An 86,043-nucleotide genomic window follows, 5' to 3' on the forward strand; every position below is an offset into this window, starting at 1 on the left:
GGACTGGGGCTTATCCGGGGAAAGGTGAAAGAAACAAGCGAAACCATGATCGCTTTTGCGATGATTGCAATGAACCTTGCCCGCTGGTTGAGGGGCTTATTTTTTTTCATTTTTCCGATGGCTATTCTGGGGAGAAATCGGAGGGATTCGGAGCAATTTCGAGGGTGTTCCTGGTCAAAATCCACATATTGTGAGCCAACTACTACTCTCTTGAACATGACGACCTCTTTAACAGGAACAAGGTAGCAGTTTTTCAGGAAGCCCTAACTAGATTTCGCTCCGAGCTTGAGGTGCGTCTCTTATGAGAACACACATTGTTTTTGACTGCTTGGAAGAGAGAAGGAGCGGCTGGAATTTACAGAGTGGAGTTACTGTTATTGTTTTCGCGAACCTGAAAGACCTGGTTACACAAACCGTTGCTTCTGATGAGAATGTATTTTCTTCTGAAAACGAGTCCGTAGGGGATAAAATATCGCTTAAAGAAAGCGGGTCATTCGACCCGCTTAAAATCCAGTCTATTAGCTTCTTAAAGGTCTAGTACCCTAGAGATCTGGGATCGAGAGCATCTCTCAGCGCATCTCCGAGGAGGTTGAAGCCCATAACAACAATGAATATGAATATCCCCGGTATTAGTAACCAGGGAGCTTCTGTCATTGCCTTTATACTTTGTGCCTGCGACAACATCAATCCCCAGCTTGCCGAAGGTTCAGTTATTCCCAGCCCAAGGAAACTTAAGCCTGCTTCTCCAAGAATATATCCGGGTATCGACAGAGTTGCTGCAACGATAATGTACGTTGCCGTGTTCGGGATTATGTGCCGTAAAATAACTCGTGATGATGGATAACCCATAGCAACTGCTGCTTGAACGAACTCTGTCTCTTTCAGTCCCAGAACCATGCCTCGGATTACCCTTGACATCCCGGGCCAACCAATAAAACTCAGAATTACAACTATCAAGAGATAAGTCATATGCGAAGGTATACTTGTAGGCAGAATCGCACGCAGCGAGATCAAGAGATAGAAACTGGGTATCGACATCAGAACCTCGGTGACCCTCATGAGAATTTCATCGGTAATACCACCAAAGTATCCGGCGGCACCTCCAATCGAAAGTCCAAGAGAGAAAGTGATAAGTATGGCAAGAAGTCCAATACTCATAGAGATTCTAGACCCAGCAAGAATCCTGGAGAATACGTCCCTTCCGTATCTGTCTGCCCCAAACAACAAGAGTTTCGATGGCTGGTCTGTTCCGAATAAGTGAATGTTAGTTGGAAATAACCATAAGAGCTTGTAATCCCAGGACTTGGCGAAGAACTTGATCGGGTACTTAACAGTTTCGTACTCTGTAACTTCGGGTTCGACGACTACTCCAAGAAGATTAGGTGAGATTTCGAGCTCGGCTAGAAACTCCTTTGCTAGCTCAACGTCTTCTCCATCAATGTCGATAACTTCATTGTAAATACTTATAGCCTCGAGAACAATGTCCTTGATTTCTGCTTCCTTTTGAGCAAACACTCTGTGAAGAGATCGCTCAGTTACGACTTTTACTGGCGGCCCAATCCTTTGAAGTTCTCTGAACCTGCTTGGGCTAAGGGAATCTATGGTGGTTCTATTAGAAGTCTCACTGACCATCATCTTTTCGAAGAGCTCCAGTTCGCTCAGCTTGATGTTCTGGATAACCGAGTAGTCGGGTTGTCCCAGATTAGCCCTATTGCCTTCTGCGTCAAGAGCATATCTAACCGTTTTTATGGTAAGAAATATATCTATTACCCCGTCTTCACCCTTTGTGAAAGTGATTTCTGTGCCAGTTGACCTATCCAACGCAGTGATCGAACCTATAGAAACACCTTCAACAAATGTTGTTCTGTACGTTTCGGGGTCTCTTTCCATTACCCAGGCGTAAATGTAAGGAGCAGTAAGCTTACCGCTCTCGTCGGTCCAATGAACTCTTGAAGGTGGCGCAAAAGAAAGTCCCTGTGTCTGTTCATAAGGGTTGGTAGGGGACAAGAAGTCGGCCAGCAATGCTATGATGTACATGATTATCAGGATCCATAAAGAAATCATCCCCAACTTGTGCTTTCTCAAAGCTCTCCACACAAGCTGCCATCTACTCATGTACTTTACTTCAAAGAGATCTTCTTTACTGACTTCAGCACTTTTCAATGTATTGTTATCATTGGTTTTTTTCTTCTTCATTTTACACCCCTCAGCTCAGTCTATAACGAATTCTGGGATCGACCCATGCAAGCAGAAGATCGGCCAGCAGATTGCCGACTACCAGAAGGACAGCGGAAAGGAGCAACGTGGCCATGACAAGGAACAAATCCTGAGCATTCAGGGCTTCAATGACTAGTCTTCCCATTCCTGGCCAGCCGAAAACCGTCTCTGTAAGAACTGCGCCGCCGAGCAAACCAGAAAGTGCATATCCAAACATTGTGACTATAGGATTGATAGCATTTCGAACTGCGTGCTTGTAGATAACGTTCTTCTCAGGCATTCCCTTTGCCCTAGCAAAAAGAACATAGTCTTGCCTCAGCTGGTCGAGCAACTGGCCTCTCATTTGCCTCATCAGACCGGCAAGTCCAGCAGTACCCAAGGTGACCATTGGCCCGACCACGTGCCAGAGATAATCACCGATCTTGCCGATAATACTCAGTTCGTTGAAGTTTTGCGAGATCAATCCTCCTATTGGGAACCACCCTGTCTTCGCCGCCATAAAGAGCCATAGCAAAGCAAAGAAGAAGTTTGGAATAGAAATACCAATGAATGCAAGGAAGGCAAAAGTTTGATCACTGAGCGAGTATTGATGAAGGGCTGAATATATGCCAAGAGGAATGCCGATTCCCCAGGTAAAAATCAGTGTGGTGATGCTAAGCAGAAGAGTTGCTCCCAGTCTCCTGAAAACCAGTTCGAAGACAGGAATCCTGTAACTAAATGAATAACCGAAGTTCCCTGTAAGAACGTTGCCCAACCACTTGAAATACTGCACGAATACATTCTGATCAAGGCCAAATTGATTCTCAAGAACCTTTATCTGATCTCTCGAAATAGAAGGGTTTAACCTGTATGCATCCAAGAAATCACCGGGGGCAGCGGATATAATCATGAAGGCCAGTATAGAGACTCCGAGCAGAACCGGAATTGCTAGAATCAGCCTTCTAACTATATATTTCAGCACCTTATTCCCTCCTCAAAACTCACACTAAGTCTCTCGATGATACGAAAAGCGGGAGGGAAACCCTCCCGCAACGAGAATCAAGATATTACTCTTTCCACCAGCCTTCTAACTGGAATAGCAGGCCTGTTGCAGGTGTTAGTTTTTCTACCGGCATCTTAATATTGTTCTTGTAGACATAAAGGAAGTTCTGTGCAATTGTGAACACAAGTGGCTGATACTCAGCAAAGAGCATCTGGAATTCAGCAAATAGGTCATATCTGTCTTGTGGATCAACCGCTGACGTCTGGAGTCTGTAGATTTCATCGACTCTCTTCTCCCAGTCGGGGAGAATGTACATGTCCTCAGTTATGTGATCGTCAGGATTGTAGTCCGGAGGATAGTTCCAGAAGTGCAGTCCGCCGTCAAGCCTGTAAACGTTCCAGCCTGTTCCGGGGTCAACACTACCGGTGAGTCCAATGACGACAGCGTCGTAGGTCGCATCTGTCAGTCTTGAAACAACGGTATTGAAGTCAATAGGTCTGAAATTGACCTTAATTCCAAGTTTTGCAGCACCATCGACGATGATGTTGCTTATTGCCTCTCTGACTACGTTTCCAGCATTTGTAGTGAGCTCAAACTCAATCGGGTTTCCATTTGCATCAACACAGGTTCCATCTGGAAGCCAGTCGAAGCCGCCTCTCCTGAGCTGAAGTCTGGCTCTTGTTATTGAGTACTTGTAATCGAATTTCTCGATTTCAGGGTAGTAGAAACCGCTTGATGGAGAGACCGGACCGTATAGAGGAGAGCCAAGCCCATTGTATAGAGATTCAATTATAGCGTCTCTATCCATCGCGTAGACGAAAGCTCTTCTGAACCCATCGTTTCTGAACCATTCTCGCTTAACGGGATCTGGGTTGTTGAAGTTGAAGGTAATAAACTGCGAGCCGAGAGCGGGACCACCGACACCGGTTATCCAGCCCTTATCTGCGGCCATTTCTGCTAGCCTCGGGAACTGCTCGGCAGTCGGTCCGTAGAGATCGATCTGTCCTGCTTCAAATCTGAGCAGAGAGGTATTCTGGTCGGCGAGAAGCTCGTAATTCAGCTTATCGAAGTATGGCAATCTTACACCGTTGCCATCGACTTTCCAGTAATATGGATTTCTCTCGAAAACGATTCTGACGCCTTCGATGTAATCGGTAATAACAAAGGGTCCCATTCCGACTAGCTTGTCAAAGTCAGCGATCGTCCAGAATTCCGGATAGGTACCGTTGGCGACAACTTCCTCGAGCACATGCTTTGGCATGATGGGGCGGAAGCCGATCTGCCTAAGGGCCGTTACCTGGGGAACTGTCCAGGTGAAGGAGATCGTTGTGTCATCGACGATCTCGACCACTGGAAGCTGGTCGTTAGAATCCAGATAGGACCCGTTGCCGTTTGCCGTGTTTTCCGGGACAAAGGAAACATTTACGAATGTCCAGTAAACATCGTCAAGTGTGAATGGTGCTCCATCGGACCACTGAATGCCCTCCCTTATCTGCACGAAGAAAGTCAATCCGTCATCAGAGAACCACCAGTCTTTTGCAAGACCGGGAAGCGACGGCATACCACCCTCATCGGCTTCAATAAGAGTTGCCAGTATGAATCCTAGAGGATCTGTTGAACTAGTTTCCTGTGCCCAGTCATAGTTAAATGTCTTTGGATCTCCCAAGCCCCAGTAATAGAAAGTACCTCCGGGCTTGCCGTTCCATGTCTCTTCTACGTGATACTCGGGAGCTGCGAAAAGGATTCCAACAGCAATGAGTACTACGAGAAGCACTAAGAGTTTCTTCATTTACTTTCCCCTCCTTGTTCATGAGATGTGGAATAAAGATGGCACGCAACATAATGGTTTTCATCCGCCTTGAACATGGGCGGATATTCCTTGGTACAAATATCCATTCTGTACTTGCATCTCGGATTGAAGAAACAGCCAGACGGTCTGTTTATTGGACTGGGAACCTGTCCGCCAACCAGGTCTTTCCGGTTACGTTTCTTCTTTGGATCGGGTATTGGAGCAGCCGCCAAGAGCGCCTTTGTGTAAGGATGCAATGGGCTGCTGAAGATCGACTCACTATTGCCCTGCTCTACGATCCTACCAAGATACATGACAGAGACTTCTTGAGAAATAAACCTTACCAGAGAAAGATTATGAGAGATAAATACATAACCTGCATTGAGCTGCTCCTGCAGTTTCTCAAAGAGATTGACTATCTGAGCTTGAACCGAAACATCCAAGGCAGAAGTCGGCTCATCGAGAACGATGAGATCGGGGTTTACACTGATAGCCCTTGCAACGGCTATTCTCTGCCTCTGACCACCGCTGAACTGGTGCGGATATCTGTCCACGTGATATTGCTTAAGACCGACTTTTACAAGCAGTTCCTTCACCATTTCAACTGCTTCGTCAAGGTCTTTTGCAAGTTTGTGAAAAAGGAGTGGTTCAGTTAACATCTGCCCAACTGTCATCCTTGGATTCAGAGAAGACATTGGGTCCTGAAATACTATCTGTGCCTTTTGCCTGAGAAGCTTCTTCTTGTGATCTGACTTATCAAATAGAATATCGATTGCCTTGGAAGAGTCCTTATTGACACTATTGTAGATCTCGTACATCTTCTTTTCGAAAGGCTCAAAACCAACTCCGTCACCATTATTAAATTTCTCCGTATCGAAATACTTCTCTTTCAGATACTGTTTTGCCCTTCGCTTCTTCATGAAGTAGAAAGTGGTGTCTTCTTCATCAATGAGCATCTCTCCATCAGTCACTTCATGAAGGCGGATAATCGACTTACCGATTGTAGTCTTGCCACAACCCGATTCTCCAACTATACCGATTGTCTTTCCTCTATCTACCGAGAAAGACACATCATCAACTGCCTTGACGAATCCTACAACTCTCTCGATGAGGAATCCTTGCTTGACTGGAAAGTATTTTTTCAGATTTCTAACTTCAAGAAGCTTCATTCTTGAGCCTCCTTGACCAGCAATACTTTGTTAGTAATTGGGTTCCAGCATCTGACGAAATGATTATCCTTCATTTGCTCAAGCTGTGGCATCTCTTTGTAGCATTTGTCTGTTGCTCTTGAGCACCTTGGAAGGAATGGGCATAGCACGGGTGGATTCAACATAACTGGCGGCTGGCCAGGAATAGGAAGGAGTTTATCTTGTTTTATATCAAGTCTTGGAATGCACTCAAGAAGTGCAAATGTGTATGGATTCATCGGACTGTCAAAGATTTCGAGAGAGTCCGCCATTTCCATTTGATAGCTTCCATACATAACGCTGATTCTCGTGGCAATTTCAGCGATTACTGCGAGATCATGGGTAATGAAAATCATGCTGCTGTTGAACTGCTCCTGAAGATCCTTCATCAGTTCTAAAATCTGAGCTTGAACTGTCACGTCTAGAGCAGTTGAAGGCTCATCGGCAACCAGGATTTCAGGATCGCACGACAGCGCTATCGCTATTACTACTCTCTGGCGCTGTCCCCCGGAGAGTTGAAAGGGATAATCATCGATTCGTTCGGAAGGCTTAGGAATTCCCACCTGTTCGAGAAGCTTTATCGATCGTTCTCTTGCTTCCTCTTCGGTAACTTTCTTGTGATGAACAATGGTCTCTATCATCTGGTTACCAACTGTGTACATCGGGTCAAGGGAGGTCATAGGGTCTTGAAAGATCATCCCTATGTGTTTTCCTCTGACTCTGGAGAAACTATCTTTCGGAAGCTTTGCCAAGTCAATATAATCCTTTTCACCGCTCTTACTGAATTCGTCGGTTAAAAAGAGAATCTCGCCACCAGCAATAAAGCCTGGGTTATCAACCATTCCGGCTATTGTTTTGACTGTTACGCTCTTTCCAGAACCGGTCTCTCCAACTATTCCTAAGACATCATCTCTATAAAGATCAAAAGAGACATCTTGAACGGCCTTAACAACTCCTTCTGCCATACTGAAATGAGTAGATAGATTCCTTATCGAAAGGATTGGCCTTTCCTGCAACCAAATCACCCCATATTCATTTTTCTCGAATTATCACCCACGGAGTTAAGTAAATGCTTACTGTATAATTATTACATATATTTGCACATAATATCAAGTGGCCGGGGGCGATGTATGTTAGAAGCAGTAAGGGAAATATGGTTTGGAGAAGGTACTACCTACGTCAAGATATGTTACGGTAATGTGTATGCTGACGGAGAAGCAGGACAACTTGGAGATCGTGGAAAAGTGGACGGACTGGATATCTTGTCAGTAAATGAGTCGAATAATGAGATTCTTATCAAAGTAGATGGAATAATAGATAAGGACAGAGGTGAATCGGTGGACATCAGGATCGATGAGACGAGGAGACGGGACATCTCGCAGCAGCACACTGCGCAGCACCTGTTATCGGCAGTGTTTCTTCGAGAATTGGATGCCGAAACCGTTGGGTTTCAGATGGGGGAAGAACACACGACAATCGACCTTTCGCTTGGTGTTCTCACAGATGATATGATTTCTCACGTTGAGAGAATCTGCAACGATTTGATCGGTGAGAATCTTCCAGTAAAAAGCTTCAGTGTCAAAAGATCTCAGCTTCAGAAGTTGGGATTGAGGAAAGAGATAGATCAGAGAATCAGCGAAAGTGACAAGGACATCAGAGTGATTGAGATTGAAGGGATAGATGTAAGCGCCTGCTCGGGTCTTCATGTTGAGAGGACGGGGCAAATTAGGCTCGTGAAAGTCCTGAAACGCGAGAAAGTCAAGGGTTCTCTCACCAGAGTCTTCTTCGCCGCGGGAAATAGAGCCCTAGATGACTATGTCGCAAAACACAATCTCACAACCAAGTCGGCTTTATTTCTCACCTGCAAATACTCCGATCTGCCGAATCGGATCGAATCCTTAATAGGCGAGCTCAAAGCAAGCAATTCGATAATAAGAAGCCTCTCTGAAAGACTAGGTCATTATATAGCGGAAGATATTGATAGATCGCGATCGAGGATTACTTTTCTTGAAGAAGAGGAGAGTGTTCTAGCTGCAATTACCAAATTCGTCACACTGGAAGAGTATCTTATTATTGGAAAGGCAAATGATAGATTCCTGCTTTTTGGTAAAGGCTTTGACTGTCAGGAGGTCCTTACAAGAGTCAAGGAAGAACTGGAAGTTAGAGGTGGTTCTGGTAAGGATAGAGGGCAGTTTCTTTTCGAAGGAGATTTTTCAGCGGTAAAGGAGCTTATTCTAAAGAACTTCTCATAATTGGAAGAGTTGGTGAATGAATTGAAGACGAGAATTCCTCCGAATAGTATTGAATCTGAAGAGGCTGTTATAGGGAGCATCTTGATTGATCCAGATGTGGTCCCGGATGTGATGGAGCTTCTCACAAGTAGGGATTTCTACTCTCGAAAGAACCAGTTGATCTTCTCCGCAATGGAGAAGTTGTTTGATGAGGGGAGTCCGGTGGATATTGTGTCAGTTACTGAAAGACTAAGAACCGGCGGAGTGCTCGAAGAAATGGGAGGCGAAATCGAGCTTGCCAAACTCGCGGATGTCGTTCCAACCTCTGCCAACTTCTTTTATTACGGCAAGACTGTAAAGGAGAAGGCTCTTCTGCGATCGCTGATAACTGCGGCCAGCTCGATAGTTGAAAACGCATATGAGGGAGAAGAAACAGACGAGATCCTTGACAGTGCAGAGAAAGCGATATTCCAGATTACAGAGGCGCAGATTTCGAAGACGTATCAGCATATTGGTAAGATAATGCATGAGCTATTCCAGAATCTTGAAAGGCTGAAAGAGAATGCGGTGACCGGTAGGATCACGGGTATCGCATCTGGTTACAGGAAACTGGATGAAGTTACCACAGGATTTAGACCGTCGGATTTAGTTATTGTTGCTGCACGCCCATCGATGGGAAAGACTGCTTTTGCTCTTAGTCTGGCAACCAATATGTCTCTGAGATTTCAGTTGCCAGTAGCTGTCTTCTGTCTTGAGATGTCGAAGGAACAGCTTGCACAGCGACTTCTGTGTAATGTCACTAATTTTGAACTATCTCGCCTCAGGGCAGGAGATATTGGCACTGAAGATTGGAAACGTTTGACAAATGGTGCCAGTACCCTGCAGACGGCTCCTATAATTATAGACGATGAACCATCCCTTGATCCCAGAACGCTCAGAGCAAAGGCGAGGAGAATCAAGATGGAGCACAACGTTCAGGTCATATTTGTCGATTACCTCCAACTGATGCATACGAAAGGCAGATCCGACAACCGTCAGCAGGAGATCTCGGAGATCTCGAGATCTATGAAACTCCTGGCAAGGGAATTGAACATCACCGTCGTTGCACTTTCGCAGCTTTCCAGAGCGGTGGAGCAAAGAGAAGATAAGATGCCGCGTCTTAGTGATCTCCGTGAGTCTGGAGCTATTGAACAAGATGCTGACACAGTGATGTTCCTTTATCGTGATGATTATTACAAAGATAAGAGCGATGTAAGCAATTTTCCACAGGTTACCAAAGTGATAATCGGAAAGCAAAGAAATGGTCCGGTAGGTACCATAGAACTGATGTTCCATCCAAAAACGGCAACTTTTTACGACAAGGCGTTTGAAGAAGAATGATGATAGAAGCAGTTGATTTGACAAGGCGTTTCGGGGATCTAACAGCCGTTGATAATCTGAATCTGAGAGTATTGTCAGGAGAGATATACGGTTTTCTTGGACCAAACGGCGCGGGCAAGACAACTACTATAAAGATGCTGACCGGAGTAATTGCTCCTAGCTCGGGAAGTATACGAATTGCGGGGCTCGATATTGAAAGAGACCTCATGGAGATCAAACAGATAATATCTGTTGTTCCGGATGAACCCAAGATGTACGAAAATCTAAAGGGAATAGAATTTGTGAAGTTCATAATCGACATATACAAGCTTCAACCCGAAGAGACCATATCAAGGCTTAGAAACCTGGCAGACGCGTTCAAGATCGATTACCTTGGAAAGTACATAGGAGATTACTCTCATGGGATGAAGCAGAAACTCATGGTTGCCATTGCTCTCATGAGAGAATCATCTGTGATATTCCTCGATGAACCAACCGTTGGCCTTGATGCCTCAAGCGCAGGGAAGCTGAAAGCATGGCTTAGAAACATTGCAAATAGGGGAGCAACTGTATTCATGACAACTCACGTGCTCGAAGTAGCGGAAAAGATGTGCGACAGAATTGGAATTATCGATAGAGGTAGGATGATCGCAGAAGGCACGCTTTCTGATCTGAAAGAAAGCTTCGGCAGTGTGGAGTCAAGTCTTGAGGATCTCTTCCTGGACATTACCGGTGATAACAGTGTGAAGGCCTTGATAGAGAGTCTGGAGGAGGAAGAGTGAGGGTTTTTCTGACATTTCTGCACGAGATTCTTGTTGGATCGATAGCAATCTCTCAGCTCTTCTTCTGGGAAGCCTCACTTTCAGCCGGATTGATGCCTTTATCGATTCTTATGGGAATAGTCGTCTACAGACAGGAGTTTGAAAAGAACATACGTTCAAAAGATATGCTTACTGATAGTGCCAAGGGAGTTCTAAAGAAGCCATCTGTCCTGATACTCTTGATTTCGTTGTTGATCTGCTGGAACAGGAGTCTCTTTTCAATTCTTGGTTTTGTTTCATCTATGGCCTTAGTGATCTCACTCGCTTCGTTTTCCTTTCTTCCATTTAGAAAGCTGAGGAGAATAGAGGAGAAATCTGTAGCAGTCTTCATTGCAGCTACCACGCTTATAATAGGTTGGGTATTTCCGTCAATTCTGAAATCTTCTCTGTTTACCAGCGGATATCTTCCTTCTTTCTGGCTTCTCCAAATTGCCTCTGGCGACCTTACTGCTTTCCTCCTTGTTGTTGTTTTGTCCCTATGGCTTATTAGAATCAGATATCGATTCGACAAGAAAGGCTGAGATTACAAGCAAAACATGAGCTTAACTATAGTTGGCTTTATAAGTAGTAAAATCGTTATAAGAAACCATTGAAAGGAGCTGAATAATAAATGCAGATTTCACTTGATCAATTCTTGGGTGCGATAATGTCCAGAGTAGATAATCTTGAGGCAACCATAGATGATCTGAGACTCAGAACAAACATCGCTATGCGTTTGGTAAAGTCGGCCGTTCCTCAGCTAACGAAAGATGATGTTGAGAGGGCAGTAAGTGAAGAGCTGGAGGTAACAAAAGAAGCAGGAATGATGGAAGAAAACGACGAAATAGAGGCGATTTCTGAGAAGCTTACAGAAAGTATCTATGGGTGGCTTGAAGGGGACGTATCTGAACTCAGAGAGAAAATGGATGCCTACAGAAAGAAGCTTCAGGAAGCTATGGAAGCTGAGAAGAGCAAAGTAATCGATGTTGCTCCTGCCGGTTTTGTTAACCAGCTTGGTCAGGAGATAGGTAACAAGAAGGGCAAGATAGTTTTCTAGAACTATGGTTGCGGAGAACTAGTAATGCTGAGGCGCTTTTGCGCCTCAGTTTTCAATATATCCCTTAAGAAGCTTCAAAGTATTTTCGAGCGCTCTGTAATGAGTCCTTTCGTATCCGTGAGAGGCTTCAACTCCGGGACCGACTAGTCCAAACCTGACATCGTATCCGGCTCTCAGAGATGCTTCCACATCAGATCCATAAAAGGGATAGATGTCTACTGAGTATTCGGCTTTCACTTTCTTTGCAGTTTCGATCAATCCCTTAACGATTGAGTGATCGTAAGGTCCACCCGAATCCTTAGCACATATCGAAACCACAAATTCATCGGTCTTCAGAGTATCGCCTATCGCTCCCATATCAACAGAGATTATCTCTTCGCAATCATCTGGCATCGCAGCCGATGCGCCATGTCCTACTTCTTCATAGTTCGAGAAAAACAAGTAAGTTTTTCTTCCGCAGATCGCTTCGCCAGAAGAGACTTTCTTTGCTAACTCTAGAAGGATTGCTGCGCTTGCTTTGTCATCAAGATGTCTTGACTTCACAAAACCACTATCGGTAACCATCACTCTAGGATCAAATGAAACGAAATCCCCTGCTTCAATACCAAGGTTTTTAAGATCTTCTTCGCTTCTTACCAATTCGTCTACCCGGATTTCCATATTTGATATCTTGCGTTCAAGAGTCCTTGCGTTTTCAAAGACATGAACGGAAGGTGATATGGACTGGATTGTTCCCGTGAAGGATTTTCCGGTTTTCGTGTGAATTACGCAGTTCTCGTTTTCAATGCTATTCATTGTGAATCCGCCAACGTTGGTTATCTCTAACCGGCCATTCGGCTTCAGGGATTTAACCATAGCCCCAAGCGTGTCAACGTGTGCAGCCAACACCAGAGGTCTTCCTTTGCCGCCGAGCTCTGCCACCAGAGCTCCCTTTCTTGTTCTTCGCGGACTGAACCCCAATTCCTGCAGTTCAGACTCAAGATAGCCAATAACGGTGTTGGTGAATCCGGATGGACTTGGTATGTTGGCTAGATCGACTAGTTTCTTCACAATGTACATCTCGCTGTATTTCAAGTAACTCCCTCCACTTCTATCTGAGCAAACCTTTGACAATCATATCAGTGGCTTCTTCCTCGCTCAACCCTTTTGACATCAAGGTTTCCATCTGCTTGACATTTACTCTGCCAATAGAGGCTTCGTGTGTCAGTTCGGCCTTCTCGTTTTTTACATACAACTCAGGCATAGTACCTACTTCTACAGAATCGCCCTTAATGATTTCGTTGCACTCAATATGGCCTCTCGAATATGGTGCGTTTCCATAGGCTTTGTTGATGATTTTCGCCTTACTTCTGTCTGTAGCAAAAACAGTAGTTTTTGCAATTCCGGATGAGCCTTCGCCATTCAGATGGAGCTCTTCATCAATTTCGAGATAATCGTCTTCACGCTCATATACTTTTGATTCGATATGCGCTGTAGAATTCTTCTCAAGATTGACGTACATCTTTACAAAGAGCTTTCCTACTCTAGTCTTGGTAAGATAGAACATATTCTGGAATCTGCCACCTTTTCTAACGACTGTATTGTAGGTTGCCCTAACCGTTACTCCGCCGTCCTTGCTGTGCATGTGAGTGTCTTCGTAGAACATCTCAGCGTTTTCTCCAACATCGGTGTCGGCAACCATCGAGTGCGTGAAATTCACTCCGCTCGGGAATACGCAGTGTGATATGAATTTCGCCCGGGCTCGACTTCCAAGACGGTTGTGAATAAGCACTTCCTGTGTTCCTTCAGGTTTCAGATAACCTGTGCATAGGTGAATAGGGTTTTCGATAACAACGTCATCTTCAATATCGAGCCAGATTTCCACTCCGTTATCCAATTCTTTTGCTCTAACATGAACACCTTCGACCGTATTCCTTCCGATCACTTTGTTCCCGCTCACTATAATAGAGACGATGTCTTTGCGCAGAAAATCAGAGACGTTACCGCCTGATTTTTCGTACTCTTTTGCGATAGCAGTGAATTCCCTCTCATAACTTGATTCAATCATTTGCAAGACCGCCTTCTCTAATCGGTTCATTTATGTGCTGACAAGTGTCACAGAGTTTCCTGTAGAAGCTGACAATCTCTTCTGGCTCGCCCGAGGCAATTATTCTTCCCCCACAGAGAAGATATGCTTCATCTGCCATTCGCGCAATCTCTTCACGATGAGTGATGATTATTACTACCGAACCCTTATCCCGCAGTCTTTCAAGAACTCGTTCAATCATCTCCATGGACATAATGTCAATGCCTGAGTCTGGTTCGTCAAGGATCGTTACTCTAGGATTTACCAGCATTATCGAGGCGAGTTCCACTCTCTTTCTTTCCCCTCCACTGAGTGACTCATCGACAAGTCTATCTAGATATTCCTTGTTGAGTCCCACAATTGACAGGGTCTCATCGAGTTCTTCTCTCGAGAGTCTTAGTTTTCCGCCGAGCGTCAGATACTCTTTCACAGTAAGTCCTTTGAACCTGGCCGGTTCCTGCCAACTCAGAGAAATTCCCTTCTTTGCCCTGTCAGATACTGATAGAGTGTCGATTTCTTCGCCATCTAGAAGTATCTTTCCTTCGTAGTCGTTGTGAGATTCTAGCCCCATCAGCACATATGATAGAGTTGATTTTCCTACACCGTTGTTTCCAAGAATCGCGTAAACACGTCCTTTTTCAAAGGAAGCAGTGAGACTGTTCAGAATGTTTCGTTCATCTCGGATTAACTTGACCTCTTTAACTTCCAGCATTTATATACCTCCATCTTCTTCAACACTATCATAAGTCCGATCAATAACGTCAGCAATACCCGAAGTATTACCTGTGTAACACCCAGGTGACGTTTAACGGGTTACCAAAGTGAATAAAGCTGAAGGAACTTCTCGATTTCGTTTAGGGCTGATTCGGCCTTCTCAAGTGCTATTCCTGAGAACTGTTCTTCTTCCATCTCTCTCATAATTAGTGATGAAGTTTCCTCGCTCCAGAAATATACTTCTTCGTAAAGATTGTCGAACCATTCTCTTGAAACGTAATCCTTTAGAGGAGTTAGCTGGCCAATGCTGCCTAATGGGACGACTCGATTCGTTGCTTTCATCGTATTCCAGGCAAAGACCTCTCTCTCTGCTATCTCTTGAACCTTATCCAGTCCATCGAGACCGTAGAGAAGAAGTACGTTTCTTGAATACTCGCCGTAGACGTTGTTGCTTCCCTTCAACCATCCACCAGGGTTGTATTCGATGGCGGTTTCGTAGAGTGTCTCGAGATGCCCTCTCTTAGATTTCGGAAGCTTTCTGATCGAATCTACTAGAGAGGTTAGAGAGCCGCTGTCTGCAACAAAACCTTCGAGTTTCTCCAGTTCTTCTGAGACTCTCTCGGCAGCAGCCATCGCGCGGAAAAGCAAGCTTGCCACATTTTTCACTACCTGAAGATCGGGAGATATCTTTGTGGACCTCAGAAGAGCATCTATCGCATCCAGAGTCACTTGATAGTCGATAAGCAGATTGATATCCAAGACCTCTAGCAGAGCAGAAACATCGGTAGCCGTAAGGTCTGCTCGCAACAAACCGGGTAACTCTCTAAGGTATGAGTGATCGATTTCCAACTCGCTGAGCATACCTCCCGGCGATGTGTCTTCGTTAAGCCAGGTCGAGAAGATATCTTCTCTGGCGAATATCTCTGTGAAGGCATCGGCTAATGCATTGCCCGACATATTGAGCTTTAGACGGAAATCTTCCTTTCTCTGAGCAGTCAAATACATGTATCCTATGTAAGCCTCTGACAAATATTGGCCTCTGGAAATCTCTCTAGATGTCGACAGATTACGCATCGCGGAGTAGAAACTGTTTGACGAGTCCTGCCTCGCCCTTAGAAGCGCTGAAGAAGCAGATCGTAGCTTAGAATTCAGCGCGGATAACGTTGACGCAAAGGCATTTTCTCGTTCTTCAGAAGCCATATGTTGAAGCAACTCTGAGGGTGCCTCAGGATAAGTCCTCTGCAATTCAATCAATCTATCGGGAATATAGTCATCATGTTGAAGATAGGAGTACCTTCCCTCATAGTCCTCAAGATTCTCGATTTCCCTCTTGATACTTCCGATCGAGTTTACTAACTCTGGAATCTGCGGGTTAATGCTTTCAATTCTTCTGTAGTCAATGTAGCCTTTTGTGAAAAGGCCTTCCGCGAAAAACGTTCTACTCATCAGAACTGACGTACTCAGCGCGAATACAACCAGCAGTAGCGGAAGTACCTTTGACATAGGAACAGTGACTCCCTTCGCTTCGGAAAACTCAGGGCTCATGATGAATCCAAAAAGGAAGACAGCTAGTAATGCGTTTGGCATCAGATGACCAGGAAAGGAAAGTACTGAATGAACGAATATTATCAGTAACCCGGCTTCGAGAAAGAGATACTTTGTGACCTTCTCGACAGAGGAGGATCTCTTCACCACCCCGACAGTGTAGAAAAGCATTGCAACTATGAAGGTCATAATTAGGACGATTCCGATTATTCCTGTTTCACTCATCTGCTGAAGATACTCGTTGTGGGTTCGGATGCTGTTCAGACCTGCAACATACATGTACTCTGGCTCTTCAGTCAGTACCTTTCCCATATTCTCCGTAGAAAGATACTTGTATGATCCGAAGCCTGTACCCAGAAAGGCTGAACTCTCCCACTGTTTGATAGCTGCTTTCCACTGAAGAATTCTGACGTCGACGGAAACGTAGTCGTCAGTGGTATACGTTAACCTCTCCGAGAAACTGAAACGGCCGCTTGTCAAAGGGTTGTCTCCAGAGTAGACGATCATAATGACTATCGTGGAGATAATAAGAAGAATGACAAATAGCCTGCTAAATACAGAAATGAAGGATCTGAGTTTGAACCTCAGAATTGAGAAAATCAAGAAGACTACTAGAAAGACTATCGATATTATTACTGAATAATAGACTGCTCTTGTTTGGCCTATCACTATTACTATCAAGAAAAGTGAGTAGAGTGAAAGGTAGAAGTAGTGCCGAATCTTCTCGTGCTTCCAGATCTTCTTCTTGGAAACGGTTAGAAAAGCAGCTGGAAATAGCAGCATTGCCATTAGGTCGGTCGTGAAGTTCACGTTTCCTATAACGGATGAGAGATTTCCTCTTGTGAACGGATTGTTCTCAGTCCCCCAGAGCAAGCCATATCCCGTGTAGAATGAAAATACGGCATCAAAGGCTATGATAAGCCCCGCAAACAGGAAAAGTTGGAGAATAGTCAGTAGAGTTTCCTGTTTCTCTGCCGAGATGAGCAATGAAAAGAGGAGAAAGAGAAGCAGATTCATTGCAAAACCGAGTGAAGTAAGAAAGACGTTTGGCAGCGTGTTCAGAAGTTGGAAGGTAGTCAGACACGCATGGAATCCAAACAACAATGAAAGCAGCTGCGGAAGCGTTACTCTGACACTGCAGGGATTCCTCACAGCTTTCAATGAGAAAGAGACTATGAAGATCGCTATTGAGACCGATGCAAAATAGAACTTAGGTATGCCCATGTCCCAGGTGAAGCCCTTGATTGCGAAGAGCGAAGATCCGAAAACTAGAACAGCAAGAAACAAGAATCTTCCTTTGCGCATTGTGTCCCCTCCCCACAGTCTGCTCTCAGAGTCCCAATTACTGTTTATGACGAAGACTCATGAGAGAAATTGCTACTCCACTACCGTAACGATTACCTCACGGCTCCTAGGACCGTCAAATTCGCAGAAATAAACGCACTGCCATATTCCCAGCGCGAGTGAATTGTCTCTGAAAGGTATTGTAACTGAAGAACCAACCAAGGAAGCCTTAATATGTGCATCAGAATTCCCTTCGCGGTGTCTGAATCTATCACTTTTTGGAATGCTTTTTCCCATCCATTCTAAGATGTCCTGAACAACATCTGGATCGGAATTCTCGTTGATTGTTACTCCTGCCGTGGTATGCGGAACAAAGACATTAACAATACCGTGTGAGACCCTCGACTCTCTAACTGACTCAACTATGAAATCGGTGATGTCTATCAGCTGATTTCTAAGGCTTGTTTTTACAGCATATCTCATAAAAATCAATGGAAGACCACGTTTGTAATAATTACCACGTATCCGTTGTGCTCTTCAAGCTGAACTTTGACGTTTTCTTCCTTAACCTTATACTTATCGGCAACGTAAGTCTTTATCTGGTGTACCATATCCTTACCGCTATTCTGGAGGATATCTTGAGGGATCACTTCTCTCACCGGTACTGAATACCTCCTGCCACCAGTTATGGAATCAAGTCTATCCTTTGCTTCTTTTCTGCTTCCTTCGGTTTTCTTCTTCTTCCTGAAAAGTCCAAAGAACATACACTTCAACTCCCTCTTAGTCTCTTCTGAAGATGCGCTTAAGGAATTCAAGGAATCCTTTCGATCCTTGCTCAAGGATATCCCGTTCAACGGGGATCGGTTCTCCCTTCATCCTCAAAGCAATGTTCTCGAAGACCTTTCCGATTCCTTCTCCATTTCCGTTCAGGATAACCGGTACACCCTTGTTTGTTGCTATGATTACCTCGTCACTATCTGGAATAATCCCGATCAGGTCGATTGCGAGGTTACTTTGAATATCCTCTCTTGTAAGCATATCACCACGTTTGACCATCTGAACTTTGAAACGGTTTATCACGAGTCTGATATTCGCTTCCTGCATCCCGGAGTTCTCCAGAAGTCCGATGACCCGATCAGCGTCAGTAATGGCTGGAAGTTCGGGAGTAGTAACAATCAAAGCTTTTTCAGCTGCAGCTATGGCGTTCCTGAATCCTCTCTCTATTCCTGCAGGTGAGTCCACAATGACATAGTCAAACTTCGGATACAGCTCACTAATCATTTTCTTCATATCTTCGGGGGAAAGCATTTCTTTCGTTGCAATTTGTGAGGCCGCGAGTAGATAAAGTCCCTTGATTTGCTTATGCCTCACTAGCGCTTCAGAAGCAGTTACCTTACCATTTGCAACATCTAGAATTGTATGCACAACTCTATTCTCAAGACCCAATGTGATGTCCAGATTCTTGAGACCTATGTCTGCGTCAATAAGGCAAACCTTCGCCCCTGAATTGGCAAGAGCACAACCAATATTGGCCGTGATTGTTGTCTTGCCGACTCCCCCTTTTCCGGAAGTCACAACGTATACTTTGGCCATTTCTATCTACCTCCAGCCGTTAGACTTTTCTGAATTATAGCATTACATTAATACTTCAGCAGTAACTAGCCCGATTTTCAGTAATTTATCAATTCAAAGATGTGAAATAGACAGAACTTAAGATACTTGGTCTCGAATATCGAAGTAACCTCTGGATGATCCAATGATTGTCCACCCCTGAAAGCTACTAGACCCAATTTCTTACAATCGTGAAAAGCATCATTGATCGTTCTCATCCAATCTTCTTCCGAAACGATCTGTGTGCAAGAAGAAGAAGCAATCAATGCCCCGTCGTTTAAACTCTTGATTACTCTCAGGTTCAGTTCTTTGTAGCCCCTGAGAGCGTTCTTCTTGGAAGATGGAGATTTCGCCATTGCCGGAGGGTCTATTACTGCAAGACCAAAGCCTGAAAGACTGTTCTCTCTCAAGTAATCAAAAGCATTTGTCTTGATGAACTCACACTTATCAGAGAACCTGTTTATCTCTGCTACTTCCTTTGCGACGGAGAGCGCACGCTCAGATGAATCGACCAGTATCGCACTTCGTGCTCCTTTGTTTATGCAATGAAAGGAGAAATTACCTGTGTAAGAAAAAACGTCGAGTACTCTTCGACCGGCGGCGTACTCTGATAAGCGCTTTGCGTTTTCTCTCTGATCGAGAAAAAAACCGGTCTTCTGCCCTTTTGTGTCTGCAAGAAAACTGATCCCGTTTAAGCTGAATGGCAGAAGCTCCGGCCCGTTGCCGTACAACCATCCTTCTTTAGCTTCCAGGCCCTCCTTTGCAAGGGAGGTTCCTTCGCTCTTTTCGAAAATCCCCTTTGGTTTCAAAACGAGGATCAAGGCTTCGATGATTTCCTTCTTCATTAGCTGGATGCCAAGAGTATTGAATTGAACTACGAGCCAATCGGAGAATCTATCAACTATCAATCCTGGTAGACCATCCGCCTCGCCGAATACGATTCTCAAGGCGTCACTATCTTCTAGAAGTAGAGACTTCACTTGTATTGCTCTTCGGATTTTTCCTGAAAAGAAGTCTGTATCGAGTTTGCAGTTCCTTCTTGTAATTAATCTTACTCTTATCGTGGAACCGGAATTGTAGTAACCCTTTCCCAAGAATTGCCCAGAATACGTAAACACGTCCACTATGCAACCATCATCGAGCGGGTCGTGTTTTTCGATTTCGTTGTCGTAGACCCACGGATGGCCAAAAGCTACCCTCCTCTTGATTTCTTTCTTGAGGAACACTCTGGGGCTCAATCGCTTATTATCCTCTTGTAAAGATTAACGAAGAATTGCTTGTCGAAGTCACCCGGCGTCTTTTTCAGATGAGATGCTTTAGAGGTCTGATCGGACCATTTCTCTATCTCTTCTTCGGAGAGCTGTAATGAGACTCTTCCTACACCAAACTCCTGTAAGAAGGCGTTAAGCTCATCTAGATCAGTGAAAGGTTCTATTGCACCGCTTATTCTATTCGGGTCGGTTCTGGCTATTCTTTCGAGTATCCCAATCAACATGAGTGCATTTGCCATTCCATGCTTTATGCCTTTGAAGGATGAGAGAGGATAACCTGCGGCATGAACTGCGGTCGTTCCCGTGTGGGCAATAACAATCCCGGCAAGTGTCGCGGCGAACTGTATCCGCTCTCGGGAAGAGACATCATTTTCATTCTTCAAGACTTCACGGAGTGATCGCTTTATAATCTTCGTTGCTTCCTTCGAAAGCATCTTCACCAGGGGGTTCTGTCCCTTGTTGACTGCTTCGCCTTCTATAGAATGAGATAAGGCATCGAGTGCAGTTGAAATTGTCACATCCACGGGCATTGTTACGGTGTATCTCGCATCCAAGAAAGAGATTCTAGGAAATGTTGAAGGCATGCCAAAGCCCTTTTTCGAACCTTCCGGATCGGTTAAAATCGAGTACTGTGTAACTTCACTTCCGGTCCCAGACGTGGTGGGGACTGTGACAATTGGAAATGCGGGAAGATCCTTTCCTTTGAATAGATCTCTGCAGCTGCAGTTGCCATTCTTCCCAACTACCGAGATAGCCTTGGCAGCATCTAGCGGACTTCCACCACCGATAGCTAACACGAAATCGCACGCGCTATTTGAGAGCATTTTTCCGCCCTTCTCAATTGTTGAGAAGGAGGGATTCTCTTCCACTTCATCAAATAATGTGCTTGGAATATCCAACGCGTCAAGCACTTCCTGCACATCGTCAAGTGCCCCGCTCTTTATTGCTGAAGACCTTCCAGTGACTATGAAAGCATTAGTTCCTATCTCTCTGAACAGCTCATTATTATGACTTATTGTTTTAGTCCCCGAGAAGACTCTAGTTGGCAGGAAATATTTCCACATTCAATCACCTTCTATAGATCAACTTAATCAATACTTCTTTTGATTCGGTTGCCGTTTTCTCAAGTTGAGACCAGTATTCGTCTTTGAGATTAACAGGCTCTTTCAGAGAACTGTTGATGGCTAGACTCAAGCTCTCGCAGCTTCCTTCAAATGAGAGTTCGCAATCCTTGTTAAGAGATCTCACAAATCTATCGAGTTTTGTGTTCTTCTTCCACACAAATGGAACTCCTAATGAGATAGCGAGAATTGCTCCGTGAAGACGCTCAGTAATTATCAGTTCTGCATTGTTGAAGATTCTTATCATCCCTTCGAGGTCTTCGGGAGGCTTTCTAACTTTGAATCCATTTGATCTGGCCTTAGATTCGAGCTCACTTCTCTTTTCTTCGTCATGATGATTGTGAAAACCCACAGCGCATACTTCAGTCAGATTGTTCAGCCTCAGCGAATTGAGGACGTCATCAACACTCGTTCCATTTTTCAATACAATTACCGCAAGACCACTTTCGGTTGTTCGTTTTTCCGGAATTATTCCCATTTTCTGCAAATAGTAGGGGCCGTAGTCAGTACCTGAGATAACTCTCTTCGAGAAAGAAGCGAAATATTTGTAGCTGACTAAGTCTCTCATTACACCAAAGGTAAGAGGATTATTCAGCAGCTTATTTAGAGCTTTTCTGTTGATCTGTCTGTTCAACGGTCCAAAACCTTGAGAGAGAAGAAGCAGAGGTTTCCCCCTGTTAAGGGTATGCCTGGCAATCTCATAATAGTAAAGGAAGCTCCTCCAACTAGTCTGGTCCTGTAGGAGATTTCCCCCTCCGAAGATGGTGACAATTGAGTGCCTAATTGAGTTTGTGATCTCACCAATACTAAAGCGACTAACCAATCTGATATCGAGTTTCGAAGGGAATCTATGAGTTATTTGCTCTATTTGAGAAGATGCGGGCAAGTATATTGGCCCTTCAAACCCTATCTCATCAATTAGGGATAGTGATGAAAGCAATAGTAGATCGTCGCCAAGGTTATTATATCCATAGTAACCCACCAGCGTCAGCCCGCCAAAAGAAAACTGTCTCACCTCAAAACCTCCAGGAACATTCAACGATAATATTCTATCACATGTGAATCATCGAACACGCTGTTCACAAAGCGTTGCAAGGGATGTACAATCTATTTATGCTAGGTGGACTTCTGAAAAGGAAAACCTCTTTCCCGTTTCTATACTATCTCCTTGCAACAATGCTTGGGGAGCTGTTGGTATTTGCACTTGCCTGGACGGCAGGTGCATGGATACCACTTATCTTTGTATCGACAGCCGTTATTCTTCTTTCTTCCAGATGGGTCAGCCCTTTCATATGGCTCATATTCTTTGTGGTCGGTTGCCTCGGTCAGTCTTTAACGTTGAAGACACTTGATCCTGGAAAGGTAGAATATGTGGGATACATATCCAGAGGCGGAACGGGAAACGTTGAGGCAAGCATGGGAAGAGTGCTTGTTGAGGGAAAGTGGATGAATCTTCCCGTCGCTGTAAACATAAGGCTTTCCGACAGAAAAGCCGCAGCTTTTGCGGGCCAGATAATCTGGACAGCGGGAACTCTTATAAGGCAAGAATCATTTCCTCTTTTCAAGATCGAATCAAATATTGAGGCCTGTGTCGAGAGGCTAGAGGTCTTCTCTTATCCTGGAAAGTATGTTACTGAGTTACTTTCGAGGTACAAACTAAATGACACGATTGCTGCAGCCGTCTTCACCGGCGATAGAAGCCACATTGATTTTGAGACCAGGGAGAGGATTTCTGATCTTGGAGTTGCGCATTTGTTTGCGGTTTCTGGTTTGCACATCGGTCTTATGTATTTGCTGGTCCATTCCGCTATCTCTTTTCTCATGTTAGGTAGGAAAACGAAGCTGATACTTTCTATTGTCGTGCTCTTCTTCTATACCTTATCTACTGGTCCAGCGATATCTGCTACCAGAACATTTTTAATGTTACTGTGTTATTCACTACTGAAGATCATTGATTACCGACAGCACCCGCTTAATATTCTGGGATTTTCCGGAATTATTATTGTTATGGCACAACCATCTATTGTTGCGTCAATTTCATTCCAGCTGAGTTTCTTTGCAACAGCTGCGCTTCTAATCTTCTTGCCTGCAATCGAGAATAAGAATCTGCTAAGTCAGACATTGCTTGTTGGAGCGATCGCTCAGACGGCTATCATCCCGCTTTCTCTAAGTACATTTGGCACGTTGTCTCTAGCAGGAGTACCGTTAACCGTAGTAATGGTTCCAGTCTTCGTTGTGCCTTCGTATCTTGGAATGATTTTCATCTTGATAGCAGATCTTGTTGGGCTGCAAATAGTAGGCAGTTTTATTGCTGGTAGCCTCAGAGCCATGTCCTCGCTACTTGGTGAAGTCACTAGTGTAATTGGGGGAGTCATCCCGACGATACGCTTTGAACCTCTTACTGCCTATCTATTATCGTTGCTGTCACTTTTCTTATTCTTCACTTTGCTCAGGCATTCTGGACACAAACCGTAGAATTTAAGCTGATGATCGTCTATACTATATCCTGTTCTTGACTTCACAAGCTCTTCAAGTTCTTCGAGATTGTCAAGGTGAAACTCGACAACGGAACCGCAGTTGCTGCAAATTATGTGATGATGATGATGCTCTCCCCTTTTCACCGGTTCGTACCTTACAATTCCATCTTCGAAAATAATCTTCCTTAGAAGGCCTATCTCTACGAGCAACTCAATGGTTCTATAAACGGTTGCTTTGCTTATCCCGAATTTCTTGCTCTGAATCTTGTGGTAGACTTCGTCGGCGCTTAAGTGATCTGTCTCAGCTTCAAAGAAGAATCTTAGCACGTACTCTCTTTGAGCTGTCATTCTCTGGTTTCTTCTCTTAAGTTCGGCCCTTAGTTGGTCTTTCTTCATAATCAGTCACCGTCCGTTCCAGACTGAGTTACATTATGGGCTTTATGTCGATCTTCCAGCCTGTCAGTTTTGCGGCAAGTCTCGCGTTCTGTCCGCCTTTTCCAATTGCTAGAGATAATTGTGTTGGAGAAACGTAAACCACCGCCTCGTGGGTTTCTGCATTCACAATTTTCACTTCTAAAGCGGAGGCTGGTGCAATCGAATTGCCGACTAGTTCGGCCGGAACATTGCTCCATCTTAGGATATCGACCTTTTCGGGTTTTATCTCGCGAAGAACCTCGGCAATTCTTGCACCGCTTTCCCCTATGCAGGCTCCTACGGGATCAACCTTGGTATTATCGCTGAAGACAGCTACCTTAGACCGGACCCCTTCCTCTCGAGCTATTGCTTTGACTGTCACATCTCCGCTTTCGATCTCTGGAACCTGAAGTCTGAGCAGCTCGATGACGAATTCAGGTGTACGTCTCGTCACAAGCAAACGAGGACCTCTTGCAGATCTCGCAACATCCACAACAAAGACCTTCATCAGAGAGTTCAGCCTCGGCTGTTCTCCAGGAATTAGTTCCTTTGTGGGAATTCTAGTCTCTAACTTTCCTATTCGAAGGTCAACCCATTCGGAAGTGACTCTCAATATCTCAGAAGTGGTTGCTGTGCCTTTCATATCTACATACTTATCGAACAGGTTTTCTTTTTCCTTTTCACGGATCTTTTGAATTAGCACCTGCCGAGCTGTCTGTGCAGCGATTCTCTTGAACTTCTTGATATTCAACTTTCTCTCAATTGTGGTGCCTATCTCAGCGGCAGAATTTACCTTGAGAGCTTCTTCCAGAGTTACTTCCAAAGAAGGATTCTCTACTGTATCAACAACAACAAGTCTTTCGAAAACCTCAATGTCACCTGTAAGTCTGTCTATTCTCACATCGACATCGCTTTCCGAAGCGAAATTCTTCTTGTAGGCGCTTTGCAGCGCTTTCTCAAGTATATCAATGACCTCTTCTTTTTCGATACTCTTTTCGTCCTGCAGTTGGTCAAGGGCTTCCAAGAGATTGAGATTCATATGAACACCTCACCATCCAAATCATAGTTTTAGGTTAGCACGCTTAACATTTGAAAAGTGGAATGCTATCTCTTTACCGTTCTCAGAGCTCTCGACAGTAACAACTTCACCTTGGCACGAGACAATCTTTCCAATCACAACTGAAATCCCTTCAACGGGTTCCTTGAGTATAATCTTTGCCTTCTCTCCAGTGAATCTGAAATAATCATCAAGATCTCTTAATGCACGTTCAAGTCCCGGGGATTCGACTACCAGATCATAAGAGAAGGGAACGAGGTCCGCTGAATCAAGTGCTCTATCAAACTCGGCCGAAAACGATTCACAGTCGCTTATTGAGATATATCTGTCCAGCTTATCGATCGTGACTTTCACCAGTCTCTTCTTTCCTCTTCTTGAGAGACCTAGGTCATAGATCGAATACCCCAGGTTGTTTGCGACTTCATTTGCCAGCGCGAGCAACTCTTTCTTCAGGTCCTCCACAAACAACACCACCATAATAAAAAATAGAGGGCAACATAAGCCCTCTCCCTTTGGGAGCATTTCAACTAAAGCAATTATAACTCTTTTGTCAGCAGCAGTCAATACGAAGATCTAATCTGCTAGTGATATGTCCTCTCTCCTTACCACAATTCCGCCAAGAAGGACTATTACAACTGCCAGTGAGAGATTCAGAATGGAAGGAGCAATCACCTTGGAGAGACTGAAATCTAGCATCGAGATGCCTTGAAGCGCTACGAGAAGAGATGTTACGGGAAGGTTTTTACTGAAGATCTCAAGCCATTCGGGGAACATTGAATGAGGTATCAGGATTCCACTGAGAATTAACACGGTCGTAACAATAGAAACAGATGTAAGCTGCGCACTCCTAGCAGAATTGAAAATCGTGCCGATCAGAATCCCTATGGATGTGAAAAGGAGAATAAATACCTCAATTACCGCTATATAGAGAAAGAGATTAGAGGCTATCTGGAGCCCAAAAAGGCTTCCAGCAGTTATGAATATCAGAACCTGTATTGTGGAAAAAACCGTGAAACTCAAAACCTTGGCTCCTGTATACTCTAATGCTCCAACGTTCGAAAGCCGTAGAAGGTCAATCACTCCACTTCTGCGATCCTCGAAGATTCCCGTTGCGGCTCCGACTGTTGAAACAAACATTATCGTCGTAACCAGGACTATTGGAAAGAGAAGGGAAGAGAAACTGAGTCTTGACTCAGTTATCCCTTCAACGGAGAGAGAGGGTGCCACATAATTCGGGTCGATATCCACTGTTTTCATAAATTCTGGATCTGCAACAACGGGGAGAGCTTTGAATTCTCTCAATACGTTGCTCATCACTTGATAGATTGCAACCGCAGTCTGCATCGAACCGGGATTGGGAATGAAGATTAGCTCCGACGGTTCCTGAAAAAGGAGATTGTTTGCAAATCCCCTTGGAATAACAAAGACACCATCTAGATCATCGATTACGGAGTCGATTTCACTCCTGCTTGAAAGCTGGACGATATTTTCGCCTTTAAGCATTGATGTAGCGTACTGTACGAAAAAAAGCCCTACAAATGTCCTGTCTTCATTTACAATACCTATCCTCAAGTTTGAGTAACCTCCCGTATCGGAAGTTATGGAAGAGATTGATGCAAGAACTACCGGCAGCAATACCAGCATCAGAAGAAAAGCTCTTGACTTGAAAATGAGAAGAAGATCATTTTGGACAAGCTTCAGAAACCTCAAGCAACGCTCCTCTCTTTCTAGGTCTCGGCACCAAATCACGTTTGACAACAATTATTATACTATATACCAATTAGAATCATTAGCTCAAGACCTTCTTTTGCCAATTACTACACTCATAGTTTAAAAGCCACAACGAGGATGGCAGTCACACCTACACAACTATCTAGTGGTAGAATCACACCAAGAACAGTTCAGGCTGTTCAGTCGTCTAAAATCAGAGTACGATCCTGGAGGTGAATAAATGAAGAAGTTGACGGTGCTTGTTTTACTTGTTGTCGGAGCACTATCACTAGCTAGTGTTGATTCCATGGCAGAGAGACTGCCAGTGTCGTCACAGAGCGTCCTGGTAGTAGAGCACTTAAATGATAATTACAAAGTTTCGAAGCAAACAGTTCTATTTGATATGGTGCTCAATCAGCTGGCCATAGAACAGCTGATTGCTCAGTACGTTGAGATGCTGGCATATAATAATGGTCTTGATCCGAAGGATATTTTTAGGGCTTTCGATGGAGATTTCGGGTTGGCCGCATGGGTGGATTCAGAGGGCTTAGATCGAGTGATAGCAATCCTTGGCCCGATATCAAACCCCAGAACTGTGAAGACGGCAATTGAGAAATTGCTTCCACAGTTGCTGCCTTCTGATATCAAACTGAGTGTTGCTGTGGATCAAGAGTACCTTTACATTGGCGACATCGAGGCATATTCGATGGTTGGAAAGGGATACAACCTCTCTCTGGTTAAGTCTGATCTCTCGCCGGGTTTCGGCTATTTCTACGTGGATATGGGAGGCACTATTCAGAAGGGCTCTGTTTGGAATGAGGAGGGGATATTGATTGCAGAGGTATTGTCTATTCCTCTTTTTGAAGAAAGCAGAGAGAGGTTTCATGTTGCTCTAGAAGGAGCCTCTGTTGACGATCTTGAAGTTACTCGTCACCTCCCACTTGTTTCTGGATTTGCAAGGATTAACGATCTTTCCTTTCTATCGGAACTTGAATTTGACGGTCTCGGCTTTGTTCCTCTAGAGTTGGAAGCTCTCAGAATAGGTAATGTGAGCTTCGTAGATTTCTCAAAAGATATGACAGGCGAGATTATGATCGATGCAAATATCTCGGTTGACGATATCTTCTCAAGCCTTATGGGAACGCAGGGGGCTGCTTCCGATGACTCTGAATCAGTTGGATATTCTTATGTAGTTAGGACAGGGTACAAAGGATCAATAGATGATGCTAGATCTATGATTGAAAAGACTGATCCCGATCTGCAAGTATTGGTTTCAGGCGACGTTCTCATTGTTGAGGGCCAGTACATTTGGGTTCAGGATGGTTGGTTGTACGTTTCTTCGAAGAATCAAATCAGAACCAACGAAGAGCTTCAAAATGGAGTGGTAGTCTCGGAACTGAAAACATACAACAAACTCCTCGGGTTCGTAGGTTCTGATGGGTTTGCGCGTCTCTTTATTGATTCAGGCTACATATTGACCGGGCTTATGGGATTGGAGATTGAGAGCGGAGTGCTTATAAATAGCGAGTTCATCGAAGATATGGGTGTAATCAGAAGCCTTGTGGTAATCAAGTAAAAAAAGAGCCCCTGCACTTAGCGGAGTGGCGGGGGCAAGAACATCTCGTTGACATAATTATACCTTTTTGAAGATAGATAGTCAAGTGTATACTTATAGGAGATTTGATTTGCGCCTGGATAAATTTCTTAAGGTTAATGGAATAATAAAGCGAAGAGTAATTGCAAAAGAAGCGATTGATAAGGGTTATGTTGAAAGGAACAATGTTCCGGCGAAACCATCTTCCGAACTAAAACCCGGAGATGTCGTTTCAGTAAGCTTTTCGAATAGGACTCTTGTAGTGAGAGTCACAGAAGAATTTCTTTCAGAAGTGATTAGGGAAACTAGAGAATAAGCTCGCCGGACTTGATATCAAGGATCTCCCCGTCTTCTCGTTCGATCTGTAACGATGATGGGTTGATCCTCTTTATTATACCTGTCACTTTCTCCTCTTTGTGTAGGGATACAGTTATTTCGTCTCCCTCGGAAAAAGCAAGGTGTTTCTTCCAAAGTCTCGTCAAGTATTTGTTCTTCCCTCTGATGATATATCGCTTCCTCAGAAGTTCAATCCTTTTGTTGAGCTTGCCAAGAAGCAATTCGAGGGATATGTAGGTTCCTTTCACCGAGTTAAGAGATGTGGCAATCTTGTTCAATTCAGCGGGGATCTCGTTGTTTACGTTTATGCCTATGCCAACCACGATACCATTGAGCGAGTTCCCGGTGAAGACAGCTTCAGTTAATACGCCAGCAACTTTCTTGTTGCTAATGAGGATATCGTTGGGCCATTTTATTCTGACAGACTTAAAGCCCAGCTGCAATAGAGTCTCGACTATAGCAACAGAGACGGTCTTTGTGTATTCATTTGGCTCTTTGATTAGCGTTGGCTTGAATACAACGGAGAACCACAATCCACCTTTACCTGAATACCAGGCTCTTCCATGTCTACCATAACCCTCTGTTTGAGAAAGTGACCATATGACCGAGCCAGAAGGCAGCCTGTCTAGGTTATCAATAGCGAATCGATTTGTCGAATCGATTTCAGAGAAAGAAACTACATTCTCTCCTACCATCATGTCAACACTTCATCTTTTCGGGATTATCAAGCCTGGAACCGCCGCTCTTCAAACCTCTTCAACACCCTCAAATGCGTTTTCCTCATCGGGGAACATTCCCGACTTCACTTCTTCGTCAAACCTTGAAAGAGCAGCAATGATATCTGTTTTCAGGTTAGCGTATCTCTTTATGTACTTAGGTTTCGACTCGTCGTTTATGCCGAGAAGATCATGCAATCTAAGAAACTGTCCATTGCAGTAACGCCCTGAACCCAAGCCGAATGTTGGTACTGACGTGTCCTCAGTCAGCCTCTTGGCAACGTCTTCAACAACCATTTCCAGAAGAATCGCAAAGACGCCTGCTTCTTCGAGATCATTCACAGATTCAATAAGCCTCTTGATGCTTCTTTCATCTCTTCCCTGTATGTGGTACTCCCCATCCAAGCTGGCGTGTTCAGGAGTTATTCCAATATGTCCCATAACAGGTAATCCTCTATCAACTAGATACTTGATCAGGTCTGCAGTTTCGTAACCTCCCTCAATCTTTACAGCGTTGGCGCCGTGCCTTAGAAAGGCAATAACATTTTCAACTGCCTTCTCTCTTGAACATTGATAGGATCCAAAAGGCATATCGGCAACAATAAACCCCTGCTTTGAGCCCCTGCGGGCAGATTTAAGAGACCAGATCATTTCGTCCATTGTTACCGATAATGTATCTCTTTTGCCCATAACCATAGTTCCGAGGGAGTCTCCTACAAGGATTAAATCAACACCGGCCTGTTCTGCGAATTTGGCTTCAAAGTAACTGTATGCGGAAACCATGGATAGCTTTCTTTGATCCTTTGATTCAATGATTTCTCTTACATTCATAATCAACCTCACGTCCTTCAAAAATCGAATTTGCCTGTCTCAGGTTCTAATACTCAATATCTCGCTATTTCTGAAAAATTGACCCTAACAATGAGATTATACATTTTTGCCTACCTCCAGAGCAAAGCAATCTGAGACGACGTGACCACTGTCGGCGAATCAACATCTAGAATCTCGAGTAGAATAATTAAGATATATAATTGTTTCGGGCGAGAGGAGAGCATAATGAGGAGAAGAGCAGAGTTTTTACTTCCAATATTCATGATTTCTATAATGGTGTTTGGCCTCATCGTGTTGTTTAGCGCAACTTTTGGTGAGAGAGAGGAGTATCTGTTCGGAAGGCAATTGGTTTGGGTGCTGCTTTCTTGTGCTGTCTTCGTTTTCACGGCGTATGTGATTAAGAGAAACTTTTGGAAGAGTATGTCTATTGTCTTGATTTTTGCTTCCGTGGTCACTTTGGTCGCAGTTCTCTATTTGGGTTCTGGAGAAGGTTCAAGAAGATGGATAGATCTGGGCATCGCCAGTTTTCAGCCATCCGAGCTGGCCAAATTCTCTTTGATACTTTTCTTGGGGTTCATCTATTCTAGGGAAGCGAAAAACAAATACGGCCTTTTCTCTCTTGGTGTTCTCTCTGCCGCCATCTTTGCAGGTCTGATTTATCTGGAACCCGATCTCGGTTCGACGATCATAATTGTAGTAATCTGGTACTTTGTTACTCTCATCAGCAAGAGATTTGATAAACTGATGATTGCGATGACTGCTTTGATTGCTTTCTTTGTTCCAGTTGTCTTTATGTTCGGGCTCAAGCCATATCAAAGGGATAGGCTCCTCAGCTTCTTGAATCCAGAAGAATATGCGTCAGGTGCCGCCTATAATACTATTCAGGCAATCAGAGCAATTGGTTCTGGAGGTCTTGAAGGTACCGGAATGCTTCAGGGTACTATGAACAGACTTGGATACGTTCCAGCAGATCACACAGATTTCATTTTCTCGGTTCTGGGGGAGGAATGGGGTTTCATAGGCTCCGTTTCGCTTATAGTGTTGTATTCTTTGCTCTTATGGAGAATCTGGTCGATTACCAGAAAAACCACAAGTGAGTTTGGTAGAATAGTTCTTAGCGGGATATTCGCTGTTTTTGCCTTTCACGTGGTAGAGAATATCGGAATGAATCTGGGGCTTCTGCCAGTCACGGGCATCCCTTTGCCATTTGTAAGTTACGGTGGATCGTCATCGATGATATTCGCGCTACAGTTGGGTATTGTCCAAAGTTACACAGGTAAAGAGGTCGAGTACGATAGAGAACATGAATAGCAGTTTGTTTGAGGAGGTACAGATGAGACTCATTGAATCAGTGCCAAATTTCAGTGAAGGAAGAAGGCTGGATGTGGTAGAACAGATTGTCGAAGAGTCCAGTAAGGTAAAGAATGTATGGGTTTTAGATTATTCAAGTGATGCTGATCACAATCGTTCTGTCGTTACGATTGCCGGTGAACCCGAAGCAGTTGAAACTGCTCTGTTCAATATGACTCTTAAAGCAAAAGAACTGATCGATCTAAGAAACCATTCTGGTGAACATCCGAGGATGGGAGCAACTGATGTTATTCCTCTCGTTCCAGTTATGAACACGACAAAGGAGGAATGCGTGGAACTCTCCAAGAAACTGGGAAAGAGAATTGGTGACGAGCTACAGATTCCAGTCTACCTGTATGAAGACTCCGCGACTTGTTCGGAGCGTGTAAGTCTCTCAAACATAAGAAAAGGAGAGTTCGAAAACTTTGCTTCGAAGATGGCTGACGAACAGTGGAAACCTGATTTTGGTCCTTCAGAGATTCATCCTTCTGCAGGTGTTGTGGCGGTGGGTTGTAGAGAGTATCTTATCGCTTTCAACGTAAATTTGGGAACTGACAAAATCGAGATCGCAAATAAGATCGCGAAGTCAATCAGACATATAAGCGGAGGATTTCGGTATGTGAAGGCGCTTGGCTTCAGACTAGAGGACAGGAATATGGTTCAGATCTCGATGAACATGACCAATTACAAAAAGACTCCTCTATTCAGGGTATTCGAAGTGATAAGGTCGGAAGCTGAAAGGTACGGAGTTCCGATTGTAGGATCTGAAATAGTAGGACTTACTCCACTTCAGGCACTTGTTGATGTTGCTGATCATTATCTTAGGCTCGAGAGATTTTCCAGCTCCTCAATTCTTGAGAAGAAGGTGCTGGATTTCATTGCAGACAAGGATAGTTAGAGATGTTGGTTGATTTGGCAATTGTCGACGTCTTGCAGACTGCTTCACCTCCAGAATTGGGGCCATTAAGGGGCAAGAAAATGTCCTCTCTTGAAATCAAACGCGGTGTGAACATTGCAATTGAGGGAGGCAAGATTACTTATGTCGGTAGCGAATTTGTGAAGGCGAACGAGTATGTTGATGGCAGCCAGCTGGTGGTTATTCCCGGATTTGTCGATTGTCATACCCACATCCCGTTTGTCGGCAGTAGAAGTGATGAGTTCATAATGCGGCTTTCTGGGAAGAGTTATATGGACATAATGAATGCAGGAGGGGGTATCAGGTCAACCGTAAGAGAAGTAAGAAGCGCTCCTGCTTCCAGAATTGTGGCCGAGTCAATGGGATACCTTGACGCGATGCTTTCTCTTGGAGTTACTACTATTGAGGGCAAAAGCGGTTACGGTCTCGACAGGGATAACGAACTCAAGCAGCTGAAGGTTCTTAAGACATTGAATTCCATTCACCCAATGGACATTATTCCCACTTTTCTGGGTGCCCATGCATTGACAGAGGAGTATCGATCTGCAGAGGAATTTCTGGATTCGATGGCAGACATGTTCTCTGAACTTGGAGAATACACCGATACGGTTGACATTTTCTGCGAGAAGGGTGTGTTCAACGAAATGCAGTCGAGAAAGTATTTGAGTAAGGCGAAAAAAATGGGATTCAAGACGAAACTCCATGCGGATGAACTTTCATCATCAGGAGGCGGAAGGTTAGCGGTTGAGCTTGGAGCCACCTCCGCCGATCACTTGATCTCCGCAGACAATGAGACATTAGAACTCCTGGCGAAGAGCGATACAGTTTGCACTCTTCTGCCTGGAACATCTTTCTTCCTTAATGAGGATTTTGCACGAGGTCGCGAATTGATAGATAGGGGAGCTATAGTTGCATTAGCCTCAGACTTCAATCCCGGTTCCTGCAACATCTATAACCCTTTCTTAATAATATTCTTGGCGGTTTCGCGTTGTGGTCTTTCCGTAGAAGAAGCGATAAATGCTTACACTGTGAATAGCGCATACGCTTTGCGTCTTGAGAGTAGAAAGGGTAGAGTAGAGCAAGGATACGATGCCGATTTGCTGCTTCTGAAGGTGAAGGATTACAGTGAAATCGTCTACAATTTCTCTAGAGATCTCGTAAAGGGAGTAATCAAGAGTGGAAAGAAAGTAAGATGAATATCAGGATTTTTGCAACGGGGAAGCCAAAGTCGGGTTTTGTTGTTGAGGGTATCGACCAGTATAGAAAATGGCTCAGCAGCTTTGGTAAAGTTGGTATTGAGTATCTCCCTCTAGGAGGCAACACCTCCAGGAACAAGGAGATAGTCAAAGAGAGAGAAGGCAAGAGGTATTTGAAAATAGCCAACTCGAGCGACAAGATACTCCTTCTTGACGAACTAGGAGAACATCGCTCATCGGAAGAGTTTGCACGAATGCTTGAAAAATGGCAAAATATAGGAGTAAGCGGCCTGACTTTCTTCATTGGGGGACCCTTGGGTTTTAGTGAAGAGGTTCTATCGAAGGGCTGGCAACAGCTGTCCTTGTCAAGAATGACATTTACGCATGAAATGGCCGTTCTAATTCTTTTGGAGCAGCTTTTCAGGGCACATACTATTCTTGACAACAGACCGTATCATTATTGATTTGGAGGTGCAAATAAGAAGTGGAAGACCCTACTAGTAGCGGGGACCCTGTTTCGCTTATACTGAATCTGGCACTGCTTGGCTTCCTTCTCTATCTTTCGGGCATCTTCTCTGGAACTGAAACGGCTCTCATGTCGATGAGCAAATTGAAGCTACGCGATCTTATGGATGACAAAGAAAAGCGGTTCAGCAAGTCTGTTAGGTATTTCGTAGAGAACCCTAATTCGGTTCTTACGGCTATACTTGTCATGAACAATGTTGTCAACATACTATCTTCATCACTCGCAACCTTGCTTGCACTGCAGCTCCTTCCGAGCAACTCCGCAGGCATTGCCGCAGCGCTTGTTACGGGAGTTATGACATTCTTAATACTTGTGTTTGGAGAGATCACTCCGAAGATCTTTGCAAGGGAAAACTCTGAAAGACTCTTTAGAAAAATGATAACGGTAATTTCCGTAATCACGATGATTCTGAAACCTCTTTTGTGGCTTCTGTTACGCATCTCGAATTTCTTTATAGTCTTCATTGGAGGTAAGAAAGCCGATTTTGCTCCCTTCATAACCGAAGACGAGATTAGGTCGGCCGTCGATGCCGGCCATGAAGAAGGGGTTCTTCAGTCGGAAGAGAGAATGATTATGAAGAGGACGCTCGAATTGAAGGACATCTCGGTGAAGGAGATTATGACTCCAAGGGTGGAAATCGTTGCACTTGAAGAGGAAAAGCCGCTAATTGACCTAATGGAATTAGTAGAATCGGAAGGCTATTCTCGCTATCCTATTTACAGAGAAAACATTGATAGAATTGTCGGAGTTTGCTACGCGAAAGATCTGCTAAATTTCTTACTCGAAAGGAAGGATAACGATGTCCTGCATAGCATTAGTGTCGAGGAAATTATGAGAGCACCGTATTTCGTGCCCGAGACGAAGAAAGTCGATGATCTGTTAAGAGAATTCAGAGAGAAGAAGAATCATCTCGCGGTAGTTATCGATGAGTATGGCGGGACAGCAGGGATAATAACAATGGAAGATGTAATTGAAGAGCTTACCGGTGAGATCCTGGATGAGTATGACGAAGAGTCCGAAGAGATTATGATAGAGAGGCTAGGAGAAGGCGAGTTCATTGTTGACGGAATGACACCAATAAATGATATCGAGAGAGAACTTGAGCACCATTTTCCAGATACTGAGTTTGAGACAATAGGAGGCTATCTTCTGGAAGTACTTGAAAGGTTTCCGGAAGTCGGAGAGAAGATAATTGTTAATGGCTTTACTTTTGAGATCCTCGCTGCTGGAAAGAATAAAGTTGAGAAGATCAGGCTCATTGTTGACAGGAGGAAGGTTGATGAAAGACAAATCAGAGGAGATAATGCTAATTCAGAAAGCTATTGAGGCAAAGGATAGATCCTATTCGCCATATTCAGGGTTTCCTGTTGGTGCGGCCTTGCTTACTGAGGAAGGCGAAGTGTTCGTTGGAACCAATGTAGAAAACAGTTCTTATGGACTTTCCATCTGTGCCGAAAGATCTGCGATTGTCTCGGCTGTCTCACAAGGATACAGGAAGTTCAGGAGTATTGCAATAGTTAGTAACAGAAAGGAACCGACTTCTCCGTGCGGGGCCTGCAGACAGTTCATGGCAGAATTTGGCAATTTCGAAGTGATTCTAGTGGGCGATGGAATAACCAAGAGAACTACTTCCTATGAGCTCCTGCCACTGCATTTTGAGATGGAGAAGTAAGATGGAGCATTCGATAAGAAAGGAGAAAATCTTTTCGGGCAGAATTCTTGATCTTGAAAGACACACCGTCTCAATCCAAGACGGTACTACGGCATTTAGAGAGGTTGTTCGTCATCCCGGTGCCGTTGCTGTCGTTCCATTCGTAGATGATAAATTGCTGCTCGTGAAGCAATACCGTTTCCCCGTTCAGAAGTTCATGCTCGAGATACCTGCCGGAAAGCTTGATGCCGGTGAGAACCCAGAAGACTGCGCCAGAAGAGAACTGCTGGAAGAGACGGGATATGTTACAAGATACTTACGCAAACTGACTACGATTGAGACTTCGCCGGGATTTTCCGATGAGATAATTCATATCTACCTTGCAGAGGTGGAAAGGGTTCAGGATCCCTGTCCCGATGAAGGAGAGTTTGTGGTGCCGATTCTGATCGACTCAAGAGAGGCGATCAGAATGATTGTTGACGGACAAATAACTGATAGCAAGAGTATTTCGGGGATTTTACTTGCTTTTGCTGGAAGGGAAAGTGATGATGATGATTAGAGTAAGGTTTGCGCCCAGCCCTACTGGATACCTTCATGTTGGTGGTGCCAGAACTGCGTTGTTCAATTACCTGTTTGCGAAGCATTACGGCGGCAAGCTCGTCCTTCGTATTGAAGATACCGACGTTTCAAGATCCACAAAGGAATTTGAGGAGCAACTCATGGAGTCACTTTTGTGGTTGGGGATCACCTGGGATGAAGGACCCGATGTGGGTGGGTCCTTTGGGCCCTATAGACAAAGTGAAAGAGGAGAAGTTTACAGCGAGATGGTATTCGATCTCCTTAAAAGGGGGCTAGCCTACAATGTCTATGCTTATCCTGAAGACATTGAAGCGCTTCACGATGAAATGCTTTCAAAAGGAAAGGCACCTCATTATTCTCAAGAGATGCTGGAGGTCTTCAACTCGCCAGAAAGGGTTTCGGAGTTCGAAGCCAAAGGACTTAATCCGGTTGTCTTCTTTAACATGCCACGCAAGGAGTACAGGCTTCCCGATAAAATCAAAGGCGAGGTTGTTTTCAAAGAGGGAGCAATTGGAGACTTTGTGATAATGCGGTCCAACGGTCAACCAATATATAATTTTGCGGTAGTTGCTGATGACATTTCTATGGAGATTTCTCACGTTTTACGAGGAGATGATCATCTATCTAATACCCTAAGGCAACTTGCTCTTTATGAAGCTTTTGGAGCACCAATACCATCTTTTGCACACTTGTCGATGATTCTTGGGCCAGATGGAAAGAAGTTGAGCAAAAGACATGGAGATACATCTGTAGAGCAATTCAGAGAGAAAGGCTTTTTGCCAGAATCTTTCTTCAATTTTCTTACTTTACTAGGGTGGTCACATCCTGATGGTAAGGAGATCTTACGACACGAGGAGATAATCGAAAGCTTTTCGATTGAGAGAGTGAATACGAGCGCTGCAATCTTCGATGAGACCAAGGCAAGATGGATGAACGGGGTCTACATTCGTGAATGCGATGTGGATAGGATAACCGATCTGACGATTCCGTTTATTGTGAGAGCAGGTCTAATGTCTTCAGAAGAAGTCATCGCCAATAGGAAGTGGTTGAGAAGGGCAATTGACTCCGTTCGAAAGGGAGTGGAAACCCTATTGGAAGTGCCGGAGAAAATGCATCTTTATTTCGAAGAGCCGGAAATCTCTACCTTCAACCCCTCTAGTGATATCGATAGGGGAATCTATAGGGCTCTTGAGGCCTTCAAAGACAGAATAGAGTATCTTGATGCATGGAACAACGATGAAATAGTCGGGACGATCAGAGCAGTTCTCAACGAATTCAAACCCGATAGAAAGGGGTTCTACATGTCCTTGAGGCATATTCTAACAGCGGCCGATGAAGGGCCAGAACTTGTTGATGTTATCTTTCTTCTCGGTAGAAACAAGACTTTGAACAGACTTCAACAGGCTCTGAGATTTGTGTAAAACAAGAGGTCCCGAAAGGCCTCTTGTTTTTGTAATCAGGATTCTTTTTCGTAAGGTATTCCCGAAGCAGCAGGTGATCGCGTCTTGCCAATAAAACCGCCCACCACTATCAGCGTGACAACAAATGGAATCATATTGAATAATGGTTTCACACCTGCCGATACCGACACAATTGAACTACTCTGTAACTGCAGGTTCATCGCTTCCGCCGCTCCAAACAGTATTGCAGCCCACATGGCCCCAACCGGATTCCAGTTTCCGAGGATCATAGCGGCAAGAGCAATAAATCCCCTTCCATGAATCATATTCTCAACGAATCTTCCCAGTTCACCGACCGAAAGAAAGGCCCCGGCAAGACTTGCGAAAACTCCACTCATTAGAACTCCGAAATATCTGATCTTGTAGACGCTTATTCCTAGAGTATCAGCAGCTTCAGGATTTTCTCCGACCGCTCTCATTTGAAGACCAAGAGGTGTTCTGTACAGTAAGAACCAGCTGGCAACAACCGCAATTACTGCGATATACGTAAAAGGACTCATAGAGCCAAAAATCTCGCCTATGAAAGGGATACCCTTCAACCAACCTGCGTCAAGGTATGGAACTCTTCCAATGAAATCGGTCTGGCCTTCGTTTCCAAAGATCGGAATCATCAGGAATGAAGTTGTTCCCTGAGCGATTATCACAAGAGCGGTAGCACTAACTATCTGATTAGCCGACCACCTAATACTTGCCCATGCGTGGAACCAGGTGAACCCCGTTCCTATGATGACGGCCATTAGTACACCGATCCAGGCGTTACCAGAAAGTAGGGTGAAGACGATCGAGGTAAAAGCTCCCATGAGCATAATACCTTCAAGAGCGATGTTCGTAACGCCGGTGACTTCGCTGTAAGTGCCTCCAAGAGCGGCGAATATTAAAGGAGTCGCAGAGAGCAAAGTGAGTTTATAGAATAGGGGGTTGACAAGTATTGCGAAGATCGCTTCGATCCAGCTCATATAGCAGTCACTCCTTTCTTTCGCTTCCACAGAATAAGAGTGGAGACAATTCTCTCAGCAGCCACAAGGAAGATTACTATCCCCTGAATGATCGATACGATGTCATTAGGGATTTGGGCTCTAATCTGCATCGCGTTGGAGCCTGTTCTTAAGGCTGCTATCAAAAGAGCCGCAAAAATTATTCCGATTGGGTGGTTTCTCCCAATTAACGCAATGGTGATACCGTCAAATCCTCTTCCTCCTGTGAGTTCGCCGACGAATCTATGAGGAGGTACTCCAATGAGGTCGACGATTCCTGCCATACCAGCAAGAGCACCACTAATTGCCATTGTGAGAATTATGCTCTTTCTAATACTAATACCGCCATACTCAGCCGCATGCTGGTTGAATCCTACGGCCTTTAACTTGTAACCGATGGTGGTCTTCTCTATCAGGATGTACATTATGATCGCTACAGCAATGGCAATGAAAATCCCAACGCTTAGTTCAGTAGCCTGAACTTTTAGTATTACCGGAAGCTTCGATGCTTCTGCAACTTCCGGACTCTTCGGAGTACCGGAGCCGACCGCCAAGGGTCCGGTCACCATATAGGAAGCAAGGTTAGCTGCAATCCAGTTGAGCATGATCGTTGAAATAACTTCATGCGCTCCAGTGAAAGCTTTCAGAAAACCAGCTATTGATGCCCAGAAGGCACCTGCGAGCATTCCGACTATAATTGAAAGAGGGATGGCAATAACCGAAGGAATTCCCCCGATATTCATGGCTACTATTGCACCTATTAGGGCACCCATCGTCATCTGGCCTTCAGCGCCTATGTTGAAGACTCCTGCTCTGAATCCGAACCCGACTGCGAGACCGGTTAGAATCAGGGGTGTCATCTTCATAATAGTATCTGCAAGTGCTTCCTGACTACCAAACGCGCCGTCAATCATTATGGAATATGCAGTAATTGGGTTCTTACCGATCATGATAATAATCACGGAAGCTATCAGGAGAGCTATCAAAACGGAGACGATCGGTACTAGTAATGCGTAGATCTTGCTGGTATTCATCCTTCATCACTCCGTTCCCTAACGACTTCGGCCTTTTTATGCCCTGCCATCATAAGTCCTATTTCCTCTCTGTCGACTTCATCTGGAGTAACTTCTCCCATAATCTCTCCTTCATAGAAGACAAGTATCCTGTCAGAGAGAGAAAAAATCTCATCGAGTTCCATTGAGATCAGAAGCATGGCAATGCCCTTGCCGCGCATCGAAATCAAAGTCTTATGAATAAACTCGATTGCTCCGATATCCAGACCTCTGGTGGGCTGAGAGACTACCACAACTTTCGGTTCTATCGGAACAACGCTCAGTTCTCGGCCCACGACTACCTTCTGTTGATTCCCGCCCGAGAGGTTGCCAGCGAGCATGTTTATGTTCTTTGGTCTCACATCGAAAGCATCTACTACGCCTCTTGAGAATTCCTTTACGTTTCTAAGGTTTATGAACCCCTCTTGAGAAAAGGGCTCTTCGTCTTGTTTACCAAGGATGAGGTTGTAATAGACTGGATACTGGGCTATCATTCCCCTTCTCAGTCTATTCTCAGGGATGTGTGTCAAACCAGCTTCTCTTATTTCAAGCGCCGTTTGATTAGTAAGATCAACGCCACTCAAGTATATGTTTCCTTTCTCAACTTTCCTAAGACCGGTGATCGCCTCGATAAGCTCTGTCTGACCGTTACCTGCTACGCCGGCGATTCCCACAATTTCCCCCTGACGAACCGAGAACGAGACACCATTGACCGTATCTAAGTTTCGATTATCCTTAACATGGAGATCTTTGACTTCTAGAACGGTTTCGCCGGCGCGTTTCTCTTCCTTTTCGACTCTTAGGAGAACTTCTCTTCCGACCATCATGTTTGCAAGTTGTCTGGGATTTGTGTCTTTGGTGTTCACCTTACCGGTTACTTTCCCGAGTCTCATAACTGTCACCCTATCGGTAATAGCCATGACTTCATTTAGCTTATGAGTGATGAAAATAATCGTCTTTCCATTATCTCTTAACACTCTAAGTATTTTGAAAAGCTCTTCGGTCTCCTGAGGGGTTAGAACGGCTGTCGGTTCATCGAAAACGAGAATCTCGGCACCCCTGAATAGGATCTTCAGAATCTCAACTCTTTGCTGCATACCAACTGGAATGTCTTCAATAAAAGCATCCACATCAACGGCTAGTCCGTACTTTTTAGACAAGTCCGTAACGATCTTACGCGACTTGTTAGTGTCCATGAACATTTTGAAGGGACCGTACTTCGGTTCTGAACCTAGAACTACGTTTTCAGCGACAGTCAGGTTATCCACCAACATGAAATGTTGGTGGACCATCCCGATTCCTATGTCAATAGCATCCTTTGGCCCGTTGATAACTGTTTTCTTACCATTTATGAAGATCTCTCCTTCGTCAGGAGTATAAAGCCCATACAACTGATTCATGAGAGTAGACTTTCCTGCTCCGTTCTCGCCCACAAGCGCATGTATTTCGCCTTTCCTAACAAAGAAATCCACATGATCATTAGCAACAACGGAAGGGAAGGTCTTCACAATTCCTTTCATAGCTACTGCGATACCTGAGAGATCGAGGCTTTCAACGTAGCTTTCTTCCACACGCTCACCTCCATCGTTCATGATACGAAAGATCGGGAGAGGTCGCTCTCCCGATCTTTGATATCACACGATTGTGTGAATTAATTCCATTACGGAAGGGTTATATCTGGAACAACGAACGCATCGAGCTTCTCTTGAGTATCAGGAACAATAAGCGTTCCGGCTTTTAGAAGACCCTTAAGGAACTCAACTTCGCCGAGAATAACCGGTCCAACAACATCCTTAGTGTAGGTCATCGGACTAATTCCAACACCTTCATCCTTTATTCCGAGTGTCTTTGCTCCGGGTTCGAAAGTTCCGAGAGCGATACTCATAACGGCTTGATAGGAAGCCATGTCAACTCTCTTGACAGAACTTGTTAGGACTCTTCCAGGAGCCATGTAATCCTGATCAACATCGACACCAACTGCAAAGAAACCTTCTCCCTTTTCTGCCGCAGCTTCAATGACACCATTTCCACACGCGCCAGCTGCATGGAAGACAATGTCGGCGCCTTCTGCGAACTGAGCGATGGCAAGGTCCTTACCCTTCTTAGGATCGTTGAAATCCATAGTGTATCCCTGAAGCATGCTTATCGTTTTTCCGTGTATCTCTTCGTAGACTCTTATTCCGGCCTCATAGCCGTAGCGGAATCTTTCAACTGGAGGAATTGGAAGACCTCCAACGAAGCCTACCATGTTGGTCTCTGTCATGGCCGCTACCACATAACCTACCAGGAAAGCTCCTTCTTGTTCTTTGAAGAGATACGTTGCTACATTATTCGGCATGTTCTCAACAGGGTCAATGTCTATGCCTACGAAGTAAGTATCCGGGAACTGAGGAGCAACCTTATACAGCGCATCGGCCATCATGAAGCCAACTGCGAAGATAATATCTGCTTCCTTTGCTGCGTTTGACAGATTAGGGATATAGTCGGACTGTTCCTTTGATTGTACGACTTCTCTGTCAATTCCCAGGAAGTCAGAGGCCTTGACAATTCCTTCCCAAGTTCCATCATTAAATGACTTGTCTCCGAGCCCCCCAACGTCAGTAATCATGATTACCTTCATTGCCATTACTGGGAGAGCAAACATGAGAATAAGTGAGAACACCAACAATAGTCTTAGTTTCATTCAACAACACTCCCTTTCTTATGAGATAGTAAGATCCATAGAACTGATAACACAATTATACCCGCAAAAACTACCAAAAACAAAATGTTTATCGAAGGTTCAATAGGCACACTCAGCATCGGAGAACCACCTTGGACAAAGAGATTTAGATCGCTCAGGCCCGGGAGCTGTATTAACAGGAATACTACAATTACTGCAAGGTGGATATAAGAGATAACAGGTTTCTTTACAACAAATAGCGTAATCGTCAGCAAAAAAAGAGCAACTACTAGCGCCGCAAACTCTGGAACTCTGTAGACTTTGACCGGGATTGGCGAGGGTTTGCTTTCTAGCAGCGGATCGATTCTTTGATGGTAATCGTCCAAAGCGATGGAAAGCTCAGGTCTTGATCCTAGAGTATCTTCAAGTGAAGTGGTGAAATCCTTTCTCATTGTTTGTCCAGCGTATTTGACAATTGTCTCTGAAGTGTCCAGCAATTTCGAAACGGCATTGGCGTAACCTTTACTATTTCTGTTGCTGTCTCTTATGAAGCTATTGATATCTTTTGTGAGGTCCTGCAACTCGGATGCATATACGGCCTGGTTCTCAATAGACAAATACTCACTAAAGGCCGGGGCCGTTACCCTCAATCTTCCGTTGGCGTCTATACTGTAGGTCAATCCTGCCTCGGATGAAAAAGAGTTCAGTTTGTTGGTGATGATTATCCTCAGGACTCTTTTCAGAGTGTTCAACTCGCTCGAAACAAGTGAGTTCAACTCTCTTGTCTGCAGGCTGATCATCGACTCAGGAGCAAGAAACACATCGCTCTTCAGAGTCGAATAGTAAACTGAATCGTAGAATCCATCGAAACTGTCCATTGAAAGCTCTGTTTGCTCGTTAAAAAGATTAAGGAATGGCAGAATGGCTATGAGAACAAGCATTAGCAGTTTCAAGAGCTGAACTCTGTTTCTCTTTCTCCTATTCATTAGCGAAGAAACGGTCAGAATGAACGCGAATGCAAAGGCGGGCAATGCCACTATTGAATGCAGAGAAAGATCGAAGATGCCAACAGCAATGTTACCAATGAAGAATATGTACAAGGTTTCAAGAATGATGATAGTACCTAACAGATACTTCTTGACAGAGTTGAAGAGAGTGAATCCCAGAACAACCAGCAATGCGTAGGCAACAATTCTCAACCACCAGAGATCGATTTTCTTTTCAACGCTTGAAACGAGGTTGGCTGAGAGCTCGTTCCTTATCCGACCCATTATGTTTGTTTGAATGGGTATGATCTTTCTCACTTCACTGGTGATGTCATTCTCGATTAGGCCGACCGGAGTGAATTGCTTAATCGAAAGCAGCTGGGCGCCCATCTGAATCTTTTCAAAGACTTGAGCCTTTATTTCTGGATTCTCATCAAGGACGTCCATTAGTTCTCGATACTCAGAGTCATCTGGTTCAGTGCCAAGCTCAAACCCTGCCAATTCTTTCGGTTTCACCGGGATCGACTCCGGGAAAAAGGGAGCATAATCAATCAGAGCCATAGATCTTAGAAGCCATAGCCGAAAGAGTTCTCTCCCAGATGCCATCATCTCAGGACCGGAAATCTGAGCTAGATCCATAGCAGTCTGAATTGCCAATCTGTTTACTTCTTCATCAACAAGTGTGTCCACTCGGTACTCTTTCGAACTCAAGGTCGAGATCGTAGAGTTAAGGGCTTCAAGTATCCTGGTATCTGAAAGACTCAGAATTTCTTGTTCCGACTCTGCAGGAGCGTCTACTGCAAGGTTGAAGGAAGAAAAAGAGTTTGTTATAGTCAGTTCCTCGGGAAACGCTTCAGGTTTGCTCTTCACGAGGCCAAGAGCGAATGCTATCCACTCCTTATAGACAGTCTCTGCCATGCTCCTGACTCTTGTCGTGTAGGAGTTGAAGACCTCAAGATATGCCGGCATCTCATTTAACGTATAGGTCTCAAAGGGTTTTCCTGAGATGTCTGTTAGAACCCATGCAAGAAAGGCGCTATAGGCTATCCTGTCGTCGTTATCGCGAAAGTCGTCAATGTCTGTGAAAGCTCCGAGATGCCTGGTCAGCAACCCGGCGATAGTCGTTGAACTCTCTTTCTTTTCAATGCTCCCAACCATCTGGAGTTTGTACATCCTGTAGATTGACAGATAATCAAGGTCCTGATTGAGCCTGACAACTTTGGGCAGCTGCGGCTCTTGGCTTACATAATCACTAATGTAATTCTCGAAATCCTCAATGATCACTTTCTGGCTAAAGGAAAAGGAAAGAATTGCGATTACCAGAAACACAATGACCGAGAGTATTCTATTTGGCACTCTACACCTCCAGCCCGATCACTTGTTCAACATGTTCTCAATGGCGTTGATTATGACATTAAGACCGGTAGTGTTCGCGGCCCCGTCAGGTAAAACTATATCACAAAAGTACTTCTGGGGTTCAATGAAACTTTCAAAAGACGGAGCGACAAACTTTCTATACTGTTCTATTATGCTGTCTACGGATCTACCTCGCTCTTTAGTATCACGTTCTATCCTTCTAATAAGCCTTTCATCTGCCGGCGCATCTATGTATATTGAGAAGTCGAAGAGATCCCTCATTTCCCTCTTGAACATTACCAGGAGCCCTTCGACGATAATCAGCGGTTTAGGCCTAAACTCTCTACAGATTCCTTCTTCTCGCCTGTACGTGACCATGCTATAGACTGGAACCATAATGCTTTTGTTCTGCTTAACGGATTTGAGGTGCTGTTCAAAGAGTTCAAAGTCAAAGGCTTTCGGAGAATCGAAATTGAACTCTCTCGGATCAGTTCCGGGATCCAGGTTTTTGTAGTAGTCATCCATCGAGAGAACAGCCGCTCTTTCGTTGAAGTGATTGAAGATTACGTTGGTTACGGACGTCTTTCCGGCCCCGCTTCCTCCGATTATTGAAACAAGAACCATTAAGCTCTTCTCCCTTTTCTGGAAGAACCGAATGTCATATTGAAAGCAAGTGATCTGAATGAGACAGAAATGTCAATTTCCTCATTGCTTATGCCAGGAGGCAGAGTAAGGCGGATTGGAGCGAAGTTGACAATCCCCTTGACACCCGCATCTGCCAATAAATCAGCGATGATTTGGGCCGCGTTCGCGGGAACAGTGATTACACCAATCTCTATTTGCCTTTTCTTCACAATTTCCTCTAACACTTCTGTTGATTCTATTACAAGATCGTTCGGCATTGGAATACCGATTTTGTTTGGATTGTTGTCGAAGAGCGCTTTTGCAATGAAACCGGAGTTCTCAAGTCCGGGGTAGTTGGCCAACGCCATACCGAGGTTTCCCATCCCCACTATACAGGTCTTCCACTTCTTCCTTATTCCAAGGATTTCGCTAATACTATCAAGAAGAAGCTTTGTACTATAACCGACACCCCTCTTTCCGAACTCTCCAAAATATGAAAGATCCTTTCTCACTTGACTGGCTTTAATCCCGAGCCTTTCTGCCAGATCATTTGAGGATACGCTTGCCACTCCTGAGATAACCATGTTTTCCAGGCACCTGTGGTATACGGCGAGTCTCTTTATAGTAGGTTTTGGGATTTTTGTGTTATCCATTGCTGATCAACCTCCCGGCAGGCGTATTTGTGAAAATTATATCACGATTATTTACATACATCTTTTGATGGCGCCACTCAAAAAATGTGCCATAGCAACGTGCTATAATTATCCGTAGAATATCCATAATTTCGACTGGAGCGCTTTTTATGGGAAAGAGAGCAAGACTTAATAGCCAGGTAGCATCGGTAGTACTGCTGATAATTTCTCTCTTCCTATTTGTAGAATCGCTTTACATTTTTAGATACATAAGAGAATCGCAGTCTACCGAATTTGAAGTCGGTTTTTTCGACCTCTCGTCTCGTCTCAGAATTCTTCTCGGTGATGAGGGGTATGTTCTTGAACCTGGTGAGCATTTGGTACTAAAGATAAGACGAAATGATAAATTGGTTGTTGAGCAAGATCTGCCCGGAAGGTATACGGTTAGGGGCGGAGGCGAGATGGTGAATGTGAGTATTCCACTGGCGGAAGTGAGTGTAAAGTGATGGGAAGCTATAGAGAAACGGAAATGGTCAATCTCGTTGTCTTCGCTTTCGGTTCATACATAGATTACAGGCTTCAGGAAATTCAACCTGTTCTTGAGAAGGAGTTTGGACCGGCAGACTATATATCGAAATCGCTGGATTTCGATAAATACACATCTTATTACAACGATGAGATGGGATTTGGTCTTAAAGGCAAGCTGCTTTCTTTTAAGAGGCTCGTACACCCTCAACAACTTTCCCTCATAAAGAGAATTACAAACGATATTGAAGAGAAATTCGGACTGGAAGGGAAGAGAAAAGTAAATCTAGATCCGGGCTATGTTCATCACGCTCAGTTTGTTCTCGCATCAACTAAGCATTGGGCGAATCGTATCTATATTGGAGACGGCATCTCTGCTGAGATAACTCTCATTTTCGTCAATGGTGCTTTTACACCACTTCCATACACTTATCCGAACTATCGGGATCGGGAGTATATTGAAGAACTCATGCGAATCAGGGAGCTGTACCTCTTCAAAAGAAAGGAAAGACTATGAAGTTTGGAGTTCTCTCTCTGGGATGCTCAAAGAATATTGCCGATATGGATAATTTCATGGGCATTATGAGAAGCAGGGGCCATGAGATAGTAAAAGATGCTTCGCGTGCGGATTTACTAGTTATAGACACCTGCGGGTTTATCGACGATGCAAAGAAGGAGAGCCTGGAAGAGATCTTCAGGGCCCTTTCCTACAAAGAGCACAATCCGAATCTAAGAGTACTTGCAGTCGGGTGCCTTGTTCAAAGATATTTCGAAGAATTGAAATCTGAGATCCGCGAAGTTGATGGGTTAGTTGGAGTCACAAGCCCGGCAACGCTCGCTGATCTTATCGAGAGAAATGAGGTATTCTTCATTGGTGAACCTGATGGAGTCTACGAGTACTCCACCAGAGTCGCTGAAAAATATAGTGCTTACGTGAAGATTGGAGACGGCTGCAACAGAAATTGTGCTTTCTGTTCAATTCCCAACTTCAAAGGTTTTGCGGCAAGTCGTACTTCAGAAAGCATAGTTAAAGAGACTCTTTCTTTGGTGCGACAAGGTGTGAAAGAGATCGTTCTAGTATCTCAGGACTGTACGCAATATGGTTTAGATCTGGATGAGGGAGTCACTCTTGCCGGACTTCTCGGTAAATTGAATGATCTTGAAGGAGATTTCTGGATACGGGTTCTTTATCTTCACCCCGATCATGTGGAAGATGAACTGATAGATTCGATTCTCTCGCTTTCAAAGGTAGTAGATTATTTCGATATACCTGTTCAGAGTGGTTCCGATGAGATCCTGAAGAGAATGGGCAGGTCAAAGAACTCTAGACAGTTACGCGATTTGCTCCTTGGAATCAGAGAAAAAGCACCTCATGCTGTGTTGAGAACGACAATAATGGTCGGATTCCCAGGTGAGAGTGAAGCTACATTCAACGAGACTGTCGATTTTGCAAGAAGTGTTAGGTTCGATAGACTCGGAGGTTTTGTCTACTCAAGAGAGGAAGGAACGCCAGCATTCGATAAGAAGCTTACTGTAAGCAAGAATGCAGCAAAGGAGATGCTTGAGCTTCTGCTTGACGAACAGGATCGGATTTCAGCGGAGCGCCTTTCAGACTTTAAAGGAAAGGTAGTTACTGTGTTGCTTGAGGAGAGCGGTGAAAGTTACACGCTGGGAAGAGCATATAACAGCGCTCCTGATGTTGATGGAGTGGTTGTTTTGAAGGGCCATAAGCAGGAAGGAGTTTTCTTGAAAGCCAGAATCACAGATACTTACGAGCATGACATGGAAGGTGTTGTTCTTGATGAACTTGCCTAACATTCTTACCCTGTCGAGAATGGTGCTCGCTTTACCTACCCTTCTATTGCTAATGAGTGGGAATGTCGTTGGTTACTACTTTTCATTCCTTGTCTTCGGAATTGCTTCACTTACAGATTTCTTTGACGGGAGAATAGCAAGAAAGCGTGGTCTCGTTACGGATCTGGGGAGGTTTCTAGATCAGATCTCTGACAAGATCCTTGTTACATCAGTCTTCCTGGGCTTCATGGCGATTTCGAGAGTCAGTCTCTGGTTCCTTTTCATACTGATCTTTAGAGACACGCTTGTCTCAGGGATAAGAATGGTTGCCTCGAGCAGGGGAAAAGTGATCGCGGCTGATGCTCTCGGAAAGGTTAAGACGTTCTCTCAAATGATTCTCTTGGTAATTCTCTACATGAATTTGCTATGGGATTTCCCCTCTCAAGCATTGGTGCTGTGGCTTGAGGTCTTCGTCGCAGGTGTCACGGCAGCGAGTGGAGCCAACTACCTGTTTAAGAATCTAGACATTTTCAAAGGGGGGGATTGACTTGCGCTCTTTTATCGCAGTTGATACAGGCGACAGGGTTTCCGCTATGATAGACAGTATCTCGGAAAGGCTTAGAAGGATGGGGTTCAAGGCATCATGGGTGCCGGGAGTAAACTCTCACGTTACTCTTGCATTTCTTGACAACATAGAGCCGGAAAGACTCTCTTTACTGGCATCGATGTTGTCGCGTAGACTGAGAGGGTTTCCTTCATTCACTCTGGAAACTGGAGGCATAGGTTACTTCAAACATAAGGACTTGCCAAAGGTTATTTGGGTAGGAATTGAAAGAAATCAGAGTCTCATTAATCTACAGAGAGAGACGCGAGTAGTTCTTGAAGCAATGAATCTGCCTGTTGAAGATAATTTTAGACCGCATTTGACTGTAGGCAGGATGAAATTCAGTCCGCCAATGTGGCGGAAATTCTTGAGTACACTTGATAGTGAACGAGTGATATTTCCTGTCGGAGAAGCCACAATATTCGAATCGATTCTCTCCAGGGAAGGAGCTAGGTACAGAAAGGTCTTCACATGCAGCTTTGAAGGAGGACTGATTGAACATGCTGTCGAAGGATAAGAAAAACGCACTTGATAGAGCAATAAAAGATATCGAGAAACAGTTTGGCAAGGGTTCGGTAATGCTTATGGGAGATAAAGAAGATCAGAAGAGTATAGAAGTGATCTCAACCGGCTCACTTGCTGTCGACATTGCCCTTACAGTGGGGGGTTATCCAAGGGGCAGAGTAGTTGAGGTTTACGGTGCTGAATCGAGCGGAAAGACGACAATTGCCTTGCATGCTATTGCAGAAGTTCAGAGGCGGGGTGGGATAGCTGCCTTCATCGATGCAGAGCACGCTCTCGATATCCATTATGCGCAGAATCTTGGGGTGGATGTTGACAATCTCTTGATATCTCAGCCTGATTACGGAGAACAGGCTCTGGACATTGTTGATGGCCTAATCAGGTCTAGTGCGGTCGATCTAATTGTAGTGGACTCTGTTGCAGCTTTAGTGCCTCGCACCGAGATTGAGGGGGCGATGGGCGAACTGCAGGTTGGTCTTCAGGCTCGGCTTATGTCACAGGCACTAAGGAAGATTTCTGGGAACGTAAGTAGATCGAAGTGCATCGTGATTTTCATTAACCAAACAAGAATGAAAATCGGGGTAGTCTACGGTAATCCTGAAACAACAACCGGGGGTGTCGCACTGAAATTCTATGCTTCGGTAAGACTTGAGGTTAGGAGGGGCAGTGCTATAAGAGAAGGGAACACAGTTCTTGGAAACGAGACAACCATTAAAGTTGTGAAGAACAAAGTTGCCCCGCCATTTCGAGAAGCCAAGGTTGACATAATTTACGGGCAAGGGATCGAGCATGCAAACGAGCTATTCAATCTTGCGGTTTCTGAGAACATGATAGATAGAAAGGGAGCATGGTACGCTTACATGACCCCTGATAATAGTGAAGTAAGCCTTGGGCAGGGCAAGGCTAATGGAGTAGAATTCTTGAAGGAAAACCCTGAGCTGATGCTCGAGATTGAAAACAGGCTAAGGACGAAGTTTGGTTTGCCGCTCCTGGAAGTCAAGAAAGAGGAGAAGGAAGACGACAAGTGATGGGTTCAGATCCAATGAAAGATGCTTTGAGATATTTGAAATACAGGTTGAGGTCAAGAAGGGAAATCGAAGTACAGCTCTTCAAGAAGGGGTATTCTGAGAAGGAGATCAAAGAGGTCATTGAAAAGCTGGAAGAGCAGGGCTTAGTTAACGACGGCATTTTCGCCAGACTCTATGTAAGCGACGGACTGAATGTGCATTACAAAGGCCCGTTCAGGCTTCGACAGGAGCTACTTGGGTTAGGAATCTCAGAAGAGGTAATTGACGATACAATTAAATTAGAACTGGACAGTTGCGACTTGAAAGAGATTGGAAAAAGAGCTGCAGGCAACACAGAATTGACTGATCCTGATAAGATAAGAAGAAAACTCTACAGAAGAGGGTTTTCCTCTTCGATAATCGATGAGATTATTGAGGAGATCAAAGAGAAATCATGAAGGGAGGGAGCTGGTTTCCTCGAAGGCTAGGTGAAAGGACCAGCGATGAGAAACTATGATGCTACTGATTGGTATAATAGCCGGCCTGGCAGCGGGTATTGCGCTGGCTTATTTTATACTCACCCCTTTGGCTGTGAAGAAGGCAAAGGATGAGCTTGAGCTTCAACTGAAATCCGCAAAACAGGATTCAGAGTCGATAATCAAGAGGGCTCAGGAAGAGGCGGATCATCTTAAGAAGAAGGCACTCTTAGAAGGCCGTGAAGAACTCCACAGGCTTCGTGAGGAGCAAGAGAAGGATTTCAAGAGAGATCGAGAAGAACTGAAGCAATGGGAAGAAAGGATTTCCAGAAGAGAAGATAACATCGATAAAAAGGAAGAAGCTATTGAGAGGACTCGACAACAGTTGGATATCGAAAGGGCTCGTGTTGAAGAGATGAAAGAAGAAGCAGAGAAGAAACTGTTCAGCCTTGCCGACCTTTCGATGGAGGATGCCAGAGAGATAGTCCTGAGGAGAGCTGAAGAAATCTACGAACATGATCTTGCTCAGAAGCTTAAGGAGATGAAAGATCACTACGACGAAGAAGGCAATCGATACGCGAAATGGGTAATCGTCAACTCAGTCCAGCGCTATGCGGCAGATTATACGGGCGATATAACTGTAAGCGCGGTAAGCCTTCCTTCCGATGAGATGAAGGGAAGGATCATAGGCAGAGAGGGAAGGAATATCAGAGCATTTGAGAAGTTGACCGGTTCGGATCTCGTGATCGATGATACACCTGAAGTTGTTGTGGTATCCTGTTTCAATCCTCTTAGGAGGGCGATCGCAAAGATGACACTGGATAGGCTCGTTGAAGATGGAAGAATTCATCCTGCCAGGATTGAGGAAATGTACGAAAAGTCAAAAAAAGAGATCTACAGTGAAATAAAAGAAGCGGGTCAGGAAGCTTTGATGAAAGTAGGTATTCCCTCGATGCACCCAGAGCTTGTCAAACTACTAGGAAGGCTTAAGTTCAGGACGAGTTACGGTCAGAACGTATTGCAGCACTCTGTTGAAGTTGCACATCTTGCAGCTCTAATGGCTTCCGAATTGGGTTTGAACATTGACAAAGCGAAAAGGGGGGCGATCCTTCACGATATTGGAAAGGCAATTGATCACGAAGTTGAGGGATCTCATGCGATTATTGGGGGAGAGATTGCCAAGAGGTACGGGGAAAAGGTTCAGGTTGTCAATATGATACAGTATCACCATGGTGAGACGGAGGCTTTGACCCCTGAAGCGGTTCTTGTGGCCGCTGCAGATGCTGTATCTGCTTCAAGGCCAGGAGCTAGAAGAGAGTCGCTTGATATGTATATTAAACGACTTGAAAACCTGGAGAACATTGCGACCGGATTCAAGCATATAGAAAAGGCCTACGCAATTCAGGCAGGGAGAGAGATTCGGGTAATTGTAGAGCCAGAAAAGGTTGATGATCTGCTGGCCGAGAAAATGGCCGTAGATATTGCCAAGAAAATTGAAGAGGAACTCGAATATCCCGGTGTTATTAAGGTGACTGTTATAAGGGAACGAAGAAGCGTCTCTTATGCGTCATGACAGATTGACATAGGAAAAGCGGTGATATAGAATTGGAACCAGGTGCCAACGTAGCTCAACCGGTAGAGCGGCTCATTCGTAATGAGCAGGTTGGGGGTTCAAGTCCCTTCGTTGGCTCCAGATGCGCCCCTTACGGGCGCATTATTATTGGTGGTGGTGCAAATGAGTGATTTCGAGAAGGAAGTCCTCGAATTCATCAAGAAATGGGACCTAATAGAAAGTGGTCAGAAAATTCTTGTAGCAGTTTCTGGAGGGAAGGACTCAATGTGTCTTCTCAATGTTCTGATAAATCTTAAATCGGAGCTGGGAATAGACCTCTTTGCCGCAAATCTCGACCATGGTCTTCGAAGGAAGGGACCCGTCGAGGAAGCAGGTATGATTGGCGATTTCTGTCGGGCGCGGTCGGTACCCTTCTTTCACGAAAGACGAGATGTTAATGAGCTTTTGAAAAAGAGGCGCGGTTTGTCGATAGAGTCTGCGGCGAGGGAAGTAAGATATTGTTTTCTGAGAGAAGTTAAGATGTCTATCGGTGCAGATTTAATCGCCGTAGGGCATAATCGAGACGATCTTGTAGAAAATATCCTGCTAAGAATCGTGAAGGGAACTGGCATGAAAGGTGTGATTGGACTGCGCCCGTTAGGTGGCGATTTGATAAGACCTCTGCTATTCAGCGATATGCAACGTATTATAGATTATGTTACAATTAACAGGGTTACATTTATGGAGGATGAAACCAACTCTGAGGATGATTTTGAGCGCAATTACGTTCGTCTGAGAATCATTCCGGAGCTTAGAAAGATAAACTCAGCACTTAATGAGGCCGTGTGGCGGTTCTTTGAAAACATCAATGATGGATATGCACTGATCCATGAAAGGGTTGAAGAGGTTCTGGAGCAGATCGAATTCGCAGACGGTGTTTTTTTTGTGGAGGCCTTGAAGCTTAAAGAAGTTGAAAGGGCCGTTTTGTTGGAGATGGTGAGAGAGATCGTTTCTATTCTTAGTTCTGACAAGTATCCACCCTCCAGAGAGCGAGTTGTTGCCTTTTTCGATCTCCTGATTTCTAGTAGAGGAGGGTGGACTGTTGAGTTTAGAGAAGATATCAAGGCCTCGAAGATCGGCAGATATGTCTTCTTCTACGGGGGAGAACTTAGATTCAAGCGGATCGAAAGGCAAAGTATAGACTCTCTCCCTTTCAGCCGTGAACTAGAAGGATGGAAGATTTCCCTGGAATGCAACGAAGAGGTTCCGGAAGCGATGATCGAAAGATTGGACGGTGCCTTTAATAGCATATGTTCGGGTGATAAGCTCTCCTTCCCTTTGAGCTTGCGGCCGATGGATGAAAGAGACAAGATCATCCCGTTTGGAATGTCAAGAAATAAGAAAGTTATCGATGTAGTTACAGAGAAAGGTTTGAAGGGCTTCTCAAGCAGAATTATGGTTCTTGAAAACGCTTTTGGAGATATCCTCTGGATTCCAGGTGTTGTCACGAGCGAGCTTTGCAGAGTTTGCCCCTCCAGTCTCGACAGCGTAGTTTTTTGCCTTGAAAGGAGGTAGTTCTGTGGATCAAAAGCCCAGGATTGGAATGATTCTCTTCTATGTTGTTTTGGGCATATTCCTGCTAATTGCACTCAGGGGCCTATATCCAACTGAGACAAGTGTTGTAGTTCCCTACACTAAGTTCCTGGATGACTTTAATAATATTATTGATATAGTTGTTTACGATAATGGAAAAGTCGTGTACATAACAGGAGATAACCCCAGAAGATCACTTGAGACGTATGTCCCCTCTCAGACTCTTATGACTCAAACTTTTCAGAATCACATAGACCGATTGGCGGAGAGAGGAGTAAACATCACATTCGAAAGAGGAAGCGATTCTCTCTTCTGGGTGAATCTTCTTGGAACTATGATTCCTCTCGCAATAATCGTGTTCATCTGGTTCTTCTTGATGAGATCTATGTCTGGCCGCAATTCACAGGCCTTCACATTCACTAAGAGTCCGGCAAAGAAATATGTCAACACTGACAAACACGTGACTTTCAAGGATGTTGCGGGAGTTGAGGAGGCCCAGCAGGAGCTAGCCGACATTGTCAGTTATTTGAAGGATCCCTCGGTGTTCACAGAAACAGGGGCAAGAATGCCCAAAGGTATATTATTGGTGGGTCCTCCGGGAACGGGGAAGACGCTCCTTGCAAGAGCTGTGGCGGGAGAAGCTGGGGTTCCCTTCTTCTTCATAAGCGGATCGGACTTCGTCGAACTCTTCGTTGGAGTTGGAGCGGCAAGAGTTAGGGATCTTTTCACTCAGGCTAAGTCTTCAGCGCCTGCGATTCTGTTCATTGATGAAATTGACGCCGTGGGTAGACACAGAGGAGCAGGACTCGGGGGCGGCCATGACGAGAGAGAGCAGACGTTGAACCAGATTCTTGTCGAAATGGACGGATTTGATGCCAGGACCGGAGTTGTAGTTATTGCGGCCACGAACAGACCAGATATTCTGGACAAAGCTTTGCTGCGCCCAGGTAGATTTGACAAGAAAATCTCAGTTGATCCGCCAGATCTGAAAGGAAGAACAGAGATCCTGAAGATACACATGCGAGGTAAACCTATAGACCCTGAAGTTGATGTCCAGCTGCTTGCCAGGAGAACTCCAGGGTTTGTTGGAGCTGACTTGGAGAATCTGATCAATGAAGCGGCAATTCTCTCTGCTAGAAAGAAGAAAAAGATGATTGGAATGGTTGAACTTGAGGAAGCTATTGATAGAGTTCTTGCGGGACCGGCTAAGAGATCTCGGAGAATAAACGATCGTGAGAAGAAGATACTTGCCTATCACGAACTAGGACATGCCGTAGTAGGTTTGATTCTTCCAAAAGCCTTCCCTGTGCACAAGGTTACAATAATTCCTCGCGGCACTTCGATTCTCGGCTTCACGGAAAGCCTGCCACTAGAGGACAGGTATCTAATAACTAAGTCTGAGCTGTTAGACAATATGGCTCAGGCCCTAGGAGGAAGAGCGGCGGAAGATCTGGTATTTGGCGAGATTACCACTGGTGCTGCAAGCGATTTGGAAAGAGCAAGTGCGATGGCCCGGAGTATGGTCACTCAGTTTGGAATGAGTGAGAGATTGGGACCAATCGCTTGGGGCAAAGAGGAAGAGGAAGTATTTCTCGGAAGAGAGCTCACAAGGATGAAGAACTATTCTGAAGAAATTGCCAGTGAGATAGATTCAGAGGTTAAGACAATAGTTCTGACGTGTTATGAAAGGGCGAAGAGAGTTCTTTCGGATTACAGGAAGAAACTGGATGAAGCGGCCGACTATCTTCTTCAGAAGGAGACGATTTCCGGCAAAGAACTGGCCGAAATCCTGGGACTTGAAACCGGCAACTATTATAGAGATGATATTGAGACTGTAGAGATTGCTCCTGGGGCGACAGCAAGCGATCCCGAGATCACAAAGGAGTAGAGGTGAAAGCGAAATGTTGAATTTCGAGCGGCTGAAGTCGCTACAGGGTAAGACTTTCACGCTAGCAGTTACTCCATCGGATGTTTCGCTTAGGTGGTCGGAACGGTATGACTTTGAACTATTGAACCTGCTGTCGACTAGTGGTTTGATGAAGATTATCCATAACTGCGGCCATTCACTGATCTCCGATTTTGAGTCAGAATCGTTGATTTCAGTGGTTTCCGAGACCTTTGTCAGGCATCATTCTCCGATATTGATGGAAAGAGAGATGGTTGTCAACATAAAGATCGAATCTGTCTCCGACAATGCTGAAGTCTGCTTTTCGGGGTCAGTTACTCAGCTTGGTTCTGAAGCTGGTTCTTTTGAGTTTTCGCGTAAATTCATATCTGCTGATTTTCTCAGGAGAGCCTTTAGTGCGTAAACCGAGAGACAAAAGAAGCTGGAGTGAGTATGAGCAAGTCTCTAGTTTGAAATTCAGAGAGCGGTTTGTTAGTGAAGTAAGTGGATTTGGCGATGTTAGGGTAGCGCTTATTTACCCAAATTCGTACGAAGTAGGAAGTGCAAGTCTGTCTACGCACGTTTTGCTGAGAAAGCTTAACGAATTAGGCAGCGTGAGGGCAGAGAGGTTCTTTTACAATAAGGACTTTTTGAAGTATTATTCTTTTGATTCACTCACGCCCCTAGACGAGTTCAAGATTTGGGCTTTTTCTGTTCACTTTGAGCTTGATTTAATGAACGTCTTTGACATTCTTAATAAGTTCTCTGTTCCACTTAGAAAAGAGGAGAGAAATGAGTTTCACCCGGTGATCATTGCTGGTGGAGCCATGACTTACTTCAATGATAACCTCCTCACAGAAGTTGCCGATGTGGTTCACAGGGGAGACTTAAGTGAGGAGTTCCTTGATGGTCTATCCGCTGTTGACCACTGGATGCACAGAAAGGAGATAATTGCTTCTCTAGAGACGGAACATGTGACTCCTTTCTTTTCTGATGTTCTTGGTGAGAGTGTATTTATCAGTCCCGATTCAGTATTTGGAGACCGGTACCTAATTGAGGTAGGCAGAGGATGCTTTAGAAAGTGCAGGTTTTGTGTGGCTGGTCACAGATACGGAAGACCAAGATTCAGAAAGTCTGATGAGGTATTTGACCTGATGGATTCTGTAGCTGACTTCACGAATAGATTTGGACTTGTGGCAGCAACCGTTACTGACTATCCGGGCATCGATGAAGTAGCCGAACACTGTATTGAGAAAGGGTACGAATTATCAGTTTCTTCTCTTAGGCTCGATTCCGTTTCGGATACTCTAATGAAGTCACTCAGATTGTCCAATCAGAGTATTTTCACTATTGCCCCAGAAGGTGGAAGCCAGAGAATGAGAGATGCCTTTGCTAAAGGAATAAGCAGAGGAGATATCCTCAGCGCTTTGGAGCTAGGCAGAAAGCACGGTTTCCGTAGAGTGAAGATGTACTACATCTATGGAGCCGTCTTTGAAAGGCGTGAGGATAGACAAGAGATAGCCGAGATGGCGTTACAGGCTTCAAGCATGGGTTATACAAGTGTGGTTCTTAGTTTGAACCCTTTGATTCCGAAACCGGGTACTCCATTTGAAGAGATGCCGATGGAGTCTCTAAGCGGACTGAGAAAGTACGAGAAGGAGATCAGATCGGAGTTGTTGGTTGAGGGCGTAAAGCTTGACTTCGAGAGTTTGAAGGAATCTCAAGTTCAGTTTGCTCTTGCGAATATCGATAAGAGTCATTCCCGGGAGCTATTGGCACACGTGGAGCGTGGAGTTGATCCAACACCTATTCTGAAAAAATATGCAGAGGAAGTGAATTCGAAACGGAAGGAGTGGAAGAAGCATGGCAAAGAAGAGTATTCTGGTTGTTGACGATGAGCCTTCGATCGTGGAACTCCTTACTTTTAACTTGAAAAAGGAGGGCTATGACGTCCTGAAAGCATATGATGCTGAAGAAGCGCTTAAGATCGCCGAGGACAATGAAACTGATATGTTCATCGTTGATATTATGCTTCCAGGAATGGATGGGTTCGAACTGGTCAGAAACCTGAGAGCAACCGAAAAGTTCAGACAGACACCTGTTATATTCTTGAGTGCTAAGAGCGAAGAATTCGACAAGGTATTGGGACTCGAGCTCGGAGCAGACGACTATATTACCAAGCCTTTCAGCGTGCGAGAAGTTCTGGCTAGAATAAGAGCGGTTTTCAGAAGGATTCAACAGAGCGCACAGGCAAAAGAAGAAAGGCCAAAGAAGATACTTGCGAAAGACCTAGAGATCGATACCGAGAAATACGAAGTAAGGGTAAAAAACCGAATGGTCAGCCTTACTCCTCTGGAATTTGAACTTCTAAGATTCCTGGCAGAAAATGAGGGCAAAGTCTTCAGTAGAGACGTTCTCTTGGACAAGCTGTGGGGATATGATTACTACGGTGACACAAGAACAGTTGATGTCCATATTAGACGGCTAAGAACTAAGATCGAAGAAGATGCCTCTAATCCAAAGTACATAATCACCGTTAGGGGTAAAGGTTACAAGTTCAGAGATCCTGGAAAGGAAGATTGATCCGTTGTTCTATGCTGTCCTCGCTACTGTTGCGGTGATAGCTTTTCTCTTCTTGATTCTGTTCAGACATGAAAGACAGAAAAACAAGAGATTAGAAGCCGCCAAAAGGCGCTTTGCGGACCTTGTAGAAGTTCCGAGAAGCGCCGAGTTTATTTTCATCTATAAGAAGGTTCAGCAGCTTGTTTCGAGCATTAAAGAGGAAGTAACTTCTTTAAATGCAAGAATCGAAGATCTTGTGACGATTTTTGATAATCTGAGTGATGCCTTCTTGATAGTATCAGAGGATGGAAGGATTGATTACGCTAATAAAGCCGCGCAAGAGCTTTCGAGCAAGAAGCTAATTGGAAGGAAGATAAGTGAAGCGATAGACAATTATTACATTGGCGATTTGTTTGAAGATTCGGTAAGAACTAGAGAGAATCAGGAATCTGAGATAACGATCTACTACCCGAAGAGAACGATAAGAGAGTGTAAGATTATGAGAGTCTCCCTGAAGAACGATGTGAGATATCTCATCCTTCTTAGGGATATTACCAAGGAGAAGGAAGTTGAGGCGATGAGAAGGGATTTCGTTGCCAATGTCTCTCATGAGCTTAGAACCCCGCTAACATCTATTCATGGATATGCTGAAACGCTTGCAGAAGATGATCTTGAGGACAAAGATACAGTTTACAGATTTCTTTCAATAATCGAAAACGAATCGGCAAGAATGACAAGATTGATAAACGATTTGCTTGACCTTGAGAAACTCGAATCGGGCGAAGCCTCCTTCAGCAAGGAGGACGTAGAGCTCGGAGAAGTCGTCAAATATGTTATTCGAATTGTCGATCCTCTTGCAGGTGAGAAGGGTGTTATAGTAAATGTTGACGTAGAAGAAGGGATTTTTGTAGAAGGAGATTTTGATAGACTTGTTCAACTTCTTCTGAACCTGATCGATAATGCCGTTAAGTACACCTCCGCTAAGGAGCACGGGCCTAGAGAGATATGGCTAAGATCTTATGCTCAAAATAACCATGCAATGATTGAAGTTGAAGACACTGGTGTTGGAATACCTGAAGACTCTCTGAAGCACATATTTGAAAGGTTTTACAGGGTTGATAAGGCTCGATCAAGAAAGATGGGTGGTACAGGTCTTGGGTTGGCTATTACACGCTTTATAGTCGAAAAACACGGCGGAGTTATTTCCCTTGAGAGCGAGTATGGTACAGGAACGATTCTGAAAGTTAAGTTACCACTGAAGAAGGTGTTTAAATGAGAACTTACGACATAATCATCAAGAAGAGAAACGGCTATTCCAACACTAGAGATGAACTACGATCGCTGATACGGGGTTTTGTAGATGGCTATGTTCCAGACTATCAGATGGCGGCGTGGTTAATGGCCGTGTATTTCAATCATCTTGATGCAGAAGAAAGACTTTGTCTGACAGAGATCATGACTGACTCAGGAGAAAAGATCGATCTTTCGTCCATTAGTGGCATAAAAGTCGACAAACACTCTACCGGAGGAGTGGGCGACAAAGTGACTCTGGTAGTTGGACCGATCGTTGCGGCAGCAGGACTGGTTTTCGCAAAGCTGTCGGGAAGAGGTTTGGGTCACACAGGAGGAACGATCGACAAACTGGAATCGATTCCGGGCTTCAAGACTTCACTTGATATTGATGAATTCAAGCAGCAATCAGAACGAATAGGAATTGCTCTTGCAGGTCAAACCGCACAGGTAGCCATCGCTGACAAGAAGCTCTACGCTTTGCGAGACGTTACGGCCACAGTTGATGAGATTTCACTAATCGCCTCAAGCATAATGAGCAAGAAACTAGCTATCGATTCCGATGGAATTCTTCTTGACGTCAAGATCGGTTCGGGCGCCTTCATGAAAGACCTTGAAGAGGCTAAAGAACTTGCGTTGGCGATGATAGACATTGGAAAAAGAAAGGGAAGAACCACGAAGGCTGTAATAAGCGATATGAACCAGCCACTGGGAATCGCTGTAGGAAACTCGCTTGAGGTAGTGGAAGCAATAGAAACTCTTAAAGGGAAAGGTCCAAATGATTTCAGCTCGCTTTGCAGAGTGATTGCAAGCCAGATGTTGGTAGTTGGCGGTGTTGCAGACGAAGATGATGCACAAGTAATCGTTGATCGCATGATCGACTCTGGTGAAGCCATCGAAAAGTTCAACGAATTCGTCGATGCTCAAGGAGGACCAAAGGATTTCTCGGAGAACTATGAGAGTTGTTTTGACAGGGCCGCCATCATCGAAGAGGTGAGATCTCAGGTGAGCGGATATGTGAAATCGGTTGATGCCGAATCAATTGGATTGATCTGCATGAGGCTTGGCGCAGGGAGAGAACGAAAGGAAGATAGAATAGACCCGGCTGTGGGTATGAGAGTTCTTAAGAAGATTGGAGACAGAGTTGAGAAGGGGGAAACGATCGCCATAGTCTATGCTAATCAAAGGGATAGGTTTGAGAGGGAAACTGTAGCAATTCGCGATTGTTTTTGTGTTTCGGAGGAGAGAGTGCAGGCTCCTCCGATAGTCTACGAGGTACTGTAGGGAGTGCATTCAATGAGACGTATCCTGTTCATTTGTTTCCTGCTAGTTTCATTGGTAACTTCAGCAAAGAATCTGATCTACCTTGACGATAGAGGACAGACAAGGGTCTTCACCGATGCGGTAGTTGTTGAGCGTTCAATGGATTTTGTAAAACTGGACATAATTGGTGAGTTGATAAGGGGGATAGTTGTTTCTCAGTCTCTTCGCCAAGAAGAGACGATAATGATTCTTCCGTCAGGGATTATCGTCTCACTTTCACATGAGACAAAAAGAGCAACCGTGGAGTTTGGAAGCGAATTTGAGAACTCACTGATTATCAGAGATAGCAAGGTTCTAGTCAACGCAGAGTTGCTTGCAGCTATTACAGACAAATCTTTCTTCAGCGAAGCAGAGGCGCTGATCCTCTATTCTCAGCCGGTAACTGTGAAGGGTATTCAAAACACACAGGAAGCGATCTATGTGACCCTTGATAGAGATGTTCTCCCGGACTTTTTCACAATTTGGTGGACCGGAAGCGGATCACTTGCCCTCACTCTGAAGCCCGCGAAAGTAGATCCATTTCTTTCATACGAAGGGATATCTGTGACGACCGGGAGGGGATTTGTGAAAATCTCTGCTGAGAAACCGTGGTCGGACGTTGAGTATGAGATCAAAGGAATGACGCTGATTATAAGAGGTAAAAGTGGTATGGGAAGAACAATACAACAGGAGGCCAGCTTAGATTTCGACCTAAACGTATTCGAGTCTTACTCGGGCGGCCAGAAGTTCACAATGTCTTATCTCGAAATGGACGGCTCGAAGTTCTCTTTTGGAGTTGAACTCGCTAACAATGAAATTGCAGGTCTTGAGAAGGCAACGGATACTCTGAAAAGAAGCGGTGCAGAGATAATGATTAATGGCGGATACTTTGATCAGAATCATAATCTACCAATAGGTCTCCTTGTTCGGGATGGCAAAGTGCTAGGCCTTCCAACTCTCGGAAGACCGGCGATTTACTTCACTGAAGGTGGTGAAGTATATGTTTCAAGAATGGATGTATTCTACACGGCCAAGTTTGGAGACCGTTTTCTTCAAATCACGGGAGTTAACTCTCCGTATAGAGGAGAAGCCGTCTTGTACACAGATGAGTATCGAAACAGTATCCCTGATTTTGATGACTTCACCTATCTTGTAATAAGGGATGGCATGGTTACCAAAAAGGGTTTCGTATCCCGTGTGGAGAAGGGTTCAGATGTGTTGGTTCTTTCGCCATCTTCCGTACAGAAGATAGGGAATAAGGCTTCAGTTGGAGAATTTGTTTCATTTGAGTTGTTGAATTCATATGGAAAGAAGGTAACAGGAGCTGTTGAAGGAGGTCCGATGATAATACATGGAGGCGAGCCTGTAACCAGTTACGAGCGAAACTACTATTCAGCATCTCTGCTGGATGTTAGAGCTCCAAGAACGCTTGTTGGAGTTAAAGAAACCGGAGAAGTTGTTTTCATCGTAATTGATGGCTACCAGCAGACTAGCTATGGCTTAACCTTCAAAGAGATGATAGAATTCTTCAAAGACAAGGGATTTGAATCCCTCATGTGTCTTGATGGAGGGAAGTCATCGATACTATCTGTCAATGGTAAAATAATCAATTCGCCGTCCTCGGGAGTGCCTTCTCTTCCAGTAATTATAACTGGATCGCGAAAGTAGACTGAAATAGATTTGGAGGTGGTCAGATATGGACAAGATTCCTGTCGATGCCAAGAGAGATATTACACTAATTGGGCACCACGGGTCTGGAAAAACTCAAATTGTTGATGCGATGCTTTATAACGCTAAGTTGATTGATCGTATAGGCATCCTTGCAACCGATTCTGAAGAAGTTGAAAGAGAGAAGAAAGCAAGTTTCTCAATGGGGGTAACAAGTGTTCGCCACAACGATAGCAGGATATACGTCATCGATACTCCCGGTATGTCGGACTTCTATGCTGAGACTGCAAACGGAATCTTAGTGTCAGAGAACATCGTGGTGGTAATAAATTCTACTGCCGGGATTGAGATACAAACCGAAAGGTTTGGTTCGGTCGCCAAAGAGCATGGAAAAGGGATAATTGCATTCTTCAACATGCTGGACAAAGAGAGGTCCGGTTTCGCAGATACACTCGCCGATCTAGGAGACACCTTTGAGAGAACACCGGTTCTTGTGCAGCTTCCAATAGGCAGTGAAGCTGGTTTCAGAGGTCTGATTGATCTAGTGAAAATGAAGGCGTTCATTTTCGAAGATGGTGGCGTATTCAAAGAAGAAGATATCCCGGCAGATCTCAAATCAGCTGCCGAAGAGGCTAGAACAAAAATGATCGAGGACATCGTTCAGAACGATGAGGAGCTGATGATGAAGTATCTAGAGGGAGAACCCCTCTCGACAGATGAGCTTACCTCGGCTTTCAAAAAGGCCTATCTTGGAAATGAAGTGATTCCGGTTCTTCTTGGTTCGGCGGCAAAGAATATCGGAATTTCGCAGCTACTCGATTTTGTGATCGAAGTTGGAAAGAAGCCATCAGAGACATCGCCGAAGGCAGCCACACTTCTTTCCGGAGAGAAGATAGAAGTCAACGCTACCGAAGAAGAGCCGCTTGTGGCTTACATTTTCAAGTCAGTCGTCGATCCCTTCGTTGGAAAGCTGACTTTCATGAAGATACTTTCAGGGACACTCAAACAAGGAGACACTTTCATCGTGGTTGATCAAGAATCCTTGGAGAAAGTCGGACATGTTATGCTTCCCGAGGGTACAAAGGAGATTGAGGTAGATGAGGCTACTGTCGGGGATATCGTCAAGTTGAGTAAGCTCAAGAAGAGCGCTGCAGGTAATACGGTAGCTCACAAGGACAGACAGCTGAAACTCGAATTGCCGGAAATGCCTGAACCAATGATTTCTAAATCGATTCAGCCCAAGTCAAAAGGAGACATCGATAAGATTAGCGGAGGTCTCGCGAGACTTGCAGAGTCCGACCCTACGTTCAAGTGGGAAAACGATCCCGAAACCAATGAAACGGTTATCAGCGGTCTGGGTTCTGTGCATCTAGACATAATGATAGAGAGGCTGAAAAAACTCTTCTCCGTCGATGTCGAAGTAGGAAAGCCGAAAATCGCCTACAGAGAGACAGTGAGAAAGACCGTTGAGGCTGAGTATAAACACAAAAAGCAAACCGGTGGTCACGGTCAATACGGACACGTTCAGATCAGAATTGAGCCTAATGAACGTGGTGCCGGTTTTGAGTTCATTGATAAAATCGTCGGCGGAGTCGTTCCGAAAAACTATATCCCTGCAGTTGAGAAAGGTATCGTTGAGGCAATGAAAAAGGGCGTGCTGGCTTCTTATCCGGTAGTCGATGCAAAAGTAACGCTTTTCTACGGTTCTTACCACGATGTAGATTCTTCAGATATGTCTTTCCAGATAGCTGCCAGGCAGGCGTTCAAGAATGGTATGGGAGAAGCCAATCCGGTAATTCTTGAACCTTTGATGGATGTCGATGTCTTCGTCCCCGAAGAAGCGACAGGGGATATAATGGGTGAGATAACTTCTAGAAGAGGCAGACCGATGGGCATGGAACCTCAAGGGAAGGGCACTTCGAAAGTCGTCGCTCAGGTCCCACTTGCGGAAATGCTTGATTTTGCTAACAAGCTGAGCTCTATAACTAGCGGAAGGGGCTACTTCACCATGAGATTCAACTCTTATCAGGAGACCCCACCAGATGTCCAGCAGAAAATCATTCTTGAACGACAGAGGGAGCTTGAAGAACAGCAGAAGTAATGCTTTTCAGATTGACTAAGCGGGGGGGGGGGTTATCCCCCGCTTTCTTTTGAACGGCAGTCAAGCGCCAGATGTCATAGATTCGAGAGAACTTGGAGGAGACAAGATGCACGTAGGTTATGTGACCTATCTATTGAGACTTTACGGAATAAGTTCATTGAAGGAAAAACGGTCCATCATAAGGCCGATCCTTAGCGACCTTCGAAGAAATTTCAACGCTTCCGTTGTGGAGACGGGAAAACACGATTCGAAGCTGGAAGCAGAGATTACCGTAAGCATGGTTGCGTGCAAAAGAAGCGAGCTGGACTCTCTATTTCAGTCTGTTTGGCAGCGAATGATCTGGAACGGTGTCGAAGTCTATGGAGAGGAAGGAGAGATCTGGTGAAAACTGGAGGTGGGGTATGAAAAGGTTTCTGATTCTAGTTGTTTTCATTATCGGAGCATTTGTCGCATTTTCTGAGCAACTCTACATTTTCAATGGTTTCTCGATTCTCACCGGGGAGGTAGCTTTTGAGAAAGGAAGAGCGGTTATTGAGGTTCCTTATGGTGCCCAAGTTCAACCAGAAACCTTCTCTGTATTTGGGGTGCCTGAGTCTACTACGATCAACTTTGTTCCAGGTGACAGCGTGGAATCGCTATACGAAAGAAATCTGGGAAGACCTGTTAAGTTTGTTTATGAAGACGGTAGAGTTGAGAGACTTGAGGTTGTCTCGCCTCTTCCAGTATTCAGAAATTCATATGGCGAAATCATCGTGAATCCAAAAGGGTATCCCGTTTTCTCCGATGAGTTCAGCCCAAACGCCCGTTTTCTGTTGAACTCCCAGGATAGCTTCAGCGGTCACTCTTCATTTGCGTATCAAGTTAGGAACAACAGCTGGACCACGAGGTACTCGCTCTCACTTAAGGATTTCTCTCTAACGGGTCTTATGATAGTGCATCTTGAAATGGAAACCAATGAAAACGTGACTCTGGTCTCATCAAATCCAGGTTACGGTTATGCAACCAGGGACATGGCGGCAAAGATGGTAAATGAATCTTACTCAGTATCTCCTACTACTTCCGATGCTGAGACGAGACTTTACGAGATTTCCGTTCCTCTGAAACGTGGCACCAACTATATTGCGTTTCTCTCCGAACTCTTTTCTGGAGATAAGAGGCTAGTCTTCAGAGCAAGTAGAGGCGGAAGTAACTTCACCGGAGTTGAAATTGACGTTTATCTGAATGAAGTTCCAATTGATCTTCCGTCCGGCGTCATGGAGGTCTGGAGCGAATCTGTATACTTAGGTTCTGCAGGAATTGGAAATATTGCAAAGGGAGAGAGTGTTGTTCTTCAAAGCATAGCAAGATCAATAGAAGTTTCGGGTAGAAAGACGACTGTGACAACGCTTGGTGATTCAAAGTATAGATATTACAAGAACACTTATTACGTTAGGAACCTTTCCGAGGAGACTGTAACAGTTGAAATTGAAGACTACCTTGGTCAGAACGCCGAACAATTCCACCTGAATTGCGAAGATTGTGATTTCGACTACATAAAAGAAACAGGTATGTGGACTTACACGGTATCGGTCGATCCAGGCGAGGTAGCGGAGGTAGAGGTTGAATATAGGGTACGATATTCTAACTGAAGTTGTTCGTGAGAAGGCAGAAGAGACTTGCTCTCCTGAGAGACTAGAACACATTTCGGGGGTCGAGAGATTGGCAAAGAGACTCAGCGTTGTACATAACTCAGACCCTTTTAAGGCAGCACTCGCAGCCTTGTCGCACGATCTCTTCCGAGATGCGGATGGAGATGAACTTATGCGAAAGGCAGTCTCATACGGGATAGAGCCATCAGATATCGAGAGAAACTTCCCAATTCTTCTTCATGGCAAGGTTGCTGCCTGTTTTCTAAATGAAGAGTTCGGACTGGAAGGTGACGTGTTTGAGGCAGTGTACTGGCATGTCAGCGGGATTCCCGGTATGTGTGTGCTTGGAAAGATACTTATGATTGCCGATATTAGCGAGGAAAGTAGATCCTTTCCCGAGGCCCTCCAGATTCGTGTGGCGGCCGAAGCAGATCTGGAAAAATCGTTTGTTGACGTGATAAGATTGAAAATAACATGGGCCGTAAAGTCGGGCAGTCTCTTGCTTCCTGAGACTGTGTGGACGTGGAATGAATTACTTGGAGGTGCCAATCATGTCTCTAATTAAGCCAAAGAAACGACGTGGTCCGAAGTTGTTGTGGCTGATTATTCTTATCTTAGTAATCGTTGCTGCCGGTGCCGGTTATGTGTATTTCACAATCAGCTCAGTCAGCGGAAGCGATGAGATGAAGGCAAGTTATGTGGACTATCTCTTCCACTGGCAGGAGGGCAGTGAACACGTGTACTACTATTTGAGAACCACTGTGAGCGCCCGGACTTCTGTGGTAACTTTTCCGGTATTTGCAACGATCGAGAACTCCAAAGAGGTTCTTGATCCTCAACTTGGCGCAGAGGCAATGAGATTGGTGCATAGTTGGTTGAACACCAACAGTGACTTCTCATACTTCGTGAATCTTAGTCCTAAGCTGATAAGTGAACTCGCATCGGGATTAGGTGTGAATGCTTCGAATCCCGTTCAGTTAATTGATGCAATGGCCTTAAGAGGGTTCAAGCTGTTCGATTACTGGAAGATAAATGGACTTGCAGAAACAGTAAAGGAAAACGACGGTTCCACTACTCTTACATCTAGGGGGATTGCCGTACTTCTCGACAGACTTGGAAGCTCTTCAAGGATGGCGTATCAGCTGGAAACACTAACTCAGTTTCCTTTGAAGATCTCTGTAGGGGTTGGAGGAGAAACCGTTAGCCGTCTATATCTAAAGCCCGATTCTCTTGACAGTGTGAAGAGAGCACTCTCAAACTGATGAAGTCTGTTCACTTTACCCTTGCAACCATTTCGGTTCTTCAGGTCTTTCTCTTCTTCTTCCTAGTTTTTCTGGTTTTCAGGGATGCATACGGTTCTATGACTGGAAGAGACCTTGTGGGAGAGACAGTGCTGATAGTTGGCATAGATTCTGGAGGTAACTCAAAGGCTGCCGTTGGCGGAAGAACTGACTATATTTCCATAGTCTACTTTGGATCCTCTGGAAAACTTCTCTTGAAAAGTATTCCGAGAGATACAGTTATTTCTTATGGATCAGAGAAAAGGAAGATCAATTCACTATACAACTCATTCGGAATGGAGGCACTTATCAAGGGAGTCGAGGAACTCACAGAAAGAGAAATAACCGGTTGGGTAGTTGTTGATTTCAGCACTGTGACTGAACTGACAAGGTTCACCGGTCCTATAAGAGTTGAAGTGAATTCCTTGATGCATCACGATGACTTTCAGCAGGGACTCCACATTCACTTTGAACCTGGAATACACTTTCTTGAGGGTGAAGATTTGCTCAAGTTTCTGCGTTATAGGCAGGCGGATTCTGGGGATTTGGGCCGGATAGAGAGGCAGAGACTGGTGGTGGAGCAGCTCTTGAAGAACCTTGTTAACGCAGGACCCTCAAAGATAGTCGAGATGATTGACTTCTTGCTCGAAAAGACAGATATCAGCATCGACAAGAAGTCTCTCACGGATTTCGCCGTCGGCTTTTTCACTGGACCGAGGTCTGTCAGCTTTGCCCAGATAGACTACTACATAGATGGAGAAGGTCGGATAATACCTACAGGACCGGGAAGTGATGATCCAGAACCTACAAGGGGTGCAAGCTCTTCACCAAAAATTCTTGTGGTCAATAACATTCCTGATTACAGCACTCGTTTCGGAGATTTTGCCGAGACAATAAAGGCTCAGTGGTCTGCTCAGGCAGGCGTGAAGATAGATGCAACGGGTCTAGTTCCAGAAATAAATGGGATTGAAAAGAGAGGTACATATCTCTTCATTAATAATAGAGCAACGGAAATCAGGGAGCTATTCTCTAAGGCTCATGTATATCATAGACCTATAGTAATGGTTACTTCAAGCTTTGGGGGACTGGACTACTACTACGGCCTGATCGATTCGCTTTCTGAAAACAGATTCTACCCGTCCAATTATGATGCTTATGTATTGCTTGGCGTAGGAGGAAAGTAGCTAGATGAGGAGCATTTTCAGGGATTTCACTTATGACTATTTCAGTATTCTAAGCTATCCGAAGGAAAAGTGGGGAGACTTCTGGGCTGCATACAGAGAAAAGCATCCAAGGGTACTCGAAGAATACATGTTCAAGAACAATCTAGATGACAGAACCCTCTCAGGAGAGATTGAGAAACTGGAAAGAAGGGAGATAGACAGACTTTCTCATTATTGGGAAAGTCATGGTCCTATCGAGAAAGGGAGGGTCCTTAAAAATCTTGGAAAGATATCGTCACAGCTTCACCTGGAAAGGGAAGACTTTGTGATCCACATTCTGGGTGCTCTGGGAAAACAAGAGCATCTTATCGTTCCAACTTCAAAGGGAAATGTAGTAATGATAGATCTTCTTCATTGCTGGAGTGAAGGCAACATAAAAGACTTCTCTGCCGTAGCCATGAGGGCATTGGAAGACTTCATAGAGTATTCCGAAATGAACGTTCGCATTAGTATGTCTATGGAGGAGAAGGTACAGAGATTTGACCGTTTACTCAAGTACATAGAGATGAGCACTAAGGGATGCGGTTTCGATGAGAAGATGACGATTGTTTCGAAGCTTCTCGACAAGTATGTAGACTACTATAACTGGACAGGCTTCTATCTTTCCGATGGAGATAACTCCCTCATACTGGGACCGTATGTGGGCGAACCCACCGAACACGTCAGGATAGGCTTCGGTAGCGGAATTTGCGGCCAGGCGGCCGAGACGAAGAGTGTATTTCTCATACCAGATGTTTCACAGGAGACCAACTATCTTTCGTGCAGCGCGCGTACCAAGTCAGAGATCGTACTACCCTTGATTGTCGATGAAAGAGTCATAGGTGAACTGGATATTGACAGTCATTTTCAAAACAGTTTCGATGATCTTGATCGGGAATTTCTAGAAAAAACTTGCAGACTCCTCATAGAAAGCTGAAAGCGCCTATTATTGGGCAATATGGTTTTGTAACGTTATTAAACTATAAATGACATTTTATCTTTGGCATTCCTTCATAGTATCGATGCTACAATAACTTGATTATTTTATAGGAGGGATGCCGTAGTGCACATTACCCCTGAGGTAAGAAAGGCCGCAAGAGAAGTAAAGACACCATTCTTGATAATGGATATGGATTACGTTAGAAACAACTATTTCGACATTGTAAGCCATGTTAGGAATGTTCAGGTGTTTTACGCGGTTAAAGCGAACTCACACCCCAGGATTATCGAGACTCTTCGGGACCTCGGCAGTAATTTCGACGTAGCATCGCGCGGAGAGATTGAGAAACTTCTCTCACTTGGAATTGGTCCAGAAAGAATGAGTTTTGGAAATACGATCAAGAAAGTAGAGGATATTGCGTACGCTTATTCCGTTGGAATAGACTACTATGCTGTCGACTCGGAAATGGAAGTGGAGAAGATAGCCGCCCACGCTCCCGGAAGCAAAGTGTACGGAAGAATCGCTACGAGCGGGGGCGACTGCGACTGGCCTCTCTCAAGAAAGTTTGGAACCGATGTGAACCATGTCATTTCAATAATGGAATACGCCGATCAGCTTGGACTTGACGCTTACGGAGTAAGCTTCCATGTTGGTTCTCAGAATTACAACGTCAATAGCTGGGACGACGCCATAAGAGATGCCTCGGAAGTATTCAAGACTCTGCGCTCGAAGAATATAAACCTTCGCATGCTCAACCTTGGTGGAGGGATGCCCGTTAGGCATGTTAGAGAAATCAAGTCTGTTAAGTCATATGGCGACATAATTAACAAAGCACTCGACAAGTACATGTCTTCAGTTTCTAATCTCGAGCTCTTCATAGAACCAGGAAGATCGATGGTAGGAAATTCCGCTGTTCTCGTTAGCCAGGTTATTCTTAGAAGTAAAAAGGGTGAAGAAGAGTGGGCGTACATTGATGCCGGTGTATTTCACGGTCTTACCGAAACGATTGAAGGCTTCAGATACGAGGTGTTGACAGAAGGAAAGGTCGATGATACAAAGATTTCTTTCCATCTTGCAGGTCCCACGTGTGATTCCGTGGATACGATCTATCATGAAATCGATCTTCCGAAGAACATTGGTTACGGAGACATAGTATACTTCATCAATGCCGGTGCTTACACAACCGAGTATGCTACTAATTTCAACGGTATTGACGCTCCCCGAGTTCTCTTTGTAGAAGACTTTGTGGATGCTGAGATGCATATCGACGGCGACTTCATAGAATGAAAGAGCCCCGAAAGGGGCTCTTATTGTAATGTCAAAGAAATCTTCTCAAGCGTTCGAACTCCTCTTCTGAAAGTAGATCACGTCTGTAGAGCTCCCAGAGAACTTTTGAGGCTACTTCCTGATCCTTCAGACTGCTCAGCTCACTTCTCAACTGAACGATTCTCAACGTTCTCTCTTCTGATTTCACGTTTTTGAGATCGTTCAGAACAGGAATATACCTTACAAGAATATCTCTGGAGAACTCTTCGGGACTCTTCTCCTTCACTTTCGTAAAGACTTTTCTAGTACGGGCGAATCTAGCATAAGCAGGCTTTGCGAACCAACCGATTATCGCACCGGCCACAAGGCCACCAATATGAGCTGCGTTGCTTATCCCTGGAATACTGAAGCCGAGAAACAAGTTGATCAATATGATAGGAAGTAGGGAGTAGCCGGTTATCGAGCGTAGCGCGACAGGAGTGTCATCTTTAAGTCCCAAAGTGAAAAGGATACCTACGAGTCCGAAGATAGCGCTGCTCGAGCCAATAGTGAATGCATTAGAAAACGCAGCAGCACTCAGGCTCCCGCTAATTCCCGTAATGAAGTAGAAGATGAGGTACCACTTCATACCATAAACTCCTTCAACTATGTGTCCAAGCTGAAATAGAGCCCACATGTTGAAGAGAATGTGCATCAGATTTCCATGAAGGAAGAGAGCGGTCAGAGGGGTGTAAATGAGGCCATTTGAAAGAGCAAACCTGCTCACCCCACCATAAATCGTTATCAAGTCGCGATAACTGACGCCCATTGGGCCCCTGAAAAGCCCCATGATCATAACAAAAAGATATACAACGACATTTATTATTATCAAAGTTATGGTTGCACTTCTGAATCGGATCAATTTCCTTCCTCCTGCTAAACTAAAAGTCTTGTGAGCCTGTTGAACTCATTTTCCGTAAGTAACTGCCTCGAAAGTAGATTATTGAGCAGAGATAAAGCCTGGTCGGATTTCAGATCGCCCAGATCTCTGAATAGAGAAGCGATAATCTCTTTTCTTCTTTCGCTTTCGCCGGTCGTGGCAAGACTGGAAGAGTATTTCTCCAGGATTTCTTTGTCTTTCGTTTTTGGACTCTCTATTTCCTCTTGCTGATGCTCCTGAATCGCCTTTCCCTTAAATGAAATATCTAGCTCGTCAAGCTTCCTCTCGATCTGGTTGTGAAATCTTTGTATAGCGGCCAACCTGTATCTCATGAACCAGCTAAACAGGCCGTAGGTTACGAGCGTGAAGACTACCATCACAACTATAGACAGTGGCTTGACAATCAACTCAGGGATGTTCCTGTGTTTGCTCTCAAGTGACTGTATCTTCATCTCGTCGTTGTACAGCATTGTGATCAGCTTCCCATAAAGAAACAGAGAAGCGATTCCTGTCAAGAAGAACAACCAGCTGGAGAGAACGTAGCCAGTGCCGAGCAGCGTCATCAGTTCTTCCATGCTGGGAACATCGAGGTTGATGTCTATGTTTTCAACAATGGCCTTGACGATATAAAGACCCGTCAAGTTCATTGTCAAATAGCTGGCGGAGTACACAATTACCCAGACTCTGGAATTACTTGTGATTTTGAGCTCAAGAATTTGCTCCGGCCTAACGAGGCCCTTTGTTTTCATATTCTTTATGTGTCTATCGCGATTCCAGGCAAGAATATACCAGATATAGAGGCTTATTGTCATTCCGATAACCGACATCGTCATCGACACGGAAGCACTCGAAAAGAAAATCGAAGCGTAAGTTAGGAAACCCCCTAGAAAAAAGATATATGGAGGAAGCTTTATCATTTTTTTGGTAACACCTCTTTGGTGAGATCTACTGTAACTGTTTCCGATTTTTTATATAGAACCATCCCTGGCTTAGCTCCTTTGGGCTTTCTTATGTTTTGAACTTCGGTATATACTACTTCCACCTTCCCAGATTGCTTTCCTCTTGAATACATTGCTGCAAGAAAAGAGCCGTAATGGAGAGCATCTGAAGTGATCTCTTTTCCCGCTCTTTTAAGTATAACATGGGCTCCGGGAATGCCTCGGGCATGAAACCACAGATCATTCCTGGAAGCGTTTTTCGTTATGTCGTCATTCTGAAGATTGTTTCTTCCCACGAGGTACTTCATTCCATCTCTTTCGAAGACTCTCGGTCCGTAATTCTGAACCTTCTTTTTCTTCTTTCTTTCGCTCTTGCCTTTGTGAATTATTCCTGCTTCTTCCAATTCCGATGAGAATTCCTGAATATCGTCAATTGTTTCTGCCTGAACGATCATCTCTTTCAGCTGCTCCAAGTAATCGCTTTCAGCACGAAGTATTCTCAGCCGTTTCTTCACTTGAAACTCTTTCCGCCGTGACTTGCTGAAGTACTTGAAAAAGAGTTGCGCGTTTTCCGATGGCGTCAGTCTCTTATCGAGCGATATTTTAACCTTGCTAGAGCTTTCCCAGTCATCAAGCTCCACTTCTGACTGTCTTTCCTTCAACCGGTAAAGATTTGCGACGAGTAGCTCTCCGTATCTTCTGAATTCTTCATAGTTTTCCACTTCTGCAAGCTCTTTCTCAAGCTTCTCGGCTAATAGGAAGAGTCTCTTTGAAGCTCTCTCGATTTTTCTGAGAATCGTTGACTTTCTCCTGTCAATCTCGGTTTCAACCCCTATCGATTCAAGAGTCTTGCTGATCGCCAGGGATGCCGGAATCTTCTCACAATGACCCTTGAAATCAAGAGGGATTGGAGAAAGCTCAGTTCCGTTCTTGGCTTCAAGAGTGAAAAGAAAGTCGTCACTGGAGTTCTCTACCAGACTCTTCAAGAATTCGGCAGTCTCGCGGAGCCTTTCCTTTCCAAGTGCAAGAGGAGGAACGTCTTCAAGCTGAAGATATCCGACTATGTTTTCAGTTGTTGCTCGTGAGAGGCCAGTAAAGGATACGCTGATTGCCTTCGAAAGAATCTGATTAGACTCTTGAAGAGTGGAGACAATTTCTTCAGCTGACAGTTCTCTCAAACACCTTCCGGGGCTTTCGGGAGAATAATACTTAAGTCCTCTAACCAGAGACCTCTTAGAAGTAATCATCTCTTTGAATGTTTGCTCTATCATGCCTTCTTCATCAAGCACTATCATATTCGAGCCCGGGCCAATGAATTCAGTTACAATAGAGTACTTCGTCCTTTCGCCAAAGGCATCCCTTCCTTCGAAGTCTAGCCTCAGTATTCTGTCCATTTCCTTCTGCTCTATTCCTGTGACAAAGAAACCGTTCAAATGTCTTCTCAAGAAGATGCTGAAAGGGGTTTCTAGCGACGGGGAGTTCCGATCTCTTTCAGATGCAATTACATATGGAGAAGAGGGGTTTACGGAAATCTCGATTCCCATCTTTGACAGCTTAAGAAAGAATTCCGTCTTTCCAATCTGATATACCTGCCGAAGCTGCGTTCCAAGACCAGTTGAGATCTCTGCTAAGACTCTCTGAAGAGTCAACCCGTCGAATACCATACTCTATTCAGCTCCTCTGAACTAATGAACCTGTACTTTCCAATTCTGCCTTGAAAAAGTGAGAAGATGGTTGATCCTGATCCTGTCATCATCGTTACGACTGCATTAGGTTTCTCTGACGAGGATTTAGAATAATGCTCTTTGATCTCCGCAAAGCAACTGAAGATGGGATTCTGAAATGAATTTAGAGAAAGATTCTTTATCCCAAGGCTATCACGAGCTTTCAGGGCTTTATAGTATTGCTCGGCCCCTCTCTCATCAATTCCAGGAAAGAAATCCCGTTCATCTATTAATCTGTATGCCAGTACTGTCAAGACCTCAACCTCCGGAAAGCTCAAATCAACGGAATATCCCGTTACATCGCCAGGATAACTAAGAATCTCGCCTCTTCCCGAAGCTATTGCTGTTCCACCTCTAAGAAAGAAAGGGACATCGCTACCGACCATCGATGCCATTTCGATCAGTCTTTCAGGTTCGATTTCGAATATCTGAGCAAAGAATCTCAGTAAAGAAGCGGCATCTGAACTACCTCCACCCAAACCTCCTCCTGGAGGAATCCTCTTCTTCAGTTCCATTCCAATTTTGATCTTTCTCCCAGTCTGCCTTTCAACTTCAGTAAGCGCTTTGTGAAGAGTGTTCTCTTGATTCCAGCTAATGTCGGTATTGCATTTGAAGTAAGTCTCACTGACTCCTGGAGTAAGGATCAGCTCATCAAATAAATCTATTGTCTGGAAGACGGAGCTTATGTTATGAAATCCGTCACTTCTCCTCTTATCTACTGCAAGATACAGGTTTATCTTTGCCGGACATTTCAACGAGACAGAAGATATCCCAAAACGATTTGAGACCATGTTTCCATCTTCTCCCTATATTTGTAAAGCATTGCCAGGTCGACCATCTCACCCGTGAACTTTTCTACTTCGTTAAATCCGTTGAAATCCACCTCTGCCAAGTATACAATACCCATGTGGACCCTGCTTACAGCCGTCTGAAGGTCATTCAAGATTCCCAAGTATTCAATTGAGTGAATTTCCACCGAGACTTCTTCTCGGATCTCCCGTTCGAAGCCATTCTCAAATGCCTCCCAGGGATACGCTCCGTCTTCTGGATTGATGTGACCCCCGACACCTATCGAATACATGTCGTGAAGACGCGCCTCTCCTTGCTTCTTAGTTCTCTTCATGAGGAGGTGTTCATTTCCATTCTTGAAGACCGCATAAGGTATTATTTGCCTCATTGATTCATCATGCTCTGCATCGGAACGCGGTACGAACCTTCCGAATCTCCTGACGCGTTCTCTAATTTCATCCAAAGGAAGAGCCAACAACCCGTTACGGGTTGCCAGCTCTCCTAGACAGTCAACATCGACTACGAGAACTCTCTCTTCCAAGCCTTTCTCCTTTGCTACCAGATCATCTCGGCAGCTTTGATTACATATGGATCAGTTATTACCTGGGGTGCTACACTGTCATAATTCATAACTACAACTGCAAAATAATTATCCTCACTCCAAAGTGTTCCATATTTCGATTCGTGAAGGTACGCTGCGGGAACAATTGCCTCTTCTCTAAAATCGCCGCTTACTTCAGAAAGATAGAATTCATTTTTAATATTGTATATATGAGTTGCTCTGTAACTTGAACGATCGATTTTCACAAGATATATTAGAGTGTCTGGACTATCCAGAACAGCCTGAGAAACGTTCAGTGATACTATCCAGTCTCTTACTCTCCATCCTGAATCTAGTCCTACAAGACTCTGCGGCTCGATTCGCATCTTGAATCGGTTGTGATCAATATCCACAAGCTTAAACCAGTTCTCCATGGTTGTAGAAACAGATGTCGAGGTGCTGTTTACAACGTATTCAGCATCGCCATGAAACACCACTTGTGCAGCCGGAAGAATGCTTTCATTTTTAGGGTATACTCCCCAACCGATTCTGTTGTAGTAAGCAGTTGAGTGCAGAGCCTTGCTGAGTTTAAAAAACACAGGAGTCCTTACCGAACTTGATCTACTACCATCCAAATAATCCTCAAACCACAAGTCTGGTGTATTGAACCCAAGACTCTTCTCGAAGACCTCAACCAATACATCGGGTATTTCGCTTACGTGTTTCGTAATCTCTGAGCTGTAGTTCGCATGATCTCCACTTGCACTGGTTCCAGAGATTTTTGCGGTAATCTTGATTTCGAAGTTTTCGTAAACAGGAAGGTAAACGACAACTTTCGAGTTTCTGTCGCTCGGGATTACTTTGACCAGGTCATTTCTCGATATCCAGTTAGAACTCCCTTGAGGTTTGGCATCTACTGACCACTGGTAGTTCGACGATTGATCTGGCATGAATAATAGTGCGTTGGCTTCAATAACGACCGGCTTTCCGGGTTCCCATCCGATTCTCTGCGCTAGAAGCAGGATGGTTCCTTTAATTGGGAAACAAGAAGAAACTGTGAACGCAACTACTACTAATACACTCAATATCAAGAACAATTTCGCTCTTTTCATTTCGATCCCCTCCCTTTTAGGTATTTCCTGACAAATTCATCTTCCTCTTGTTCAGCAAGACCGTCCAGTCTCGCACAGAACAGTCTGTCAAGCGCTTCCCTGATCTCCGGTCCTTCTTTCATGTCGTATTTCTCTATTAGCGTGTTTCCGTCGACTGTCAATCTTGTTTCGCTCAGTCTCTTCAGATAAGAGAAAAACAGGAGGTCATAATCATCATCGAGGTGGCTGTCAACGAAGTTCAGGGTTTCCGGTTTCCTTGTTCTAAGCAAAACATGAAAATGAGAAGGCGTTTTGGGCTTCTCATTTACTATTCTACCAGCAGTGTCTATTGCATCAGTAAGCCTGTCGAGAAAGTTTCTCGTAAGTCCGTAGCGTTCGATACACCATTCAACAGCCTCATTATCGCTATTTCTTAGCATAATCATCAAGAGAGTGTAGAATATTTTGTCTTCTCCTATGATCGAAGCGTTTCTGTCTCTTCTGCAGAAGTACCTGTCAAGCATTATATCGGTTTCTCTATCAAATTTCGACTGTGGGAAGAGCTTCTCAGTTACGCCAAACCCCGAAAGCCTTCTCAAAGCCTTCAAAGGAAGAGGTTCATAGAGAGTCTTGATCAACTCATCCCTAAGCCGCTGACCTGTCACTCTATCAAGATAGCCTTCTGCAGCGCACTGCTTCAATAGTTCGGCAGTTCTCACTTCAATTTCGAATCCAAAGCGTTGTTCGAACCTGACGGCTCTGAGAATTCTGGTCGGGTCCTCAATAAAACTAAGTGGATGAAGCGCCCTTATCACTCCTTTTGAAAGATCCCTTCTTGAACCAAAAAAATCGATCAGAATCCCAAACTCTTCCTGGTTAAGTTTCACTGCCATTGCGTTTATTGAGAAGTCCCTTCTATATAGATCTTTCTTGATCGTGCTCATTTCCACTTCCGGAAGCATTGCAGGCTTCTTATAATACTCAGTTCTAGCGGTAGCTACGTCGATTCTCAGCCCATCGTTGAAGAACATCGAGCTTGCAAGGAACTCTCTGTGTTCTACGATCTTGATGTTGAAATATTTCTTGAAAGTCTCGGCAAAAGCGTTTGCGTTTCCCTCAACTACAACATCCAGGTCAAGATTCTGTTTGTTAAGAAGTAAATCTCTGACAAAACCCCCAACGATATATGTCGGCATATTCAATTCGCTCCCGACCGCTCCAAGAAATCTCAACATTGTTACTATTCGCTTTTCCACACGTTCCTCGATGAGATCTTCGATAGGAAACTTCGAATAACTCTGATCACTGTCATTGCCTCCAGGGTCGATTATCCTCTTTCTTCCAAAAGCGCTTTTCAGCAAATCAGTTCTAGTAACGATTCCAATTAGTATGCCGTTGTCGATAATCAATATTGCGGTTGTATCGTTCTCTACCATCTTGTCAGTCGCCGATTGAACTGAATCATCAGCAGACGCTGTAACGAAAAAGCGGTCCATGACTTCGATTATTCTTCTTGTTGCAAGTCCGTGGCGAACGGCTTTTTCAACGTTTCTGTACTTCGAGACACCCACTATCTTTTCGTGGTCTACCACTGGAAGTGTGTGATGACCGGTTCTGTGCATTATCTTGAAGACGTCCTCCACTTTCATCTCGGCTAGTACTGTTCTTACAGGAGAAGACATTATTTCCCTGACTTTTATAAGACGATCGATGTTGTCTTCGAAGTTCCTGATTATCTTTTCTTCGGCATCTTCAACAGAGCAACCTTCAAAGTAGCCGAGAGTGTAAGACCCGCCGCCGTTCCTTAGAACTCCCTCGAGTTTTGCCGTGTCTAGACTCATGTATCGTGATCTCATTGTGAAATAGACTCTGTTTTTGGTCTCGAGCAAGACCACTAGATTCTCGACCCCCAGAAACGACCAGAGCTTCTCCACAACGAGACTGAAGCCGCCGGGTAGAGAGTCTCTCTTTGCAGTTGCGATATTGACTTCCACGCCCCTGACGAGTTTGCTCTTCAAACCCAGGATCAGCGATTCAACAAGTCTCTGCTGGGCCGAACTTAACCTGTAACTGGAGTAAACTCCCAGGTCGTCCGGCTGGGCACCGATATCTATAAGCCACGCTGCCGTTCTGAGATCCTGTGCTTTGGTCGAGGCATGGGTGAAGTTTCCCGTTTCCCTGTAGATGGCCGTTGCAAATAGAGTTGCCTCATTTCGGGAAATCTCCTTTTTCTTCTTCCGCAATTGGTTGCACAGTAGAGTAGTGCAGGACCCCAGTTCTCTGAAAACCCCGATCTGATTGCCCGAAAGATTTGTCCTGTGATGATCGAAAAACCTTAATTCTGTGTTCTTTCCGATTATTCTTTGCAAAGAAGAGGGAATCCTCTTTATATCTGATGTGTCAACAATAACCACAGAGGAGAGATCGGAGATCTTCAGCTCGTTGATGTAGTAGAAAGACAGCAGAAGGCTTTTCGAAGAAAGGAAGCTCTTCAACGCAGGAACAAGCTGCCCTCCAAAGACGATAATGTGATCTGGATAGAGCTTCTGAGCTGCAACCGCAGATGCGAACGCATCGAAATCCGGATTACGGTGAGTTGTTATTACTTTCAAAGATGTTCCACCTCTTAAGTTTTTCGTAAAGCGTGCTCTTGCTTATCCCGAGAATCTTCGCAACTCTTGTTTTGTTTCCTTCGTTTCTCTCAATTAGCCAGTAAATGTAGCGCCTCTCCAGCTCGTCGAGAGATACTTCTTCGAATCTAAAATCGTCTTCGAGAGCATGCTTACGTTCGGGAGTTGTCGAACGGGAGAGGCTTTTCAAGGTACCGTTCACCGCAAGGATTGACAACAGCCTGTTACGTAGTTCACGCACATTCCCTGGCCAATCGTAGTCCTTCATGCTTTCGGTAAACTCTTCGGGTACTTTTGAGATCCTCTTCATGCCAAGCTCGTCACAAAGCGTAGGCAAAAAGTGACTAATCAGAAGTGGGATATCTTCTCTCCTCTCCCTTAAGGGGTCAATCTTCAGTCTCACGACGTTCAGTCTGTAGAAGAGGTCACTTCTGAAGACACCTTCAGCCACGGCGATCTCCAGGTCTCTGTTCGTTGCCGCTATTACTCTCAAATCAAGCTTGCGAGAATTGGTACCTCCCAGTCTCTGGCTGCTAGATGTCTCAAGCACTCTCAAGAGCTTCACTTGCATAGGAAGAGGCATCTCCGATATCTCGTCCAGAAAGAGTGTTCCGCGATGAGACTCCTCGATCAAGCCGGGTTTTGAGTTCATTGCTCCGGTGAAGGCTCCTTTCTCATAACCGAAGAGTTCGCTTTCGAATAGATTCTCAGGAATAGCACCGCAGTTTATCGGAACGAACTTCTTTCTTCCGCTTTTTTGATGAATGGTTCTTGCAACGACTTCCTTTCCGGTACCGCTTTCGCCTTCAAGGAGGACTGTCACCTTCTTTGGAGCAATCATTTCAATCGTTTCCTTCATGCGAATAACGCTTTTGCTATTTCCAAGTATCTCTACGGGTGGTTCCGCAACTACCATTTCTGCAAGGTTATCTCTCTCCCGAGAAACCTCCGAGAACTCTATTGCTCGCTTCACTTCAAGGAGTGCGTGAGTCAAGTCGAAGGGTTTCTCAAGGAAATTGAAGGCGCCATTTCTTACGGCTTCAATTGCAGTGTTGATGTCTCCGTGTGCTGATACTACTATTACAGGTGTATTCGCCGAGGCCTCAGGAAGAATTTCAAGTCCCGAACCGTCGGGCAGTCTCACGTCAAGAATCAGACAGTCGAAGATTTCTTCGGATATCTGCTTTTTTGCCTGCGCCAGGTTATATACCTGTACAACTTCGTATCCCTCTTCTTCCAATGCTGCACCCAGCAGTCCGTTGAAAGCGAGATCGTCGTCAACTAATAGAATTCTACTCCTCATTTACTTGCCTCCTGAAGGTCAAAGCAAATACTGTTCCCCTTCCGGGTGAGCTCCTCATTTTCAATCTTACATCGTTCTCTTCGCAGAAACTGTGGACGAGGTACAGTCCGAGCCCCGATCCCTCTGACTTAGTTGAGAAGAAAGGTTTGAATATCTTTTGCTGAGCCTCTGAGTCTATCCCCTTTCCGTTGTCGGCTAGAATCAGCGTCAGAAGTTCTCTTGATGCCCTTACTTTTACGAGGATCAGACCTTTTCCATGAGTAGTTGCTTCTACAGCATTCATGAAGAGGTTTTTTATCACATTCTCGAGTCTACCTTTTTGTATCAACACAGTTCCCTTATCAAGAGAGACTAAACTAAGCTGAATCTTTTTTTCGGAGAAGATTGATGACATAAAGCTGGCGATTTTGCTCACCTGCTCTGACAGATCGACTCTTTCAAACTCTTCTCCATATCTGAAGATCTGTAGAATACCCCCAACCCTGCTTTGAAAAGAATTTAGCTCTCTCGACAGAGTCTCAATGTATTCAGCTTTATTTGTTCTCTTGAACAGATCAAGTGCCAGTCTAACATTTGCGAGAGGTTGTTTGAGTCCATGTGCAAGGTCGGCGACTGTCTGAGCGTCTACTGCGTATCTTCTTGTCTTTTCAAGAAGCTGTTTTGTCTTCCACTGACTGGTCTTGTCGGTAAGAGTAAGCAAGAAACCGCTCTTTTTCTTATGTGCTACTGAAACTTGGTAGCGTTTTCCGAGTTTCTTACTGTAAACTTCGTACTGCCCTTCTTGAAGAGGAAAGACTAGGCCTGTTCTTCTTGTGAATCTGTCGATTCGCAGATACCTGGCACCCTGGCTTCCATAGGAAAAACTCTTGATGAATGCCTCGTTCACTAGGTCGAAATTCCCTTTCTCGTCAACCGAAACAACGGCAATATCGAGAGTATTAAGGAGTTCCGAGTAATCCATGTATAGTTTCTCATAGTAGTTTCTCTCTTCTTCCACCTGGAGAGAGAGATTCCTGTAGAAACCATATATCTCGTTGAACTGACCATCAAGCTCTCCAATAGTCTTTTTCTCACCTGTACGGACAAGCCTTATTAGCCTTTCGAGTTGCCTAACTAGTGTGAAATAAACGGTAACGGTCGATGTGGCCGCCAAAACAACTACTAGAAAAACTCTCTCGAGACTGAAACCGTATAAGAGGGAGAACAGGAATCCTGCGCCCAGCACTACTCCGCCTACGATGTAGTGATAGCCTGGTTTGAACAGACCTCTATCAGACTTTGACAAGCGTTATGGGTTCTCCTTCTTCAATAGAAAGGAAATGCTGTGCGCTTCCCTTGTTCACAGTTATCTCCAAAAAACCGGCTGAATCGAAGTGAGCCATCAGGTTTCCCGGGTTGACATCGTAATAAGTGTTTCCAAAGGTCAGCTTGAAGGGTCTTCTCCCTTTAACTATCTCAAGAGTATCGCCTTCTTCCAGATCCTTTCCAAGAGATGCTGGAATATTGGTCTCGAGGTTCCCAAAGTGATCATAGAAGGCGGTCTCTCCCATAATCGTATTTCCATCTCTGACAGGCTTCTTGTATTTCAAGTACTCGAAGTTCATAAGTCTTGAACCAAGCTTTTCTGGCTCGACTCCCGCATCCACATAGGCAGCCACTGGAGCGAAGATATCTCTACCGTGGAAGCTTCTCGAACTGCCTCTGTGGTATTCTCTGTTTTCCAATTCACGAATCTCGTGAATACCATACTCTTCCCCAACAAATGTGAACAAACCGTTGTCGGGACCAACAAGCCGCCTTCCATCCTTAAGAATCATCATTATTGGCTTTCTCGAAGTTCCCACGCCGGGATCGACAACTGCGAGGAAGACTGCATCCTTGGGAAGATCCCTTATTACTCTTTGCACGACGTATGCTCCGTGTTTAATGCTGAAAGGTTTGATATCATGGCATATATCTATTATCTCCGCCTTTCTATTTACTTCTTTAATCGCGGCTTTAGCTACACCAACATAGTAGCTGCTTAGTCCCCAGTCACTCAAAAATGCTATCACAGTTATCCCTCCATAATAGGACGATAGAAGAGAACACTCTTTCTACGCCTTCTGATTCCAGCTTATAAAGATTTGAATCGGTCTTACAGTCTGTGGCTCCGAAGCCGGGAACTTGTTTGCCGTAATTCGAGACGAACCGGGAAAGCTGTTCTTCTCTACGGTGCTCAGATGGAAGTAGCAACACTGCAACAACCTCTGCCTTTTCTCTCAGGAAATCGATGTGCCAGTGCCGTTTCTTTCGCTCAACGAGGTGCCTCTTAACTCGTTCTGAAAGAGATTTCATTGCCGATCCAACGTAAAGATAGTATCCCGTTTCCAGAGACCAGGCCTTTCCACGAGAAGAAATCTCTTCCGGCTCCTTCAAAAAAAGTAGAATCAAATAGCTTCCCTTATTTTGATACATGATGTAGATATTATACGACAACAAGTTAGTCAGATAAGGAGATGGCAGCGAACGGAAGAGGAGCATAATATATAATTTACTAGAGGTGATTTGAATGGCTTTTGTTGAAGTGATGAGGGACAGTATCGCAGAGAATGTAAGAAGGATTAGGGAACTGGCTAAGAACAGTGGGGTAGAAATTGCCGGAGTGACTAAGGTCGTGTGCGGCGATCCCAGCATAGTAGATGTACTGTTGAAGAACGGCATTTCTGAAATTGGCGAGTCAAGGCTGGAGAACATATCGAGGATTAAAGGCTCTGGAATGAAGGCCGATTACCTCCTGCTCAGACTTCCTGAACAGGCTAGATTCAGGGAAGTAGTGGAGCTAGTAGACACGGTTCTGATAGGGAATTTGGAGACTTTGGTCAGACTCAATGAAGTATCGACTGAAAGCGGCAAAGATTTGAAATTCATATATATGATCGATACCGGAGACCTCAGAGAGGGAGTCATGTATTACGAGGCTGAGGCAATTCTTATGAAGGCATTCGAGATTGCCGGAACGAATCTCGATGGAATTGGGACAAACCTCGGGTGTTTCGGCGGAGTGATAGCCTCTCCCGCCAAATTCGAGATACTTTTAGACCTGGGAGAGTCGCTTAGAAAGGCAACCGGATACTCCATGAGGAGATACTCAGCAGGAAACACCGCTTCGCTTCCTCTTCTCGAAGATGGAACGCTTCCCAGAGGCATAAATCACTTCAGATTGGGTGAATCTATCATGTGTGGAACAGATGTCACTAACAACCGAAGAGTTCCGGGAACCCTACAGAACACATTCACTCTCGTAGGAGAGATTATTGAACTTGCAGAGAAGCCTTCCATACCAATTGGCGATATCGGTCATGATGCCTTTGGTCGGGTTCCAAGGTTCGTAGATAAAGGGAAGAGAATGAAGGCAATACTTGATCTTGGTGAACAAGATGTGGTTCCCTCCGGATTGACACCTTTGGTAAGTGGATGTGAAATAATCCATGCTTCGAGCGACCATCTGATAGTGGATGTAACCGATTCCGAGAAGTCCTTTGCTGTTGGTGACTCGATTCCCTTCAGAATGTCTTACGGAGCTCTGTTAAGAGTTATGACATCTCCCTATGTGAGGAAGGTGTACTTATGATAAAGCTTCTGAAAAAGAGCGATCGGAGCAGAGTTGAGGAGATCGTAAAGACGATCTGGGAAGGAGATGACTATATCCCCCTGGTTTTTGACAAGTGGGTAGACGACCCCTTTTGCTATTTCATGGGTTTTTGGAGTGAAGGAGGATTAATTGGAATAGATAATCTAAGGCTCTTCTCCGACAAAGTGGGCTGGATGGAAGGGATGAGAATAGACCCCGCCTTTCAGGGAAGGGGATACGGGAAAGAGTTGGGCAAAGAGATGTTGCAGTTGACCAGAGATCTGGGGCTTGAAAGGCTTTATTTTGCAACTTACTTTGACAACACGGCTTCGATCAAGATGAACGAAGCTTTTGGCTTCGAACGAATAGCTGTCTTCACAAATCTGGAGAAGGAGATTGACGAATTGACTCCCTTTTCCTTCAATCTTCTGGAAAGCGACGAGATTCCGGAAATCGATGATCACATCAGCGAAGACTGGTCATTTATTCCAAAAGAAGTTCCAAACAAGACCAGTTTCCTGATACATCCTGTGCAACTTTCAGATGGCGCTAACTGGGCGGTTTTGTCGATAAACTCCAAGTTCAATGATTGTCTTGACATCAATTTCATTGAAATGGAGGACAGGGAGAGTATTGAGGTTTTCGTGAAGGAGCTTGTTTGTTACGCGAAGGCGAGAGGTTTCGGCCGTATGCATACCATGGCCAGCGAGGATTTTGATCTAGAACCCTTTCTAATGAATGGATTCAAACCTTTCGAGAGAACAAAGGATGTATTCCTTTATTACGCCGATGGTTCAACTCTTCAAATCTGATCTCCATAAGTCATTTTAGACTGTATCTGGTGATCGTGGTTCTCGACGATCTTGGATAGTTTTTCTTGACTTTATCACTTGAACCCATAAAACAGAGAAGATAGCGTTTCAAACCCGCATGGTTTCGTAGACGCTATTTTTTTGTCTATATTTT

The 86,043-nt window shown here is 44.6% G+C and carries 83 protein-coding genes and 1 tRNA gene; 44 read left to right on the forward strand and 40 right to left on the reverse strand.

What is annotated here, in order from left to right; translation table 11 throughout:
* The coding region (locus tag V512_RS14770) for a hypothetical protein (protein WP_207759766.1) at positions 1 to 218 on the reverse strand (218 nt) is incomplete at its 3' end.
* 83 nt (positions 219 to 301) lie between these two features.
* Here V512_RS14770 and V512_RS11610 point away from each other — a divergent pair.
* The gene (locus V512_RS11610; protein WP_099830620.1) at positions 302 to 538 is read left to right on the forward strand and encodes a hypothetical protein; all 237 of its coding nucleotides are present in this window, start codon (positions 302 to 304) and stop codon (positions 536 to 538) included.
* On the opposite strand, the gene V512_RS11615 is transcribed toward V512_RS11610, so the two are convergent.
* From V512_RS11615 to V512_RS11635, 5 genes are all read right to left on the reverse strand, one after another.
* Entirely contained in the window at positions 535 to 2,196 is a 1,662-nt protein-coding gene (locus tag V512_RS11615; protein ID WP_099830621.1) for an ABC transporter permease, read from the reverse strand. The two genes, V512_RS11610 and V512_RS11615, sit on opposite strands and share 4 nt — an antisense overlap.
* Positions 2,197 to 2,206: 10 nt before the next feature.
* A complete protein-coding gene (locus V512_RS11620) occupies positions 2,207 to 3,178 on the reverse strand; it encodes an ABC transporter permease (protein WP_099830622.1) in 972 nt (323 codons plus the stop codon).
* Positions 3,179 to 3,263: 85 nt separating this feature from the next.
* Positions 3,264 to 4,988 (reverse strand): ABC transporter substrate-binding protein, encoded by a 1,725-nt coding sequence (locus V512_RS11625; protein WP_099830623.1) that lies wholly within the window; start codon positions 4,986 to 4,988, stop codon positions 3,264 to 3,266.
* Positions 4,985 to 6,157 (reverse strand): oligopeptide/dipeptide ABC transporter ATP-binding protein, encoded by a 1,173-nt coding sequence (locus V512_RS11630; protein WP_099830624.1) that lies wholly within the window; start codon positions 6,155 to 6,157, stop codon positions 4,985 to 4,987. The genes V512_RS11625 and V512_RS11630 overlap by 4 nt, the downstream gene beginning before the upstream one ends.
* Positions 6,154 to 7,191 carry an ABC transporter ATP-binding protein gene (locus V512_RS11635; protein ID WP_099830625.1) on the reverse strand — a complete coding sequence of 346 codons (1,038 nt, stop codon included), beginning with the start codon at positions 7,189 to 7,191 and terminating at the stop codon, positions 6,154 to 6,156. Before V512_RS11635 ends, V512_RS11630 begins: the two co-directional genes overlap by 4 nt.
* 114 nt (positions 7,192 to 7,305) lie before the next feature.
* Here V512_RS11635 and V512_RS11640 point away from each other — a divergent pair, with 114 nt between their 5' ends.
* The 5 genes from V512_RS11640 (at position 7,306) to V512_RS11660 (ending at position 11,622) form a co-directional block, all read left to right on the forward strand.
* Complete coding sequence (locus tag V512_RS11640) at positions 7,306 to 8,427, forward strand: alanyl-tRNA editing protein (protein WP_099830626.1); 1,122 nt, start codon at positions 7,306 to 7,308, stop codon at positions 8,425 to 8,427.
* Between the two features lie 12 nt (positions 8,428 to 8,439).
* Complete coding sequence (dnaB, locus tag V512_RS11645) at positions 8,440 to 9,786, forward strand: replicative DNA helicase (protein ID WP_165775398.1); 1,347 nt, start codon at positions 8,440 to 8,442, stop codon at positions 9,784 to 9,786.
* The gene (locus V512_RS11650) at positions 9,786 to 10,547 is read left to right on the forward strand and encodes an ABC transporter ATP-binding protein (RefSeq protein WP_099830627.1); all 762 of its coding nucleotides are present in this window, start codon (positions 9,786 to 9,788) and stop codon (positions 10,545 to 10,547) included. The genes dnaB and V512_RS11650 overlap by 1 nt, the downstream gene beginning before the upstream one ends.
* Positions 10,544 to 11,107 carry a multidrug transporter gene (locus tag V512_RS11655; protein ID WP_099830628.1) on the forward strand — a complete coding sequence of 188 codons (564 nt, stop codon included), beginning with the start codon at positions 10,544 to 10,546 and terminating at the stop codon, positions 11,105 to 11,107. The genes V512_RS11650 and V512_RS11655 overlap by 4 nt, the downstream gene beginning before the upstream one ends.
* A gap of 89 nt (positions 11,108 to 11,196) precedes the next feature.
* Entirely contained in the window at positions 11,197 to 11,622 is a 426-nt protein-coding gene (locus V512_RS11660) for a hypothetical protein (protein WP_099830629.1), read from the forward strand.
* Between the two features lie 45 nt (positions 11,623 to 11,667).
* On the opposite strand, the gene V512_RS11665 is transcribed toward V512_RS11660, so the two are convergent.
* The 10 genes from V512_RS11665 to V512_RS11710 form a co-directional block, all read right to left on the reverse strand.
* Entirely contained in the window at positions 11,668 to 12,696 is a 1,029-nt protein-coding gene (locus V512_RS11665) for a M42 family metallopeptidase (RefSeq protein ID WP_207759767.1), read from the reverse strand.
* A 16-nt stretch (positions 12,697 to 12,712) separates the two neighbouring features.
* Positions 12,713 to 13,669 (reverse strand): SufD family Fe-S cluster assembly protein, encoded by a 957-nt coding sequence (locus V512_RS11670; protein WP_099830630.1) that lies wholly within the window; start codon positions 13,667 to 13,669, stop codon positions 12,713 to 12,715.
* Positions 13,662 to 14,399 carry an ATP-binding cassette domain-containing protein gene (locus tag V512_RS11675; RefSeq protein ID WP_099830631.1) on the reverse strand — a complete coding sequence of 246 codons (738 nt, stop codon included), beginning with the start codon at positions 14,397 to 14,399 and terminating at the stop codon, positions 13,662 to 13,664. The genes V512_RS11670 and V512_RS11675 overlap by 8 nt, the downstream gene beginning before the upstream one ends.
* A 101-nt stretch (positions 14,400 to 14,500) precedes the next feature.
* Positions 14,501 to 17,251 carry an O-antigen ligase family protein gene (locus tag V512_RS11680; RefSeq protein WP_099830632.1) on the reverse strand — a complete coding sequence of 917 codons (2,751 nt, stop codon included), beginning with the start codon at positions 17,249 to 17,251 and terminating at the stop codon, positions 14,501 to 14,503.
* 72 nt (positions 17,252 to 17,323) lie between these two features.
* Positions 17,324 to 17,713 (reverse strand): secondary thiamine-phosphate synthase enzyme YjbQ, encoded by a 390-nt coding sequence (locus V512_RS11685; RefSeq protein ID WP_099830694.1) that lies wholly within the window; start codon positions 17,711 to 17,713, stop codon positions 17,324 to 17,326.
* A 5-nt stretch (positions 17,714 to 17,718) separates the two neighbouring features.
* On the reverse strand, positions 17,719 to 17,994 hold the full coding sequence (locus V512_RS11690) for a cell division topological specificity factor MinE (protein WP_006491911.1): 276 nt from the start codon (positions 17,992 to 17,994) through the stop codon (positions 17,719 to 17,721).
* Positions 17,995 to 18,010: 16 nt separating this feature from the next.
* Positions 18,011 to 18,823 (reverse strand): septum site-determining protein MinD, encoded by an 813-nt coding sequence (gene minD, locus V512_RS11695; protein WP_099830633.1) that lies wholly within the window; start codon positions 18,821 to 18,823, stop codon positions 18,011 to 18,013.
* A 77-nt stretch (positions 18,824 to 18,900) separates the two neighbouring features.
* The gene (locus tag V512_RS11700; protein ID WP_099830634.1) at positions 18,901 to 20,079 is read right to left on the reverse strand and encodes a class I SAM-dependent rRNA methyltransferase; all 1,179 of its coding nucleotides are present in this window, start codon (positions 20,077 to 20,079) and stop codon (positions 18,901 to 18,903) included.
* Positions 20,076 to 21,176, reverse strand: a complete 1,101-nt coding sequence (locus V512_RS11705) for an iron-containing alcohol dehydrogenase family protein (RefSeq protein WP_099830635.1) — start codon at positions 21,174 to 21,176, stop codon at positions 20,076 to 20,078. Before V512_RS11705 ends, V512_RS11700 begins: the two co-directional genes overlap by 4 nt.
* Before the next feature lie 4 nt (positions 21,177 to 21,180).
* The gene (locus tag V512_RS11710) at positions 21,181 to 22,248 is read right to left on the reverse strand and encodes a polysaccharide pyruvyl transferase family protein (RefSeq protein ID WP_099830636.1); all 1,068 of its coding nucleotides are present in this window, start codon (positions 22,246 to 22,248) and stop codon (positions 21,181 to 21,183) included.
* A gap of 98 nt (positions 22,249 to 22,346) precedes the next feature.
* On the opposite strand from V512_RS11710, the gene V512_RS11715 reads away from it, so the two are divergent.
* On the forward strand, positions 22,347 to 23,708 hold the full coding sequence (locus V512_RS11715; RefSeq protein WP_099830637.1) for a ComEC/Rec2 family competence protein: 1,362 nt from the start codon (positions 22,347 to 22,349) through the stop codon (positions 23,706 to 23,708).
* On the opposite strand, the gene V512_RS11720 is transcribed toward V512_RS11715, so the two are convergent.
* The 4 genes from V512_RS11720 to V512_RS11735 all read right to left on the reverse strand — a co-directional run bounded on the left by V512_RS11720 (position 23,639) and on the right by V512_RS11735 (position 26,891).
* Entirely contained in the window at positions 23,639 to 24,106 is a 468-nt protein-coding gene (locus tag V512_RS11720; protein WP_099830638.1) for a Fur family transcriptional regulator, read from the reverse strand. The two genes, V512_RS11715 and V512_RS11720, sit on opposite strands and share 70 nt — an antisense overlap.
* Positions 24,107 to 24,134: 28 nt before the next feature.
* Positions 24,135 to 25,163, reverse strand: coding sequence for a transcription termination factor NusA (gene nusA, locus V512_RS11725; protein WP_099830639.1), 1,029 nt, complete (start codon positions 25,161 to 25,163; stop codon positions 24,135 to 24,137).
* A gap of 21 nt (positions 25,164 to 25,184) precedes the next feature.
* Positions 25,185 to 25,643: a ribosome maturation factor RimP gene (locus tag V512_RS11730; protein WP_243392414.1), complete on the reverse strand. Its 459-nt coding sequence runs from the start codon at positions 25,641 to 25,643 to the stop codon at positions 25,185 to 25,187.
* A 111-nt stretch (positions 25,644 to 25,754) separates the two neighbouring features.
* Positions 25,755 to 26,891, reverse strand: coding sequence for an ABC transporter permease (locus tag V512_RS11735; protein ID WP_099830640.1), 1,137 nt, complete (start codon positions 26,889 to 26,891; stop codon positions 25,755 to 25,757).
* A 241-nt stretch (positions 26,892 to 27,132) separates the two neighbouring features.
* Between V512_RS11735 and V512_RS11740 the strand changes: the two genes are divergently transcribed.
* The gene (locus V512_RS11740; RefSeq protein WP_099830641.1) at positions 27,133 to 28,467 is read left to right on the forward strand and encodes a hypothetical protein; all 1,335 of its coding nucleotides are present in this window, start codon (positions 27,133 to 27,135) and stop codon (positions 28,465 to 28,467) included.
* 109 nt (positions 28,468 to 28,576) lie between these two features.
* Positions 28,577 to 28,801, forward strand: a complete 225-nt coding sequence (locus V512_RS11745) for a S4 domain-containing protein (RefSeq protein WP_099830642.1) — start codon at positions 28,577 to 28,579, stop codon at positions 28,799 to 28,801.
* On the opposite strand, the gene V512_RS11750 is transcribed toward V512_RS11745, so the two are convergent.
* Positions 28,791 to 29,519: a biotin--[acetyl-CoA-carboxylase] ligase gene (locus V512_RS11750; RefSeq protein ID WP_099830643.1), complete on the reverse strand. Its 729-nt coding sequence runs from the start codon at positions 29,517 to 29,519 to the stop codon at positions 28,791 to 28,793. The genes V512_RS11745 and V512_RS11750 overlap by 11 nt on opposite strands.
* A 48-nt stretch (positions 29,520 to 29,567) precedes the next feature.
* Positions 29,568 to 30,368 carry a 3-methyl-2-oxobutanoate hydroxymethyltransferase gene (panB, locus tag V512_RS11755; RefSeq protein ID WP_099830644.1) on the reverse strand — a complete coding sequence of 267 codons (801 nt, stop codon included), beginning with the start codon at positions 30,366 to 30,368 and terminating at the stop codon, positions 29,568 to 29,570.
* 225 nt (positions 30,369 to 30,593) lie between these two features.
* Between panB and V512_RS11760 the strand changes: the two genes are divergently transcribed.
* From V512_RS11760 to gltX, 8 genes are read left to right on the forward strand one after another with little or no spacing between them, the layout of a single operon-like run.
* Complete coding sequence (locus V512_RS11760; protein ID WP_099830645.1) at positions 30,594 to 31,679, forward strand: FtsW/RodA/SpoVE family cell cycle protein; 1,086 nt, start codon at positions 30,594 to 30,596, stop codon at positions 31,677 to 31,679.
* Positions 31,680 to 31,701: 22 nt separating this feature from the next.
* Entirely contained in the window at positions 31,702 to 32,616 is a 915-nt protein-coding gene (gene ftcD, locus V512_RS11765) for a glutamate formimidoyltransferase (RefSeq protein WP_099830646.1), read from the forward strand.
* A 2-nt stretch (positions 32,617 to 32,618) separates the two neighbouring features.
* A complete protein-coding gene (gene hutI, locus V512_RS11770) occupies positions 32,619 to 33,830 on the forward strand; it encodes an imidazolonepropionase (protein ID WP_099830647.1) in 1,212 nt (403 codons plus the stop codon).
* Positions 33,827 to 34,294, forward strand: coding sequence for a 23S rRNA (pseudouridine(1915)-N(3))-methyltransferase RlmH (locus tag V512_RS11775; protein ID WP_099830648.1), 468 nt, complete (start codon positions 33,827 to 33,829; stop codon positions 34,292 to 34,294). The genes hutI and V512_RS11775 overlap by 4 nt, the downstream gene beginning before the upstream one ends.
* Positions 34,295 to 34,314: 20 nt before the next feature.
* Positions 34,315 to 35,682 (forward strand): hemolysin family protein, encoded by a 1,368-nt coding sequence (locus V512_RS11780; protein WP_099830649.1) that lies wholly within the window; start codon positions 34,315 to 34,317, stop codon positions 35,680 to 35,682.
* Complete coding sequence (locus V512_RS11785; RefSeq protein WP_099830650.1) at positions 35,636 to 36,028, forward strand: cytidine deaminase; 393 nt, start codon at positions 35,636 to 35,638, stop codon at positions 36,026 to 36,028. Before V512_RS11780 ends, V512_RS11785 begins: the two co-directional genes overlap by 47 nt.
* A 1-nt stretch (position 36,029) precedes the next feature.
* A complete protein-coding gene (locus V512_RS11790) occupies positions 36,030 to 36,566 on the forward strand; it encodes an NUDIX hydrolase (RefSeq protein ID WP_099830651.1) in 537 nt (178 codons plus the stop codon).
* Positions 36,559 to 38,007, forward strand: coding sequence for a glutamate--tRNA ligase (gene gltX, locus V512_RS11795; RefSeq protein WP_099830696.1), 1,449 nt, complete (start codon positions 36,559 to 36,561; stop codon positions 38,005 to 38,007). Before V512_RS11790 ends, gltX begins: the two co-directional genes overlap by 8 nt.
* A 35-nt stretch (positions 38,008 to 38,042) precedes the next feature.
* On the opposite strand, the gene V512_RS11800 is transcribed toward gltX, so the two are convergent.
* From V512_RS11800 to V512_RS11830, 7 genes are all read right to left on the reverse strand, one after another.
* The gene (locus V512_RS11800; RefSeq protein WP_099830652.1) at positions 38,043 to 39,002 is read right to left on the reverse strand and encodes an ABC transporter permease; all 960 of its coding nucleotides are present in this window, start codon (positions 39,000 to 39,002) and stop codon (positions 38,043 to 38,045) included.
* Positions 38,999 to 40,054 carry an ABC transporter permease gene (locus V512_RS11805; RefSeq protein ID WP_099830653.1) on the reverse strand — a complete coding sequence of 352 codons (1,056 nt, stop codon included), beginning with the start codon at positions 40,052 to 40,054 and terminating at the stop codon, positions 38,999 to 39,001. The genes V512_RS11800 and V512_RS11805 overlap by 4 nt, the downstream gene beginning before the upstream one ends.
* The gene (locus tag V512_RS11810; RefSeq protein ID WP_180977928.1) at positions 40,051 to 41,592 is read right to left on the reverse strand and encodes an ABC transporter ATP-binding protein; all 1,542 of its coding nucleotides are present in this window, start codon (positions 41,590 to 41,592) and stop codon (positions 40,051 to 40,053) included. Before V512_RS11810 ends, V512_RS11805 begins: the two co-directional genes overlap by 4 nt.
* 140 nt (positions 41,593 to 41,732) lie before the next feature.
* Positions 41,733 to 42,755 carry a BMP family ABC transporter substrate-binding protein gene (locus tag V512_RS11815; RefSeq protein WP_099830655.1) on the reverse strand — a complete coding sequence of 341 codons (1,023 nt, stop codon included), beginning with the start codon at positions 42,753 to 42,755 and terminating at the stop codon, positions 41,733 to 41,735.
* Positions 42,752 to 45,076, reverse strand: coding sequence for a hypothetical protein (locus V512_RS11820; RefSeq protein WP_099830656.1), 2,325 nt, complete (start codon positions 45,074 to 45,076; stop codon positions 42,752 to 42,754). The genes V512_RS11815 and V512_RS11820 overlap by 4 nt, the downstream gene beginning before the upstream one ends.
* 18 nt (positions 45,077 to 45,094) lie before the next feature.
* Positions 45,095 to 45,700 carry a uridine kinase gene (gene udk / locus V512_RS11825; RefSeq protein WP_099830657.1) on the reverse strand — a complete coding sequence of 202 codons (606 nt, stop codon included), beginning with the start codon at positions 45,698 to 45,700 and terminating at the stop codon, positions 45,095 to 45,097.
* Complete coding sequence (locus V512_RS11830; protein WP_099830658.1) at positions 45,700 to 46,353, reverse strand: redox-sensing transcriptional repressor Rex; 654 nt, start codon at positions 46,351 to 46,353, stop codon at positions 45,700 to 45,702. The genes udk and V512_RS11830 overlap by 1 nt, the downstream gene beginning before the upstream one ends.
* 149 nt (positions 46,354 to 46,502) lie before the next feature.
* Here V512_RS11830 and V512_RS11835 point away from each other — a divergent pair, with 149 nt between their 5' ends.
* The 25 genes from V512_RS11835 to V512_RS11955 all read left to right on the forward strand — a co-directional run bounded on the left by V512_RS11835 (position 46,503) and on the right by V512_RS11955 (position 71,550).
* Positions 46,503 to 46,838, forward strand: a complete 336-nt coding sequence (locus V512_RS11835; RefSeq protein WP_099830659.1) for a hypothetical protein — start codon at positions 46,503 to 46,505, stop codon at positions 46,836 to 46,838.
* Positions 46,838 to 47,374 (forward strand): DUF4416 family protein, encoded by a 537-nt coding sequence (locus V512_RS11840; RefSeq protein WP_099830660.1) that lies wholly within the window; start codon positions 46,838 to 46,840, stop codon positions 47,372 to 47,374. The genes V512_RS11835 and V512_RS11840 overlap by 1 nt, the downstream gene beginning before the upstream one ends.
* Positions 47,371 to 48,672 carry a 30S ribosomal protein S12 methylthiotransferase RimO gene (gene rimO / locus V512_RS11845; protein WP_099830661.1) on the forward strand — a complete coding sequence of 434 codons (1,302 nt, stop codon included), beginning with the start codon at positions 47,371 to 47,373 and terminating at the stop codon, positions 48,670 to 48,672. Before V512_RS11840 ends, rimO begins: the two co-directional genes overlap by 4 nt.
* The gene (pgsA, locus tag V512_RS11850) at positions 48,659 to 49,198 is read left to right on the forward strand and encodes a CDP-diacylglycerol--glycerol-3-phosphate 3-phosphatidyltransferase (protein ID WP_099830697.1); all 540 of its coding nucleotides are present in this window, start codon (positions 48,659 to 48,661) and stop codon (positions 49,196 to 49,198) included. Before rimO ends, pgsA begins: the two co-directional genes overlap by 14 nt.
* Position 49,199: 1 nt before the next feature.
* Positions 49,200 to 49,772, forward strand: coding sequence for an RNA 2',3'-cyclic phosphodiesterase (thpR, locus tag V512_RS11855; RefSeq protein WP_099830662.1), 573 nt, complete (start codon positions 49,200 to 49,202; stop codon positions 49,770 to 49,772).
* Positions 49,756 to 50,805: a recombinase RecA gene (gene recA / locus V512_RS11860; RefSeq protein WP_099830663.1), complete on the forward strand. Its 1,050-nt coding sequence runs from the start codon at positions 49,756 to 49,758 to the stop codon at positions 50,803 to 50,805. The genes thpR and recA overlap by 17 nt, the downstream gene beginning before the upstream one ends.
* Positions 50,805 to 51,242, forward strand: coding sequence for a RecX family transcriptional regulator (locus V512_RS11865; RefSeq protein WP_099830698.1), 438 nt, complete (start codon positions 50,805 to 50,807; stop codon positions 51,240 to 51,242). Before recA ends, V512_RS11865 begins: the two co-directional genes overlap by 1 nt.
* 55 nt (positions 51,243 to 51,297) lie before the next feature.
* On the forward strand, positions 51,298 to 52,833 hold the full coding sequence (gene rny / locus V512_RS11870; RefSeq protein WP_099830664.1) for a ribonuclease Y: 1,536 nt from the start codon (positions 51,298 to 51,300) through the stop codon (positions 52,831 to 52,833).
* A gap of 44 nt (positions 52,834 to 52,877) precedes the next feature.
* Positions 52,878 to 52,953: transfer RNA gene (locus V512_RS11875), tRNA-Thr, on the forward strand.
* A gap of 42 nt (positions 52,954 to 52,995) precedes the next feature.
* Complete coding sequence (gene tilS, locus V512_RS11880) at positions 52,996 to 54,387, forward strand: tRNA lysidine(34) synthetase TilS (RefSeq protein WP_099830665.1); 1,392 nt, start codon at positions 52,996 to 52,998, stop codon at positions 54,385 to 54,387.
* Positions 54,388 to 54,391: 4 nt separating this feature from the next.
* Positions 54,392 to 56,293 (forward strand): ATP-dependent zinc metalloprotease FtsH, encoded by a 1,902-nt coding sequence (gene ftsH, locus V512_RS11885; RefSeq protein WP_099830666.1) that lies wholly within the window; start codon positions 54,392 to 54,394, stop codon positions 56,291 to 56,293.
* 13 nt (positions 56,294 to 56,306) lie between these two features.
* Positions 56,307 to 56,714: a hypothetical protein gene (locus tag V512_RS11890; RefSeq protein WP_099830667.1), complete on the forward strand. Its 408-nt coding sequence runs from the start codon at positions 56,307 to 56,309 to the stop codon at positions 56,712 to 56,714.
* Positions 56,707 to 58,182: a radical SAM protein gene (locus tag V512_RS11895; protein ID WP_099830668.1), complete on the forward strand. Its 1,476-nt coding sequence runs from the start codon at positions 56,707 to 56,709 to the stop codon at positions 58,180 to 58,182. The genes V512_RS11890 and V512_RS11895 overlap by 8 nt, the downstream gene beginning before the upstream one ends.
* Positions 58,154 to 58,873, forward strand: a complete 720-nt coding sequence (locus tag V512_RS11900; RefSeq protein WP_099830669.1) for a response regulator transcription factor — start codon at positions 58,154 to 58,156, stop codon at positions 58,871 to 58,873. The genes V512_RS11895 and V512_RS11900 overlap by 29 nt, the downstream gene beginning before the upstream one ends.
* 4 nt (positions 58,874 to 58,877) lie before the next feature.
* Positions 58,878 to 60,128 carry an ATP-binding protein gene (locus tag V512_RS11905; protein WP_099830670.1) on the forward strand — a complete coding sequence of 417 codons (1,251 nt, stop codon included), beginning with the start codon at positions 58,878 to 58,880 and terminating at the stop codon, positions 60,126 to 60,128.
* The gene (locus V512_RS11910) at positions 60,125 to 61,426 is read left to right on the forward strand and encodes a thymidine phosphorylase (protein WP_099830671.1); all 1,302 of its coding nucleotides are present in this window, start codon (positions 60,125 to 60,127) and stop codon (positions 61,424 to 61,426) included. Before V512_RS11905 ends, V512_RS11910 begins: the two co-directional genes overlap by 4 nt.
* Positions 61,427 to 61,438: 12 nt before the next feature.
* Complete coding sequence (locus V512_RS11915; RefSeq protein ID WP_099830672.1) at positions 61,439 to 63,112, forward strand: phosphodiester glycosidase family protein; 1,674 nt, start codon at positions 61,439 to 61,441, stop codon at positions 63,110 to 63,112.
* Positions 63,113 to 63,140: 28 nt separating this feature from the next.
* Entirely contained in the window at positions 63,141 to 65,213 is a 2,073-nt protein-coding gene (fusA, locus tag V512_RS11920; protein WP_099830673.1) for an elongation factor G, read from the forward strand.
* Between the two features lie 106 nt (positions 65,214 to 65,319).
* The gene (locus V512_RS11925; protein WP_099830699.1) at positions 65,320 to 65,598 is read left to right on the forward strand and encodes a DUF503 domain-containing protein; all 279 of its coding nucleotides are present in this window, start codon (positions 65,320 to 65,322) and stop codon (positions 65,596 to 65,598) included.
* A gap of 16 nt (positions 65,599 to 65,614) precedes the next feature.
* Entirely contained in the window at positions 65,615 to 66,841 is a 1,227-nt protein-coding gene (locus tag V512_RS11930) for a hypothetical protein (RefSeq protein ID WP_099830674.1), read from the forward strand.
* On the forward strand, positions 66,813 to 67,406 hold the full coding sequence (yqeK, locus tag V512_RS11935) for a bis(5'-nucleosyl)-tetraphosphatase (symmetrical) YqeK (RefSeq protein ID WP_099830675.1): 594 nt from the start codon (positions 66,813 to 66,815) through the stop codon (positions 67,404 to 67,406). Before V512_RS11930 ends, yqeK begins: the two co-directional genes overlap by 29 nt.
* Positions 67,393 to 68,103 carry a hypothetical protein gene (locus tag V512_RS11940; protein WP_243392416.1) on the forward strand — a complete coding sequence of 237 codons (711 nt, stop codon included), beginning with the start codon at positions 67,393 to 67,395 and terminating at the stop codon, positions 68,101 to 68,103. The genes yqeK and V512_RS11940 overlap by 14 nt, the downstream gene beginning before the upstream one ends.
* Complete coding sequence (locus tag V512_RS11945; protein ID WP_099830677.1) at positions 68,103 to 69,305, forward strand: LCP family protein; 1,203 nt, start codon at positions 68,103 to 68,105, stop codon at positions 69,303 to 69,305. The genes V512_RS11940 and V512_RS11945 overlap by 1 nt, the downstream gene beginning before the upstream one ends.
* A 4-nt stretch (positions 69,306 to 69,309) precedes the next feature.
* On the forward strand, positions 69,310 to 70,260 hold the full coding sequence (locus V512_RS11950) for a GAF domain-containing protein (protein ID WP_099830678.1): 951 nt from the start codon (positions 69,310 to 69,312) through the stop codon (positions 70,258 to 70,260).
* Between the two features lie 126 nt (positions 70,261 to 70,386).
* Positions 70,387 to 71,550 (forward strand): type III PLP-dependent enzyme, encoded by a 1,164-nt coding sequence (locus V512_RS11955; protein WP_099830679.1) that lies wholly within the window; start codon positions 70,387 to 70,389, stop codon positions 71,548 to 71,550.
* Between the two features lie 31 nt (positions 71,551 to 71,581).
* On the opposite strand, the gene V512_RS11960 is transcribed toward V512_RS11955, so the two are convergent.
* Genes V512_RS11960 through V512_RS12010 form a run of 11 tightly spaced genes read right to left on the reverse strand, consistent with a single transcriptional unit; the run spans position 71,582 to position 83,897 of the window.
* Positions 71,582 to 72,430, reverse strand: coding sequence for a rhomboid family intramembrane serine protease (locus V512_RS11960; protein ID WP_099830680.1), 849 nt, complete (start codon positions 72,428 to 72,430; stop codon positions 71,582 to 71,584).
* Between the two features lie 14 nt (positions 72,431 to 72,444).
* Positions 72,445 to 73,365, reverse strand: a complete 921-nt coding sequence (locus V512_RS11965; protein WP_099830681.1) for a hypothetical protein — start codon at positions 73,363 to 73,365, stop codon at positions 72,445 to 72,447.
* Positions 73,362 to 75,050, reverse strand: a complete 1,689-nt coding sequence (locus V512_RS11970; protein WP_099830682.1) for an NFACT family protein — start codon at positions 75,048 to 75,050, stop codon at positions 73,362 to 73,364. Before V512_RS11970 ends, V512_RS11965 begins: the two co-directional genes overlap by 4 nt.
* Positions 75,032 to 75,901 (reverse strand): 4-(cytidine 5'-diphospho)-2-C-methyl-D-erythritol kinase, encoded by an 870-nt coding sequence (gene ispE / locus V512_RS11975; RefSeq protein WP_099830683.1) that lies wholly within the window; start codon positions 75,899 to 75,901, stop codon positions 75,032 to 75,034. The genes V512_RS11970 and ispE overlap by 19 nt, the downstream gene beginning before the upstream one ends.
* Positions 75,862 to 76,440, reverse strand: a complete 579-nt coding sequence (locus V512_RS11980; protein WP_099830684.1) for an NUDIX domain-containing protein — start codon at positions 76,438 to 76,440, stop codon at positions 75,862 to 75,864. The genes ispE and V512_RS11980 overlap by 40 nt, the downstream gene beginning before the upstream one ends.
* A 14-nt stretch (positions 76,441 to 76,454) precedes the next feature.
* Positions 76,455 to 77,552: a hypothetical protein gene (locus V512_RS11985; RefSeq protein WP_099830685.1), complete on the reverse strand. Its 1,098-nt coding sequence runs from the start codon at positions 77,550 to 77,552 to the stop codon at positions 76,455 to 76,457.
* The gene (locus tag V512_RS11990) at positions 77,549 to 80,143 is read right to left on the reverse strand and encodes a CBS domain-containing protein (protein WP_099830686.1); all 2,595 of its coding nucleotides are present in this window, start codon (positions 80,141 to 80,143) and stop codon (positions 77,549 to 77,551) included. The genes V512_RS11985 and V512_RS11990 overlap by 4 nt, the downstream gene beginning before the upstream one ends.
* Positions 80,118 to 81,464 (reverse strand): sigma-54 dependent transcriptional regulator, encoded by a 1,347-nt coding sequence (locus V512_RS11995; protein ID WP_099830687.1) that lies wholly within the window; start codon positions 81,462 to 81,464, stop codon positions 80,118 to 80,120. The genes V512_RS11990 and V512_RS11995 overlap by 26 nt, the downstream gene beginning before the upstream one ends.
* Positions 81,454 to 82,749, reverse strand: a complete 1,296-nt coding sequence (locus tag V512_RS12000) for a HAMP domain-containing sensor histidine kinase (protein WP_099830688.1) — start codon at positions 82,747 to 82,749, stop codon at positions 81,454 to 81,456. Before V512_RS12000 ends, V512_RS11995 begins: the two co-directional genes overlap by 11 nt.
* Positions 82,736 to 83,518: an SAM-dependent chlorinase/fluorinase gene (locus V512_RS12005; RefSeq protein WP_099830689.1), complete on the reverse strand. Its 783-nt coding sequence runs from the start codon at positions 83,516 to 83,518 to the stop codon at positions 82,736 to 82,738. The genes V512_RS12000 and V512_RS12005 overlap by 14 nt, the downstream gene beginning before the upstream one ends.
* Entirely contained in the window at positions 83,499 to 83,897 is a 399-nt protein-coding gene (locus V512_RS12010; RefSeq protein ID WP_243392417.1) for a GIY-YIG nuclease family protein, read from the reverse strand. The genes V512_RS12005 and V512_RS12010 overlap by 20 nt, the downstream gene beginning before the upstream one ends.
* A 118-nt stretch (positions 83,898 to 84,015) precedes the next feature.
* On the opposite strand from V512_RS12010, the gene V512_RS12015 reads away from it, so the two are divergent.
* Both V512_RS12015 and V512_RS12020 read left to right on the forward strand, forming a co-directional pair.
* Positions 84,016 to 85,077 carry an alanine/ornithine racemase family PLP-dependent enzyme gene (locus tag V512_RS12015; RefSeq protein WP_099830690.1) on the forward strand — a complete coding sequence of 354 codons (1,062 nt, stop codon included), beginning with the start codon at positions 84,016 to 84,018 and terminating at the stop codon, positions 85,075 to 85,077.
* Complete coding sequence (locus V512_RS12020; RefSeq protein WP_099830691.1) at positions 85,074 to 85,889, forward strand: GNAT family N-acetyltransferase; 816 nt, start codon at positions 85,074 to 85,076, stop codon at positions 85,887 to 85,889. The genes V512_RS12015 and V512_RS12020 overlap by 4 nt, the downstream gene beginning before the upstream one ends.
* Positions 85,890 to 86,043 lie beyond the last annotated feature (154 nt).

The organism is Mesotoga sp. Brook.08.105.5.1, assembly GCF_002752635.1.
Taxonomy (GTDB): domain Bacteria; phylum Thermotogota; class Thermotogae; order Petrotogales; family Kosmotogaceae; genus Mesotoga.

Bases quoted from the DNA above. Each gene is read 5' to 3' on its own strand.
- V512_RS11610 (WP_099830620.1), top strand. From the start codon at position 302: ATGAGAACACACATTGTTTTTGACTGCTTGGAAGAGAGAAGGAGCGGC.
- V512_RS11615 (WP_099830621.1), bottom strand. From the start codon at position 2,196: ATGAAGAAGAAAAAAACCAATGATAACAATACATTGAAAAGTGCTGAA.
- V512_RS11625 (WP_099830623.1), bottom strand. From the start codon at position 4,988: ATGAAGAAACTCTTAGTGCTTCTCGTAGTACTCATTGCTGTTGGAATC.
- V512_RS11630 (WP_099830624.1), bottom strand. From the start codon at position 6,157: ATGAAGCTTCTTGAAGTTAGAAATCTGAAAAAATACTTTCCAGTCAAG.
- V512_RS11640 (WP_099830626.1), top strand. From the start codon at position 7,306: ATGTTAGAAGCAGTAAGGGAAATATGGTTTGGAGAAGGTACTACCTAC.
- V512_RS11650 (WP_099830627.1), top strand. From the start codon at position 9,786: ATGATAGAAGCAGTTGATTTGACAAGGCGTTTCGGGGATCTAACAGCC.
- V512_RS11660 (WP_099830629.1), top strand. From the start codon at position 11,197: ATGCAGATTTCACTTGATCAATTCTTGGGTGCGATAATGTCCAGAGTA.
- V512_RS11670 (WP_099830630.1), bottom strand. From the start codon at position 13,669: ATGATTGAATCAAGTTATGAGAGGGAATTCACTGCTATCGCAAAAGAG.
- V512_RS11675 (WP_099830631.1), bottom strand. From the start codon at position 14,399: ATGCTGGAAGTTAAAGAGGTCAAGTTAATCCGAGATGAACGAAACATT.
- V512_RS11680 (WP_099830632.1), bottom strand. From the start codon at position 17,251: ATGCGCAAAGGAAGATTCTTGTTTCTTGCTGTTCTAGTTTTCGGATCT.
- V512_RS11685 (WP_099830694.1), bottom strand. From the start codon at position 17,713: ATGAGATATGCTGTAAAAACAAGCCTTAGAAATCAGCTGATAGACATC.
- V512_RS11690 (WP_006491911.1), bottom strand. From the start codon at position 17,994: ATGTTCTTTGGACTTTTCAGGAAGAAGAAGAAAACCGAAGGAAGCAGA.
- minD (WP_099830633.1), bottom strand. From the start codon at position 18,823: ATGGCCAAAGTATACGTTGTGACTTCCGGAAAAGGGGGAGTCGGCAAG.
- V512_RS11705 (WP_099830635.1), bottom strand. From the start codon at position 21,176: ATGTGGAAATATTTCCTGCCAACTAGAGTCTTCTCGGGGACTAAAACA.
- V512_RS11715 (WP_099830637.1), top strand. From the start codon at position 22,347: ATGCTAGGTGGACTTCTGAAAAGGAAAACCTCTTTCCCGTTTCTATAC.
- V512_RS11720 (WP_099830638.1), bottom strand. From the start codon at position 24,106: ATGAAGAAAGACCAACTAAGGGCCGAACTTAAGAGAAGAAACCAGAGA.
- nusA (WP_099830639.1), bottom strand. From the start codon at position 25,163: ATGAATCTCAATCTCTTGGAAGCCCTTGACCAACTGCAGGACGAAAAG.
- V512_RS11740 (WP_099830641.1), top strand. From the start codon at position 27,133: ATGAAGAAGTTGACGGTGCTTGTTTTACTTGTTGTCGGAGCACTATCA.
- V512_RS11750 (WP_099830643.1), bottom strand. From the start codon at position 29,519: ATGATGGTAGGAGAGAATGTAGTTTCTTTCTCTGAAATCGATTCGACA.
- panB (WP_099830644.1), bottom strand. From the start codon at position 30,368: ATGAATGTAAGAGAAATCATTGAATCAAAGGATCAAAGAAAGCTATCC.
- V512_RS11760 (WP_099830645.1), top strand. From the start codon at position 30,594: ATGAGGAGAAGAGCAGAGTTTTTACTTCCAATATTCATGATTTCTATA.
- ftcD (WP_099830646.1), top strand. From the start codon at position 31,702: ATGAGACTCATTGAATCAGTGCCAAATTTCAGTGAAGGAAGAAGGCTG.
- hutI (WP_099830647.1), top strand. From the start codon at position 32,619: ATGTTGGTTGATTTGGCAATTGTCGACGTCTTGCAGACTGCTTCACCT.
- V512_RS11775 (WP_099830648.1), top strand. From the start codon at position 33,827: ATGAATATCAGGATTTTTGCAACGGGGAAGCCAAAGTCGGGTTTTGTT.
- V512_RS11785 (WP_099830650.1), top strand. From the start codon at position 35,636: ATGAAAGACAAATCAGAGGAGATAATGCTAATTCAGAAAGCTATTGAG.
- V512_RS11790 (WP_099830651.1), top strand. From the start codon at position 36,030: ATGGAGCATTCGATAAGAAAGGAGAAAATCTTTTCGGGCAGAATTCTT.
- gltX (WP_099830696.1), top strand. From the start codon at position 36,559: ATGATTAGAGTAAGGTTTGCGCCCAGCCCTACTGGATACCTTCATGTT.
- V512_RS11800 (WP_099830652.1), bottom strand. From the start codon at position 39,002: ATGAGCTGGATCGAAGCGATCTTCGCAATACTTGTCAACCCCCTATTC.
- V512_RS11805 (WP_099830653.1), bottom strand. From the start codon at position 40,054: ATGAATACCAGCAAGATCTACGCATTACTAGTACCGATCGTCTCCGTT.
- V512_RS11810 (WP_180977928.1), bottom strand. From the start codon at position 41,592: ATGAAAGGAATTGTGAAGACCTTCCCTTCCGTTGTTGCTAATGATCAT.
- V512_RS11815 (WP_099830655.1), bottom strand. From the start codon at position 42,755: ATGAAACTAAGACTATTGTTGGTGTTCTCACTTATTCTCATGTTTGCT.
- udk (WP_099830657.1), bottom strand. From the start codon at position 45,700: ATGGTTCTTGTTTCAATAATCGGAGGAAGCGGGGCCGGAAAGACGTCC.
- V512_RS11830 (WP_099830658.1), bottom strand. From the start codon at position 46,353: ATGGATAACACAAAAATCCCAAAACCTACTATAAAGAGACTCGCCGTA.
- V512_RS11835 (WP_099830659.1), top strand. From the start codon at position 46,503: ATGGGAAAGAGAGCAAGACTTAATAGCCAGGTAGCATCGGTAGTACTG.
- V512_RS11840 (WP_099830660.1), top strand. From the start codon at position 46,838: ATGGGAAGCTATAGAGAAACGGAAATGGTCAATCTCGTTGTCTTCGCT.
- rimO (WP_099830661.1), top strand. From the start codon at position 47,371: ATGAAGTTTGGAGTTCTCTCTCTGGGATGCTCAAAGAATATTGCCGAT.
- pgsA (WP_099830697.1), top strand. From the start codon at position 48,659: ATGAACTTGCCTAACATTCTTACCCTGTCGAGAATGGTGCTCGCTTTA.
- recA (WP_099830663.1), top strand. From the start codon at position 49,756: ATGCTGTCGAAGGATAAGAAAAACGCACTTGATAGAGCAATAAAAGAT.
- V512_RS11865 (WP_099830698.1), top strand. From the start codon at position 50,805: ATGGGTTCAGATCCAATGAAAGATGCTTTGAGATATTTGAAATACAGG.
- rny (WP_099830664.1), top strand. From the start codon at position 51,298: ATGATGCTACTGATTGGTATAATAGCCGGCCTGGCAGCGGGTATTGCG.
- tilS (WP_099830665.1), top strand. From the start codon at position 52,996: ATGAGTGATTTCGAGAAGGAAGTCCTCGAATTCATCAAGAAATGGGAC.
- V512_RS11890 (WP_099830667.1), top strand. From the start codon at position 56,307: ATGTTGAATTTCGAGCGGCTGAAGTCGCTACAGGGTAAGACTTTCACG.
- V512_RS11900 (WP_099830669.1), top strand. From the start codon at position 58,154: ATGGCAAAGAAGAGTATTCTGGTTGTTGACGATGAGCCTTCGATCGTG.
- V512_RS11910 (WP_099830671.1), top strand. From the start codon at position 60,125: ATGAGAACTTACGACATAATCATCAAGAAGAGAAACGGCTATTCCAAC.
- V512_RS11915 (WP_099830672.1), top strand. From the start codon at position 61,439: ATGAGACGTATCCTGTTCATTTGTTTCCTGCTAGTTTCATTGGTAACT.
- fusA (WP_099830673.1), top strand. From the start codon at position 63,141: ATGGACAAGATTCCTGTCGATGCCAAGAGAGATATTACACTAATTGGG.
- V512_RS11925 (WP_099830699.1), top strand. From the start codon at position 65,320: ATGCACGTAGGTTATGTGACCTATCTATTGAGACTTTACGGAATAAGT.
- V512_RS11930 (WP_099830674.1), top strand. From the start codon at position 65,615: ATGAAAAGGTTTCTGATTCTAGTTGTTTTCATTATCGGAGCATTTGTC.
- V512_RS11940 (WP_243392416.1), top strand. From the start codon at position 67,393: ATGTCTCTAATTAAGCCAAAGAAACGACGTGGTCCGAAGTTGTTGTGG.
- V512_RS11945 (WP_099830677.1), top strand. From the start codon at position 68,103: ATGAAGTCTGTTCACTTTACCCTTGCAACCATTTCGGTTCTTCAGGTC.
- V512_RS11950 (WP_099830678.1), top strand. From the start codon at position 69,310: ATGAGGAGCATTTTCAGGGATTTCACTTATGACTATTTCAGTATTCTA.
- V512_RS11965 (WP_099830681.1), bottom strand. From the start codon at position 73,365: ATGATAAAGCTTCCTCCATATATCTTTTTTCTAGGGGGTTTCCTAACT.
- V512_RS11970 (WP_099830682.1), bottom strand. From the start codon at position 75,050: ATGGTATTCGACGGGTTGACTCTTCAGAGAGTCTTAGCAGAGATCTCA.
- ispE (WP_099830683.1), bottom strand. From the start codon at position 75,901: ATGGTCTCAAATCGTTTTGGGATATCTTCTGTCTCGTTGAAATGTCCG.
- V512_RS11985 (WP_099830685.1), bottom strand. From the start codon at position 77,552: ATGAAAAGAGCGAAATTGTTCTTGATATTGAGTGTATTAGTAGTAGTT.
- V512_RS11995 (WP_099830687.1), bottom strand. From the start codon at position 81,464: ATGAGGAGTAGAATTCTATTAGTTGACGACGATCTCGCTTTCAACGGA.
- V512_RS12015 (WP_099830690.1), top strand. From the start codon at position 84,016: ATGGCTTTTGTTGAAGTGATGAGGGACAGTATCGCAGAGAATGTAAGA.
- V512_RS12020 (WP_099830691.1), top strand. From the start codon at position 85,074: ATGATAAAGCTTCTGAAAAAGAGCGATCGGAGCAGAGTTGAGGAGATC.